Raw genomic sequence first — 113596 nt, 5'->3', positions numbered from 1 at the left:
CCGAAACCGAAATGGGCAAGCTCGAGAAGCAGGTCGAGACCCTGCAAAAAGAGCTGAAGAAAAGCGAATCCGAGTTGCAGCGGCTCGATGAAGAGAAAAAAAAACTCCAGAGCGCGCGCATTGAACAGCAACGACTGATCGCCATTCAGGCCCGTGCGGCCTACCAGAACGGTCGACAGGAGTATTTGAAGCTACTGCTCAACCAACAGAATCCGGAAAAATTTGCCCGGACCCTGACCTATTACGATTACCTGAGCCAGGCACGCCTGGAGCAGCTGAAGAACTTCAACGAGACCCTGCGCCAACTGGCCAATGTCGAACAGGACATCGCGCTGCAGCAGGCTCAGCTGCTAGTGCAGAAAAGCAGCCTCGACAGCCAGCGTGACGAACTCGATAAAGTCCGCAAAGAGCGCCAATTGGTGCTGGCCAGGCTCGACAGCGACGTAAAGGTCCGTGACGAAAAGCTCCAGGCCCGGGAGCAAGATCAGGCCGACCTGTCGAAAGTCCTGAAAACCATTGAAGAAACCCTGGCTCGCCAGGCCCGGGAGGCAGAAGAAGCACGACAAAAAGCGCTGATTGCCCAGCAGGAAGCCGAAAAAAAGCGCTTGCTTGAGGCCCAGGCGGCCGCCAGCGACGATAGCCCGCGCAAACCGGCTAAAGCAGCGCCCGGCCCGTTGGTTTCCAGTTCGGGAGCATCCTACGGCGGGCCTTTTGTCTCAGCGCGCGGCAAACTTCCATGGCCAGTTGATGGTCGCCTGCTTGCGCGCTTTGGCGAATCCCGTGGCGATGACGCCCGCACCAAGTGGGACGGGGTGATGATCAGCGCCTCCGCCGGCAGCCAGGTACACGCCGTACACGGTGGTCGCGTGGTCTTCGCCGATTGGTTGCGAGGGGCCGGGCTGCTGGTCATTCTCGACCATGGCAACGGCTACTTGAGCCTGTACGGACATAACCAGACGCTACTTAAAGAAGCTGGCGACATTGTCAAAGCCGGTGAATCCATCTCCACTGTCGGTAGCAGTGGCGGCCAGGACACCCCTGCGTTGTATTTCGCAATTCGCCAGCAGGGTCGCCCCAGCGATCCCGCACAATGGTGCCGTGCGCAAGGATAGGCGCACCATTTAATTCAGGAGTTTGTTCGACATGCTGCATTTGTCCCGCCTTACCTCGCTGGCCCTGACGATCGCCATTGTGATCGGTGCGCCCTGCGCGTTCGCCGCCGAAACCGCGAAGCCGGCGACGGCCGCGACCACCAAGGCGCCACTGCCCCTCGACGAGCTGCGCACCTTTGCCGAGGTCATGGACCGGATCAAGGCTGCCTATGTCGAACCCGTAGACGACAAGACCCTGCTGGAAAATGCCATCAAGGGCATGCTCAACAACCTCGATCCACACTCGGCCTACCTCGGCCCGGAAGACTTCGCTGAGCTGCAGGAAAGCACCAGCGGCGAATTCGGCGGCCTGGGCATCGAAGTTGGCGCCGAAGACGGCTTCATCAAGGTTGTTTCGCCAATCGACGACACCCCAGCGTCCAAAGCAGGCATTCAGGCCGGCGACTTTATCGTCAAGATCAATGGCCAGCCGACTCGCGGCCAGAGCATGACCGAAGCGATCGAAAAAATGCGCGGCAAGGTCGGCGAGAAAATCACCCTGACCCTGGTGCGCGATGGCGGCACACCGTTCGACGTGACGCTGGCCCGCGCCATCATTCAGGTCAAGAGTGTGAAGAGCCAGTTGCTCGAGTCCGGCTACGGTTACATTCGCATCACCCAGTTCCAGGTCAAGACCGGCGAAGAGGTCTCCAAGGCCCTGGCCAAGTTGCGCAAGGACAATGGCAAGAAACTCAACGGCATTGTTCTCGACCTGCGCAACAACCCGGGTGGAGTGCTGCAATCGGCGGTTGAAGTGGTCGACCACTTCATCACCAAGGGCCTGATCGTCTACACCAAGGGCCGCATTGCCAACTCCGAACTGCGCTTCTCCGCGACCGGCAAAGACGAAAGCGAAGCCGTTCCATTGGTGGTGCTGATCAACGGCGGCAGTGCTTCGGCTTCGGAAATTGTCGCCGGCGCCCTGCAGGACCAAAAACGTGCGGTCGTGATGGGCACTACCAGCTTCGGCAAAGGCTCGGTGCAAACCGTGCTGCCACTGAACAACGACCGTGCGTTGAAGATCACCACCGCGCTGTACTACACCCCGAACGGTCGCTCGATCCAGGCTCAGGGCATCGTGCCGGACATCGAAGTGCGCAAGGCCAAGATCACCAGCGAGCAGGACAGCGAATACTTCAAGGAAGCCGATCTGCAAGGTCATCTGGGCAATGGCAACGGCGGTGCCGACAAGCCGACCACCAGTGGCAAAGCCAAGCCGATGCCACAGGACGATGACTACCAATTGGCCCAGGCCCTGAGCCTGCTCAAAGGTCTGAGCATCACACGCAACCACTGAGATGCGTCTTGCGCTGTTCCTCGGTCTGCTCTGCTGCCTGGCGGGCGCTGCTCACGGGTTGCCCGCCGATACGGAGGCCCCGCACAAGGCTTACCTGAGCCTGATCATCGATGACCTTGGGCAAAACCTGCCACGGGACCGCCGGGTGCTGGCACTGCCCGGCCCGGTCGCCACCGCGGTGATGCCCGATACTCCCCATGCCGCCGAATTCGCCCGCGAAGCCCATCGCGCCGGCATGACAGTGATGCTGCACATGCCTATGGACCCCGCTACCGGTCCATTCGCCTGGCATCCCGACTTACCCCTGGAAGAACTCGAGAAACGCTTGAATGCGGCGTTCAAGGCCGTGCCCTACACCAGTGGCCTTAACAACCACATGGGCAGCCGCATGACCGCCGAACCCCAGGCCATGGCCTGGTTGATGGCTGACTTGCAACGTCGGCACAAATTCTTCGTCGACAGCCGCACCAGTGCTAAAACCGCGGCCGCGGCCCAAGCGCAGAAAACAGGATTGGCGAGTGTTTCGCGGGACGTGTTTCTCGATGATGAGCGCACCGAGGCGGCGATCTTCACTCAACTGCAGACCGCTATCAGCCTCGCTCGCAAGCAGGGCTCGGCGGTGATGATCGGCCACCCTTATCCACAAACCCTGGCGGTGCTTGAGCGTGAACTGCCCAAGCTCAAGGCCCAGGGCATCGACTGGATCGATATCAAGTTGATGATCAGTGTGCGCGGCAATCAAGCAACAGCAGCGCATGGAAAAAATGGGCGCTATCACGAAGTCCGATAACTAACTAGCACTACCCATAAAGAACCTGCGCCCCTCCTGCTCCCTCGAAAACTCCGGCATTACCAACATGTAGCGGGTAACCGTATATTTTCAAAACTCGCCACTGGTCTTTATCACGCACAATATATATGTATATCACCTGCACATATAAAACCCACCACAATACCCTTCCATACAAACACAGCCAGATACTGAATCAACCATCATCACCAAGGATCGGTCATGAATACACCTGCAATAGCTTCCTATTTAACATTTGGAGCCCTGTTCCTTTCCGGAACCCTCCATGCAGGAGATCTAGGGGAAGGACTTAGCAACGAATCACACTCGATACTGCTTAAAAACCATGAAGGAAAATACAGCCACTGGAATGGTGTTGGTAAAGTCTTCAAGGATGGCTACCCTCTATGCACCGCCAGCCTGATTGACACCCGAGATGACGAAAACAATGCATCAGGCCCCGCTTATGTGCTCACTGCCGGACACTGTATATCGTATCTACCGCGCCCTGTCAGAGCACTGCCTTTTGAAGCCAGCGTAACGTTTAATTTCTTCAATGATACCCCGAAGGAATACAAGAACTACAAAATCCATACAGTAAACTGGGCCAGCATGACCGGCACCGACATTGCAGTTCTGGAGCTGACCTCCTCTCTTGCCACATTGCTGAACGATGGAATAACACCGCTAAAACTGACACGTGATGCCTTTACAGCGCCAGGTGATGTCCTCATTGTCGGCGCCCCCTCAAAGCTTCCGGAATCCGGACTACGCTTGACTGCTTGCCTTCAGCAACCCACAGAGGCATCGCTTGTTGAAGACTGGAAGACTTTTACGGACACCCTGAAGAACAGGTGCAAGGATATTCGCAGTGGTTCTTCCGGGAGCCCTGTCCTTGATCGTGTGACAGGAAGTATTGTCGGCGTGCTATTTACTTCTACAGTTGGATCGGGGCCTGATGAATTGTGCTTCGAAAACACTCCCTGCGAAGTCAAAAATGGGCAACCCGACTGGGCTCCTGAAACCCATTACAGCCACGCTATCGACTACTTGCCTGACTGTTTCGTGAATGGAATTTTCAGCACTACATCAAGTTCCTGCACGCTGGAGCCTGGCTTTGAACTCACCACAAAGGGCTACGTTCCATTGAGGTATACCACGGTGCCATCCGCTGAAAAACCAGAGATACCGACATGGGGTCTGAATTTTTCGATTAATACTCCTTACTACCGTTTTAAAACCGTACGCGATGCCAGTGAGTGTATGTCTCCCGACTTTTACAGCCAGGAAATACGCTCCACCGAGGCTTTCATCGATACGCCTACGGGTCGCGAAGCAGGCATGTATTTTCTCTGCGTGCTTGGTGTCGAATCAGCAAAACAGGTTGCAACGGCTGGACTGATGAGAAACACCTTTATCTCTCCGGCACAACTCGTCGAAGAAAAACCCGTCAGAATGGCAGAACCAACCATTACCCTGGGTGCTGACTGGAACTATAACGTCACATGGCGCTATTCAAATCCCCTGTATACCGAAAGTTACTATTACGCGGGACCTGCAGACAAGACGAATTGCAACGATGTAAAGACTGAAGAGTATATTTTCGTCACTGAAGACGTCACCTTCAGCGCCGAGCAACTTCCTCTGACTCTTTGCAGCTATGGAAGGGACTATGATTTTCGCCCCTCAGCAGTACGCACTGACTTGCTGGCATTACCTTGAAACATCAAAACAGCATCAGCAACCGCCCCGCTGAAAGCACTCAGAGATATCGTGCCATGATGTCGTCGACCACGCCTTCCTGGCGCAACTGATCCAATGCGGCCTGAAGTTTTTTCACCACTTCATCCGGCACGTTTTTGTTCAGCGCCAGATAGAGCTCAGCGCTGTTGAAACGCAATACCGTCTTGAGCCCTGTGACTCCGTCCTGTCGCGCCAGATAGCGGCCGGCCGGGTCGCCGGTGGCCCACAGGTCGATCTGGCCGTTCACCAGTTTCTTCGCATTGTCCTGATCGCGCAGCACCACGACCGGAGCCAACCCTTGCTTGGTCAGAGTCTCGGCAATCGCGTCGCCTTTATAGGCGCCGATCTTGTACTTGCGCGCCTGCTGTAACGATTCGAGATTGATCTTGCTGTCGGCCCTGGCCAGCATAATCCAGTCGTCCGGGCCGATCGGGCCGACCCATTTGAAGAGTTTTTCGCGATCCGCCAGACGCGCCATGACGAACACGCCATACCCCGGCTTTTCCAGTGCGAGCTTGTAGATTCGCTCCCACGGGAAGCGCAAGGTCAGGCTGTAGTTGATCTCGGCGCGCTTGAACATTTCGCGGACGATATCCACGGCTATACCGTTGATGTTTTCGTCCTGTGCGAAGTTTTTACCGTTCTTCGCCATGTTGTACGGCGGGAAGTTTTCCGTCAGCAACACCAGTGGGGTGTCAACACTCTCTGCAGCGTGAGCGGCGCCGGCGAGTAATACCGAAGCGCTGGCGAGTACAAGGAGAAGACGTTTGAACATAACGGGCTACCCAAATCCATGGCGTGCCCAAGAGTGCCGTGAGCCCGACATGCTGTCTAGTGGCCTGTGTGGCCACTAGGGCCTTTATGTCGAACGACTAGCGAACGACGATACCGCGTTGCGCCATATAAGCCTTGGCTTCGGGAACCGTGTATTCGCCAAAGTGGAAAATACTCGCCGCCAATACCGCGCTGGCGTGGCCTTCCAGGATGCCGTCTGCCAGATGCTGCAGGTTGCCGACACCGCCGGAGGCGATCACCGGAATCCCCAACGCATCGCTGATGGCGCGGGTAACGCCCAAATCAAAGCCGTTTTTCATACCGTCCTGATCCATGCTGGTCAGCAGGATCTCACCAGCACCCAGGCCTTCCATCTTCATCGCCCACTCCACCGCATCCAGGCCAGTCGGCTTGCGACCGCCGTGGGTGAAGATTTCCCAGCGCGGGGTTTCGCCCGGCAATGAAACCTTCTTGGCGTCGATGGCGACGACGATGCACTGCGAACCGAAATGCTGCGCGGCTTCGCCAACGAACTCCGGATTGAACACCGCGGCGGTGTTGATCGAGACCTTGTCCGCACCGGCATTGAGCAGGTTGCGAATGTCCTGCACGGTCCGTACACCACCGCCCACGGTCAGCGGAATGAACACCTGGCTGGCCATGCGCTCGACGGTATGCAGCGTGGTGTCGCGGCCATCGACGCTGGCGGTGATATCGAGAAAGGTAATCTCGTCGGCGCCCTGCTCATCATAAAGACGAGCAATTTCCACCGGATCACCGGCGTCACGGATGTTCTCGAACTTGACGCCCTTGACCACCCGGCCGTTATCCACGTCCAGGCAAGGGATGATGCGTTTGGCCAGAGCCATGGGCTTAATCTCCGATTAAGAGTTGCAAGCTACAAGCTACAAGCTGCAAGTAAGAGCGGATCGCGGTCACGCTTCTAACTTGCAGCTTGCAGCTTACAGCTTGGAGCTGGCCGCGTAGCCATCACAAAATGCTTGAGCCTCAGCCACATCCAGAGTGCCCTCATAAATCGCGCGGCCCGTGATGGCACCGATGATCCCCGGCGCCTTGGCGTCCAGCAGCGACTTGATGTCGCCCAGGTTATGGATGCCACCGGAAGCGATCACCGGGATCCGTGTAGCCGCCGCTAGCGCCGCGGTGTACGACACGTTGCAGCCCTGCATCATGCCGTCTTTGGCGATGTCGGTATAAACGATGGCCGAGACGCCGTCCGCTTCGAAACGCTTCGCCAGGTCAATCACCTGCACGGTGCTGATTTCAGCCCAGCCATCGGTCGCGACGAAACCGTCTTTGGCGTCCAGACCGACAATCACCTTGCCCGGGAACGCACGGCAGGCCTCGGCAACGAATGCCGGATCCTTGACCGCCTTGGTGCCAATGATCACATAGCTGACGCCAGCCTTGACGTAGTGCTCGATGGTTTCCAGGGAACGGATACCGCCGCCGATCTGGATCGGCAGGTTCGGGTAGCGCTTGGCAATGGCAGTGACCACTTCGCCGTTGACCGGCTTGCCTTCGAAGGCGCCGTTCAGATCGACCAGATGCAGACGGCGGCAACCGCCCTCCACCCACTTGGCGGCCATGCTCACCGGGTCATCGGAGAACACCGTGGAATCTTCCATGCGGCCCTGGCGCAGACGTACACAGGCACCGTCTTTAAGATCGATAGCGGGGATAATCAGCATCTGGCAAACCTTCAAATTCGATTTTTCAGCTTCACTCGAAAATCAGTTTTTCTCGAGCGCCCACAAGTCGCTTTCGATGCTTTCGAACCTCTCTTTGAGGTGCGTCTGCACATCGAAAATCGCCCTGTTGTAATAGTGCGGAGCAATTTCGCGGGTAAACAGATCGAGGATTTCAGCCGCCTCGAACGAGCCCAGATCAAGCTCGAAGCGATCTTCCATGAAACGCTTGATCTTGCTGTTGGCTTCGTTCTCCTGCTCAGGGGTGAGCGTGAGAATCGGCGGCTTCTTCCTGGCCATTACCAGCGACCGTCCCAGGCGGCGAAGTTCTGCAGCAACTGCAGGCCATGGGTATGGCTCTTCTCCGGATGGAACTGCACGGCAAAACGTGAACCTTCAGCCAGCGCTGCGGCGAAGTCGACGCCATAGTGACCGCCACCCACCACCTGCCGCGGGTTGCCGGCGGCGATGTAGTAGCTGTGCACAAAGTAAAAGCGCGCCAGGTCCGGAATGTTGTGCCATAGCGGGTGATCCACCGCCTGATGCACTTCGTTCCAGCCCATATGCGGGACCTTCAGGTGTTCGCCATCTTCGTGCAGACCTTTGCCGAAGAACTTCACCTGACCCGGAAACAGACCGATGCAATCGACGCCATCGTTCTCTTCGCTGTGGTCGAGCAAGGCTTGCATGCCGACGCAGATGCCGAGAAACGGACGATCCTGGCTGACTTCGCGCACCAGCGAATCGAAACCCAAACGACGGATTTCCGCCATGCAATCGCGAATCGCGCCGACCCCGGGGAATACCACCCGATCGGCTTCGCGAATTACGCTGGCATCACTGGTGATCAACACCTTGCCGGCACCCACGTGCTCGAGGGCCTTGGCCACCGAGTGCAGGTTGCCCATGCCGTAATCGATAACCGCGACCGTCTGCATCAGAGCACGCCCTTGGTCGAAGGCATTTGCCCGGCCATGCGCTCATCCAGCTCGACGGCCATGCGCAGCGCGCGACCGAAGGCCTTGAACACAGTCTCGATCTGGTGGTGGGTGTTGTGCCCACGCAAATTGTCGATGTGCAAGGAAACGTTGGCGTGGTTGACGAAGCCCTGGAAGAATTCCTGGAACAGGTCGACATCGAAGCCGCCGACGGTAGCGCGGGTATAGGGCACGTGCATCTGCAGGCCTGGACGGCCGGAGAAGTCGATCACCACGCGCGACAGCGCTTCATCGAGCGGCACGTAGGCATGGCCGTAACGACGGATGCCTTTTTTGTCGCCGATGGCTTTGCTGAAGGCCTGACCCAGGGTGATACCAACGTCTTCCACCGTATGGTGGTCGTCGATATGCAGGTCGCCCTTGCTCACGATATCAATGTCGATCAACCCGTGACGGGCGATCTGATCCAGCATGTGCTCAAGAAAAGGAACACCGATATCAAATCGGGCCTTTCCGGTGCCATCCAGGTTGATCGAGGCTTTGATCTGGGTTTCCAGAGTGTCGCGCTCGACAGACGCCTTACGTTCGGCCATCACCAGCTCCGCAAAATCATTGGGCGAAAAAGGCAGCCATTATAGGCTCGCGGGCGACAAACAGAAACATGAAGGTCGATATCACTGACGGACTGAATCCAGCGCCGTCAGTGATATACATGTCAGGACAAGCAAAAAACCACCACCCCTGGAGGCATATCGATACGAACAGGCAGAGGTTACCATTTGCTCATGACCGAAAAATCAAACTGACATCACCTCTCTGTGTCATCTGCTCCCGTCCGCCCAAGGAAGTTCCATGCCCATCGTTGTCGAGTCACTGAGCGAAGCCAGCTACCAGGATCAGCAAGACCTGCAGAAGATTTATCGCGATGCCCCAGACTGGCTCCTTGCGCCGTTCGCCGATGAGCTGCAGCTGATCGAACACGGCCTGCGCGATGCTAGCCTGATCGCCGGGCGTTTCAATGACCGGCTGCTAGGTGCGGCACGCCTGCAACGGCAGCCTGAGACCTGGCACCTGTCGCAATTGTGCGTACGGAAAATCACCCGGCGCCGCGGTGTGGCCGAGCGCCTGGTGAGCGAAGCACAAAGAATGGCTGAGCAGCAGGGTGCAACACTGCGTCTGCTGGCGCCCGCCGGGCATCTGGAGGCACAGGCACTGGCGGCCAAGCTACACCTGCCGCTGGATCTGCTCTAATCGCTATCCGTGGCCTGCCGCCGGGTTCGGAGCGCTATACTCCCCGGCTAAATTTACGAATTCGACACACTACAAGGACTCGCCCATGAAAGCGTTTGGCAAAATCCTGGGTCTGGTAATTCTCGGGCTGTTGCTGATTATTGTGGCTCTGGGCTTCGCTCTGACCCACCTATTCGATCCCAACGACTACAAAGACGAGATTCGCCAGATGGCCCGCGACAAGGCCCACATTGAGCTGACGCTCAATGGCGATATCGGCTGGAGCCTGTTCCCCTGGCTTGGTCTGGAACTGCACGAAGCCAGCATCGCGACCTTGGCCAACCCGACCAAACCTTTCGCCGACCTGCAGATGCTCGGTTTGTCGGTACGCGTGATCCCACTGCTGCGCCGTGAAGTACAGATGAGCGATGTCCGTGTAGAAGGGCTGAATCTGCGCCTTAATCGCGACAAGAGCGGTCACGGCAACTGGCAGGATATTGGCAAGACTGCGCCTATCGCCACACCAGCTGACGCTGGCGCAACAACGGCCGGGGAGCCCGCGCCAGCTCCGGTTCCAGCGCCCGACAAGGCTGGCAAGCCGGTTCGTCTGGATATCGACAGCCTGACCGTGAACAACGCTCGGGTTGAATATTTCGATGAACAGAGTGGCAAGCTGTACAGCGCTGAAAGCATCCAGCTGAGTACCGGTGCGATCCACGAAGGCACCAATATTCCAGTCAAACTGACGGCATTTCTGGGCAGCAGCCAACCGGTATTGCGGGTTAGAACCGAACTCGGCGGCGAACTGCGTTTCGATCGGGTGCTCAAACGCTATCAGTTCGAAGACATGAAGCTCTCCGGCGAAGCTTCCGGCGAACCGCTGCAAGGCAAGACCATGACCTTCGCCGCACAAGGCCAGTTGTTGGTCGACAAGGCAGCCAACGTTGCCGAATGGACCGGCCTGAAAATCTCCGCCAACCAATTGCGCGCCCTGGGTGAACTGAAGATCAACGATCTGGACAAGACCCCGCAAATCAGCGGCGGATTGTCGATTGCTCAGTTCGACCTGGCGAAGTTTGTCGACAGCATCGGCCAGAAGCTTCCAGCCATGGCCGAGGGTAGCTTGAGCAAGGTCGAACTGGTCAGCCGCCTCAAAGGCACGCCCACCAGCGTTGCCCTCGAAGACCTGAACCTGAAACTCGACGACGGCACCTTCGCCGGACGCATTGCGGTCGACGACTTCGCCAAGCAGTCCCTGCGCGTACAGCTCAAGGGCGACACCTTCAACGTTGATCGCTACTTGCCGCCAAAATCCGCTGAAGCCAACAGCGCGGCGGTAGCCCGTAAGGCTGAAGTGAAAAGCAGCGAGGACACTGCCATGGCCGGGCCCGCTACCTCACCCCTGCCCGACGCACCCACCAAGGGCGCCTGGAGCACCGAAAGACTGCTGCCGATCGAACGTCTGAGCAAACTGGATATCGACGCCGACCTGAGCTTCGGCCAACTGACCCTCGACAACCTGCCGATACAGAATGCAACGCTCAAAGCTTCCGGCCTGGGCGGCCTGCTCAAACTCGAAAATCTGCGCGGCGATCTCTACGACGGCAATTTCGAAGCCAATGGCAACCTTGATGTGCGCCAGCCGGAGCCGATGTTGAGCATGCAGACGCGCATCAACAATGTGCCGATCGAACGCATCCTCGAAAGCCAGGGGCAAACGCCGCCGGTCAAAGGCCTGGTCACCTTGAACAGCAGCCTGACTGGCAGCGGTAATAGCCAGAAAGCCCTGATCGACAGTCTCAACGGCACCAGCAGCATCGTCATCAACGACGGCGTGCTGCTCAACGCCAACCTCGAACAGCAACTCTGCCAGGGCATTGCGAGACTCAATCGCAAAACGCTCAACGGCCCACCCCGGGGCAAGGACACTCCGTTCGAGGAGCTCAAGGGCAACCTGACCTTCCGTAACGGCGTGGCCAGCAACCCCGACCTGAAAGTGCGAATCCCGGGGCTGACCGTCAAGGGCAACGGTGATGTCGACCTGCGGGTACTGGGCATGGATTACCGTGTCGGCATCCTCATCGAAGGCGACAAGAGCGACATGCCGGACCCGGCCTGCCAGGTCAACGAGCGTTATGTCGGCATCGAGTGGCCATTGCGTTGCCGCGGCCCGCTGGAACTGGGAGCCAAGGCCTGCCGCCTGGACAATGACGGGCTGGGCAAGATCGCGGCCAAACTGGCCGGTGACAAGCTCGGCGACAAGCTGGAAGAGAAACTCGGCGACAAAGTCAGTCCGGAACTGAAAGACGCCCTCAAGGGGCTGTTCAAACGATGAGAGCCGAGCAGTTTTCAACGGCGGTGCTGGACTGGTACGACCGCCACGGCCGCCACGATCTGCCCTGGCAACAGGGCATCACCCCGTATCGGGTGTGGGTCTCGGAAATCATGTTGCAGCAGACCCAGGTCAGCACCGTACTGAACTACTTCGACCGCTTCATGGCGTCCTTGCCAACGGTCGAAGCCCTGGCCGCGGCACCGGAAGACGAAGTGCTGCACCTATGGACCGGCCTGGGCTATTACACCCGCGCCCGTAACCTGCAGAAGACTGCGAAGATTATCGTCGCCGACCACGCCGGGGAGTTTCCCCGCGACGTCGAAAAACTCATCGAACTGCCCGGTATCGGCTTGTCCACCGCCGGCGCCATCGCCAGTCTGAGCATGGGCCTGCGCGCACCGATCCTCGACGGCAACGTCAAGCGGGTGCTGGCACGGTTTACCGCGCAAGAGGGCTACCCGGGCGAACCCAAGGTCGCCAAACAGCTGTGGGCCAATGCTGAGCGCTTCACCCCGCACAGCCGAGTCAACAATTACACCCAGGCAATGATGGATCTCGGCGCGACGCTCTGTACCCGCAGTAAACCCAGTTGCCTGCTCTGCCCACTGGAAAGCGGCTGCGAGGCGCACTTGCTTGGTCTGGAGACTCGCTACCCGATTCCCAAGCCGCGCAAGAGCGTGCCACAGAGGCGCACCCTGATGCCGTTGCTGGCCAACCGCGACGGCGCCATCCTGCTTTACCGTCGCCCGTCCACGGGCCTCTGGGGCGGCCTCTGGAGCTTGCCGGAGCTGGATGATCTCGGCGACCTGGAACATCTGGCGCTGCAGCACTCGCTGGAACTGGGCAAACATCACGAACTGCCAAGCCTGATTCACACCTTCAGCCATTTCCAACTGGCTATCGAACCCTGGCTGGTTCAGGTCCAGGAATCCGGCCATCACGTGGCCGAGGCTGACTGGCTCTGGTATAACCTCGCCACCCCGCCGCGCCTGGGCCTTGCCGCCCCGGTGAAAAAGCTGCTCAAACGCGCGGCCGACGTATTGAACGCAGGAGAGTCGTCATGACCCGCACCATCATGTGCCGCAAGTACAAAGAAGAATTGCCCGCCCTGGAGCGCGCCCCATTCCCGGGCGCCAAAGGCCAGGACATTTTCGATCACGTCTCGGCCAAGGCCTGGGCTGACTGGCAAAAGCACCAAACTCTGCTGATCAACGAAAAACGCCTGAACATGATGAACGCCGAGGACCGCAAATATCTGCAGGGCGAAATGGACAAGTTCTTTTCCGGAGAGGACTACGCCAAGGCCGAAGGCTACGTGCCGCCGTCCGAATAACCCCGTTTTATCGGGGCTCGGGTCGTAAGCGACGGTAATAATTAAACTTTTTTTGAAAACTTGCTTGACGACCCCCCGAAAAACCAGTTTAATGCGCCCCGTTGCCCAGATAGCTCAGTCGGTAGAGCAGGGGATTGAAAATCCCCGTGTCGGCGGTTCGATTCCGTCTCTGGGCACCACCTTTCGTTTTCAGGTGATGCCAAGCACACCTGAAAACACACAAGAAGCCCGCCTAGTGCGGGCTTTTTGCTTTCTACGATTCCCAACCGTTCCCTTGTAAGCCCAAACATATGTGAGTAGATTCGTGAGTAGATCCAGTTCGGCCTAGAAATCTACTCACACCTTGGCGGCAATACGCCCGCCTGGTGCGGCCTGCAAGGGGGCTGCTTTGCCACTATCAGATACCACCATCCGCACCGCCAAGCCGAAGGACAAGCTATACCGGCTGACCGACGCCAACGGCCTGTGCCTTGAAGTAACCCCGACCGGCTCTAAGCTATGGCGCTATCGGTACCGCTTCAACGGCAGCGCAAAGATGCTGGCGCTTGGGGCATACCCTGCCGTCACCCTGCTGAAAGCTCGCCAGCTCCGCGATGAGACGCGCCAGCTGCTGATTGAAGGCGTAGACCCCGGCGAACAGAAAAAAGCCGTTAAACAAGCTCAGAAGGTCGAGGGCCTGACTTTCGAAACACTGGCGCGAGAGTGGTACGAGTACAACTCGCCGCGATGGGCAGACGCTACCGCCTACAAAGCCAAGCTGTACCTGGATAACGACATTATCCCGGGCATTGGCGCCCGCCCGATAAAAGCCATAACCCGGCCCGAGCTGGTCGAACTGGTGCGCACTGTCGAGGCAAGGGGCACGCTCAATGCCGCTGGCAAGATCCGCCAATGGCTACACCAGATATTCCGCTTCGGGCTGGCCAAGGGCGTCGTAGAGACCAACCCGGCCACCGATCTAAACGTGGTGGCTGCGCCAACAAAAGCCGCTCGCCATCACCCACACGTCACCTTTGCCGAACTTCCCGAACTGCTGGGCAAGGTCGAGGCCGCGAACATTCATACCCTGACCAAGCACGCCGTCCGACTGTTGACGATGACAGCGGTTCGCCCTGGTGAATTACGCCAAGCGCCATGGTCTGAGTTCGATCTAGACGCCGCTGTCTGGATGATACCCGCCGCCCGCATGAAAGCCCGCCGCCCTCATATCGTCCCCCTGCCCCGTCAAGCTGTTGCGATCCTGCGCCAGCTCAACGAAATCACTGGGCGTTACTCGCTGGTTTTTGCTGGCACCAACCCCGAGCGGCCCATGAGCGAGAACACCATCAATAAGGCTTTGCGGTTGGCTGGGTACGAAGGCCGACAGACCGGCCACGGGTTCCGCCACCTGCTCAGCACCGAGTTGAACGGGCGCGGGTACAACAAAGATTGGATCGAGCGCCAGCTTGCCCACGGTGACAGCGACGAGATACGCGGCACCTACAACCACGCGGCCTATGTCGAGCAGCGCCGGGAAATGATGCAAGCGTGGGCCGACTCAATCGACGCCCTGTGCGCTGGCGCCAACGTGGTAAGCATCAAGCAAAAGGCATAACAAGTTTTGGCTGGCTTAGCTCGACAGAGCGAAAAGCGGACTTCCCATCTGCCTGGTCAGCCGATCTACTCAATACGGGATCGCCTGGAGGGCGTGACAATGCGAGACATCGATGACCTTGACCGCCTGCCAAACCTTGACCATTGGAAGCCGGTTATGGAGTTCACCGCAGAGCAGGCCGCCCTATTACTCGCCATGATTGATCCTTTCGATGCCACGCTAGATAGCGCTAAGCGGCACCGATTACCGAGATGGAAGCAGGCTCATGGGCAAGTGCTGGGTATTGTCTCTGCAATCCGGCAAGGGCTTATTACACCGGTTGTCTGCAAAGGTTATGTCTGGATGGCAGTAACAAACGAGTATGACGGTGTGAGCATGGAAAGAACTTTGTGTATCGTCAAAGTGACTGACCGAGAGGCCGAAATAAGTCCTGCCGATACGATCATCACCCGCGCCTCCCTGGTAGGGTGGATTGCCAGTGAAAATGTGAGCATAACCAGACCAAAGCGCCCTGCGCCTGCCGTGCCAAAACTATCGCCAGCACCAACACCAACGACTATTGAGGCCGACCCCAAGCCGTTGGCGCTGCCGTACTACGGACACGCCTCCGAAGGCTTGGAGTTTGTAGAGGATGCGATAAAGCAAATGTGGTCAACCTACGACGAAGATGATCCAAGTACGGCACCGACTCAGGAGGCAGTGATTAAGTACCTTCGCGAAAAGGGGGCTGGCGCGAACATGGCGGACGCCGTGAATCTCATTCTTCGTCCGGCGCGCTTGAGACGGGGCGGACTAAAAAGCAAGAAGGTGCCCACCTGAGCAAGCCAGTAAAACCGCCACTTACAGCCTAGGTGCCCACCTAAGAGAGCAATGCAAGTGAGCACCTAGTGTCGCGATCATGTGCCCACCTACTGCCCACTTGAAAGGGTTGCTGCCCACCCGATCCATCCTGCCAGCATTGCCATCGTCGATTACCCAAACCGCCCTGGAGCGCTTAGACGATGACAGCCACTACCCACCACATCCGCACAAAATCTCATCAGACCGTACTTGTCCCCGGCGATAAACCGACAATCCGCTTTATCAAGCGCCAGGCCGTGCAAAGCATCGCCGGCATCTCTTGCACCGAAATTTATCGCCGAATGGCCGCTGGCAACTTCCCCAAACAAGTAATGCTGGGGCCAAAGTGCGTGGTCTGGGTCGAGGCCGAAATTTACGACTGGATGAATGACCGCATCGCCGAAAGCCGAGCGGTGGCCTGAGATGACAAACAAAAAAATGGCCGACCAACAGGCCAGCCACGAAATTTCTCACGTCGATAATATCAGCGGAACAGCACAGCGCGCTCGCCTTTTGGAGCGTCTGCACGCCGGCCCTATCGACACCTTCACCGCCATCCGCGAGTTGAACATCGTCCGTCCTGGTGCCCGCATCAACGAGCTGCGCGGTCTTGGCCACAAGATCCTGACCAATCGCCTCATCCTGAACGACGATCAAGGCCGCACGCACCGCGGCATGGCTCTGTACTACCTCAGCACCAACCCACAAGCCGAGGTGACCGCATGAGTGCTATTGAACTGATCCAATCCAAAGGCGAGGCTCGCGCTGACAGCCGCGTACTAGCCGAGCAGCTAGGCATTCAACATGAAAGCACGATGAAGATACTCAAGGCGTATCCGGCTGACTTCAAGGCGTTCGGAGTTCTCCGATTTGAAATCGGGAAACCCCCGACAGGGTCGAAAGGCGGCCGCCCCGAGGAGTACGCCCTACTCAATGAAGACCAGAGTTATCTGCTGCTGAGCTATAGCCGCAACAACATCAAGGTTCGGGCACTCAAGGTCAATTTGATAAAGGCATTCCGTGAAGCCCGCGACCGCGCCAGCGTGACCGAAGGCCAGTATTTGCCCCTCTACCACGCTATGCATGATGAGGTTTCCGTCTTGGCCCAGCGCGCAAAGGCTCTCGGTAGTGATGCGCCAGAGCGCGTGTTCCACATGAACGCCAATAAGGCGCTCAACACGGTGATGGGCATTGCCAGCGGCAAGCGTGGCAGCCTGACCATCGAGCAAAGCCTACTGCTGACGACGCTCCAGGCAATCTATCGCCGCCACCTGCATAACGCTTTGGAGTCTGGCGCCGATCACCGTGAAGCCGGGCGCAAGGCTAAGGACGCGGTGTTGGCGTACATGGCATCGGCTGGCGAGCTGCTGCTTGGCGTCGCCGCATGATGACCATCGCCCTCCCAACAACACCTGAGCCCAATCTGAAAGCTCAGTGCGCACGCGGCGAACATCGAAGCAATGGCCGACACCCACTTTAGGCAACGCAGAGCCAAGCAAGAGGTTTAACCCACCATGAATAACCAAACCTGCAAGACAGGGGGTACGCCGAAGGCTTGCCCGAAGAAAGCCACCGAACTCTGGTATGTCACCCACCCAAAGGTGCCCAAGGCGCTGCTGGGGCCATTCTTGAGCCAGGCCGACGCAGAGTGCGGGCGTGTCGTGATGCGTAGTGCTGATGCTGTAGTGACGGCCTGCCTGATTGATTCGCTGGACGACCTGATCTACTGGCACGCGGTGAACAATGGCCAAATCTGTCGGGCCTTTGCTGGCGCTGCCAAGGAGGCCACATGACGGACGCGACGATCCTTTTCCGGGACGCTCTGCAAAGCGACTACGGGCCGCTCGACTGGCTCCCTGTGCCAGACGGTGTGATTCATCGTTTCCGCGTGCCAGACGACAAGACCGGAACGCTCAACGGCTGGTACGTGCTGTACCTGGACGGCATCGCCTCGGGTGCGTTTGGTAGCTGGAAAGCCGGTGGCACCAATACCTGGAGCAGCCGAGAACCACATGATAACCGCGAAGCCGAGCAGGTACGCCAACGCATCGAGCAGGCACGCCAGCAGCGTGAAGCCGAGCAACGCCAGCGCCAACTGAGCGCAGCAACCCTTGCTCAGCGCTGGTGGCGTGATACGCGTCGCGCCGATTCTGACCACTGCTATCTAATCGCTAAGGGCGTTCGGCCCCATGGTCTGCACCAGCGTGGTGATGAATTGCTGGTGCCGCTGTACGCCGCTGGCGTGCTGGTCAATCTGCAACGGATCGCCCTGGACGGCAGCAAGCGTTTCTTGTCCGGTGGCCGGGTAAAGGGCTGTTATTCACCGATGGGCATCATCGCCGCCGACCAGCCGTTATACCTGTGCGAAGGCTGGGCCACCGGCGCGACGATCCACGCCGAAACTGGCGCCGCCGTGGCCTGTGCGATGAATGCCGGGAACCTGCTGGAGGTTGGTCAGCTACTCCAGCGCCAGCACCCCGACACCATGTTGATCGTGGCCGGTGACGATGACCGCCAGACTAAAGGGAATCCGGGGCGCAGTTTCGCCATCAAAGCATCCGCCGCGCTTGGTTGTGGGCTGGTGTTTCCCGACTGGCCGCCCAATGCACCACTGACCCTCACTGACTTTAACGATCTGCGCCAATGGCGGAAGGTGAGCCAATGAGTGTCTCAAACGTAACGCCGCTAATTCCCGTGGCCGAAGCTGCGCCAATCAACCGGCCAGAGCATCGCGTCTACGACCACGCTATCACCCTGAATGGCTCTAAGCTGCGCGCGGGCGTTTGGCATCACGGCAATAAGCAAGACCGGGAAACCGGAGACGATTTACCGTTCAACGAATGGCTTTGTGGGCCTTTGCATGTGGATGCTATCACTCGCAGCGAAGGCCAAGACAGTGACTACGGGCGTCTGCTGCGCTTTCGCAATCAGGACAATAAGTGGCTGACGTGGGCAATGCCCAATGAACTGTTAGCCGGGCGACCTGATTCAATCTTGGCCGTACTGTTAAGCATGGGCTTAGACGTTGATTACAAGCGCCGCAATCAGGTGTGTCAGTACATCGCCAGCCAGCACCCAAAGCAGCGAGTTATTGCCACCACGTCTACCGGCTGGCACACGCCGGAGCTGTTTATCATGCCGCGCCAGAACATCGGCAATGGCGAAGCCATCTTTCAAAGTGAGGCGGCCAATGGTGATGACTACCGCAAGGCTGGCACATTGGAGGGCTGGCAATCGAGCATCGCAGCCAAGTGCAAGGGCAACCCGTTATTAAGCTTGGGCGTCTGTGCTGCGCTGGCCGGGCCGCTACTGTTTCACGTCAAACGCCAAGGCGGTGGTTTTCACTACCGGGGCGACTCAAGCACCGGCAAAAGCACGTCTATGTATGCTGGCAACTCAGTCTGGGGCCACGGTGAAGACTTCAAACGCACATGGCGCGCCACCGGCAATGGACTGGAAGGCGTGGCCGCCCAACGCAATGACACCCTGTTGTCACTGGACGAAATAGGCGAGGCCAACCCCCGCGAGATCGGCGCAGTGGTTTACTCAATTGCTAACGGCAGCGGCAAGACCCGCGCCAGCCGTACCGGGGCCGCCCGTGCAACCAAGCGCTGGCGCGTCATGGTGCTGTCGAATGGCGAAAAGGGCTTAGCCGCGCTGATTGCCGAGGGTGGGGGCCGTAGTTGCGCCGGGCAAGAAATCCGCCTGCTGGATATACCGACGCACCGTACCCACGGCGCATTTGACGACTTGCACGGCATGTCCGGTGGTCGTGAGTTTTCCGACGCCATCCAACGCGCCAGCGCCACCGACTACGGCCACGCCGGGCCTGAGTTCGTGCGCTTGCTGCTGGCGTCTGGCGAGGTAGGCAATTTGCCAGAATGGCTGGCCGCAATGGTTTCCAAATACCCCAGCACCAGCGGCCAAGAAGGGCGCGCCGCTGAACGATTCGCACTGGTCGCGCTGGCTGGTGAGCTGGCAATTAAGTTCGGTTTACTGCCGCTGGAAAAAGGGCACATCCAAGCCGCCATGCTGGAACTGTTCGACGTTTGGCGCGCTGGCCGTGGTGAAGGCCCAAGCGAGGATCGCCAGATATTGCGCGCCGTCGCCGACTTCATCGCCCGCCATGGGGACACCCGCTTTTCAGGTGCCGACGATCCGCATGGCGAAGCCAGGGATCGAGCGGGCTATTGGGAAGACGCACCGAGTGGGCGCCTGTTTCTGTTCAACCGTCCCGGCCTGGAGGAAGCCGCCAAGGGTTACGACCTGAGCCGCGTGGTGTTGGCGATGGATTCAGTAGGGGCAATCACCAAGCGCGAAGCAGGCCGCGCACAGGCAACCAAGCGACTGCCAGACGGAACCAAGCCAAAACTGTATTTCATCGACCCGGCGAAGCTGGAGCCAGAAATCTAAACGCACTTTGATTTTTCTGCTGGGGACAGAGGGGACAGAGGGGGCAGCCAGTAACGGCGGGGCCTGTGGCTGTCCCCGCCCCTAAAAACACCAAGGGAACAGAGGGGACACATGGGCGGACTTGTCCCCCCCTGTCCCCTCACTGAAAAAACGTAGGGGACAGCTACAGCCCGCGCCATTGGCGGTTGTCCCCTATGTCCCCTCTGTCCCCTCGACAAATTACATATTGAGAACTTATTCCATGACCAAGACCAACACCGAAAACACATCGCACCAGCCGGACAACCTAACGCCCATCCCTAAGCGTCTGGTAGTGCCGCCACGCCACTTTGATCCCATCCTCTGCAACCTGATTGGGTAGCCCATGAGCGAATCCAAAGACAACACCAAAGTGTTGAAGGTGAAGCCGGAAGGCGGCGAGACGCACGGGCAAACGATGGCCCGCACCTTCACCATGCCGGAGAACCAGAGCGCGGCTGTATTGGTCGGCAGCGGATTGGTAAGCGCACCCGTCACCGACCTGGCCTGCGAACTGCGCCGACAGACCGAGTCAGTCAACAAGGGCGACATGACTAGGGCCGAGAACATGCTACTGGCCCAAGCGCACACCCTGGACGCCATATTTGCCAAGCTGGTTACGCAAGCACTGTTGGCAAAGCACCTGGATCGCATGGAGCCACTTATGCGGATGGCATTCAAGGCGCAGAACCAGTGCCGCGCCACATTGCAGACTCTGGCCGAACTCAAGGCGCCCAAGCAGATTGCTTTCGTGAAGCAGGCGAACATCGGCCAGAACGTCCAAGTAAACAACGGCGCGACCGAACCAACGCGCACGCGGAAACCCAAAAAAGCGCAGAACGAACTATTGGAGACAGACCATGTGCAATGGATGGACACCCGAGCGACGGGCGCGACAGTCGGCAATGATTCAGAACTGGAAGCCGTGGGAGAAAAGCACCGGCCCATCTAGCGCCGAAGGTAAGACGGCATCATCGCGCAACACCTGGACGGGAGGCTTCAGAGATTTCATTCGTGATATACGCCACCAAATGCGAGAGCAAGATAAAGCCAGGCGCACGCTGACGGATTGACCAGCCAACTTTAAACATCCGAAGCCCGCGCTAATCGCCGGGCTTTTTATTGATGCCCGGTACCACCCTGCGAGGTCGCCGAAGCGGGCTATCCACGGCATCGCAGCGGTTCACTGCAAACCTGCCAGATCCTCCGTTTACAGGGTCACGCGCCACGATTTACAAATCACGAAAACGTGGCGCGCCCGTGGTGCCGTCATGCTTCGCGGTCGCCCTGGGTAACGTTAAAGCTGACAGCTCACCCCCTGTTGTTGTGCGCACCCCTACACGCGGTGAGCAAGAGCGGTTACCTTTTGCGGCGAAGCATTTCGCCCGCCAGCTAAGGAAGCACTACGTGTCCAGCTATACGCCCGAAGATTTGAAACGACGCGCATTCGAGCGAGCAGCTTGGGTGCTGGAACATCACTGGGAAGAGCAAAAAAATATGCTGCCTCGTGCGGCCCGTGTGCACTCTAGAATTTTCGATACGCTTATCCACTCAAGCCACATTCTCTATGGGGTCTCGATAAACGGGACCGGGCACACGGAGCACCTTGTCCCTTGCTCACTGATCCGTGACCAAGCTTTCAAGATGTTCTGGGGTGGCAAAGACGTCGGTGCGGTTGCCCTCATGCTTCAGCGAACGCTAAAAATTGCCCATATCACCAAAGAGGAAGCAAGGCTCCTTGATTATGAGCTTCGCTATAAGACGACAATGCCCGACGGCTGGTGCTTTGAAACGGGGTCAGTGACTGAGCGCCTGGATGTTGCGGGGATCAAGCTGACACTGGTCGATCCGGGCCAATAGCTGGCGCAACCGATAGGATGGCGACCGTCGTGGTCACTATGAAAGTGACCATACCCTCCAGTTCCCAAGCACGAGGTTTCCACCATGGTTGCCACCAAAAGCAGGTTTTTTGACTGGCAACTCCAGCTTCAGCAAGCAAATATCGCAACGGCCTTTGGCGCAAAAAAACGCCCCGCTTCTTGGCGGGCAGAACTATGTCACTGGGAAAAATCAGGGTAATGAGTTTTGGTCCCCTTACATCGAGGGAAACGCTTACACCCCCAAAATTTACTACCGGCATTTTTACCCACTCTTGCACTTGCAGTCCGTAATGACATACCTCCACCACAAATCGGACATCTAACTTTCGAAGCCTGCTTAGTTTGTTGCATTGGTGTCGCTGGGGGCTGCGTAGCCTTGAAGGCACCGTCTGAGGTACTAGGTGTGGATGTAACAGATACTTCGGCAGTCTCTCGATCTCTGGCTAACCATTTCTCCCTCCTTGAGCTGTACGCAACCATAGCCCAGTAGGCTGCCCCAAGGCTAAGAAGTAGCTTTATAACACCTAGTGTTCGGTCGACACCTCCATGCGACGAGCATGCCCCACGCCGACCTATTGATGGTGACGCCCATCCATCACTACAGACAGCCGGCCCGAAGAGCATCGACAACAGGATCATCGCAACTAGAAAAGCGATTATCCCCACAAACCAAGTCCGGTCCTTGGAATACAGCATCAAATCCCTCAATCATGTGTTTTCGGCTCAGGGGGGGTGTTCACCCGAATAAACTAGGCACTTTGATATCACATCGAGTTTCGATGGTCATCACCAGGCTAGCTCGCAGTGCAAACCATGAGTGTTGAATCCAACATACTGTGTGAATGCCAACACGCTGTGGCGAGCGCTGAAGGTGATGGGCCTACGCCACTTTGACCACGCTTTGACGGAACAGCTGGCGGATGTGAGACATGCGTGAGACGGATTCGCCGTCCCTGGTCAATTGCGCGAATCTGAAAGGCTCGGCGGGCATGGCTCACGGACCAAATACGGGATAATCCCGGAATACGTTGGTATCGAATTTGGCCAGAGGCCGAGGCAGCTCCCGTCAAAGTGTTTACCTTGGTGTTGGAGCTGCTGGTGCTACCCTTCCTGAAAACACGGAGGATCACCATGATGGACACCAAGCTAATCGCCAGCCTGCTCAACAGCCTCAATCAAAATCAGCTCGCTCTCGGCGCCGCAGTTGAGGAGCTGACCGTTTGGGTAGAACGGCGCGGATCGGCCGACGTTGCGGGCAATGTCCGCGGCGCTCTCGTCACCCTGGACGAGAACCTTGTGTTTATCAGGCAGGGGATAGCCGAGCTGAGTGTTGCCGACAGCCTCCGGAACCCTTGACCAGCCTTGACGGATTCTGGACAGGTCTGGACGGATTGGCCCGCCCTTATAGCCTGTGAGCACCCTGATAGCCTTCTACCACAAGGGTTTGGCGGCACATTCGCAGCTTAGCCAGCACCAGCCCCGTCCAAAGTCCTGGAGGGGCTCGTCAAAAGCTCCTTCAAGGGGATGTGGTCGATCAATCGAAGCTGATTGACGCCTGGATGGGTGTTGAAACACCGGCCCATGAACATCCTTAGCGCGCCAAGCAATTCTTGACAGGGCCTTGACTGATTTTCGGTAGCAGGGGCCGGCCAATTCCCCCGCAGCCCACGCCGTGCTCCGCCTCAAGCGTGAGAGATCGCATTTTAGTACTGGTGGTCGTAAAGCGATGAGGATTTCATTCACCCCCACTACAGCCGCATCTGGCGGATCACTTGGCGTGCTACGCCTGCATTGGGCTTTACTAGCCCTACAATTCACCTTAGTGTCAGGATCGTATTTTTATAAAAAGGAGTTGTGAGAATGTTTTTCTGGGAATGGGAAAGATTAGAAAATTATTTGCAAAAAAACCTACTATTTGTAACAGACCCGGGAAAGCTTTTAAATCCAATCACCTCTTTTACAATCACCAGAGACAAAAACCTAAAGTTATACCTAGAAACGGTATCTCATACAAAAGTCATTACCGAACAGAAAGAGCACCCACCAGGCACTGTCCGAATAAACACCGACGCAGTGCATTTCGAGAATCCAATGGGAAGCACGGCATTCGCCTCAGGAGTTCAATCACTACATAGAAACAGCAAATACAACCCTCAAACTAACACTGACCAGAACGTCGAAAAATCCTCGATAAACCATTTTGAATATAAAACTCAAGAATCCGGCCCGATCTCCTACGTATTTGAATGGCTCGCAAACATTGACAGTCGCCACTATTTATGGCCCGACTTAACAAAAGACAAATTAGTTTCAACTCCAACCCGAACATTTGGAACAGGGGTCGACCAGATATCCTTTGAAGCCGAATCCACAACTGAAAACTACGGCAGAGACTGTGTTCGATTAAAAATCTGTAACTACGACATTATTTTAGGTGCTTCCAAGCACGACGGCTACGACGCACATATAAAGCCCGGGTACTTGCTATTCATTGGCGCACCTGAAGAAAACATAAGAAAGAAAATCAGAGACAGCTTGTCCTTTTTCTTGGGCTTTCCAATAGTGTACTTAGGCTTCTCAATCTTCAACTCAGCCCAACGACTCTTAAGCTTTAAAGCGGTTAACGCATATAGCATGGATTCAAGAGCCTTCAAGACCCCCACTCTCCCCCCAGCACCCATCTCATCGGGATATATAGAAAACGCAATCGACAAAAACAAACTTGAGCGGATGCTAAACTCTTTTTGTGAGAAATATGACCATTACGGATTGAGCAGCCTCAACTGGGAATACTGGCATGCAGTCACAGCACCTACACATATGGCCCCCGCATATTTCGGTGCAATAATTGAGTCGATTCAGAAAAAATACATAGATGAACAGGGCAGCAAATTCAACAACACTATACTCAGTAAACCGGACTATAAAAAAATAAAAAACGCCATCTTAAAAGCCACTGATGAAATCGAAATATCTCCAAATGAGAAAAAAATACTTATCGAAAAACTAAACAACGGAAATACCATCTCTCAAAAAGTTCGCTCCCAGCGTTTTTTTGAGCAGTTAGGTTTAGAAATGGGTACGCTTGAGCTATCTGCCTGGCAAAGAAGAAACGATGCTGCTCACGGGAATGCCATACCAAATGAAGACTATATCTCCCTGATCAAAGAAACAAAGCTATTAAAACTGACGCTCCATCGAATAGTTCTTAAAATCGTAAATGCAAGCGATTCATATATTGATTACTACTCGTTGCATTTTCCAACGCGCGCGATCACCTCCGGCGTGCCTGACGAGGCCCCCTAACCCGGTCGAGTTCAGCCACATCTAGAATCCTGTGAGGCCATTGGCCAGTGAGATCCCCTCAAACCTGAGTGCATCGTAAGCGCTCCATGAACCCCACATTCAAAGCGCTTAGCTGATGCCGGATGCTGTGCTCCCGATTCCCTCAGGAGCCAGCTCGCCATGATGCGCCCCGACGCCAAAGTCGAAAAAGTCTATCTCTACCCCAAGCCCGTGGACTTCAGAAAGTCCATTGATGGCCTCGCTGCGCTGGTCGAGCTGGACATAAAAGTGGCGGTGTTCGATCCCGTGCTCTTCGTCTTTCTCAACAAGCCTCGTAACCGCGTGAAGATTTTGTACTGGGAGCGCAACGGCTTCTGCCTTTGGCTTAAGCGCTTTGAGTCCGAGCGATTTAAAACATCGCCTGATCTCAGCGATGAAGTGATCGTTCTTACCGTCCAGGAACTGAACTGGCTGCTCGACGGTTTTGACCTGTGGCGCAACCGTCCTCACCAGGTTTTGACCCCACGCTACGTAGCCTGACCCGGTATAATCCGGGCCATGATTTCTCTGCCCGACGATCTTCCTGATGACCCCGTTTTGCTCAAGCAGATGCTGCTTGAGGCACTCAATCGCCAGGAAGAAGTTGCCCAGGCTTATCAGGCTCACATCGTCGACCTGAAAGGACAGATCAAGCTGTTGCGCGACCGCTTGTTCGGGCGTAAGTCCGAGCAGACAGTGGAGCCCAATACGCCGCAACTTGCACTGTTCAATGAGCCCGAAAGCGAGCCGATGCCATTGATCGGCGACGCTGAAGAAGAAGTCGTTTTCCCGGTGCCGCGCCGAGGCAAACGTAAGGCATTGTCGGCTGAGCTGCCGCGTGTCGAGGTCATCCACGAACTGCCCGAGCACGAACTGACCTGTGCCTGCGGTTGCCGCAAGCACGTGATCAGCGAAGAAATCAGCGAACAGCTGGATATCGTGCCGATGCAGATCCGTGTCATCAAACATATCCGCAAGGTTTACGGTTGCCGTGGCTGCGAAACGGCACCGATCACCGCCGACAAACCGGCTCAACTGATCGAAAAGAGCATGGCCAGCCCAAGCGTTCTGGCAATGTTGCTGACCACCAAGTATGTCGATGGCTTGCCGCTGCATCGTTTCGAGACGGTGTTAAGTCGACACGGCATCGATATACCAAGGCAAACACTGGCCCGCTGGGTGATGCAGTGCAGCGAACACTTTCAGCCACTGCTGAACCTAATGCGCGACCGATTACTGGAAAGGCCAGTGATCCACTGCGATGAAACCCGTGTTCAAGTATTGAAAGAGCCAGGTCGAGACCCGACCAGCCAATCCTGGATGTGGGTACAAGCCAGCGGCCCGCCAGATCGCAAAGTCGTGTTGTTCGACTACACGTCCAGCCGTGCGCAGGAGGTTCCGTTGCGTCTGCTGGAAAGTTATCGCGGCTATGTTATGACCGATGATTACGCGGGCTATAACGCCTTGGCGTTGCAACCGGGGGTTGAACGGCTGGCCTGCATGGCCCATGCGCGCCGCAAGTTTGTCGAGGCTCAGAAAGTGCAGCCGAAGGGCAAGGCGGGACGTGCCGATATCGCCCTAACAATGATCAACAAGCTGTATGGCATCGAGCGCGAGCTCAAGGACGGCGATGATGAGCAGCGTTTAATCGGCCGTCAGCAAAAGAGCGTACCGATCCTGGCTCAGTTGAAAAGCTGGTTGGAGAAAACGCAGCCCCAAGTAACCCCACAAAGTGTGCTGGGTAAGGCCATTAATTATCTGGCCAGCAACTGGAGCCGGCTGGAGCGTTATGTAGAAACCGGTTTTTTACCTATCGACAATAATGCGGCCGAAAGGGCGATAAAACCGTTCGTTATCGGTCGTAAGGCGTGGCTGTTCAGCGACACGCCCAAAGGCGCTACCGCCAGTGCTCAGATCTACAGTCTGGTGGAGACCGCCAAGGTCAACGGCCAAGAGCCTTATACGTGGCTACGCCACGTACTGGAGCAGTTACCACATGCGCAGTCGGTGGCGGACTATGAAGCACTGCTGCCGTGGAACTGCTCGACAGAGATACCACGTTAAACCTGAACCCTATCGTGGGGTGGGTGGATCGTATCGTACGCTAGCGGGACCTTTCGACGTCCTTTGGTGTACCGCCAAATCCACCAAACACGTAATAGACTCGTGACGTTTTTAAGGCCTCCAAAGCCCTGTATGTCGTTTAGCTGAGAAAAAAGCCGTTGGTTCGCTATGCTTAATAGTTTTTAGCGTGTGTAATCCTGAAATAATAGTTGTAGTCGCTGCGTTTGTTGATCTGTTGAGGTCTGAGCTGGTGTTCAGCAAAATTTTACTGATCTGCTAAGATTTGTTGATCTATTTTATTTTTATTTAGATGAAGTGTCGGCTTGCTTGATGATTTGGTTTTATTGGTTAAGCTGATTGTTGATAATGATCTAAGCCAAAGCACTTGAGTATTTTTTAGGTTGATTAGCATAAGTTGATTGTTTTCAGCAGGAGATATACGCGAATGCCTACTCGATCAAACCCGCCTGATGACGTAGAGGGTAAAATAGAAAAGCACCTAGAGCTACTTCGAGATAGCATTGAGCTGAAATTATTAAAAGAAGTTGACGCACAGCTTAAAGCCCGATTTGAGAGCACGGGTAAAATTGTTGGGATTGCATTTGGATTGGTGGCTGTTGTGTTTACAGTTTTTGGGGTTAAAACAATTTTTGATGTAAAAGATCTCGCCAAGGCAACTGCAATCAATGAAGTTCAAAATAAGCTTGAGATTGATGATCCGAACTCAGAGTTTAGAAGGGATGTCGACAAGGTTGTTGCGCGCGCACTTATAAACTCTTATCTTCTCACTTTGGCAAGTTTAAAGAGAGATGACGATGATCCTGCTTTAAATATTTCAGATGGAGACTTTAGACGGTTCAGGATTTTAGTTTCTGACCCGGAAACATCAGTTGAAGAGTTCTCGGATGTGATTGAAATTTTATTGAAGTCAAACATTGGAGGGCGTGCCGAATCTGTCGAACTTCTCATCCAAGCAATAGGTACCGGTGCAGGTAAAGCTTATGGATGGATTGCTGATCAGCCAGAAAAAAGAGCCGCTTTACTGAAGCTTTATCGGGGGGAGAAGCTGATTAAAGTGTCTGGAGCAATAATGGCAGATGAAGAGGCGACTAAAACTCTTTTGATTGCGGCTATAAGATATGCCGGATTGAATGATAAGCAGTCCGGCAGCAAATTAGAAAATTTGGCCAAACATAAGGATTCAGATATCGCAAGCGAAGCGGTTCTCGCGCTTGCAAAGGTTGAACCCTCCTCGCCTTCAATTAAAGCTGTGCTGGATAAACCGATTGCGAGTAAATTAGGTAAGGATTGGGCAACAGCGCTGCGAGTTGCCTTTGAAGTTTCAAGGCTCAAAAGAGGGAAATATTATTTTAATGGGTCAGAAGCCGAATTCAAGGCTCGCGCACTAATTACGGTTAATACGCTCCGCGCGGCCATAGCGAATGATTTTATATTTCGAACTTCTTTATTCGAAACCTACAAGTTGGGGGTTTCGACCAAAGAAGACCCCTTGAATGTTTACATGGTTCCGGAAGATATATTGTTTGGGCCTTCAAGCGTAACATCTTATTTATTTCAACTTGCTTCACAGGACGAAGGTGAATTCGTACGAACAATTCGAGCCTTTTGCTTGGAGGTCAATGGTCGCTGCACAGGATCGATTATTACGGATTTAGCAGTTGATAGTAAGGTGATATTGAATGGAGGAGTTGAGCTTGGCAAAGTTGGGGCTCCAAACGGCATTTCTATTCGTCCGGAAAATTCGTTGCTGAGCTCTCCAGTTATAATTACGTGGAGAGATATTGATTCTGTAACTCATCGAGGAACGCTTAGTAAGTTTCTTGGTGCTGAAAAAAATAATTTCGCTGTTGTGGTTGCTAAGTCGGTTGCACAAGATATTGAGGATTAGATGTGGCGGTATTTTGTTGGATGTTTCCGTCTCCGAGGGCTCGGGTCTGGTAGTTGGAGGGAGTTCGATTGCTGCTAAATTCGGCGCCTACTGACCCGGCTACAACTAGCATGTAAAGATCACTCAGCTGATTGGCTATTCAAGAATTTAATTCTTGATGCAGTGCGGACTTCTTCTGCTTCCAACGAGTCGGCTAAAACTGCAACACGCTCAAGACCTTTATCAGCGGTAAGCGCTCCATGAACCCCACATTCAAAGCGCTTAGCTGATGCCGGATGCTGTGCTCCCGATTCCCTCAGGAGCCAGCTCGCCATGATGCGCCCCGACGCCAAAGTCGAAAAAGTCAATCTCTACGCTAGCGAGACCTTTCGACGTCCTTTGGTGTACCGCCAAATCCACCAAACACGTAATAGACTCGTGACGTTTTTAAGGCCTCCAAAGCCCTGTAAAAACAGAGAATCCTACCCCCGGTACAAAAATCGTCCTACCCCTGGTACAGGGCCAAAATGGCTCACATGAGCACAGATAGGGCGGATTTCTGCATTTATGTGGTATTTCTATGGCATTTATATGCCATAGAAATAGAGCCGATTTTTTGTGCCATCTGAAATAGTCGGTCTTGGCATTCTTGTGCCACTAAAATAGCCAGGCTTTTGCATTCTTATGCCAACTAAATAGGAAGTGAACTATTTATGTGCCACAGGTAGAGAAATCGGGAGCATAGCTTCGGGGATCATCTGTCAGCTTTGAATGTGGTGTTCATGGATCGCATACAGTGCATCTCCACTACGAAGCTTTCGTAGTACCTGATCCATCCTCCGACTGAGGATGAAGACCTAGCCTTGCCCCCTTACGAAGGGCCAAATCTCAAATCTGCGCCTTCTGGACTTCAAGTCCGAAAGCAGGGAATCGTCCAAAGCTGGACCATCGCCGGTGTGCTCAAACCTGAGTACATCAGGTGCTTGGACGAGATACGAGCAGAATTCCGCGCATCTGCTTTAGCCAGCGCAATCGGAAAACCCGTGACAGCCCTGGACCTTCCGACCCCCATTGAGCAAAGTTAAAATATTTTTCGATGAGCGCTAAAGTTTTGGCGGAAATGATCCGTATATACATACTCACCCGCCGGGAATGAGCGACTTATGATTAAGAAAATTTTCAAACGATGTCTTGCTGCGGCAATTGCGTTCGGTTCAATTGCCTCTGGAGTTTGTTGGCACCTGTCAGCTAAATACCAGGTTGACGCATTGTCGGCAGACGGACAGCTTGCAATTGATTACACGGTGATTTCGGCGGCATTGAATCAATCGGCTGCTGGCGTAGCAGTGTTTTGCGGTTTATGCGTAGCATTAGGGAAGGTCTGAAGTACCCACCGATTTTTGATGCCCTCTCTGTGAGAGGTTCAAAAAACGCTGATTCGGTCGAAAATCGGACCTTTCCACTCTTTAATTCATGATTTTTCCTCTAATCGCGCTGTTTCAGGGCGATTAGCCCGCATTACAGGCGCACCTCTCCTGCATTCAACAATCGTTTTCGCACCATCCACAGGTTCGACAAGGCGAACAACGTCGTCTGCTGAGCGATGTTTTTCGCCAGACCACGAAAGCGCACTTTCGTATAGCCAAACTGGCGCTTGATCACTCGAAACGGATGCTCAACCTTGGCTCTGACTTGCGCTTTCGCATACTCAATCCCGCGTAGCACGCTACCGATCACCGTGTCTTTGCCATGCTCTTTGTACGAACTGGGCCGGGCAGAAATCGACCAAATCATCTTGCGATCCTGATGTTCTGGGCGTTTCTGCACCCCGGTGTAACCGGCATCGCCACAGACGTGAACTTCTTCTCCGTGAAGCAATTGATCCACTTGTGTCACGTCCGCCACGTTGGCGGGAGTACCGACAACGCTATGAACCAAGCCCGAATCCGCATCAACGCCAATGTGGGATTTCATTCCAAAATAGTACTGATTTCCTTTCTTGGTCTGATGCATCTCGGGGTCGCGTTTCTTGTCTTTATTCTTGGTTGAGCTGGGTGCATGAATGATCGTCGCATCCACGATCGTTCCGTGACGCAACATCAATCCACGGTCACCCAGATAACCGTTGATAACCTGCAAAATCCCACCCGCCAGCTCATGTTTCTCCAGCAAGCGGCGGAAGTTGAGAATCGTGGTTTCGTCAGGAATTCGATCCAGATGCAGCCCTGCAAACTGGCGCAGGATCGTCGTTTCATACAGCGATTCTTCCATCGCCGGATCGCTGTAGCCGAACCAGTTCTGCATCAGATGAACCCGCAACATGGCCAGCAACGGATACGCCGGACGACCACCTTCACCCTTCGGATAATGCGGTTCGATCAAGGCAATCAAACCCTTCCAGGGCACGACTTGATCCATCTCGATCAGGAAGCGCTCGCGGCGGGTCTGCTTACGTTTACCGGCATACTCGGCATCGGCGAAGGACATCTGTTTCATCGGGGCTCAACCGTTCGATTCGTGTGAGATGGGTATTTCACCAGAGATGGAAGTCTTTTTCAGAGTTTCCTTAGCGCTTACGGTTGAGGATTGATTGACAGCAGGATGAGACAGGTGGAAACGTCCATTCTGCTTGGATGAATAGACCAGGACGCGGCCGCAAATCCAATCCGCGACACGTTTTTATAATTCTCAAAATGTGTCGCGACACCTGCCCTAACGAAATGGGAGGCCAGCTCATCCTGGCGACCGCCTTTTGCCTCGAACGATGATTTGCGAAAACCAACCCCACCCAATGAAAGAGCATCGAATGGTGCCCTTTGTGAAAACACCCCATGAATGACCACTACCCTGATCCGGGGGTGGTGCTGGCGCCAGATAGTGGCAAGTGCGCCTCAATGTGGTGGAAATGCAACACGGCTCCACACCGTCTCTGCAAAATTGTGGAGGCGGTCAGTCGATCCAGATTTGGATTAATTGATCCAGGGCGTGGTGGTGATGACCATACCTTTGCGCCGACGATGGCTGCGGCAAGACGGCCTTACCGTTCGTCGGAGATCGGCGGAGTAAATCGGCCCCGTTTCGGCCACCGTTGGCATACTCAAAACGGAGCAGCATTTCAAAAAGAGAGTAGATTTGTGAGTAGATTTACAGATCATCACCACCAACAACCTTTAAAACCGTAGCCTACAGCCAACTGTTCGATTCCGTCTCTGGCACCACATTCAGTTTTCATGTGGTGTTATAGATCACATGAAAGCCCACAAAAAACCCGCCTAGTGCGGGTTTTTTGTTGCCTGTGATTTTTGCAGACGCTCAACAGATATCAGATATCAATAACCATCATTCCAGTGAAAGACCAGGTCACGAATAGCCCCACCCTTGATCTCGGCATCACTGCGCTTTTCCTGACCATTGCGAGCAGCGACAACCAGGTATTTACCGGGCGGCAGCTGAACGTAAACGATAGGTCCTACCTGACTCAGCTTCAACACCGAGCTGCCCTGCATGTTCTGAACCACTACATCGACATCAGGCACGTATTTATTGTCCGGGCCGATCGCAAAGGTCATGTGCAGGTTGTAGCCCTTGGCTTGATGAATCGCCCGCGACTCATCCATACCGATGCCTCCCGATAGGTAGGTAATTCCGTTTTGCTGTTGCGGCTCCACCTGCACGCCGGACAGATCGATCGGCTCCTCGGTGGCAGCCTGCAGTACCGTTGCAGGCAACCCCGACAACATGAACGCTACCGCTCCTGAAAACACGAGTAAGTGGAAGGACTTCATGATGACCACTCCCAGGTTCGTACAGACCCCGATGAATGCGATACCACCATTGGACGCTATGCCATAACCAGCGGCATCCCGATTAAATCCCCCTCCCTGTACTGTTGATCCGTCCGACTACGAAAAGTTTATGCCTTACTGACTCGCTGCCTGGATCAATTCAGCTCTTCGCTCCGACGCAAGCCTTCGATCCAACATTCCCTTCCGATAAAGAAGCTGCCGACAGTTACACAGGAATTTCCCTACAGACCAAAACCAACCCCCAAGGGAATGCTTATGCAGGGGGCGTTAATCGGGTCAGACGCCAAACCTTCAGCAACAATCAGGAAGCTGAAATGCAAGCGTTAGAAGGGAAGGCAAGCGTACCTGTGGCACTGCCTGTGCCGCTGATCAGCGTCGTTATCGCCGCTTACAACTACGCAACTGTACTGCCGCGGGCACTGGATTCGGTACTGTCGCAGTGGGCCGAGGATATTGAGTTGCTGGTCGTCAACGACGGCTCCCAGGACCACACCGCGCAGGTACTCCAGGAGTATGCCCAACGGTTCCCCGACAGGATTCACATCATCCACCAGGAGAATACCGGCCCGGCAGCCGCCCGCAACCATGGCATTCGTATTGCGCATGGGAAGTATGTGTTGTTGCTGGACGCCGATGATGAGCTGTTGCCCGAGGCTCTGGAGACTCTGCGCGCAGTACTGCACAACAATCCAGCGGCGGGCATGATCCTGGGTGCGCACATATCCGTTTTTGCCGACGGTCGTGAGCGGATTCGCCTGCCTACTCCGGCCACTGGTTCGCCGCCGGAACTGATCCGGCGTTATCTGCTGGACAAGAAAATCTCCATATCCCACAGCCGCACGCTATTTCGTCGCGACCTGTTGCTGCAACGCCCCTACCCTGAGGGGCTGCGAGCAGGAGAAGACATTGCAGTCTTTGCATACCTGCTGGTAAGCGCACCAGTCGCGCTGACCAATCGACCCCTGGCGCGAATCCATAAGCACGCCAACAGCTTGCGACATGACCGTCATGACGAGAAGGCGGTGGCCCAGGGAATGCTGCGCGAGGTTTTCGCCAGCTTGCCCGAAGATTGCCAGGTCTATCGAGCTGCGTATGAGGCGCAACGTTATCTGTCGTTGTTTCGTGCAGCCATGCTGGCTGGCGACAAGCTCGCGGCACGACGTTTTTATCGGCATGCCCTGGGCTTGTCGCCCTTGCTGGCATTGCGCTGGAGCTATCTGAAGAAGGCCCTGCGACTAGGGGCTGGCCTGAGCTGATGCGCGTTCTAGTATTGACTGCGGCTGAACGTCTGCCAGATCTGACAACCTTATATGGCGAGCTTGCGCAACGTTTGTCCCTGGAGGTTCACCGGCTGACAAAAAGTCAGCAGCGTAACTTGCGCAGATTCCTGGGCGATCTCGATCTTTCTGATTTTCAGCGAATCGTTCTGGATTTGCCGTTCAAGAATGTGTATCGCCAAACGCGCTATTTGGCACAACTGAGCGGCTTGCTGGTTTACGAGGAAGATGCCTGTCAGAACTACCTGACCCGCTCGCGCTGGTGCGGAGCATTCAGCCGGTTCTATCGTCGTTTGCCACGCGCACGCATTCTGGTTACGGGAGCCGGTATCGCGGCCCGTTTGCAGACTGAAGGCTTCAACGTGAGCTTCACGGCCAAAGGTTATGACCCGGCCAGGTTATTTGCCGAGCCGGTCGAGCGTGACATCGAGCTGGGTTTTATTGGCCGAACGACGAGCGATGCCTATGCGCAACGCAAGTCGTTGCTAGAGCAGCTGGCCGCCTCTGAACCCTTGCAGGTACTGCGCACTGATCCGGGCGAGCCTTATCGACAGATGCTCAATCGCATTCGCCTGTTCATCAGTGCCGATATCGGGCTAGGCGAGTACATGGCAAAGAACTTCGAGGCCATGTGTTGCGGCTGTGTACTGCTGGCCTGGCGTCAGGACACAGAAGAGGCGGCGCTTGGTCTGCGCGACGGTGAGCATCTGCTGCTCTACAGCAGTCTTGCAGAGCTGCGCGGGCATATCTCCAGGCTGCGCAGCGACCCGGAGCTGGCGCAACGCATCGCGGATTCAGGTCGCGCCTTCGTCGAAACCCATCATAGCTACAAGCACCTGGCCGAGCAGATCGCCGGAGTGCTGGTAGAGCCTTGGCCGGCCATTCCCTCCCCCTCCTATTGGCGAGCCTTGTGGCAACGCCTGTGTCCCTACTGAGAGCGCCTGTATGACCCAGCCCGCGACTGATTCACCCTTGGTCAGCATCATTATTGCCTCATACAACCATTGCGCCTTTATCGAGGCGAGCATCACCAGCGTACTCACGCAGACTTACCCGAACATTGAGTTATTAGTGGTCGATGATGGTTCAACAGACGGTAGCGTCGAACGCATCCAGCGGTTGCAGCAACTTCATGGTTTCAGTTTTCTCGCACAGGAAAACAAGGGTTTGTCGCGAACGCTCAACGAAACCATAGCCCGGGCACAGGGCAACCTGATCGCTCCCTTCGGTTCGGATGATGTGATGCTGCCCACGCGCATAGCACTGCAAGTGGCATATCTAAGGGATAAACCCGAGGTAGGGATATGTGCCGGCAATATTCAAGAGATAGATGCCGAAGGGCTCCCGCTAGATAAGTTCCGCGATCTACCGCGGCGGCGCCTGGACTTCGAGGATGTTTTTCTCGACCGCAAACCAGGAGCGCCGGCGCCGACGCTGCTCTTTCGTCGTGAAGCACTGGAAAAAGTCGGTGGTTTCGATCCGCAGATTCGTCTGGAAGACTTGCTGATTCAGTTAAAGATCACCCGGGCAGGTTACTCCATCGATGTACTGAGCGAAGTGCTGGCCCATTACCGCGTGCACGGCAGTAACACCTACAAAAATCATCGTTTTATGACCGATAACGTTTTGCGCACCTATGCACAGTTCAGTGATCACCCGGCGTATGCACAGGTGTGCACGAATTTTCGCCATTCGATGCTGCTCAAGTGCGCGCGCCAGGACAAAAATCTCGCTCGCGAGCTGCTCGCGCAACTCCCGCTCAGAACATGGAATGCAAAGACTTTACGGGGCCTGTGGCGCCTGGCTTTGCCTCGAAACGATAAATGATGCGGTATTTTCCTGAATGACAACCACACAATCACTGAAAGCGACCCATCGGGGTTCAGCTCAGGCTGGAAAAATTTCTACCTGGCTTATTTTGTATTGGCTTCCCATCGGCTGGCTTGCCTTGCTCAGCGGGATGTTCTGGGTCGGTGATCGCGCCTTGTATCACAAACTTTACTACCTCACGCTTGCCGCGCCGACCTTGATAGCTCTGCTCCTCGCCCCACAGCTGCTCAAACAACTATTAAGCTCACCTTTGATAAGACTGTTCCTGTTGTTCTCGGCTTACATACTGATTTCGGTGCAATGGTCCGGCACCGAAGAAACACCCCTGAGCATGAGTAAACGCCCGCTCTACATTTTGATGCTGCTGTTTGCCGCAATGCTGATCACCCTAAAATCCCCCGACCGACTTGACGACATGACCAGGCTGGCAGCGATTCTTGCCGTAGTCTGTGCCGCCGCCTCACTGGTTTATTTCTTTTATTGTGAAGAAGGTGGCCGCTTCAGTGGTTATGGCGCCTTATACAACCCGTTGCTTAGCTCCCATGTATTTGGCTTTTTTTGCGCTTACTGGCTGAGCAGCTGGTATCTAGGCAGTAAATCGACCGCACTTTTACCTCTGGGCGCCATGGCCGTACTCTGGGCACTGCTGATCTTTAGCGGATCGCGCACCCCGATCATGGCCATGACCGGCTGCCTCCTGTGGATGGCCATCGCACAATGGAAACATCGACTGTGGCTGGTCATTGCCATGGCGATTGCCCTCGTCGTTGCCGCCCAATTGCTACCGCAATCGGATGATTTAATGGCCCGCGGGGTCTCCTACCGCCCCGCGATCTGGGCTGAAGCACTGCGGCAAATCCAGGCAAGCCCATGGATTGGCCTGGGCTTTACCCACCCGCAAGTCTTCTGGATCGAAGGGATTCACTATGCGCTGGCCGATCCACACAACATAGAACTCGGCGTACTGTTCGAGGGTGGCGTGGTTGGCCTGACGCTGTGGTTAATGATGTATGCCTATGCCATGTTTTACGCTTGGCAACATCGCGACCAACCCTGCGTGCTGATTGCCTCCACCTTGGTGGTCTATGGCTTTATGGCCGGCCTCACCGAAGGCAGTGCATTTTTTTCCCGCCCCAAGGAGCACTGGTTTTTAATCTGGATCCCTCTGGCCTTATTGGCAGCGACCCGATTGCGCCCGCAACAGCACGATCAAAGGACCGCCTCCGTTAACCACAGATCTGAAAATCGTCCATTTACCTGACGAGCTCGCACTGAAAAAACCCCAGAGTGTTTCCCTGAGGTTTTTTATTGCCGGGAATTTGTTAGCTTCTGACTCCTGCGGTGAATACATCAACAGCACAGGGGACTCCAGCACTCATGAACCAGCAGACCACGCCTGCGTCGGAGCTCGGGGCCACCACTGCGCAGACTGTTCCCAAAACGAAACCCGGGGAATCATTCAATGAAGCAGCCGCTGATGGTTTCATCCTCGGCGGTTTCACCTGGCGCCATCCACAGACGGATATCAGACGCCCTGTGGTGGTGATCAACGCGGCGACCTCGGTGCGCTGCCGACATTACTTTCGCTTCGCCGATTACCTGTTTGCCAACGGCTTCGACGTCATCACCTACGACTATCGGGGGATCGGCGAGTCACGACCGGCCTCCTTACGCGGTTTCAACGCATCATGGACGGATTGGGGCGCACTCGATTTCGAGGCCATGCTGCAACGGGCGACCCGGGAATTTCCAGGTCAACCCATAGATGTGGTCGGGCACAGCTTTGGCGGTTGCGCGGCCGGACTGGGTAGCTCGGGGCACCTGATCCGACGCCTGGTGACCGTAGGCGCACAGTTCGCCTATTGGCGCGACTACGCACCGGCCACCCGTTGGCGAATGTTCTGCAAATGGCACCTGCTGATGCCGCTGGTGACGGTGTTCTACGGCTACTTCCCCGGCAAGCGCCTGGGCTGGCTTGAAGACACTCCCGCTGGCGTGGTCCGGGACTGGAGCACCCCGACCGCCCTGTATGAGAGGCGTCCCAGCGGGCGCTTGCTCGAGCAACTGCCCTTCCACGCGGTCAAGGCGCAAACACTTGCCATCAGCCTCAGTGACGATCCCTATGGCACTGTTCCGGCCATCGAGCGACTGCTTGGCTACTTCAAGGCCAGCTCAAACTCGCACCTGCGAATCGCCCCGCAAGACATTGGCGAAGTGGAAATCGGACATTTCGCCTTTTTTCGCAGCCCGTACCAAGCCACACTATGGCCCATTGCATTGTCCTGGTTGCAAAACGGCGAGCTTGCTCCAGGTACGCCTGGGCGCTTAATGCCACGCACCTGATTGACCTGCCTGCCCTACTCAACAGCATACGGAATACGGAACGAAGCCCATGGCATCCGCGAACAAACAACACAAACGCGCCACCCGCGCAAAAGCCAAGGCCAAGCAGAATCGAACTCAACGCGCAGCCGCCGCAGTCGAAGCGCTGGACCCGAATGACGATCGAATCGACTTTGAATCGGTGGATCTGACCGAGCTGTTCAAGAAAATGCGCGCCGCCGAAACCACCAGCCAACAAGCCATGTGCGCGGCTTTCCTGGGAGACCCTCTGCTCGAATTGGTGCTTGAGCAGGAAGGTGAAGAAGGCGCGACCGACTTCATCCTGGCGGCACTCATCGAGTATCGCCAGTGGTCGACTGAGGTGGACGAGGCCGCAGCCCTTGCCTGGATCGAGAGCCCGCAATTCCAGGCTGACTATGTTGCTGCGTCGGACGCGCTGCTGAAGTCGTAACCCGACCAAAAACGGCCGCTGTCATCATTGACGGCAGTCGTTTTCGTCTATCGCCTTTTCCTTCCGTTTGACCGAACCTTACAGACGGATGATTTATCGATCCTCCATATTGCGTTTTAATGCTCAACAATCTCTCTCTGAAAACGACCAAACCAATGGCATCCCTGAACAAACAACAGAAACGCGCCAAACGCGCGAAGACCAAAGCCAAGCAACTGCGCATGGGCATCAGAAAACCCACGGCAATGTACGACGAGCCGACCGGCCTGGACGATGAGATAATTCCGGCGGACATCCTGGAGATGTTCCTCTTCATGAAAGACGCAGAAGAGACCACCAATCGCGTAGACATGCTGGTGAGAATGCTCATGTCGCTCAGCAAGATTATCGACAACCAGCCGGATCTGCTGGACATGGAAAATGCCGAGAACGAGGCGATGGCTGCCACCCACCTGGCGGCGGACATGCTGATTGATTACCGCATGTGGGCCGACGGCATTGATCGCGAGCAAGCCCAGCTCTGGCTTCAAGACCCTGAAGTCATCGCTGATTTCGGGACCGCGCTGGACAGCTATAAGAAGATGCTCGATATAGCGCTGAAAACGGACGAGTAATCCCATTCGTTAAAGCACCTGAAGTAAAAACGGCCGCTGTCATTTCTGACAGCGGCCGTTTCGGTTAAGCGGTTCGAATCAAACCATCAACTCAACACCACCACCCCACGCTTCTCGATTTTGCGACGATGCGCAACGATAATGCCGGCTGCAATCACCAGAATGCTCAGAACACCAGTGGCAAGAATTTCCACGCGATGCGCTTCTTGAAACAGCATGATCGCCAGCACCCCGACGATGAACACGATCACCGCGTAAGTCAGGCCCGGGAACAGCCACATCTTGTAGTCGATCTTCTCGCCGACAGCCATGCGCTTCTGACGCATGCGCAGTTGAGACACGGCGATTACCAGGTACACCAGCAAGGCAATGGCGCCGGAACTGGCGAGCAGGAATTCGAACACCGCAGCCGGGGCCACATAGTTGGCGAATACCGCGAGGAAGGCTGCCGCGGTGGACAGAATCACTGCCCAGTACGGCGTGCCGCTGTTGTTGGTGATCTTCGCGACTGCCGGGGCATCACCGCGGTTGCCCAAGGAGAAGAGCATGCGCGAGGCAGTGTACAACGCCGAGTTCAGGCAGCTGGTTACAGCGACCAACACCACCAGATCAACGATCAGCTTGGCGTTTGGAATGCCCATGCGGTCGAGCACGGTCTGGTAGGAACCGACCTGCGCCAGGCCTGAGTCGTTCCACGGCACCAGCGCCACGACGATGAAAATAGACACCAGGTAGAACAAGCCGATCCGCCAGATCACCGAGTTGGTGGCCTTGGAGATTTGTTTGCCAGGGTCTTTCGATTCGGCAGCGGCGATGGTGACGATTTCGGTGCCCATGAACGAGAACATCGTAGTCAGCATCGCAGCCAGGACCGCGCCCATGCCGTTGGGCAGGAAGCCTTGGGTATCGAACAGGTGCGAAACACCGCTGACCTGGCTTCCCGGCAGGAAGCCGAAGATCGCCAGCAACCCAAGAATGATAAAACCAATGATCGCGACGACCTTGACCAGTGCAAACCAGAACTCGAACTCGCCGTAATTCTTCACGCTGAACAGGTTGGTCACCGTCAGCAGCAAAGTAATGACCAGCGTGAAGGCCCAGATCGCCACATCGGGGAACCAGGCATGGAGGATGGTCGCGGCAGCGTTGGCTTCCAGCGGGATCACCAATACCCAGAACCACCAGTACAGCCAGCCGATGGTGAAACCGGCCCAGTGACCGATCGCCCGATCGGCATAGGTCGAGAACGAGCCGGTGTCCGGCGACGCAATGGCCATTTCGGCCAGCATGCGCATTACCAACACCACCAGGGTACCGGCGGCGGCATAGGCCAACAGCACAGCGGGACCGGCTGCGGCGATGGCGTGTCCGGAGCCGACAAACAGTCCGGCGCCGATCACACCGGCGATCGACAGCATGGTCACATGCCGTGGTTTAAGCCCCTGTTCGAGACCATTGGAGCTATGGGTACTGCTCATTGAAACTACCTTTGCGGGTGAAAGCGATTCAGTCCACCCCGTCTGCAGACTTTCTCGTAAAAAGAATCCAACGGGGCGTTCCTTATTTTTTACGCAAGTTTTGCGCCAAAATATTTCAAGACCCCTGACTACGGGGCCCGCAAGATGAATGGTCGGTTATCGCAAGTCATTGAGTTTAATGGCTATTCGCCACAGCGTTACCCAACACCTCACTTCAGAAACGAAATGCCGCACCAGAAACACACCGAAAAAGTCGTTCGTGCCCAGTAAAGGTGCGCATTAGCAACCTTTGGCTGACCGGCGCTTCCAACCCCCGGCCAAAGCTGGCACCATCGCGCCCTTTTTTACGCGGCAGCCGCCACAACAGAGATTCAAACGAGTGTTCGGTTGTTGATGGCGCGACAGTCTGCTGTGCCGATGCGACAACCTGCCACATGCCGGCTGTTTACCCCCCGTAGAGCTGTTGGCTGTCATTCAAACGCTATGCTAGCTTGGCCGCCTCGCCAGGAAGGCCACCAAAAGCAGGAGCGCTACAGAACAATGAGGACTGCACATGGCTGAGGCCACGCCCGCGCTTGAAATCCGCAACTTGCATAAACGCTACGGCACGCTTGAGGTACTCAAGGGTATCTCGCTGACCGCCCGCGACGGCGATGTGATCTCGATCCTGGGTTCCTCCGGTTCCGGCAAGTCCACTTTCCTTCGCTGCATCAACCTGCTGGAAAACCCGCATCAGGGCCAGATCCTCGTGGCCGGTGAAGAACTCAAGCTAAAAGCCGCGAAAAACGGTGACCTGGTCGCTGCCGACGGCAGGCAGATCAACCGCATGCGCAGCGAAATCGGTTTTGTATTTCAAAACTTTAACCTCTGGCCGCACATGAGCGTGCTCGACAACATCATCGAAGCACCGCGTCGGGTACTGGGGCAGAGCAAGGCCGAGGCTATCGAAGTTGCCGAAGCCTTGCTGGCCAAGGTCGGCATCGCTGACAAACGCCACGCCTACCCCGCCCAACTCTCCGGCGGTCAGCAACAGCGAGCGGCAATTGCCCGGACCCTGGCGATGCAACCCAAAGTCATTCTGTTCGATGAGCCGACTTCGGCCCTTGACCCGGAAATGGTTCAGGAAGTACTTAATGTGATCCGCGCGCTGGCCGAAGAAGGCCGCACCATGCTGCTGGTCACTCATGAAATGGGCTTCGCCCGTCAGGTTTCCAGTGAAGTGGTGTTCCTTCACCAAGGCTTGATCGAAGAGCAAGGATCGCCACAGCAGGTATTCGAAAACCCGCTTTCGGCGCGCTGCAAACAATTCATGTCCAGCAACCGCTAACGGAGCAACACGCATGCAGAGCTATAAAAAATTCCTCTTGGCCGCTGCCGTTACCATGGCGTTCAGCGCCACAGCTGCTGCCGAAACCCTGAAAATGGGCATCGAAGCGGCCTACCCGCCGTTCAACAATAAAGATGCCAGCGGTCAGGTCGTCGGTTTCGACGTCGATATCGGCAACGCTCTGTGCGCCAAAATGAAAGCCGAGTGCACCATCGTCACCTCCGACTGGGACGGCATCATCCCGGCCTTGAACGCGAAGAAGTTCGACTTCCTGATCTCCTCGATGTCGATCACTGACGAGCGCAAGCAAGCCGTCGATTTCAGCGAACCGTACTACTCGAACAAGCTGCAATTCATCGCGCCTAAAGCCAACGCCGACTTCAAGACCGATAAGGCCTCGCTGAAAGGCAAAGTCATCGGCGCCCAACGTGCGACCCTGGCCGGTACCTGGCTGGAAGACAACCTGGGTGACGCAGTCGATATCAAACTCTACGACACCCAGGAAAACGCCTACCTGGACCTGATCTCCGGCCGCGTCGACGCAATCCTGGCTGACAAGTACGTCAACTACGAGTGGCTCAAAAGCGACGCCGGCAAGCCATATGAGTTCAAGGGTGACCCGGTTGAAGAAAGCGACAAAATCGGTATTGCCGTACGCAAAGGCGACCCGATCCGCGAGAAGCTGAACGCCGCACTGAAAGAAATCGTCGCTGACGGCACCTACAAGAAGATCAACGACAAGTACTTCCCGTTCAGCATCTATTGATACTGACTTGCCTGTCCGTCACCGCAATCGAGCGGTGACGGACCTTGGCAAAGCCCGCCACGATCTAAAAAAAGAACTCCATGAATATCGATCTCTACGGATTCGGCCCGGCGCTCGCCGCTGGCGCGCTGATGACCGTCAAACTGGCTCTCTCGGCATTGTGCCTGGGGCTGGTACTCGGTCTGCTCGGCGCCTTGGCCAAGACTTCCCCGTACAAGCCGCTGCAATGGCTTGGCGGCACTTACTCGACGCTGGTTCGCGGTATCCCGGAATTGCTTTGGGTACTGTTGATTTACTTCGGCACCGTCAACCTGATGCGTGCCTTGGGCGAATTTTTCGGCAATCCCGATCTGGAACTCAATGCCTTCACTGCTGGTGTGATCGCCCTTGGCTTGTGCTTTGGCGCCTACGCAACGGAAGTTTTCCGCGGTGCGATTCTGGCGATCCCCAAAGGCCATCGTGAAGCCGGCGTAGCCTTGGGCCTGTCGAAATTCCGGATCTTCACCAGGCTGATCATGCCGCAGATGTGGCGCATCGCCCTGCCGGGGCTGGGCAACCTGTTCATGATCCTGATGAAGGACACCGCGCTGGTATCGGTGATCGGCCTGGAAGAGATCATGCGTCACTCGCAAATCGCGGTGAACTTCTCTAAACAGGCGTTCACCTTCTATATGGTTGCGGCCTTCATGTACCTGGGCCTGACAGTTCTCGCCATGACCGGCATGCACTTTCTGGAACGACGCGCCGCTCGCGGCTTCGCAAGGAGCACGCAATGAACTGGGAAGTGATCATCAAATGGCTGCCGAAACTGGCCCAGGGCGCAACCCTGACCCTGGAACTGGTTGCCATCGCCGTCATCCTCGGCTTGCTGCTGGCCATTCCGCTGGGCATCGCTCGCTCGTCGCGACGCTGGTATGTACAAGCCCTGCCTTTCGCCTACATTTTCTTCTTCCGTGGCACGCCGCTGCTGGTGCAGTTGTTCCTGGTCTACTACGGACTGGCGCAGTTCGACGCAGTACGCGAGAGCGTCCTGTGGCCTTATCTGCGTAATCCGTTCTGGTGTGCCACGGCCACCATGACCTTGCACACGGCGGCCTACATCGCCGAGATCCTGCGCGGCGCGATCCAGGCCATTCCACCTGGCGAGATCGAAGCCGCGCGGGCCCTGGGCATGTCCCGGCCCAAGGCGCTGTTCTACATCATCCTGCCGCGTGCGGCGCGGATAGGTTTGCCGGCCTACAGCAACGAAGTGATCCTGATGCTCAAGGCCAGCGCCCTGGCCAGTACCGTGACCCTGCTGGAACTGACTGGCATGGCCCGGACCATCATTGCGCGAACCTATCTGCCGGTGGAGATCTTCTTCGCCGCAGGCATGTTCTACCTGTTGATGGCCTACGTCCTGGTACGCGGCTTCAAGCTGCTGGAGCGCTGGTTGCGGGTCGATGCCTGCCAGGGACGCTGATCTGGCGCAGGTGTTGAAGGGCGAGCAGCTGCTCGCCCGCTTCAAGGCCCTGGATGCATTCCTCATCGAGCATCAGGCGTTGTGGCGACCGCGGCCCTTTACCCATCGGCAACTGCCCTGGGAAGCGCAGCATCCCCAGCTGGCCCACTGGCTGCGCCAACGTTCGCTGGACGACGCCGAAGCCAGCCACAACCAGCCACACCACCTTGATGCCCCGGCACCCTTTGCTGCGCTGGCGGCCAGCTCGGTCGCCCTCAGCGCTGTTGGTGATCTGCCCAGCCGTCCGCTCGATTCTGCCACCCGGCGCTTGAACGTCGATGTACCTGGGCGCAAATGGCAGCAGATCGAGGCCTTCGCCGGTTGTCTGCAGTTTGCTGAAACACCCACCCACTGGCTCGACTGGTGCGCTGGCAAGGGCCATCTGGGTCGACGCCTGCTACAAAGCGGGCAACAACTGACGTGCCTGGAATACGACCCGGCGCTGATCGCCTCGGGTCAGCAGCTCAGCCAACGCCACCGACTGCCCGCAACCCACGTACAACAGGACGTTCTGGCAGATGACGCCGTTTCGCGCCTGAGCACCGGGCAAACACCGGTCGCCCTGCACGCCTGCGGCGACCTGCACGTGCGCCTGATGCAACTCGCCAGCGCCACAGGCTGCAAGCAACTGGCTATCGCACCCTGCTGCTATAACCGCATCCAGAGCGATGAGTACCAGGCACTGTCCAGTGCAGCCAAGGCATCAGGCCTGCGGCTATCGCTGGATGACCTGGCACTGCCCCTCAGCGAAACCGTCACCGCTGGCGCTCGTGTACGGCGTCAGCGTGACACCTCAATGGCTCGGCGCCTGGCCTTTGATCTGCTGCAACGGGAACTGCGCGGCTGCGACGAATACCTGCCGACGCCTTCATTGCCCAGCGCCTGGCTGGACAAGCCGTTCGCCGACTATTGCCGTGACCTCGCCGCCCTCAAAGAGTTATCCACAAGCGAACAGGATTGGTTGGCATTGGAAGCGGCAGGCTGGCAGCGGTTGGCCCACGTCCGCAATCTGGAGCTGGTGCGAGGCCTGTTTCGGCGCCCCCTGGAACTCTGGCTGGTGCTCGATCGCGCCTTATTTCTGCAAGAGCAAGGTTACGGCGTACGTCTCGGGCTGTTCTGCGAAACCCCACTGACACCGCGCAACCTGATGCTCCTGGCCGAGCGCAAATAGTCACCAGCGTTTATCCTCCAGCCTGTGGATAACTCTGTTGATGAAAATTTCCCGGATCCAATACCAGAGCTGTTTCAGCGCTGAAACAACAACCGTTCAATTTTGTATCACTTAATAAAAAACCTAAAAAACAGCCAGTTGCGCGGGGATGGGGACGGATCCAAAAAATCACTTATAAATCCCGATTACGACCGGCCAGTTGTGCATAAGCATTCGAGCCAAACAACATAAACGGCATGGAAAAGCTGAGCTATTGTCTTCAAACGCCAGAATGGTCTGGCGCAAGGACAGCAAGGAGCTGGAACACCATGAGCACAGTGAACAGTGCACAGGAAGCTGTAGATACCGTCGCCGATCAGGCCATTCTCGCCGCCATACAGCAAACCTTCGCCGTCGGCGGCGCCATCATCGATAACGCGACCGGCGAAGTCATAGTCGCGATGCACAACAACGTACTGATGCCCTTCCTGGGCAACACCACCTACTTCCTGCCTCACGACCCGACCGCCCACGGCGAGCGGCAACTGGTCGACTGGTATTACGAGCACGTAGCGGCGCTGAACCTCCCGCCGCCCAGCCAACTGACAGTCGTCACCACCCTGGACCCTTGCGCCATGTGCGCCGGCTCGCTGCTCACCGCCGGCTTCAACGTCGCCGTCAGTGCGATCGATACCTACGCCGGGATCAACTACAACAGCCTGTTCAACTTCCCGTCCCTGCCGCCGCAGATTCGTCAGCAGGCGCAAAACACCTGGGCCTATTACGCCATCGGCGCCCCGGTCAACCGGGCCTATCAGGGCTCGACGAAGCCGGCATTCGGCGGTCAGGGTATCGATTCATCGAGCTACTACCTCACCGCTTCAATCTTCGACGCCAGCGTCAATACGGTGCGCGAAGCCAGCAACAACAGCGGCCTGGACCCTTCGCAACTGCAGAACCCGGCGACACTCCCGGCCAACAGTCCGGTGCGCAAAGCGCTGACCAAGCTCAGCCCCTACGCCTTGACCGTCACCTCGCTCAACCCGCGAGACCCCGGCGCGGAACTGGCCCCGCCGTTGCTGCAGACCGCGCAAAAAGCCGATGTCTTCAACTCCGTGGCCTTGCTCGACCCCTTCGGCAATCTGCTGGTGTGCCTCGGCGGAGTAGAAAACGAATCACCGATCCGTACCGCGTTCATGGAGACCACCCGCAGCTACGCCGTCATGCGCTGGACCTTGATGAACGACCCGGACCCGCTGGTCCGCGCACAAGCCGAGCAATACCTGACGCACCCCAAATACGGCACCTTCGTGTTCCTCTACGCCCCTGACCCGACCACCCCGCAAGCCGTGATGACCTTCGGCGCCTACGGCTCGACCATGGAAGGCCCGGTGCCCCAGAGTTACCCGTCGAACCTGCAATACGTGCTGCTACCGGGCAATACCACGCCTCAGGCGCTGGCGACCCTGGCCCAGAACCTGCCACCCTTCTATACCCAGAGCGTTCAAGTGGCACCGAATCAAGTCCTTAGCCAGGACCTGATCAACGCGGTCAAAAACGGCGTGTAGAGCGCGGAGTAAAGCTCAAAGCCTGATCCCTGAGTGATTCAGCGGATCAGGCTTAAACCATCCCCCCCAACTCGCTGCTGATGCACTGCGCCGCTCCACTCCGGGACGACGCCTTGGGCTGCGCTCTTCTAGACTTAATGGGTAGTCGTAGAAAGAATCGAACACGTCGCTTTGGTGCAGATGAATCCAAGGCAGCGTGGCAAGCTGCCTGTTATGCCCTGAAGAGGTGCGGCAAAGACCGCACCGGGCCCAACAAGATGCCCGCTCAGGGTGCCTGGCCAACGGCCTGAAAATGCCACGATACCGTGACGTGGTGTGAGTGCCGCAGCCGACACTTTCGGACGACCGACAACCGCCTGGTTTGTCCGTGACCGTGAGGAATGCTGTATGCCTGATGAGATGTTGCACCTGCCTATGGTCAACAGCCTGCTGGAGCGCCACAAGGGCTCCCCCGGCGCACTGTTGCCGATCCTTCATGAGATTCAGGAGGGCATCGGTTACATCCCCGATGCCGCCATCCCCGAGATTGCCCACGCCCTCAATCAGAGTCAGGCCGAGATTCGCGGGGTGATCAGCTTCTACCATGACTTCCGCACCGCGCCCCCGGCCCGGCATATCCTGCGTCTGTGCCGGGCCGAGTCCTGCCAGAGCCGCGGCGCCGAGCAGCTCGCAGCGCAATTGCGCGAACGCCTGCAACTGGACGACCACGGCAGCAGCGCCGACGGCAACATCAGCCTGCGCCCGGTGTATTGCCTCGGCGCCTGCGCCTGCTCGCCAGCCCTGGAGCTGGATGGCCAGGTGCATGCACGGCTCAGCGCCGAGCGCCTGGATGCCCTGCTCGACGCTTGCCGGGAGGACGCATGATGCCGCGCCTCTATCTGCCCATTGATTCCCTGGCCCGTGCCGTGGGCGCCGATGAGGTGGCCGTGGCCCTTGCCACTCAGGCCCGGGAACGCAATCTGCCGCTGGACCTGCAACGCACCAGCTCTCGTGGCCTGTACTGGCTGGAACCGCTGCTGGAAATGGACAGCCCGCAAGGCCGTATCGGCTTCGGCCCGCTGACCGCTGCCGATGTACCGTCCCTGCTCGATGCGCTGCAAGGCGAGCCGTCCGCCCATCCACTGGCCTTGGGCCCGGTGGAACAGTTGCCTTATCTAAAGACTCAACAACGGCTGCTGTTCGCCCGCGCCGGCATTACCCGGCCGCTGTCCCTGGAGGATTACCGGGCCCACAGCGGCTTCGAAGGCCTGACCCAGGCCGTTGCCCTGGGCGGCGAGCAGACCGCGACCGCAGTGTTCGATTCGGGTCTGCGTGGCCGTGGCGGCGCGGCCTTCCCGGCCGGGATCAAATGGCGCACGGTGCGCGGCACCCAGGCTGCGCAGAAATACATTGTGTGCAACGCCGACGAAGGCGACTCCGGCACCTTCGCCGACCGCATGTTGATGGAAGGCGACCCCTTCCTGCTGATCGAAGGCATGGCCATTGCCGGTCTCACCGTCGGAGCCAGCTACGGCTACATCTATGTGCGCTCGGAATATCCACAGGCCGTGGCCACCCTGCGCGAGGCGCTGGAAATCGCCCGGGCCGCCGGTTACCTCGGCGCCAATGTCGGCGGCAGCGGCCAGGCCTTCGATATGGAAGTACGAGTCGGTGCCGGCGCTTACATCTGCGGTGAGGAAACCGCGCTGCTGGACTCTCTCGAAGGCAAGCGCGGGATCGTCCGCGCCAAGCCGCCGATCCCCGCCTTGCAGGGCCTGTTCGGCCTGCCGACCCTGGTGCACAACGTGCTGACCCTGGCCTCGGTGCCGCTGATTCTGGCCAAGGGCGCGCAGTTCTATCGCGATTACGGCATGGGCCGCTCCCTGGGCACCATGCCCTTCCAGCTGGCGGGCAATATTCGTCACGGCGGTTTGGTGGAACGGGCCTTTGGCCTGACCCTGCGGGAACTGGTGGAAGAGTACGGCGGTGGTACCGCCAGTGGCCGGCCGCTGAAGGCCGCCCAGGTTGGCGGCCCCCTCGGCGCCTGGGTGCCGCCAGGGCAATTCGACACTCCGCTGGATTACGAAGCCTTCGCCGCCATCGGCGCCATGCTCGGTCACGGTGGAGTGGTGGTGGCTGACGACAGCCTGGACATGGCCCGCATGGCGCGCTTCGCGATGCAGTTCTGCGCCGAGGAATCCTGTGGCAAATGCACCCCATGCCGCATCGGCTCGACCCGGGGCGTGGAGGTGATCGACCGCCTGCTGGCCGCGCCAAACCAAAGCGGTCGTGATGAGCAGGTGATCATCCTCAAGGACCTGTGCGACACCCTGCAATACGGTTCGCTGTGCGCGTTGGGCGGCATGGTCTCCTTTCCGGTAGCCAGCGCCCTCAAGCACTTCCCCGCCGACTTCGGTCTGCAGCCCTCGGAGGCCGACCAATGATCACTCTCTTCGACCCGAACACCGATATCGATCTGGGCACCCCGGCCCGCGACAGCCAGGTGCAAGTCACCCTGAACATCGACGGCCGCAGCATCAGCGTGCCCGAAGGCACCTCGGTGATGCGCGCCGCCGCGCTGCTCGGCACCACCATTCCCAAACTGTGCGCCACCGACAGCCTGGAAGCCTTCGGCTCCTGCCGCATGTGCCTGGTGGAGATCGACGGCATGCGCGGCTACCCGGCGTCCTGCACCACGCCGGTCAGTGAAGGCATGAGCGTGCATACCCAGACGCCGAAGCTCGCGACCCTGCGCCGTAACGTCATGGAGCTGTACATCTCCGATCACCCGCTGGACTGCCTGACCTGCTCGGCCAACGGCAACTGCGAGCTGCAAACCGTCGCCGGCCAGGTCGGCCTGCGGGAAGTGCGTTACGGCTATGAAGGCGACAACCATCTGGCCGACCTGAAGGACACCTCCAACCCCTACTTCGACTACGACCCGAGCAAGTGCATCGTCTGCAACCGCTGCGTGCGCGCCTGCGAAGAAACCCAGGGCACCTTTGCCCTGACCATCACCGGGCGCGGTTTCGAATCCCGGGTCGCGGCAGCCGGTGGCGAGAACTTCCTCGACTCGGAATGCGTGTCCTGCGGTGCCTGTGTGCAAGCCTGCCCCACCGCGACCCTAATGGAAAAAAGCGTGGTCGAACTGGGTCAGCCCGAACGCAGCGTGATCACCACCTGTGCCTATTGCGGCGTGGGCTGCTCGTTCCGCGCCGAGATGAAAGGCGACCAGGTGGTGCGCATGGTTCCAGACAAGAACGGCCAGGCCAACCACGGCCACTCCTGCGTCAAAGGGCGCTTTGCCTGGGGCTACGCCACCCACCCGGATCGCATCACCAAGCCGATGATCCGCAAGCACATCAATGACCCTTGGCAGGAAGTCAGCTGGGATGAAGCGGTGACCTACGCCGCCAGCGAATTCCGCCGACTGCAGCAAAAATACGGCCGCGACTCCATAGGTGGCATCACCTCCAGCCGCTGCACCAACGAAGAAACCTACCTGGTGCAAAAACTGGTGCGCGCCGCGTTCGGCAACAACAACGTCGACACCTGCGCGCGGGTCTGCCACTCGCCAACCGGCTATGGCCTGAAACAAACCCTTGGCGAGTCCGCCGGCACCCAGAGTTTCGACTCGGTGATGCAGGCCGACGTGATCCTGGTGATGGGTGCCAACCCCAGCGACGCCCACCCGGTGTTCGCCTCCCAGCTCAAACGCCGCCTGCGTGAAGGCGCGCGGCTGATCGTCATCGACCCACGACGCATTGACCTGGTGGACTCGGTGCATGCCCGCGCCGAACTGCACCTGGCCCTGCGCCCGGGCACCAACGTCGCCATGCTCAACGCCCTGGCCCACGTCATCGTCACCGAAGGCCTGCTCAACCAGGCCTTTATCGACGCCCGTTGCGAGGGCAGCGATTTCGCCCACTGGAGCGAGTTCGTCAGCCGCGCGGAAAACTCGCCGGAAGTCCTTGGCGCCATCTGCGGCGTAGCCGCTGCCGACATCCGTGCCGCCGCCCGTCTGTATGCCACCGGCGGTAACGCGGCGATCTACTACGGCCTGGGCGTCACCGAGCACAGCCAGGGCAGCACCGCGGTCATGGGCATCGCCAACCTGGCCATGGCCACCGGCAACATCGGCCGCGAAGGCGTGGGCGTGAACCCGCTGCGTGGGCAGAACAACGTTCAGGGCTCCTGCGACATGGGCTCCTTCCCCCACGAGCTGCCCGGCTACCGGCACATCTCCAACGAGGTGGTACGGGCGCAGTTTGAACAGGCCTGGAACGTCACCCTGCAACCCGACCCGGGCCTGCGCATCCCCAACATGTTCGAGGCCGCCCTGGGCGGCAGCTTCAAGGGCCTGTATTGCCAGGGCGAAGACATCGCCCAGAGCGACCCCAATACCCAGCACGTCACCGCGGCGCTGTCGGCCATGGAATGCGTGGTGGTGCAGGATATTTTCCTCAACGAAACCGCCAAGTTCGCCCACGTGTTCCTGCCGGGCAGCTCGTTCCTGGAAAAAGACGGCACCTTCACCAACGCCGAGCGGCGCATCTCCCGGGTGCGCAAGGTCATGGAACCTCTGGGCGGCAAGGCCGACTGGGAAGGCACAGTGGCCCTGGCCAACGCCCTGGGTTACCCCATGAACTACCAGCACCCGTCAGAAATCATGGATGAAATCGCCAGCCTGACGCCGACCTTCAGCCACGTCAGCTACGCCTCACTGGATCGCCACGGCAGCCTGCAATGGCCGTGCAACGCCGCGGCACCGGACGGCACGCCGACCATGCACATCGAGGAATTCGTGCGCGGCAAGGGGCGCTTCATGCTCACCGGCTACGTGCCCACCGAGGAAAAGGTCAACAATCGCTATCCCCTGCTGCTGACCACCGGGCGCATCCTCAGCCAGTACAACGTCGGCGCCCAGACCCGGCGTACCGACAACGTCGCCTGGCACGCCGAAGACCGCCTGGAAATCCACCCGACCGACGCCGAGAGCCGTGGCATCAACGAAGGTGACTGGGTCGGCATCGGCAGCCGCGCCGGACAGACCGTACTGCGTGCGCGGGTCACCGAACGGGTCGCCCCAGGCGTGGTGTACACCACCTTCCACTTCCCTGAATCGGGGGCCAACGTCATTACCACCGACAACTCCGACTGGGCCACCAACTGTCCGGAGTACAAGGTCACCGCCGTGGAAGTCAGCCGCGTCTACCACCCTTCCGAGTGGCAAAAACGCTTCCAGGAATTTAGCGACGAACAACACCGCCTGCTCAAAGAACGCCGCCAGCCACGCACCACCGGAACAAAAGCCGAGGTACGCCGATGAGCACCGCCAACCTGATCAAAATGGCCAACCAGATCGCCCAGTACTTCGCCGGCGAACCGGACCAGCAACAGGCCGTGCTCGGCGTGCGTAATCACCTGCAGATGTTCTGGACACCCGGCATGCGCAAGGAGTTGCTGGCCTGGCAGACGGCGCATCAGGGAGCAGACTTGCACCCACTGGTGCAGGCGGCGGTAAGTGGGGCGGGTTGGGAGGCTTAGATTCACACGATCCCTTGGGAACGCCCCTTGGCCTGATTTCACAGGCCAAGGGGCGTTCCAGAGGCTTTTAAAGTCGGCCATTCGAGGGCGCGGAGTACCCACACACACCCAAGCGCAAAGCGTCAACACGGCCCACGCAAAAATAGTCAGATTTCAGGGGTTTACAGAACCAAACCAATCGCTATAATCATCGCCCAACACGCCGGTATAGCTCAGTTGGTAGAGCAACTGACTTGTAATCAGTAGGTCCCGAGTTCGACTCTTGGTGCCGGCACCATACAAAACGAAGGCTCGCAGAAATGCGGGCCTTTGTTGTTTCTGCAATCCAGAAATCTTACGGCTGCACATACCCCCCCCATAGGAGCTGCCGAAGGCTGCGATCTTTTGATCTTCGGCCCCAACACGAATCCGGCGGCCTCGGGAAAACATCGCAGGCCACGCCACCTCCGTGAGGTGGGGAGGCCGGCCAGATAAATCTCAGAGTTATTTTTGATACAGCGTCACTCACCAAAAATAAACCTGCTCCTTCTTATCTTAAACCGCTTGCAGGTCCCGCAACGCCTCGGGATGCTGGCTTGCAACTCGCAGCAACGTCTGCGCCGCTCCCGTAGGTTGCCGCCGGCCTTGTTCCCAGTCCTGTAACGTTCGCAAACTGACTCCAAGCAGTTTGGCAAACGCATTTTGAGAAACGCCCACTTTCGCCCGCGCTTCGGCAGCAGCCGACAGCTGCACTTTCGTCACTCGGGCGCCATTGCCGGCTTTCATTTGACGCACAGAGTCCAGCAAGTCCTTCTGGAACTGTTCCAGTTCATTGTCCATTGCTGATTTCCTCCTTCAGCTGCTTGAGGAAGGCTGCGGGTAAATTGTCGAATTTCGCCTTGGTATAAGCGATTAACAACCAAATAGAGCCTTCAGAAAGCGTGTTGTAGTAAATGACACGTGTACCACCTCGTTTGCCCATCCCGCGACGAGACCAACGAACCTTACGCAAGCCTCCACTACCAGGAACAACATCGCCGGCCAACGGATTGACCGCCAGCCACGCAATGAATTCATGACGTTCGCCATCGTCCCAGATGGACTCAGCATACCGCTTGAAAATTTCGGTTTCGATAATAGTAAACATGAACTCGACTATACGGCGTAGCCGTACAGCTGGGCAATGCACGTTCGTCTGATGAAGCGTGGTGCGCAGCGCCCCGATAAGACGGTGTGGTGATTTAATTTAGATTAATCACTACGACCCCTTTGGTTGGATTTTCCGTGGATACCGGAGGCGGTATGAAAATGTTATTTCTCATTCGCCATGCCAAGTCGAGTTGGGATGACGCTGCGCAGCCCGACAAAGACCGCCCATTGAACGATCGCGGCAGACGCGACGCGCCCAAGATCGGTGAGCGCTTGGCCAAGCGCGATCTGAAGCCCGATCTGATCCTGTCGAGCCCGGCCGTGCGTGCGCTCGAGACGGCGAAGATCATCGCCAGGAAACTCGATTACCGGCGCAAAGACATAGTCGTGGACGATCGGCTGTATGCCGTCGAGGCGAATGACCTGCTCGAGGTCATCCGCACGCTGGGCAACCGGCTGAAGTCAGTGATGATTTTTGGCCATAACCCCGCGTTGGTCGAACTCGCGCACCGGCTCTCCAGCGAGATCACCGACATGCCAACGTGCGCCGTCGCCGAGTTCAGGTTCGATGCGAAGTCGTGGTCAGAAATCGGCGAGATCGAGCCCGCACAAGTGGCGCTCGACTATCCAAAAAAATCCTAGGGAAATTCTGGAAAAGTCATCACCCTTGCGAACGCGGGGGTTCGGATGCCGCTCCCGCCTGGGGCCCTTCGCCGAGAAAGGGGGCGGTTTCCACTTCCAGCATCAGCAACACCATTTCCGTCAACTCGGCGTCGGACTTCTGTCCCGCATAGAGGTCATGGAGTGCTTTGGCGAAGGGAATGCGCAGGTCCTGGTTTTCTTCGCGGGCGGTATCGCTGTATTGCATGAGTTCGCTGATGGCTCGCAGCACAGCCGCTTGCCACCGAGCGGTGGTCCGAGGACCATCGCTGGTGATTGCAATCAACTTATCCTTCGTCAGCTGGCGAAGGGCAGGTTCGCGCAACGGCTTAAGCGGCTTTGGATTGCGAGTGATCTTTGACATACCGGACGATACTCAGCGTTTCCTGCCGGAACTGCTCGTAGTCGATCTGCTGGGCGTTAATAAAGGTGCTGCCCATCATGGTCAACGCGCCCATAAAGCTGGCTTCGGAAATCTCCTCGTCGCTCGCGCCAAACAAGCGCGCGGCTTCGGTATGGAACAGGGCGCAATACTTACAACGGGTCGCCCCGGACACCGCCAGACCTATCAGCTCCTTGTACTTATTAGGAATCTTGGTATCCGCCAGCCAGAAGTCCCGGGCCACGCCCCAGAATCCGCTCGCTCCGCTTTCCGGCATCTGCTTAATCCACTCTGGTACCTGACCTAGGGTCTGTTCAATTTCCCGATAGGTATCTTGAATGGCCATTTGACACCTCCTGCCTCTATAGAGACATCTGCTCCAGAGATATAACTAGTTTAGTTCGCTGGCGGCCATGCCAGAGCCGGCAGTAGGACAACTCCAGTAATGAATTCTTAAACATCGTAGAAACAACAGGATGGATTTAGATTTTTTTGGCGCAATGACGTACCACTAAGTACCTGGAGTTATCAAAATTAGCGGTTGGCTCAGGCGCCAACAAAATTGAGCTAGCGATGGCGGGCTCTTTGGCGTCGTGATCCTCAGTACGAATCACTGAGGAAACTCCAACACTCCGCCGTTAGGTCCTTTCATAGCAGCAGCGCACAAAAAATGCCCGTATCTTGCGATACGGACATTTTTATCCAATCTTTAGCCAATTGCTAAGCCACAGTTTGCAAATGACCAAGCACTTAATAACTGAGCGCGGCCAGCACATGTTCCGGGTCATTGTGAATCGCTCGTAACAGGGCACGGGCAGGGCCCTCTGGATCGCGGCGCCCTTGTTCCCAGTTGCGTAACGTCCCTACCGCGACATCAATTCTTTTGGCAAATGCCGCCTGAGAAAGGCCGGTGGCCAGGCGGATTTTCTTTACTTGAACAGCATCGATATGGAATTCACGCGATGGCTGACGCTCACCACGATCGATCTCATCCATTTGCGTCATGCTTTCTACTAGACGATCGAAGAGATTTTTTTCCATTATTTCCATCCTTTATTGATGGCACAAAGAACTGCTTTTTCTTTATCCGAGAGGGTGTCTTGAATACCTTTCCGGTAGATCAGCAGCAAACGTATCTGATAAGCAGAGATCACGTGGTAGTAGATAACTCGTACGCCACCACTTTTTTCCCTTGCCCTGCGCTGCCCAGCGGATTTTTCTCAACCCGCCTGTCCCTTCGATCAACGCTCCCGAGTCTGGGTGCTCCGCGAGGTACTGCTGCAATTCTCCGTACTCGTGATCGCCCAGATGACTTGATAGGTCAGCAGTGAAAATTGGCGTCTCGATGAAAATCATGCAATCCCTGCTATGCGTCAATGGCGTAGGCGGATTCTAGAAGCCTAACCAAAGAAGCGCAACTGATTGCCAAGCATCGGGCACAGAAATAAATGCCACCCACTCATTGTAAATGCGAACCGTTATCTTTAAAGTCTCCATCCTTTCCCGTCCCATGACTGTGCCGAATGTCGAGCATGACCACCGAAGAGCTGGAATTGGCCTTCAAGGCCCATGCGGGAGAGTTGCGCTCGTTTTTGTATCGGCAGTTGAGAAATACCGAGACCGCCGCCGACCTGGCCCAGGAAACCTACCTGCGCTTGTTGCGCCAACCGCCGCGCAAGCCGGTGCTCAACTTGCGTGGGTTTATCTTCCGGATTGCTCGTAACCTGGCCATCGATCACGCCCGCAGCCGTGGCACTCGGGATCAGCATGATCAGGGCATGGCCTATCTCTATGAGGTCACAGGCGAAAGCCCTGAACTGTTCGAAGTGGTCGCTGCTCACCGAGAGCTGGCGTCTCTGGCCGACGCGCTGCAACGGCTACCGGCGCAGTGTCAGCAGATATTTTTGCTGTGTCGTCTGCAGGGCATGCCCCACAAGCAGACCGCCGAGCAATTGGGTATTTCGGTCAGTACCGTTGAAAAACAATTGGCCATCGCTCTCGACTTTCTTCGCCAATGTCTGCAACGTTAACCGTTATGCACGATCGCCCGCTCACCCATGCCCTTGAACCCGATGTTCATCGCGTTGCCCATGCCTGGGTGATTCGCCTGACCTCGGGCGCTGTGCTGCCCGCCGATATTGCCGCGGCCCGCGCCTGGTGTGAGCAGGATCCGGCCCATCAAAACGCCTTCATCGAGGCCCGCCGATTGTGGCAATTGAGCGGGCACTTGTCCGTTCCGGTCGCCAAGCGCTCGTTCGCCCGGCACTGGGCGATGGCGAGTGCGGCGGTATTGGTGTTGGGATTGAGCCTGTTGCTGGTGCGGCAGAACGCTTGGGATGCGGATTATCGCACCGCTCAGGGTGAGCAAAAGCAGGTCCAGTTGGCGGATGGTTCACGGATCATCCTCGACTCGGACTCCGCGGTGGATGTGCAGCTGACCCCGAACGGTCGGCAGGTCGTGCTGCGCAAAGGCGAAGCGCTGTTCGACGTGGCCCATGACCCTGGGCGTCCGTTCAGTGTGCAAGCAGGGGACCTGCGGGCCACGGCGCTGGGGACGGTTTACGCGGTGCGCCGCGAAGGTGCGCAAGCGGATGTCACGGTTGCCCGAGGACGAGTGGCAGTCACCGATGCGTCAGCCAATGTGGTGCTGCAAGCGGGGGAAGCGGTCACCCGGCAGGCCAATGGCATGGGTACGAAACATCAGGTCGATACCGATAAGGCACTGGCCTGGCAACACGGGCGACTGGTGTTCGAGCTGACACCCTTGGCGCAGGTACTCAAAGAGATCGAGCGTTATCGTCCGGGATTCATCTTGATCAGCGACGACCGACTGCGTGATCTCAAGGTCAGCGGCAGCTTCCGGCTCGACCGCCTCGATGGAGGGTTGGCCGCGCTGGAGCAGGTGTTCCCGTTGAGAATCGAGCGCTACACCGACTACTTGATCGTTCTCAAACCCCGGGGCTGATTTATTTTTACGGGTCTGCGCGGCTCGTACGTCTTTCTTCTCTAAAACGATAATGCTTCGCATTTATTAGAGAGGAACACCGATGCACCGTCCGTTATCCCAAGGTTTTCAGCGTAAACCTCTGGCTTTGGCCCTGGGCCGAATCTCGTTCCTGTTGGCCTTGATTCCCGGGCTGGCGTTGGCTGAACCTCTGCAGTTCGATATCGGTGCCCAGCCGTTGAGCAGCGCGCTCAATCGCCTGGCGGCGCAGAGCGGTTTGCAAGTGATCTATGACGGTAACATGGTGGTGGGCAAATCGAGCCACGGTGTCAGCGGTCGCCAGGAACCGGAAGCGGCCCTCGCACAAATGCTCCAGGGCAGCGGCTTGACCTGGCGCGCCACCGGCAGCGGTAGCGTGATGCTGGAAAAACTGCCAGAGCCAACCGGGACGCTGGAGTTGGGCGCCACCAACATCAATGGCCAACAGCTGGGCGAAACCACCGAAGGTACGGGCTCGTATACCACCGGCACCACGCAAACGGCGACCAAACTGCCTTTGTCGATTCGCGAAACGCCGCAATCGGTGACCGTGATGACCCGCCAGCAAATGGATGATCTCGGCGCCCAGGACGTCGGCGATGTGTTGCGCAATACCCCTGGCATCTCCCAGCAGGCGTACGACAGCGACCGCATGGAGTTTTCCGCCCGCGGCTTCGCCATCACCAACTACCAGTACGATGGCGTCAACCGCATCTATGACGGTGTTTACGGTGAAGCGGCGACCAACGTCGATGCGGCCACCCTGGACCGTATCGAAGTGATCAAAGGCGCGACCGGCCTGATGACCGGCTCGGGTGACCCGTCCGCTACCGTCAACCTGGTGCGCAAGAAGCCGACCAAGGAATTCAAGGCGTCGATCAAAGGCACCGCCGGTTCCTGGGACAACTATCGCACCGAAGGCGACATCTCCGGTGCGTTGAACGATTCTGGCTCCGTGCGTGGTCGCTTCGTTGGCGCCTACCAGGACCGCAATTCGTACCTGGATCATTACAGCCAGAAGAAAGACCTGTTTTACGGCATCCTCGAAGCCGACCTGACGCCCGATACCCTGCTGACCTTCGGTATCGACAAGTCAAGCGTGACGCCGCGCGGCACCTCCTGGACCGGTAACCCGACCTACTTCTCTGACGGCGGCCGTACCGACTTCTCTCGTAGTTTCAACCCGGGTGCTGACTGGAGCCGTCGCGATTTCGACGACATCACCTATTTCGCCTCGCTGGAACAGGCGCTGGCCAACGACTGGAAACTCAAGGTCAGCCTCGACGAGAAAATCACCGATCACGACACCCGCCTGGCCTCGGCCAGCGGCGGCAACCCGGACCGGGCCACCGGCGAAGGCATGTTCCTGTTTTGGGGTCGCTGGGAAGGCCATCGCGTCCAGGACACCGCCGACGTGAACGTCTCCGGTCCGTTTACCCTGGGCGGTCGCGAACATGAACTGGTAGCCGGGGTCATGGCGTCCCACTCCCGCCAGACTGGCGCGACATTCGACACCAGCGCGTTCAGCATGGTGCCAGGCAGTATTTACGACTGGAACGGCGACCTGCCGGAACAGGACTTCCCGAAAAACGGCAAGTACGAACGCACCCAGAGCCAGAACGGTATTTATTTGGCGACACGCTTGCGTCCGACCGACGACCTGTCGTTCATCCTCGGCAGCCGTCTGAGCACTTTCAAGTACAACGAAGACTACACCTACGACGCAACCGCAGGCCTGGACGACACCCACGCCAGCTACAAGGAACATGGCGTCGTCACACCCTACGCCGGTGTGGTTTATGACCTGAACGATGTCTATTCGGTCTATGCCAGCTACACCTCGATCTACCAGCCCCAGATCTACAAGGACTCCACCGGCACGACGCTGGCTCCGGTTGAAGGCAACAGCTACGAGACCGGCCTGAAAGCGGCCTACCTGGATGGCAAGCTGAACGCCAGCCTGGCCTTCTTCCGCATCGAGCAGGACAACGTCGCCGAATCGATCGGCACCAACCCGATCACCAACGAAGGCATCTACAAAGCCATCGACGGCGCCACCACCAAAGGCGTGGAACTGGAACTGGCCGGCGAACTGCAAGAAGGCTGGAACCTCTCCGCCGGCTACACCTACGCCCGCACCCGCGACGCCGACGAACAACGGATCTTCGGTTACCCGCTGTCCACCAGCAAGCCGGAACATGTGGTGCGCATGTTCACCACTTACCGCCTGCCCGGTGCCCTGGACAAAGTCACCGTCGGTGGCGGCGTCAGCTGGCAGAGCGCCTTCTACGGCAAGATCTACAGCCCTACCGTCGGCGACTACACCCAGATCAAACAAGGCGGCTACACCCTCGTGGACCTGATGACCCGTTATCAGTACAACGAGCACCTGAGCTTCACCGCCAACGCCAACAACGTGTTCGACAAGCAGTACCTGACTGGCCTGGGCAACTTCGACACCACCTTCTACGGCGAGCCTCGCAACCTGATGCTCACCACCAAGTGGGATTTCTGATTCGCTGAAGTTGTAATGCCAGCGAGCTGAAAGCAAAAATGCCCCTTTCGTGAGATAAGGGCATTTAGCCAGACCGGCCAAAATCGGTTTGGTTTATTGACGATGCTGCGCGCAGTTATTAGTGACCGGCGCTCTGACCACCATCGACGTGCAGGATTTCACCGGTGACGAAATTGGCGGAGTCCAGATACACGACGGCCTGAGCGATATCGCTGATCTCGCCCATGTGCCCAACCGGGTGCAAACTCCCCAGCGCTTCATGGGTTTCTTCGCCGTGCATCGGGGTTTTGATGATGCCGGGAGAAACCGCGTTCACACGGATGCCGCGCTTGGCATACTCGATGGCCAGGGATTTGGTCGCGGCGTTGAGGCCACCTTTGGTCAACGACGCCAGCACCGACGGCACACCTTCGATCGCGTGGTCCACCAGGCTGGTGGTGATGTTGACGACGTGGCCACTGCCCTGTTTTTCCATCTCGGTGATTGCGAGTTGGGTGATGTAGAAGAAACCATTCAGGTTCACCGACAGCACAGCAGCATAGTCTTCGTGGGTATAGGCGGTGAACGGCTTGGCGACGAAGATCCCGGCGTTGTTGACGAGGGTGTCGACACGGCCAAAACGTGCAATCGCTTCATGGATAACTCGCTGGGCGATCGCCGGGTCACCGATGTCACCCGCCACGGTGAGAATGTCTGGATCGGTGGACGGTTTGATCGAACGCGAGGTGGCAACCACCCGGTAATCAAGATCACGGAAAGCCTTGACCATACCTGCGCCGAGACCTTGGGATGCGCCAGTAATAACAATGACTTTTTTCGAATTGCTCATGATGAACCTCTACTGAAAATGATGGTTTGAGAAAGCGATCAATCAAGCTTCGGCGGGTGTCTGCGCCATTTGCCTCAGCATCTGTTCGTAGTACTCGACCGATTGCGAACCGGACACCAGGTGACGACCGTTGAGGATCATGGCCGGTACCGAATTGATGCCGCGCTCGCGGTAAAACGCTTCAAGCACGCGCACCTCGTTGGCGAAGGCTCCGGACGCCAGCACTTCATTCGCGCGCCCCCTGTCCAGCCCCACTTCGCCGGCCAGACGCACCAGCGTCTCGTGATCGCTCGGGTTCTGGCCGTCGGCGAAATAAGCGCGCAGCAAGGCTCGCTTGAGCGCGATCTGCCGCCCTTCCTGCGATGCCCAGAACAACAGACGGTGAGCATCAAAGGTGTTGTAGAAGTGGCTGCGTTTTTCCAGATCGAACCGGAACCCGATGGCCTGACCGCGAGCGATCTGCAGCGCTTTGCCGGCGGCGACTTCCTCGGCGCTGCGGCCGTATTTGCGCATCAAGTGCTGGACCGCGTTCTCGCCTTCGGCAGGCATATCCGGGTTCAACTCGAAAGGCTTGTAGGTCAGCTCGACCGAGACTTCATCCGCCAGATTCTCGATGGCTTGCTCCAGCGCCGTCGCGCCCAAGGCGCACCACGGGCATACCACATCGGAGACGAAATCGATGGTGACAGACGGCCTCATGACTGCCCCTCCGCCAGTTGTTTTCGGTACTGGGTGGTGGTCATCCCGGCATAGCCCCAGTTATCGGTGTCGACTTCTTCGATCACGATGTGGGTCAGGTCCGGGCGTTTGTTGAGGACGCGTTCCAGGGTTTCAGTGATTTCAGCGATCACCTGAGCTTTCTGCTCCGAGGTAACGCCATCGCGGGTGATGCGTACGCTGACGAAAGGCATGACAACTCTCCAGTGACCTTCCCTTCGGGATGATGGGGAGGTGAGTGGAGGTCAATGTAGGAGGTTGTTCTGGAGGGATAAAGATAGGCAAAAGAACATCATTTGTGACGTGGTGTAATGAGTATGGGGGTATCGAAGGTGAGAGACGTTATTTTTCCAGGCAAATTTTTTGGGCCACGCTTTCGTAGGCCCTGCTCCCGGAAACTGGAAAATTTTTGTGCGATTGACACTCTCCCGATCCGGGTCGAAAATAATTACTGAGGACTGCAATTGCGCATTTCTGGATATGGGCTCCAGTAACGCTCCCCCAGAATTTTGGCAGCAGAGAAACTGGCTCTCTCTGAAGTAGTGACGATGAGTCCGCTCATCGGATCCTGAACCCAAGGTCGGTGATGACCAGTGCTAAAGAATCGCTGCGACTACTCCTCATGAATCATTAAAGGCGCCCTTGCAAGGCGCCTTTTTTATGGATTTGTATCGACCGTCACTGTCTCCACAGTGATTTGCTTGAGGGCGCGAAACGGTGCGAGATCCGCTTCATTGGCCGTGGCGCAGGTGATCAGGCGCCACTCGCGTTCGATCGGCGTCCAGTGTTGTTGGCGGGCGCGGCCCAGTTTGTCGGTGTCGGCAAGTACGACGATCTGCGCTGCCCGTTTGATGATGCATTCCTTGAGGTACGCCTGCTGTGCGCTCGCTTCGCATAAGCCGAATTCCGCGACCACGCCGTCCGCGCCGAGGAAGGCTTTGTCGACGCTCAGCCGACTCAACGTCAGCTCCGCCAACGGTCCCAGGGTGCTCATGCTCGAGCCGCGCAGATCGCCGCCAATCAGGGTCAGGCGCACGCCCGGCGCGTTAGCGAGGGTCATCACGGCCAGCAGGTTGTTGGTCACCACATGCACGTCTTGTCGCGAGCACAGATGATGGGCCAGCGCGGCGCAGGTGGTGCCGCCGTCGAGCAGTACGGTATCGCCGTCCTGCACGTGAGCCGCGGCCGCCTGGGCGATCGCGTCCTTCTGCTCCCACTGGCTGGTCTTGCGTTCTTCCAGCGAGGCTTCTGGCTCATGGGCGCCGACCACCGCCGTCGCGCCACCGTAGGTTCGCACCAGGTGCCGCTGCTTGGCGAGCATGGCCAGGTCGCGCCGCACCGTCGCTTCCGAGACCCCGAGCGCCGCACTCAATTGCTCGACGTTGGCATCGCCAATACGTACGAGATCGAGGATGGCGCGGTGGCGTTCGGACGCTTTCATGGCTGGTCTCGCAATTAGGACGGTGGTCGATCTTACACGACAGCGTCCCTGCGCCTCATCCCCGTCGCGTAGCAAGCTCCGCACCCTGGCGCAGCGCTTCGAGCAAGCTGCGTTCGTCGGCAATGCCCTTGCCCGCAATATCAAAGGCGGTGCCATGGTCGACCGAGGTGCGGATCACGTCCAGGCCGACCGTCACGTTCACACCGGCTTCCAGCCCGAGCACTTTTACCGGGCCGTGGCCCTGGTCGTGATACATCGCTACGACCAGATCGAAGTCCCCGCGTCCGGCGCGGAAGAACAGCGTGTCGGCCGGCAGCGGCCCGGTCACGTCCAGGCCGCGCTCCTGCAACAGCTTCACCGCAGGAATGATTTTCTCTTCTTCTTCGCCATAGCCGAACAAGCCGTTTTCGCCGGCATGGGGATTGATCCCACATACGCCGATACGCGGCCTGGCGATGCCGGCCTTGATCAGCGTCGCGTTGCCACGCTCGATGGTGCGCTGGACCAGGCCCGGCTCAATCTTGCGGATCGCGTCGATGATGCCGATGTGGGTCGTGACATGGATCACCCGCAGTTGCGGTGCGACCAGCATCATCGAGACTTCGTCGACGTTGGTCAGATGGGCGAGCATTTCGGTATGGCCGGGATACTTGTGGCCACCGGCGTGCAACGCCTCCTTGTTCAACGGCGCGGTACAGATCGCATCAATCTGCTTGGCCTGCGCCAGCTCTACGGCACGGGCGATATATTGGTAGGCGGCGTCACCGGCGATGGGCGAAAGCTCGCCGAACGGCAAGTCCTCGGGAATCAGGTCGAGGTCAATGCAGTCGATGGTGCCGGCCTGGTACAGCGCCTGGGATGCATCTTCGATGCGGCGAATTTTTGCGCTGCCGCCGACGATGACATTGGCTTGCTCGAGTCGACGGGCATCGCCAATGACCAGCGGCCGGCATTGTTGGTAGACGATGTCATGAGTCAGGCTCTTGACGATGATTTCCGGGCCGACGCCCGTGGCGTCACCCATGGTGATGCCAATGATGGGGAGATAGTTACTCATAAGGTTTATTCGAGTCCTTGGGTTCGTGCGCGATTGGGCAGCGAACGATGAATGGGGTTCGGTTCTGCGCTATCGCTCAGGTATTGCCACGCCGCATACAACGCGTGGTCGCTGCCGAATGCGCCGGCCTTGGTAATGATCCCGGGACGATGGCCATGCCGGGAGGCGATCGGTCGACTGAAGGCGACACCGGCTTCTATTTCCGTCAGCAGTTGCAGGCTATCGATTCCGACCGTGGTCAGTATTGCCCGCGCCGTCTCGCCACCCGTTGCAATCAACCCGCCGACCTTGGCGAAGTGCGGTTCCACCAGAGCGGCCAGCATGGTCGAGAGATGCGCGCCCTCAAGGGGGTCGAACGCTTCATCGCGGCCAATGCGCAGCAGTAAGTCGCTCCAGCCGTCCAGTTGCTCACCGATGCGCGCTTGCCAGTTTGTCCAGTCGGCATGACTTGGGCCTTGGCGAAGGACCGCCGGCGGCACGATCATTTCGCTGATCCCGCCGCGCTCCTTGAGCAGTGCGCACTGCCGCTCGCAGACGCCCGAGAGACTGCCGACAAGCACCAGGACAGGCGCCTGAATTTTTTCGACGTAATTGGATTCGGTGGCAGCACGGCCCTGGGGCGGCGCCTGGAAAAAACCAGGCAGTTTGGCTATTTCCCGTGCAAGGCCACCCGAGCCGATCCAGAACAATGCCTGGTCCATGGCCGCGGTAATCCGCGCGAGGGTCAGCAGGTCATCTTCAGTTTGCGCATCGACGATCAGCGCCTGGATGCCGCTCTGAGCGACCTCTGTTATATGGCCTGCGAGTGCATCTTCGTTGCCGCGCAAGGTATCAATATCCAGCTTCGTGGTGGTCAGGCCAGCTTCGACGAGCATCGCTTCGACATCGGCAGGCCGGTCGAAATTTTCCAGCTTCCAGGTATCAGTTGTTTCCAGCGGCATGCCGTTCACGAACACCCTACCGCCGCGCAAGGTTCGCCCGGTCGCGGGAAACGCCGGGGCGACGATGGCCAGCCCAGCCAACGGTTGCAGGGCGGCGACTTCGGCAGCCCAGTTGCCGCGCAAGGTCGAATCGATTTTCTTGTACAACCGTCGTCCGGGTTTGTGCAGCGCTTTGAATGCGGCGACGGTGCGTTCAGCGGCCTCAGTCGGTGAAAGGCGCCGCGTATCTGTATCGGCGGCAATCACCTCGGCGTCAGCCTTGTCATTCAACGGATCGAGCGTCACTACCGTTTGCAGCCCCGCGCTCGCAAAGCCGATGGCGCAATCGGCCGCGCCCGACAGATCGTCTGCGATGATCAGTATGCTCATCGCAAGGCCTCCTGCTTTTGAGGCTCGGGCTCCGGTATGACGACGGGGTTGCGTTGTTGCACTCGCTTGGCGACTGCAGCGGTGAGCAGCGGCGCAAGGATCGCGGTCACCACGACGCAGGCGGCCACCAGTATGGTTGCGCTCTTGGCCGCTTCTGCGTACACCGGATTGGCCGCCGCGATCAGCGCAGGGACGGCTGCGGCGTTCCCGGCGGTGGTGGCCGCGGCGACGCCGGCGACTCCTGTTCCGCCGGTCAAACGATCTGCGAAGAACAACGGGATACCGGTCAGCACGACGACCGCAACACCCATTCCGAGACCCAGCAAGCCGGCTTGCCAGACGTTATGCAAGTCCAGGCTGGCGCCGAGTGCAAGGGCGAAGAACGGGATCATGACCGGAACGGCTTTGGCGAGAAAGTCACGCATATCACGGTCGAGATTGCCCAACAGCATGCCCAGAGCAAGTGGCAGGATGCTACCCACCAGCGTCGGCCACGGGAACGCCGACAGGCCGGCGATACCCAAGGTGACCATGGTCAGAAAAGGCCCGGACTCCAGCGACATGACCGAGTAAGCGCCGACGTCTTCGGAGCGGCCGTACTGCCCCATCAGCGCCATGTACAAGCCGCCGTTGGTATCGTTCATCGCGGCAACAACCGCCAGTGTCGATATACCCGCGAAGAGTCCAGACGAAATCGGCTGCTCGCCCAGGAAGTGCCCGAGGACAATACCGATGAGGACGGCGATGCCGACTTTCGTCGCGAGCAGCGTGCCGCCTTTCTTGAGCAGGTAGGGCGTGGCCTTGATATTGATGCTCGCGCCCATGCAGACATAGAACACCGCGAGGATCGGTAACGCCCCGGTGAACAACGCATTGGTGAATGAGCCAAAAAACTTCGGCGTATCGGGAAGGAATGTTGCAACCAGCGAACCAATAAGCAGCGGCACGATCATCATCCCGCCAGGAATGCGTTCAATGGTGCGCTTGATAGGAAATTGGGCCACGAGGGTCTCCTTTTATAATTGTTTGGTAAGACGTCTATCACCTCGAAATTGACTGAATCGATCACTTAATGATTGGATCAGTCAAATTAATCTTAGATCACCGGTCTAATTTGCGCAAATCAATCATCACGAATGATCGTTTCGATCATTTACGCTGGAGAACCTGGTGTGACAGGGCTGCTCATGCCTCTCTTCGTAGCAAGCTAGAGCCTTTGCCGAGCCCAATAAAAAGCCCCGAACCAGTCGGGGCTTGTTTTGTTAAGCCTGAAATCAAGCCTGGATGACGCAACCGATCGTCAGAAAATGTTGATCGGGTAATCGACGAACACCCGCACTTCGTTGCCGCTGACGTTGTATTCGCTGGATTTCTGCGACACGCGCAGGATCGAGCTGCGCAGTTTCACACTCAGGTCTTTGGCCGGGCCGCTCTGCACCACGTACTTGAACTGGTTGAAGATTTCCCGCTCGGTACCGCCGGTGCTGGTGGAGGTGGTGATGTTGTCACCACGCACATAGGCGAAGTTGTAGCTCAGGCCTGGAACGCCGAAGGCGTCGAAGTCGAGGCCGTAGCCCAGCTGCCAGGAACGTTCGTCTTCGGCGTTGAAGTCGGACCAGTAGGAGTTGGCCAGGTAGATGGTGTTGCCACCGTCGCCCACACGATTTTGTTCTTTCTGGTAGCCGCCGTAGGGGTAGCCAAGGTTGCTGTCGCCGGTGCTGCGCTGGTGAGCGAGGGTGAACGAATGCGGGCCAGTGGCGAACGTGGCTGCCAGGCTCCAGATATTGTTGTCATCACCGGTCGCACCGGTGGAACGAACGTAGGAGTCGTCCAGCTTGCTGCGATAGCCGTTCAAGTCCAGAGTGAGCGACTGATCGCTGGACAGCGGGAACACGTAGTTGGCGTTCACGTATTGTTTCTTCAGCACGTCTTCGACGTCGGAAGCGTACAGCCCGGCCTTGAAGTTGTCGGTGAACTGGTAGCTACCGCCGAGTACGTTGATGCTTTTCAGGCCACCGCTGTCACGGCCTTCAGCGCTCTTGCGCGATTCAGCGGTGAAGCGACCGGCGTTCAGCTCCAGGCCTTTGATCTCCTTGGAAGTGATCAGGGTACCGGTGTAGCTTTCCGGCAGCAGACGCGAGTTGTCGTAGTTCAGGATCGGCAAGGCAGGCATCTGATCGCCGTAGGTCAGCACGGTGTTGGAAACACGGAACTTGACCGCCGCGCCGGCCTTGGACAGATCATGGGCAGCGCTGCCGCTGTCACCTTGCTTGAAAAAATCGATCCCTCCGGCACCGCTGCGACCCTTGCCGCCATCCAGGCGTAGCGCGTACAGACCGAATGCATCGACGCCGACACCGACGGTGCCTTGGGTGAAGCCCGAGGAGAAGGTGCCGATGGCCGCTTGGCCCCATTCGGCCTTGTCCGGATTACCGTCTTTGAAGTCACGGTTCATGTAAGCGTTGCGCAGCAGCACTTTCAGGCTGCTGTCTTCAACAAAACCTTTGGACTCGGCTTGGTCATTGGCCATTGCTTGAGTGGCGCTCAAAATCCCCAGTGCGATCAGACTAATCCGCTTGTTCAACATTTTGTTATTCCTTATTACCGGTTGATACGCCCTGCAACTGCAGGCTGAAGTGGCGCTTGAACGCTCTTTTTTCAGCCGAAAACAAAAAGGCCCGCCCACGACTGATCGCGGCGGGCCTTTTATTATTTACAAGTCATGGCTGATGGCCACAGGCGTTAGTCGAATGCTAGCCGCGCTTTCAATGTAGTGTCAATTTCGTGAATCGTTGGTGGATATGTATAAATCGTCTAAGAACTCATAAAGGCATTCATCGGCAAGCTAATGCAATTGAGTGGTTTCAGGGTGCGCAACCATTCAACCAAAGGCCGGGAGGCTTGATGAAGAGTGGCCTTCCAGGCTGCCAACCGATTGTCTCAGCCAGGTGGCGAAGGCTTCAGACCTGCCAAACCAGGGGCCAATGTCGATCAATTCGAACTGTCTGTCTTGCTCCAGCACTAGTGTCGGGAACCCCTGACCACCGACTTGCGCCAACAACGCGCGACTGTCTTTTATGTGGTTCCGGGTTGCGCTCAGAGCAGTTGTTTCAAACGCTTGCGTGAAGGCTTGAGCTTCGAGACCGATGGCCTCGGCGAGCTCCAGCAAAACCTCTTTATCGGCAATACGTCGGCCTTCGAGGTAATGCGCCGTCTGCAAACGCTCCAACAACTCAAGACCGCGCCCGGCCAGTTGTTCGGCCGCCAGGATGGCGGTAATCGGTGGTGCCGAATCGAAGACCGCCGAATGATCGCGCAGCAAACCTTCGAAATACGCCTCACCAAAGGGCTGCCCGGTGTACTCGGCGATGCGCCGGTCATGGGGCATCACGTAATCGCGCAATTGGGGCGAAACAGTCTGGCGGCGGCTGCCGGTCATCATGCCGCCGCCATGGGCGATCACCGGCAATACAGCCCGTGCCGCTTGCATCAGCGGTTTGGCGCCATAACACCAGCCGCACAGAGGATCGTAGATGTAGTGAAGAGTTGCGGCAGACATGCTCAGCTCCAGTGAAAATTCAATGTCGGCAGCCTAACCCCGCGCTCGCCAATGAAAAACGCTGGAATGGCTTTCAGTCTGTTTCGCAGATCGGTCGAATGTCCCTCAGGGTCACGTCGTCGAGCCCTGACGCGCAGACACAACTTGAAACAATCAACCTGCCTAACCTTTCAAGAATTATTAACGGAAGCAAATAACAAGCATTACCATTCGCGCCCTCGATTTTTACCACCCTTTCGGATGTGCTTTAGAAATGCCTGCCCCCTTCCGCCTCACGCCCGTCACCCTCGGGCTTTGCGCTTTGCTGTCTGCCGGATTCACCTGTGCCACCACCACCCTGCCCGAGACATCCATCAGCGCCCAAGCGGATGTCGATGATCCGCGGGTCAAGGAAGTCAGCACCGCAACCCGTACCGCCACTCCCGTGCGCTATGTCCCGCAGGCCATCGACTCGGTAAAAACTGCGAACGTCCTCGACTACGGCACCGACGATCTGGGCAAGGCATTGAGTGGCATCCCCAACGTCAGCAGCGGCGCCGATACCCGTTTCGACAGCCTGCGCATCCGCGGTTTCGACGCCAGCAACGACTTCTACCTCGACGGCATTCGCGACGACAGCCAGTACGTGCGCGACCTGCACAACATCGAACGGGTCGAAGTGCTCAAAGGCCCGGCCGCCGTACTTTACGGCCGTGGCAGCCAGGGTGGGATCGTCAATCGGGTCAGCAAGCTGCCGCAGTTCGGCCGCCGTTCGACCATCGAAGCCCAAGGCGGTAGTGAGGATTTGCGCAGCTTGTATGCTGACCTCAGCACCGACCCGTCGGAGAACATCAGCCTGCGCCTGAACATGGGCAACATGGACCAGAACAGCTTTCGCGACGGCGTCAGTGGCAACCGCCAACTGTTCGCGCCGTCAATGAGCTGGCAACTGACACCGGAGCTGAACTGGCTGGTGCAGTACGAATACAGCCGCTACAACCGTACGCCGGATCGTGGCATTCCTGGGGTTGACGGGCGCCCGGCGGATGTCGGCCGCGATACCACCTATGGCGATGAACGCGACTTCATCGACGACAAGTCGCAATCGCTGCGCTCGAAACTCAGCTACGAACTCGCCGATAGCTGGCAACTGCGCCACACCCTGGGAGTGTTCAAGCTCAACAGTGATTTCGACAACACCTACGTGACCGGTTACAACGCGGCGGCAAGCACAGTGACTCGGCAACGCTGGCAGCAGGACCTGACGACCCGCAACGTCTTCAACAACCTGGAGCTGGAAGGCGGCTTCGACACCTTCGGCCTCGAACATCGCCTGCTCACCGGTATCGAGATCGGCAGCCAGCGCCGCGACCCGACGCTGTACAACGCAGCGGCGGTCAGTGCCGGTGGTCGCGCGGTGCCAACGCTCGACCTGTACAACCCCGACCGAAACCTGAGCCATACCGGGCGGATGCAGGTCTCCAGCGACAACCATACCGAGGTCGAAAGCCGCGCCGTCTACGTGCAGGATCAACTGCGCCTGAACGACCAATGGCAACTGCTTGCCGGCCTGCGCTACGACACCTTCGATATCGAGACCACCAACAAGCTGCGTGATATTTCCGAAGATCGCGACAGTCACAGCACCAGCCCGCGTGTCGGCGTGGTCTGGACCCCGCTGCAGAACCACTCGTTCTATGCTTCCTGGACCAAGACCTTCTCCCCGGTAGGCGGCGGTCTGATCGGCATCACCCCTGGCGCCGCTGGCAACAGCAACGATCTGAGCCCCGAGCTAACCAAGCAAAAAGAAATCGGCGTGAAAAGCGACTGGCTCGACGATCGCCTGAGCACCACCCTGGCTATCTATGAGCTGGAGCTCTACAACCGCCGCACCAGTGACCCTAATGATCCAACCGTCACTTTGCTCACCGGCGTGCAGCGCTCACGCGGGATCGAGCTGACCGCCAGCGGAAAAATTACCGGTAACTGGTACCTGCGAGGTGGGGTAGGCCTTCAGGATGCCACCGTCGAGAAGGACAACAACGGCTTCGAAGGCAAACGCATCAGCAACGTCGCCAAACGCAACGGCAGTCTGTTTCTGACCTGGAAACCGGAGATGGGCTGGTACGCCGAAACCGGCCTGACCCTGGTCGGCGAACGCTACGCCGACAATCTCAACACTACCGTGCTGCCGGGCTATGGCAGTTGGGATGCATTGGCCGGTTTCCGGCAGAAGGATTGGGATTTGCGCGCAGCGCTGAACAACATCAGCGACCGAACCTACTACTCGTCCGCCACCAGTGCCTTTCAGATCCAGCCGGGCGAACCGCGCAGCCTGGTGGTTACCGGGACCTATAGTTTTTAAAGCGAAGATCAAAAGATCGCAGCCTGCGGCAGCTCCTACGGGATTTGTGTACGCCGCAATCATGGACAAAAAAAAAGCGCTGCCATCCGGGCAGCGCTTTTACCAATCCGTTGTTTTCTTATCCTTCCATTACATCCCACAACGCTTCCAGTTCCGCTTCGCTGAAAAAACCAGCGGGGTAGCGCTCGATCATCATCCGGCGCGGATCAGAGTCTCTGATCTGACGCGTTCCATTGGACTTCAACCAGTGCGCCAGAACCTGGAGCGATTCGCTATTCATCGCCAAGGGATGCGATGTCCGCTCGCTGACCGTGTTCACTTCGGCGTTCATTTCAGCGCTCTCTCCTGGTTTGTGAGCGGCTAACTTATCCAAGGTTTATGACAGAACATCGCAGTTCCACACGTCCTAGATCTACCCCCGAATAGATACAAGAGCTGTGCCAATGTCGCGCTTTGAAGGTCTGCAAGCACAAAAAAGCCCGCAGTCCAGTCGGGCTGCGGGCTTGGTGCGGGCGGGGCAATTGGATCCACGGCCGTTGTCGACTTTCAGGCGACAACGGCTGTTACAACTGCACTCAACCTTTGTGCGGCGCGGGCTGCTGTTGGGTAAGGCAATGGATATTGCCACCGCCCAGTAACAGTTCGCGACCGGGAACCATCACCACTTCGTGCTGCGGGAACAGACTCTGGAGAATTTCCCTGGCCCGGTTATCCAGCGGATCGTCGAAGCTCGGCGCGATGATGCCGCCGTTGACGATCAGGAAGTTGACGTAAGAACCCGCCAGACGCACTGAAGGATTACGCTCCTGAGTGCCGTCTACCGGATCGACACCTGCACACTCTTCTTCGGTCGCATACAGCGGCCCCGGAATCGGCATTTTGTGCACGGTAAAAGTGCGGCCTTTGGCATCGCGGGTACTTTCCAGCACCTTCATTGCCGCCTGGCAACGCGGGTAGTTCGGGTCTTGCGGGTCATCGGTCCAGGCCAGCAACACTTCACCTGGGCGCACGTAGCAGCAGAAGTTATCCACATGCCCATCGGTTTCGTCGTTGAACAAACCGTCCGGCAACCAGATGATCTTATCCACAGCCAGCTGCTCGCTGAGGACCGCCTCGATTTCCGCACGATTCATGTGCGGGTTGCGATTGTGGTTGAGCAGGCATTCTTCGGTGGTGATCAATGTGCCTTCGCCGTCGACATGGATCGAACCGCCCTCGAGCACAAAGCCCTTGGTGCGGTAGCGCTGGCAGCGTTCGATCTCCAGGACCTTGCCGGCGACCTGCTCGTCGCGGTTCCACGGGCAATACAGACCGCCCTCGAAACCGCCCCAGGCATTGAAATCCCAATCGACACCACGAACTTCGCCATTGTTGTTGATGACAAAGGTCGGCCCGGTATCACGGACCCAGGCGTCGTCGCTGGACATTTCCACCAGGCGAATATTCGGCACGTCGAGGCGCGCACGGGCGTTTTCATATTGCCCGGCGGAAACCGCGACGGTCACCGGCTCGAAACGGGCGATGGCCTTGGCCACCGCCACGTGCGCGGCCTGCGCCGGCTTGCCGCCCAGACGCCAGTTGTCCGGGCGCTCGGGCCAGATCATCCAGGTCTGCGTCTGGGTGGCCCACTCGGCCGGCATGTAGAAACCGTCGGCGCGAGGTGTGCTGTGCAAAGTAGTCATGGCGATCAGGACTCCAGTGAACCGTCGAGGGTCTTGATCGCGCCGTACAGGTTCGGGCGACGGTCACGGAACGAACCCCAGGCACTGCGGGTGTGCTCCAGCTCGTCGAGGTCGAAGCTGTGGACCAACACGCCTTCTTCGGTTTCGTTGAGCTCCTGAACCTTCTCGCCGAACTGGTTGGCGATGAACGAAGAGCCGTAGAAGGTGATGTCGTAATCATCCTGCTCTTCATTGCCGATACGGTTGCTGGCGATCAGCGGCATCAGGTTGGCGCCGGCATGGCCTTGCTGCACGCGCTGCCAATGGTCGCGGGACGAAATGGTCTTGTCGTGCGGCTCGCTGCCGATGGCGGTTGGGTAAAACAGGATTTCCGCGCCTTGCAACGCCATGCTGCGGGCGCATTCCGGGAACCACTGGTCCCAGCAGATGCCCACGCCGATTTTCGCGTACCGGGTGTTCCAGACTTTGAAGCCGGTATCGCCCGGGTTGAAGTAATACTTTTCGTGGTAGCCAGGACCATCCGGGATGTGGCTTTTACGATAAATCCCGAGGTTGCTGCCGTCCGCATCGATGATCGCGATGCTGTTGAAACGGGCGCGGCCAGCCAGTTCAAAGAAGCTGATCGGCAGAACGACTTGCAGTTCTTTGGCGACTTTCTGGAAATGCTTGATCGCGACGTTTTCTTCAACCGACGTGGCCAGTTGCAGGTAATCGGGGTTCGGCTTCTGGCAGAAGTACGGGCTCTCGAACAGCTCCTGGATCAGGATGATCTGCGCGCCCTTGGCCGCGGCCTCACGGACCAGCTTCTCGGCGGTCTCAATGTTGGCTTCAAGGTCCCAGGAACAGGCCATTTGGGTGGCGGCGACGGTAACGATACGACTCATGAATCATCTCCTGGGCGAGTACAGAGGGTCGATTTTGGCATCGACCGATGACAGAAATGGGAACAACAAGGCGTGGTTCTCCACACCCTGGTGTTATGGCGACTTTATAGCCGATAAAAATCGGCTTTAAAAGCATTTCTATCTCCATACATCGTAAATATTTCAAATATTCTCGATAACAATCGAGTTAATGTCAGGCGACGCTTGTGTAGGCGCTGCCGAAGGCTGCGATCTTTGACGGTGGTAAATGCCCCGAAAATCTAGAGCAAGATCAAAAGATCGCAGCCTGCGGCAGCTCCTACGGGAGGGCATCAGCGTTTAAAGCCCCTCATCCAACACCTTCGACAAGGTATCGACAAAGAAATCCACGCTGTGTCGAGAGGTAACCATCGGCGGCTTGATCTTGAGGATATTCAGGTAATCGCCGGTGGGCTGCATGAAGATCCCCAGTTCACGCAAGCGATCGCACAACGCGGTGGTTTCTTCAGTGGCCGGTTCCAGGGTTTCACGGTTGCGGATCAACTCCACCCCCAGATAGAAGCCGGAACCGTGCACCGCGCCGACCAGCGGATGACGGTCGATCAGCGCTTCAAGACGCTCCTTGAAATACCCGCCGACGATCTGCGCGTTTTCCCAGAGTTTCTCTTCCTCCATCACGTCCAGGACCGCCATGCCGATCCGGCAACTGACCGGACTGCCGCCGGCCGAGGAGAAGAAGTACCCCTCGGCTTCCAGCGCCTCGGCAATTTCCCGGCGAGTGATGACCGCGCCCAGCGGCTGACCGTTGCCCATGCCTTTGGCCATGGTGATGATGTCCGGCACCACGCCCTGCTGTTCAAAGCCCCAGAAGAACTTTCCCATCCGGCCATAACCGACCTGCACTTCGTCGGCGATGCACACGCCGCCTTGGGCGCGGACCAGCGCATAGACCTGTTGCAGATAACCCGGCGGCAACGAAATACCACCGGCGTTGCCGTAAACCGGTTCGCAGATGAAACCCGCCAGCTGACAATTCTGCTCGGCCAGCCTGGCCAGATTGTGCTCGACGCTGCGCACGTAATCCGGCGCACTATCGAGGCCGCGGAACTCACCGCGATAGGTATTCGGTGCGGTCACCGGGTGCACCCAGTCCGGACGGGTGCTGAGGGCCTTCGGGTTATCGGCGATCGAGGTGGATATCGCATCAGTGGCCACCGACCAGCCGTGATAGGCCTCCAGCACGCTAAGCATATCCCGACCGCCGCTGTAGGCCCAGGCCAGACGGATCGCCAGGTCATTGGCCTCGGTGCCGCTGTTGACCAGGAACACCCGATCCATGGAATCCGGCGCCAGCGCCAGCAAACGTTCGGAGAACTCGGCAATCGCCGCGTAGTGAAAACGCGAGTTGGTGTTAAGCAGCGACCATTGGCGGCTGGCTTCGGCGGCCATGCGTGGGTGACCATGACCGAGCACCGCGACATTGTTGAGCATGTCCAGGTAAGAGCGACCCTGCATGTCGATCAGGTGGTTGCGCCAGCCACGCTCGATGCGCGGGGGGTCGACGTAATAGTGTTTTTGCGAGCGGGCGAAACTGGCGTCGCGGCGGGCCAGCAGGGCTTGCGGGTCGAGTTCGGGTTCAGCATCGCAGGCCAGCCCCAACAGCGCCGCCGGCGAAGGGCACAACGCCTGCCAGGCGGGGGCCTGTGAAGGGCTGCAGAACAGCGGTGGGCTAAGCTCCAGACCTCGGCACAATTGCACTCGCAACAGACCACTGACCTCGCCCAGGACCTGGCCTTTGACCAGCGCGGCGCCCGAATGCAACGAAGGCTTGACGCCCCACAGACGCACGCGCAACTGCGTGCTGTCGAGCTGCAGGGCACCATCGGCCGCCACATGCACAATGCCCGCAAATGGCGCCTCGACCGCAGTGCCAAGGGGCACCTGCAACTGCACATGCAACGGGCAAGTGTCCGGTTCAACGGAGCTGTCCGGACGGGTCCGGGACAAACGGTATTGCCCATAACGGCTGGCCGCCAGACCATGAGCAGCAGCGGCTTCGATCAGCAAACGCTCATCGATCCCTTCCTGTTCCCAGTTGCCGGCCTCGAAATGCGGGCTGAGCACACCCAGGTCAATCAAGGCGAATTCACGTCCCACCAGGCTCGGCAGCAACGGTGCGAAACCTTCGCTGGCAATCGGCGGCAATGAATGCCCCACCGCGGTGAGGATCGCCGCTTCCATCAAGTCAAACGGCACTGAGGTGGCGACGCGAAAAATCTCCCATTCATGGGTGAGATTATCGCGGCTGTATTGATTCTCTGGATCGATGCTGACCTGTTGCTCACCGCTGAGCACCAACACCGCCGCGCGCGCGACGATCAACGGCCAGAGCGCCAAGAGCTCCTGATGTTGCAGCGGATTGACCGCGTGGTAGGCGCGGATCGCCGGCAGAATGAAGAACGGATCACCCTCGGCATGATGCAGCAGGGCCGCGCAGGTCACCGACAGATCGGTAATGCGCCAGGTGCGAATCAGGTCGCCGAAATCGATAACCCCCTGCAGCTGCCATTGGCGCTGCGGGTCACGCTGCCAGACCACGTTGTCATCGGTGATGTCCATATGGATCGCCTGCACCGGCAGATCTGCCACCAGCGGTTGCAAACGACGTTCAGCGTCAAACGCGGCGGTGGCGATCAACGCGCGTTGGCGTTCATCATTGATCACCGGCAACAGGTGATTGATCAATCCATTGGCATGCCGCGCATCCCATTGCAGCGCGCGCTCCAGCCCCGGATGATGGAAGTTGGCCAGGGCCAGATCCATCTCACCACAGAGTCGCCCCAGGCCGCAGACCAGTTCATGGCCAAGATGCTTGAGGTGCGTCAGCGACTGGCCTTCGATGTAATCGAGCAAACGTACATGCAGCACCTGCCCGGCCACTTCCAGAGTGAGCAGGTCTTGACCGTTGATCGCCGCAATCACCCGTGGCACATGCAGCCCGGGATGCGCGCCCAGATGGTTGAGGGCCGCGTGCTGGGCTTCCAGCTCGATTCCCGCGTAGTCGCCACGACAGATTTTCAGGACGAAGCGGCCCTGGTCGCTGTCGAGCCGGTAGTTGAGATCCTGCTGACTGCCCAGCGAATGCAGCGTCCCGCTCAAACCGTAATGCACCTGCAGCAGCTCCAGCGCTTGCTGCGCAGTGACCTGCGGGCTCGGCAGACTGGCGCGATGAATCAACGTGGCGAGCGACATACAACAGACCTCTGGATTTTATTATCAGGCGCCTATATCGCCACTGCGACCGCTGATACGCAACCCCCGGATGCAGGTCAGCCATCGGCGACGGATAAATGTTTAATCCCGTGATCCACTCAAGGATTTTTCCTACGGAACGTGTAGAGCGACAGGAATGTTCGGGCTTAACCCATGCTGATAGGCTGACTTACCTGCAGCGCTGCGTCCCTGTAGGAGCGAGCTTGCTCGCGATGGACGTTAACGATAACGCGTGTTTTTCTGATTAAACGCGCCGCCCTTGAGTCCTTCGCGAGCAAGCTCGCTCCTACACGCGAAAGCGTCATCCCGGACTCCCGGCTCTGACCAGCACCACCCCTGGCCTGCCAACACGCTATGATCCAATGGCTCTACGCCCGTCATGAGGAGAAAGACTACCGACATGCGCATTCTCATTACCGGCGGCGCCGGCTTTATTGGTTCGGCCTTGATCCGCCATCTGATTCAGCACACCGAACACGAAGTGCTCAACCTGGACAAGCTGACCTACGCTGGCAATCTGGAGTCGCTGAGCTGCATCGCGACCGATACCCGCTATGAGTTCGTGCAGGCCGATATTGTCGATCAGGCCGCCGTCAGCGCGGTGCTGGCACGGTTCCAGCCGCATGCAATCATGCATCTGGCAGCCGAGTCCCATGTCGACCGCTCCATCGACGGCCCGGCGGATTTCATCCAGACCAACATAGTCGGCACCTACAGCCTGCTGGAGGCCGCCCGCGCCTATTGGCAGATACTGCCCGCGCCCGAGAAAAGCACCTTCCGTTTCCACCACATCTCCACCGACGAGGTCTACGGCGACCTGCATGGAGTCGATGAGCTGTTCACCGAAACCACGCCCTATGCCCCGAGCTCTCCCTATTCGGCCAGCAAAGCCGCGTCCGACCATCTGGTTCGCGCCTGGCAGCGCACCTACGGCTTGCCGGTGCTGTTAAGCAATTGCTCGAACAATTACGGGCCGTTCCATTTCCCCGAGAAACTGATCCCGCTGGTGATCCTCAACGCGCTCTCCGGGAAACCCCTGCCGGTTTACGGCGACGGCCTGCAGGTACGTGACTGGCTGTACGTCGAGGATCACGCCCGTGCACTGTTCAAGGTGCTGACCCAAGGTGTGGTCGGCGAGACCTACAACATCGGAGGCCATAACGAGCAACAAAACATCGACGTGGTGCAGAGCATTTGCAGCCTGTTGCAACAGCTGGTGCCGCAGCGTCCGGCCGGCGTTGGGCAATTTTCCGAGCTGATTACCTTCGTCAAGGACCGCCCGGGTCACGACCAGCGGTACGCTATCGATGCCAGCAAAATCGAGCGCGAACTCGGCTGGGTTCCCGAGGAAACCTTCGAAAGCGGGCTGCGCAAAACCGTGCAGTGGTACCTCGACAACCTCGACTGGTGTCGCCGCGTTCAGGACGGTAGTTATCAAGGCCAACGCCTGGGCAACAGCGACTTCAAGGATCTGATCGCATGATGAAGGGCATTGTTCTGGCGGGCGGCACAGGCACACGCCTGCACCCGATTACCCTTGGCGTGTCCAAACAGCTGCTACCGGTTTACGACAAGCCGATGATCTATTATCCGATCTCGGTACTGATGCTGGCCGGCATCAAGGACATCCTGGTGATTTCCACTCCCCGGGACCTGCCGCAGTATCGCAACCTGCTGGGTGACGGCAGCCAGTTCGGGGTGCGCTTCACCTATGCCGAACAGCCGTCACCGGACGGGCTGGCCCAGGCATTTCTAATCGGTGAAACATTTATCGGTGACGATTCGGTGTGTCTGATTCTCGGGGATAACATCTTCCACGGGCAGCACTTCACCGAGAAACTGCTACGCGCCGCCGAGCAGCCCGCAGGGGCAACGATATTTGGTTACCGGGTCAAAGACCCTCAGCGTTTTGGGGTGATCGATTTCGACAGCCTGGGGAATGTCTTGTCGATCGAGGAAAAACCTCAACGGCCAAAATCGGGTTTTGCCGTCACCGGCCTGTATTTCTATGACCACTCAGTGGTGGACATCGCCAAAGCTGTCAAACCTTCAGCCCGTGGCGAACTGGAAATCACTGACGTCAACAATGCCTATCTGCAACGCGGCGACTTGCGCGTCGAACGCTTCGGTCGAGGCTTTGCCTGGCTCGACACCGGCACCCACGACAGTCTGCTGGAAGCCTCACAATACGTGCAGACCATCGAACACCGACAGGGCCTGAAAGTTGCCTGTCTCGAAGAGATCGCCTACAACCAGGGCTGGATCGACCGCCAGCATCTGCTCGAGCACGCCAGTTATTTTGGTAAAACCGGATACGGCCAATACCTGCTCACCCTGGCCGGAGAAAACCCATGAATGTAATCACCACCGATCTGCCCGGTGTTCTGATCATCGAACCCAAGGTATGGGGCGATGAGCGCGGCTTTTTTTACGAAAGCTACAACGCCAGGGCCTTCGAAGAAGCGACCGGCCTGAACCGGCAATTTGTTCAGGACAATCATTCCCGCTCGCAAAAAGGCGTGCTGCGCGGCTTGCACTACCAGCTGGAAAACACTCAGGGAAAGCTGATACGGGTCACCGCCGGAGAAGTGCTCGACGTTGCGGTGGACATCCGTCGCAGCTCGCCGAATTTCGGGAGCTGGGTTGCCGTGCGGGTATCGGCTGAAAACCATCGCCAGCTGTGGATCCCGGAAGGTTTCGCCCACGGTTTCCTGGTGCTGAGCGACTTCGCCGAATGCCTCTACAAAACCACCGACTACTACACACCTTCGGCCGAGCGCTGTATCCGCTGGGACGATCCGATCCTGGCCATCGACTGGCAGCTCGGCGAAGCACCACGCCTTTCAGCCAAGGACCAGTCCGGCAAGCTGCTGCAAGAGGCTGATGTGTTCCCATGAGCACGCCCCTGAAGATCCTGATCAGTGGTCAGCACGGGCAGGTTTCCCGCGAGCTGCAACTGCACCTCAAGGACCTTGGTGAGCTGATCGTGCCGGGACGCGACCGGCTCGACCTGACCCAGCCCGAGCAGATCCGCCGGCAGTTGCGCAGCTTGCGCCCGGATCTGGTCATCAATGCCGCGGCGCACACGGCGGTCGATCAGGCCGAAAGCGAGCCGGATCTGGCGTTCGCGATCAATGCCACCGCGCCTGGGATCCTTGCCGAACAAGCCTTTGAGCTGGGCATCCCGCTGATTCACTACTCCACCGACTACGTGTTCGACGGCAAGAAAACCGCGCCATACACCGAGGATGATCCACCCAACCCGTTGAGCGTCTATGGCAAAAGCAAACTCGCCGGTGAGCAGGCGATCCGCAAGGTCGGCGGCGAGCATTTGATTCTGCGTACCAGTTGGGTCTACTCGGCCCATGGCCGTAATTTCCTGTTGACCATGCAACGCCTGCTGCAAGAAAAACCGCAGCTGCAGATCGTCGCGGACCAGATCGGCGCCCCCACTTGGGCCGGAACCATCGCCAACAGCACCCGCCTCCTGATCGAGCGCTGGCAAACAGGCCAGGTCGGGGCTTGGGGCACCTACCATCTGACCGCCCTCGGCGAAACTTCCTGGTTCGGTTTTGCCCAGGCAATCCGTGAACAACTGCAAGCCTTGGGCAAGCCGTGCGCGACCCTCGAGCCGATTCCGTCCAGCGCCTACCCGACGCCAGCCATCCGACCGTTGAACTCGCGCCTGGATTGCAGCCGATTGCAACAACAATGGGGCATCACTCAGCCGGACTGGCGCAGTGCTTTACGCGAGTGTCTTGCGCAGCAAGGCTAGGCATAATGCGTCTGTACCCACAGGCGTTCGACACCCATGACTCCTACCCTTCCCCGCAGACCCCGATGGCGCAGCCTGGCACTGCTCGCGCTATGCCTGGCGCCGTTGCTGTGGCCACTGGAGCACCTGGCCGAGCGTTATTACCGCAGCGAGCTGGCGGGTCAGAACCGGCAAACCCTCGACCTCTACGTCGCCAACCTGCTGGGCACGCTGCATCGCTACGAAGTGCTGCCGCAGATCCTCGGTGACCTGCCCTCCTTGCGGGCCACCCTGGCCGCGCCGGAACAGGGTGTCAGCCAAGACAACGCCAACCACTTGCTCAAGGACATCTGCGCCCAGACCGGCGCCGAAGTCATGTACCTGATGGACCCCACCGGCAAGACCCTGGCGGCGTCCAACTGGGACAAAAAAGACAGTTTTGTCGGACGTAATTTTTCTTTCCGCCCGTATTTCAGCGAAGCCATGGCCGGGCGTCTGGGACGCTTCTTCGGACTGGGCACGACCTCGGCCAAACGCGGTTACTTCTTTGCCGCTCCGATACGCGAAGGCGAGAAGATCATCGGCGTGCTGGTAGTCAAAGTTGACCTCGACCATACCGAAAGCCTCTGGGGCAAGACCCCCGAACAACTTCTGGTGACTGACCATAACGGCGTGGTGATCCTCACCTCGAGACCGGAATGGCGCTTTCGTGCGACCCGTCCGCTGACCGACCAAGAGCGCGGGGCGATTGCCGCGATCCAACCCTACCCAATCCTCGACCCCCAACCGCTGGATTTCAGCCCCAATGCCTGGCTGACCCAGACCCGGCAGATCGATGAAACCGGCTGGAGTGTCAGCATCCTCGCGCCGCGCACCCTGATCGACCGCCCGGTCCGTACCGTGGTCGCGGTAGGCGGTGCGACCCTGTTGGTGCTGATGCTGCTGCTTGGTCTGATGATCCAACGCCGCCGCCATTACCTGGACCGCATCGCCTTCGAAGCCAAGGGCCGCCGCGAGCTGGAAATGCGCGTCGCCGAACGTACCAGCGACCTCGAAGGCCTCAACCGTCGCCTCAAACAGGAAGTACTGGAGCGCGAGCATGCTCAGCAAGAGCTGGTCCGTGCACAGGATGATCTGGTGCAGGCCGGCAAGCTGTCGGCGCTGGGCACCATGTCGGCGAGCATCAGCCATGAACTCAATCAACCGCTGGCGGCGATTCGCAGCTACGCGGAAAACGCCGAAGTGCTGCTCGATCACCAACGCACAGAGGACGCTCGCGGCAACCTGAAACTGATCAGCGAGCTGACCGGACGCATGGCCTCGATCATCGCCCATCTGCGGGCCTTCGCCCGCCGCGACCGCCACGCGCCGGAAAGCGTTGCCCTGCAACCGGCGCTGGATGACGCGCTGGCCTTATTGGCCAAACGCAGGCGCGCCATGGAAGTCGAGCTGATCCGCGACCTGCCAGCCGCCACGCTATGGGTCGAGGCCGGCGAAACCCGCCTGCGCCAGGTGCTCGGCAACCTGCTGGCCAACGCCCTCGACGCACTGACCGAAAAAGCCCCGCCGCGCAAGCTCTGGCTGAGTGCCGAAGCCACCGCCGATGGCGTCAACCTGTACATTCGTGACAATGGACCAGGTTTTTGCATGGAGGCCCTTGGCCGCGCCAGCGAACCTTTCTACACCACCAAGACCCGCACCCAAGGGCTCGGGCTGGGCTTGGCGATTTGCGACACCCTGATGCGTAACTTCGGCGGCGAACTGTCGTTTGCCAACCATCGCGAAGGTGGCGCCCTGCTAACCCTGCAACTGCGCGCCGGTGCGCCAGGAGTCAATTTGCAACCATCCGAGGACCGCAGTGCATGAGCAATGCTATCGACAGCCGCATCCAGGTGGTGTTGATCGACGACGATCCCCATTTGCGCCAGGCCCTGGGCCAGACCCTCGACCTCGCCGGGCTGAAAATTCTCCCGCTGGCTGAAGCCAAAGGCTTGGCCGGGCGTCTTGGACGCGACTGGCCGGGGGTGGTGGTCAGTGACATCCGCATGCCCGGCATGGACGGCATCGAGTTGCTGAACGAACTGCACGCGCAAGACCCGGACCTGCCGGTACTACTGATCACCGGTCATGGCGACGTACCACTGGCGGTACAGGCCATGCGCGCCGGAGCCTATGACTTCCTGGAAAAACCCTTCGCCAGCGATGCTCTGCTCGATAGCGTGCGCCGCGCCCTGGCCTTGCGCCAACTGGTGCTGGACAACCGCAGCCTGCGTCTGGCCCTGAGCGACCGGCATGAACTCAGTGCGCGGCTGGTGGGCCACTCGGCGCCAATGCTGCGCCTGCGCGAACAGATCGGCGCACTGGCCGCAACCAAAGCCGACGTACTGATCCTTGGCGAAACCGGCGCCGGCAAGGAAGTGGTGGCCCGCTCGCTGCACGACCTGTCGAGCCGTCGCAACGGTCCGTTTGTCGCGATCAATGCCGGGGCCTTGGCCGAATCAGTGGTCGAGAGCGAATTGTTCGGTCACGAGCCCGGGGCGTTCACCGGTGCGCAAAAGCGCCGCATCGGCAAATTCGAATTCGCCAACGGCGGCACGCTATTCCTCGATGAAATCGAAAGCATGAGCCTGGATGTGCAGGTCAAATTGCTGCGTTTGCTGCAAGAGCGGGTGGTCGAACGCCTGGGTGGCAATCAATTGATCCCGCTGGATATCCGCATCATCGCCGCGACCAAGGAAGACCTGCGCCAGGCGGCGGATCAGGGGCGCTTCCGCGCCGACTTGTATTACCGGCTGAACGTCGCGCCGCTGCGGATTCCACCGCTGCGCGAGCGCGGTGAAGACGCGCTGATGCTGTTCCAGCACTTTGCCGACGAGGCCAGCACCCGCCACGGCCTGCCACCCCACGAACTGCAACCGGGGCAACGGGCCTTGCTGCTGCGCCATAGCTGGCCGGGCAATGTGCGCGAACTGCAGAACGCCGCAGAACGTTTCGCCCTCGGTCTCGAACTGGCCCTGGATAACAGCGCCCCGGACGGCAGTAGCGCATCCATCACCGCCGACCTCAGCGGTGGTCTGAGCGAGCAAGTGGAAAACTTCGAGAAATCCTTGATCGCCGCCGAGCTGGCCCGCTCCCACAGTTCGCTGCGCAGCCTCGCGGAAGCGCTGGGCATTCCACGCAAGACCCTGCACGACAAACTGCGCAAACACGGACTGAATTTCGCCGATAGCGCTGCCAACAGCAGCGCCGACGAACTCGATTGAGCCACCGACTAATCTTCACACCAGCATTCTGAAAAAGAGGCCCGTGCATGAACCGCGACAGTCATTACCTGGAATCGCTGCTCCATCACGACATCCCCCTCACGCGGGACATGGGCCTCAAGGTGCTCGACTGGAAAGCCCGACAACTGCGCCTACATCTGCCGCTGGAGGCCAACGTCAACCACAAAAGCACCATGTTCGGCGGCAGTCTGTACTGCGGCGCGGTACTGGCCGGCTGGGGCTGGCTGCATTTGCGCCTGCGTGAAGAGGGCATTGAAGACGGGCACATCGTGATTCAGGAAGGCAAGATCAGCTATCCATTGCCCGTCACCTCCGATGCCGCCGCGATTTGCGACGCCCCCAGTGAAGGGGTATGGAAGAAGTTTCTGGCGACATACCAGCGTTACGGACGGGCCCGGCTGACGCTGCATACACGCATCGTCAATGTCGGCAGTGATGCGGATGCCGTGGTCTTTACCGGGCAATATGTGTTGCATCGGTAACGCTCCGCATATCAACACAACGTATAACTTATATCCACTTGGATGAAAGTACTTACTTGATGCTGAAAGCAAAGATGACGCTACTGGCATTAGTGTCGCCTTTTTGAACAACTATCTTCTGGTCCCCAGAACAAACCACCTTTTGATAATCAACAACATCGACAGTCGCCGTGTAGCCGTCTTTTATTCTGCAGTTTCCTTGATTTTTTACATATTCCCCTGGCGTGTGCCTCATATCCGACATTCCCAGGATAATTTTTCCTTCAGATAATATCGGGGTAACATTCACTGTCACGGGATCTCTTGTTATTTCCCAATCATTATCTCCCGGATGCATTTCGAAGGTTTCGCCATTTACTCCTACCATTAAATACATACCAACAGGAGGCGCAAGAATCTTGATGGAAGCTTGGCGAGAAGCCGTATTGGAGGCACAACCCGAGAAAAGACAGAGCAAAGCGATCAGAGGCAAATTAAGTATTTTCATGAAAATCTCCATAGCTGAAGCAAAACATGAGCACTTCATTGTTTATCTAAATTATTTAAGCGACGACACCACCAGTTCGCCCGATATGAATTCCAACATCAAGGAATCTCATCCGGCAATTTAAACTGCGAACATGGTTTCTTTGCTATCACAGCACTCATCAACAAGTGCATGACCTGATGCTAGCATCAAGTCAGCCACTTGAAACCTGTCAGATCTGACAGTGTATAAATTAACAGTAGCTAAACAACAGCCTGACTTTGCAGTTATTTGATTAGGCTGAACTCAAGGCTAATAATTTTTCACGCCACGCCACGCCGGCTGGCAGCGCCAGGAAAAACGCGTTAAGTAAGGATTCGCGCGCTGGATAACTGAACGGCGCACCGCTCAAATCCAGCACCTCACCACCCGCGCCTTCCAGCACGCCCTGCGCGGCGGCGGTGTCCCACTGGGAAGTCGGTGCAAGCCGTGGATAACAATCGGCGGCCCCCTCTGCCAACAGGCAGAACTTCAGTGAGCTGCCGATATTCGCCAACTGCAGCTCACCCAGGCTGTCACTCAGCCCGGCCAGCAATCGCTCCTGTTCGGGGCTCGAATGCCGACGGCTGGCGACCACGGTAAACGCTTCGCCGGCGGGCGGAACGTCCCGTACATGAATAGGCATCGGCTCTGCGTCTGTGTCGGCGCGCCAGGCACCCAGACCAGCACCGCCGAAATAGCAGCGGCCATTGGTCGGCATCGACACCACACCGAACACCACGCGGCCTTGTTCGATCAAAGCGATATTGACGGTAAATTCTTCACTGCCGGAAATGAATTCCTTGGTGCCATCCAGCGGGTCCACCAGCCACCAGCGCTGCCAGCCAGCGCGCACGCTCAGCGGGATGTCGGCATCTTCTTCCGAAAGCACCGGGATGCTCGGGTCCAGAGCCGTCAGGCCAGCCAGGATCAGATGATGAGCGGCCATGTCAGCCGCGGTCACCGGTGAGTCGTCGAGCTTGGCGGTGACTGCCACATTGGCGCGCCAGAATGGCAGAATGGCTTCACCGGCCTGAAGCGCCAGTTCGATGACCGGGGCCAACAATGGATGGGGTAAACCCATCGTAAGCTGGCTCATGGCTGAAACATCCCACGCTCAGTCAGCACATCGCGGGCCAGATACAGGGCCGCCAGCGCACGACCTTCGGTGAACTGAGGATTCTGCACCAAGGCCGACAATTCCCGCAGATTGACCCGATCCACGCGCATCGGCTCAGGCTCATCGCCCTCAAGGCGATCTTCGTAGAGCTCGGTCGCCAGCACCACCTGAATCTTCTGGCTCATGTAGCCTGGCGACAACGACAGCTCAGTCAAATGCTCAAGTTGGCGCGCACCAAAACCCGCCTCCTCCTTGAGCTCGCGCTCAGCCGCCGCCAGCACATCTTCGCCCGGCTCAATCAGCCCCTTGGGCAAAGACAGCTCGTATTCATTGGTGCCGCCGCAATACTCTTCAATCAATACCGCGTGATCGTCATCAAGCATCGCCACGATCATCACCGCGCCATAACCGACACCTTTGCTGACCAAGCGCTCATAGGTGCGCTCGACGCCATTGGAGAAGCGCAACTGCAGCTCTTCGACACAGAACAAACGGCTGGTGGCGACTATCTCGCGGGCGAGTATGGTGGGTTTCTGGCGCATGGCGGCTCCTTGAGGTGAACGCGGTACTATACCCCGGCTTACCCGATTGTTTGTGTCGGATATCTTTCTACCGTTCGAGAAGTTTTCCATGCCCTCACTGCCCTGGCGCGACATCGATACCGTTCTGCTGGATATGGACGGCACGCTACTGGACCTGCACTACGACAACCATTTCTGGCTGGAGCACCTGCCTCAGCGCTACGCCGAGTTGCATGGTGTAAGCCGGGCCATGGCGGAGCTGGAATTGCAGCCGTTGTTCGAGCGCAACGCCGGTCAGTTGCAGTGGTATTGCCTGGATTTCTGGAGCGCTGAACTGAAACTGCCGGTGCGCGAACTCAAGCTGGAAACCGCCCATCTGATTGCCCTGCGCCCGGACGCCGATACCTTCCTGGCAGCGATCAAACAGGCCGGCAAGCGGGTCGTGCTGATCACCAACGCTCACCGGGATTCGCTGTCATTGAAACTGGAAAAAGTCGAATTGGCACCGTATTTCGAGCGTTTGATCAGCTCCCACGATTACGGCTTCGCCAAGGAAAACCCACAGTTCTGGGATGCACTGCAAGCCGATATCGGCTTCGATCCGGCCCGCAGCCTGTTTATCGATGACACCTTGCCGATCCTGCGCAGCGCCCGCGACTTCGGTGTCGGGCATCTATTGGCCGTCAGCGAGCCGGACAGCCGAAAAGGCCCCAGGGACACTGCGGAATTTGCCGCGGTGGGGGATTATCGGGAGTTGATTGCAGGGCTCTAAACCGAGCGGCCTGCCTTTGTAGGAGCTGGCGCAGCCTGCGATCTTTTGATCTTTTTGCCACTGGTGAATCAAGATCAAAAGATCGTCCGAACGCGGCCCGAACCTTCGGCAGCTCCTACAGAAGACCTCAAATTATTCAGGAATCCGCAACGTCTGCCCCGGGTAGATTTTGTCCGGGTGCGACAGCATCGGTTTGTTGGCCTCGAAGATCTTGTTGTACTTGTTGGCGTCGCCGTACTCAGCCTTGGCAATCGCGCTGAGGGTGTCGCCTTTTTTCACGGTGACAAAACGCGCCGCCTTAGCGACAGGGCCAGTCACGGTGATCTGATCGTCCACGCTGCCGACTCCGGCAATGTTGCCCATAGCCAGCACAATCTTCTCTTTCTCCTCCTGGCTGGCGACTTCACCGGTGAGCGTGACTTTGTCGCCATCCACCGTGGCCTGTACATTCGGATTACCCAGGCCGACCTTGGCAATGTGCTCCTTCAGCTGCTCGCTGGCATTGGCGTTGCCGGGCGTCAGCAGATCGATAAGTTTTTCACCTGCTTCCTTCACAAAGCTAAAAATACTCATGGTGCACACTCCTTGGTTATTTATGGGTCCAGAGGCGAAAGACTAGACCAACCCGGCAAGGAGTGGTTTCAGGCCGACCAATGACCCAACCCGGTGCAAGCGCTAGAATCCCGAACCTAGCCAGCGCCCTGGAGCGAAGATGGACATCAAACAGCTGAAATTCCTCATCGCCCTCGACGAAACCCGTCACTTCGGCCAGGCCGCCGCCCGCTGTCACATCACCCAGCCGACCTTGTCCATGCGCCTGCGCAGCCTCGAAGAAGAGCTCGATCTGCCACTGGTCAATCGCGGGCAGCGTTTCGAAAGCTTTACTGCCCCGGGGGAGCGGGTGCTGGCTTGGGCCCGTACGGTGCTGGCGGCCTATGACGGTCTGCAAGCCGAGGCCGCAGCCTGTCGCGGCAACCTGGTCGGGACCCTGCGCCTGGGCGTGGTGCCGCTGTCGAACTTCGACCCGCTACCGCTGATGCACCGCCTGCACAAGGAACACCCGAGTCTGCGCTTCGAACTGTCGGCGCTGAGCTCCGAGCAGATCCTCGAGCAACTGGCGAGCAATCGCCTGGACCTCGGCGTTTCGTACCTGGAGCGGCTGGACAACGAACGTTTCGACTCGCTGGCCCTGAGCGAAACCCGCATGGGCCTGCTCTACGACCAACGCTTCTTCAGTTTTGGTGAGAAACCCCTGAGCTGGGAGGCACTGATCGAGTTGCCACTGGGCATGCTCACCAGCGGCATGCACTTTCGCCAGTCCATCGACCACAACTTCCACAGTCGCGGCCTCAATCCGCAACCGCTGCTGCAGACCGATGCGGTCCATCAGCTGCTACAGGCGGTACACGGCGGCCTGTGTTGCGCGGTGATGCCGTTGGAAGGCGGTCTTGAAGCCTTGACCGACGACCTGCGCCTGCAACCTATCGAGAACGCCCAGACCCTCGCGCGCCTGGGGTTGATCATGCGCCGCAGCGCACCGCGTTCGGCGCTGGCGGAAGCCTGTTTCGCGATTTATCAGAAATCGCCAAGCGGTTCTTGATCGATGGCATCTATCGGTACATCAGAACTAGCGATTAGACGCGACACTTTGACGCGCCTAGTCTTAAAGGTGAATACACCGCCGGTACTGCCTCATGAACGCCAAGCGCCCAGCTCGCGCGGCGCCTGCCCTGGAAATTCCCGCGCCCGCCGCCAGTCAGAGCTACCACTACTGCAACCTGGAACACACTGAATCAGCCAGCACCGCGCTCGCTGAGGAGGTCGCGCTGGCGATCGCCTACAACGGCATCAGCCAGGCGGTGATGCTGGTCACTCCCGGCGACCTTGAAGACTTTATTGTCGGCTTCAGTATCGGCAGCGGGATCATCAGCGACGTTTCGGAAATCTACGACCTGAAACTCAGCGGCTCGGGCTCAACGCAGTACGCGCAAGTGCAAATCACCAGCCGCGCTTTCTGGAACCTCAAGCAGCAACGCCGCCAACTGGCCGGTACCAGCGGTTGCGGGCTCTGCGGGGTGGAAGCGGTCGAGCAGGCATTGCCCGAGCTGAATGTATTGCCCGGTGCGCCCTTGCCGCCAGCCGAGTGGCTCGACGGGTTGCGGCAACGCATCAGCGCTTTTCAGCCCTTGGGACAGCACAGTGGTGCCGTGCATGCGGCAGTGTTCATGAACAACCAGGGCGAACTGCTACTGGGTCGTGAAGACATCGGTCGGCACAACGCCCTCGACAAACTGATCGGCGCGCTGATCCGGCAGAACATCCCCACTGCTGGCGGCCTGGCGATTGTCACCAGCCGTTGCAGCCTGGAATTGATCCAGAAAGTCTTGCGCGCAGGCATTCAGACATTAGTCAGCCTGTCGTCGCCTACCGGTCTGGCCCTGCAATGGGCGCGCCGGCACAACCTCAATCTCATTCACCTGCCGCAAAAAAGTGCGCCGCGGGTCTATAGCCCTGCGATGGAGAATCCAAAAGCGTGAGCAATCATCGTCAAGCCGTCCAAAAACCAACCCCGCGCTACAAGCCCTACAAAGGCCCGGCCGGCGGTTGGGGCGCACTGATCAGCGTCGCTCAAGCCTGGTTGACCAGCGACAACGCACTGAAAAACATCCGCATGATGCTTAAGACCAACCAGAACGGCGGCCTTGACTGCCCGGGTTGCGCTTGGGGCGACTCGCCGGAAAGTGGCATGGTCAAGTTCTGCGAAAACGGCGCCAAAGCGGTCAACTGGGAAGCCACCAAGCGCCGGGTCGATGGTGCCTTCTTCGCCAAGCACAGTGTCAGCTCGCTGCTGGAGCAAAGTGATTACTGGCTCGAGTACCAGGGTCGCCTGACCGAACCGATGAGCTACAACGCTGAAACCGATCGCTACACACCCATCAGCTGGGAAGCGGCTTTCGCGCTGATCGGCAAACACTTGCAGAACCTCAGCAGCCCCGATCAGACCGAGTTCTATACCTCCGGCCGGGCCAGTAACGAAGCGGCGTACCTTTATCAGTTGTTCGTGCGCGCGTTTGGCACCAACAACTTCCCCGACTGCTCGAACATGTGCCACGAAGCCAGCGGTGTGGCCCTGCAGCAAAGTGTCGGCGTGGGCAAAGGCACAGTAACCTTCGACGATTTCGAACACGCCGATGCGATTTTTGTTTTGGGGCAGAACCCTGGCACCAACCATCCGCGGATGCTCGAACCGCTGCGCGAAGCAGTGAAACGCGGCGCTCAAGTGGTCTGCGTCAATCCGCTCAAAGAGCGCGGACTGGAACGTTTCCAACACCCGCAACAACCTTTCGAGATGCTCACCAACGGTGATCGCCCGACCAATACCGCCTATTTCCGGCCGGCGCTGGGCGGCGATATGGCGTTGCTGCGGGGCATGGCCAAATTCCTGCTGCAATGGGAGCGCGAAGCGCAGCTGACGTATGAACCGGCGGTGTTTGACCACGACTTCCTCAACGAACACACCGGTGATGTGCTCGGTTACCTGGCCGCCATCGACAAAACCCCATGGGAACAGATCGTCGAACAGTCCGGGCTGCCCCTGACCGATATCGAACAAGCCGCACGCATGTACGCCAAGAGCAAAAACGTAATCATGTGCTGGGCAATGGGCATCACCCAGCATCGCCATTCGGTACCGACCATCCAGGAAATCGCCAACCTGATGCTGCTGCGCGGCAACGTCGGCCGGCCGGGCGCCGGTCTGTGTCCGGTACGTGGCCACAGTAACGTGCAGGGCGACCGCACCATGGGCATCAACGAGTGCCCTCCGGCGTTCTTCCTCGATGCGCTGGAACGACGCTTCCAGTTCAAGGTGCCGCGTGAAAGCGGCCACAACGTCGTCGAGGCGATCCATGCGATGCTCGACGGGCGCTCGAAAGTCTTTATCGGCCTGGGTGGCAACTTCGCCCAGGCGACTCCGGACAGCACGCGGACCTTCCAGGCCCTGAGCAACTGCGACCTCACTGTGCAGATCAGCACCAAGCTCAACCGCAGCCATCTGGCCCACGGTAAAGAGGCACTGATCCTGCCATGCCTGGGCCGTACCGACATCGACCTGCAGACTGGGGGCCCGCAAGCGGTCACCGTGGAAGACTCTTTCAGCATGGTCCACGCCTCCAATGGGCAGTTACAACCAATCTCCAAACTGATGCGCTCAGAGCCATCGATCATTGCCGGCATCGCTGCCGCGACATTGGGTACGCACCCGGTGGACTGGAACTGGCTTGTCGCCGATTACCGTCGCATTCGCGAGCTGATCGCCGACACCATTCCCGGCTTCAAGGACTTTAACCAGCGACTGGAAAATCCGGGTGGTTTCTACCTGGGCAATAGCGCTGGTGAAAGGCGCTGGAATACTGCATCGGGCCGGGCAAATTTCCGTCCGAACATTTTGCCGGTCGATCTAGTGCATGAGCGCACCCGCGCCACTGGTGTACTGCCGGACCTGATCATGCAGTCGATGCGCTCCCATGATCAGTACAACACCACCATCTATGGCCTCGACGACCGCTATCGCGGCGTCAAAGGTCAGCGTGACGTGCTGTTCGTCAACGAAGCCGACATCATCCGCCTGGGCTTCAAACCGGGTCAGAAAGCCGACATCGTGTCGATCTGGGACGATGGCCGCGAACGGCGGGTCAAGGGCTTCACCTTGCTGGCCTTCGATATCCCTGCCGGGCAAGCTGCGGCCTATTACCCGGAAGTGAACCCGCTGGTACCACTGGAAAGCACCGGTGACGGTAGCCACACGCCGACGTCGAAGTTTGTCGCGATCCGGCTGGAAGCGGCGAGGGAAAATGGATTGATCTTGGCGAAGTCGGCTTAAAAGCAAGATCAAAAGATCGCAGCCTGCGGCAGCTCCTACAGGGTTGGTGTGCACCTGAAATTCTATGGGTGTACGCGGTCGGCGTAGGAGCTGCCGCAGGCTGCGATCTTTTAAAGGCGGCGCTGATCACCAACTTTCCAAACGCCCACAAAAAAGGCCGCTTTCGCATGAAAACGGCCTTTCACCAGTAGCAAAAGACCGGCGAAAAACAGTTAAGTTCCGCCTAAAAAACAGTAACTTATAGATATGTGTTGAAGTCGTGTTACTCGTCGGATTTCGATTGTAACGCCCATCACTCAGCCTCAGGATCGCGCCGTCATCCCCTTGAGGTTTTTCGTATGAAGTTCTCCTCGATTCTCTTGTTGTCCCTTAGCCTGGCCAGTGGCATCGCTTCTGCCGGAGGCACCACCGAAGCAGGTGTGGGCGGCGCATTGGGCGGGGTTCTAGGCTCAGTGGTCGGTCAGTCGTTAGGCGGCAGCACCGGTTCCACTATCGGTGCAGCCCTGGGTGGCGCAGGCGGTAGTGCGGTCGGTGCCGACAAACGTAGCCGTGGCGAAGCAGCCATCGGCGGTGCCCTGGGCGCAGCCGGCGGTAACGTGGTCGGCCGCAGCATGGGCGGCACCACCGGCAGCCTGATCGGTTCTGCCGCGGGTGGCGGTGCCGGTGGCGCGCTGGGTAACTACATGGGCAACAAGAGCGATGACGACGACGATCGTCGCCACAGCAGTCGCGGCCGCGATGACCGCCGCTACTACCGTGACGGTGGTCGCCACGACCGCGGTCATCACTATGGGCATCGCAAGCATCACAAACACAATCGCCACCGTTAAGGCTTGAAGTGTTTCGCGCTCGACCTTTCTAAAAGATCGCAGCCTGCGGCAGCTCCTACATATGAGCTGCCGACAGGCTGCGATTTTTTTGTTCACACCACCAATTGCTCCAGTGCCCCACGCAACACGGCAGGAATCGCCACCGGCTGATTCGACGCCCGATCCACAAACACATGCACAAACCGCCCCGCCGCACAGGCGTCAGCTTCTCCCGCCTTGAACACCGCCAGCTCGTACTGCACTGAACTGTTGCCCAACTTGCCCACCCGCAAGCCGATTTCGATACGCTCGGGGAAAGCGATCGAGGCAAAGTAGTCACAGGCTGAACTCACTACAAAGCCCACCACCTCTCCGTCGTGAATATCCAGCCCACCCTCCTCGATCAGGTAGGTGTTCACCGCCGTGTCGAAAAAGCTGTAATAGGTGACGTTATTCACATGACCGTAGACATCATTGTCGTGCCACCGGGTGATGATCGGCTGGAAATGGCGGTAATCAGCGCGTTGTGGCATCTGGTCGGTCATTGAGTGATCTCTTGGATTATGGGGCAGACAGTGTAATCGCTGCGATCGCCGCGGTCGGGGGCGACACGGGGTCATTCGCGGGCAAGTCGGATCGCCGCATCGCTGTTCTCGCAAACTTGTCCGCGAAGCGTTGACCTAAAGGTTCGCCTCGGCCCACTGCCTCACCTCGGCATAGGGATAATCTTCCAACGTGGCAAACCCCGGAATCGCTCGGGCCTTGAGTTTGGTGAACAGCGGCACGCTGATCCCGCAGAGGAATCGCGTCAGTCGCTCAGCACCCGGCAAGCTGCCGGTGTACTGCTCATGCCTGTGGATAAAGTCGCCGCACAGTGCCTGGAAATTTTTATCCACAAGCCCCGGCAATCCGGGAGGTGCTGGCAGGCGAGCAATCTGACCATGACACACCGAACAGTGCCCGCACTGCTGCGGCGCGTTTTCGTCGCCGAAATACTGGGCCAGTCGATAACCGAGGCAACATTCGGTGGCGAACAAATCGAGCATGGCATGGATGCGCGCAATCTCAGTGCGCTCATGCTGGGTGAAGCAAGCATGCAATTCAGCGCTCAGCAGCTGCGCATCGAAATCCGTCATCAGCAAGCTGTAGACCTCGGTCATTTGCTTGCTTTCCAGCTCCACCCAGCCCTTCTCCTGGAAATAATCCAGGGCCTTCACCACCCGGTTTCGTTCGGCTTGATGTTGCTGATACAACGCGTCGAAGTTGACCGTGGCCCAGGTCCGGGCGCGGCTCGAGGTCTGGATGATCGCCGAGACAAAGTCCCGCCGCTCACCCTCGAAACGTGCCAGCAAAGCCTCAGGCTCGACCAGAAACTTGAAACGGTAGTCGGCAAAGTAGGCATAGCGTGGCGCGATCAAGCCGCGCAACTCCAGCTGCACCAGCAAAGTCTTGAGCGGCAATTGGCGAATGTTGCTCTGATCAGCCAAGGGCCCGAGCAGAAACTCCCATTGCCCTTCGGGGCTGGCCGCTTGCAGTTCGTCCAGCACACAGCGAATCCCGCTCAACTCCGGCGTGTCGCCGTAAACGAAATTCTCCAGCACATTGAGGCTGTCGCGGTTGGCCAGCACCAGACAGTCGGATGGCTGCCCGTCACGCCCGGCGCGGCCGATTTCCTGGCTGTAGTTCTCGATGGATTTCGGCAAGTCGAAATGCACAACGTTGCGGATGTCGCTCTTGTCGATCCCCATGCCGAAGGCAATGGTGGCGACGATACAATTGCACTGCCCACCCATGAAACGCCGCTGAATCGCCTCGCGCTTTTCATTGGGTAGACCGGCGTGATATCCCTCGGCCGCAATGCCGTGCTGGCTGAGGTGTTGAGCGATCTGCTCGGCGGTTTTCTGCAAGGTGACGTAGACAATGCTCGGTTGCCCTGCGCGCTGGCCCAACCACTCGACCAGACGCCGACGCTTGTCCTGGCCGCGCACCGGCTCCACCAACAGATTGAGGTTGGGCCGGTAGAAACCGGTAGTTACCACATCATCCGCAGCGATGGCGAATTTCGCCTGCATGTCGGCGATCACTTTCGGCGTCGCGGTGGCAGTCAGCAGCAAGGCCTGGGGGATGTTGAACTGGCGCTGATAGTCCGGCAGCTTCAAATAGTCAGGACGGAAGTTATGCCCCCATTCCGAAATACAGTGCGCCTCGTCGACCACCAGCAGAGAGATCGGTACCTGCTGCAAGAAGTTGCGAAAGCGCTCGTTCTTCAAGCGCTCCACGGAAATCATCAAAATCTTCAACTCGCCGGAGCGAGCCCGGGCCATGACCTCGTTGGCGTCATCCCGACTCTGTACCGAATCGATACTCGCCGCCGCGATGCCATGACGCGCCAGGAACGCCAGCTGATCCTGCATCAACGCCAGCAACGGCGAAACCACCAGCGTCAGATGCGGCAGCAGTAAGGCCGGCAGTTGATAACACAACGACTTGCCCGACCCGGTAGGAAAAATCGCCGCCGCCGAACGCCCGGCCAACACAGCACTGACCGCCACCTCCTGGCCGGGCCGGAACTGTGGATAACCGAAGACCTGTTCAAGGGTGTTGTGCATAAGCTGTCACTCCGTTGACCGCTGAGATGCTTGAAGCCTAGCGCGACAAACTCAGCGGATCGAGAAAAGGTCATGGGTAAAACACTACAGGTTGATACAAACGGCACAACTATTACCTCACGTCCCCGCACCTTCAACCGATAAGGTTCATCGCTCATGCCGAATTCACTGGCGTGGCCAAACACCATCAGGGCGATGAAAATCTCAGGCCAACACACCTCGCCCGGAGAAAACCGGCTTGCCTGCGAAAAAACCGATGACCCTGTGATTCTCCCTGACCCTCACACAAAAACCAGGAATCCCCGGGAGCACCAAAAAGCCAACTGCCGACCCAGATCCCTTGAACTACAATTGGGTCTTGCAGCGTGAGGCAAACGTGATGAGCAAACTGACGTTTGAGCAAAAGCAGGACCATTACGAAAGCGTCCGCCGGTCAAACTATCTGGCGAGCCTGCGCCTGGAAGGCTTTGACACAACTCGTGCCGACGCCGACAAACCGCTCCCCAGCCGGGAAGCGGCACTGCGCAAATACCTCAAGAGCCCAAGCTGATGCCCGGTCAATATGGGGGCAACCTGGATCCTTATTGCTATCCGGCTAGCGGAGTGCTGCGCAACCTGCTCAACATTCATGACGAGCCCCTCCTTCAACAAGCCGAACGAGAGTTCTCCGAAATTGCCGCCAGCACACTTTGTCTGCACCCTGTGCCCTACGATCTGGGTTTCTTCCAGCTGATTCATAAAACCCTGTTTTCGGACGTCTACGAATGGGCCGGCGAACTAAGAACAATCAATATCCAGAAGGACGAAACCCTGTTCTGCACCGCTGAACGAATCGTCCCCGAGGCTGAGAAAATATTTCGCGCCATGGAAAAAGCCTCCTGGTTCGCGGGTGCATCCAAAACCGAGCTGGTGATCAAGGTTGCCGAGGCGTATGGCGATCTCAACGTCATTCACCCGTTCCGGGATGGCAACGGTCGAGCCCAACGCATCCTGTTCGAGCACATCATCATCAATGCCGGTTTTACCGTTGATTGGTGGCTGGTCAATGTTGCCGATTGGGTACCGGCCAACGTCGACGCCGTAGCCTGCGACTACCGAGGGCTGGAGACCCTATTCAAACGCTGTATCGGAAAAATCCCGCGCTAGATGCTGACGGTTTGGCTTTACACTCGCCGCCAGCCCTCGCTCTCCCCAATCGGACTGTTAACCATGAAACTCGCCATCGGCTTCCCCGACGATCAAGCGATGCGACTCCTCATGCAGCTAGTGCACGAAGAACTCGGCCTGCCTGAACGCAAAACCATCAGCCTGCAAACCTCGATCAACTTCGACCTCGGCTGCGACGGCGCCGACGCAGAGTTGCTGATGGAAGCACTGACCGAACAGTTCACCGTCGACTTCATCGACTACGACGCCTATCGCTACTTCCAGCCCGAAGGCTATGACCTGTTTCTCAAACGCAGGGCCAAGGGTCGCGGCGACAAACTCCCGCTGACCATCGGCATGCTTTACGGAGCTATCAAGGCGCAGCGCTGGGAGACTCAGGAGCTGGAAGGGCCCTAGTTTCCAAGCCGTCGCGATCAGGAACTCCGTGGGAAGTCTGACTCAGAATTCAACAAGCAAAAAAAACCGCCCCTGAAAGGGCGGTTTTTTGTTACCTCAAACCACTAGCCGATAATTACAACTTCGGGCCGGCAGCCTTGATCGCGTCGCTTACATCGAACTTCTTGAAGTTCTCGACGAACAAACCAGCCAGTGCTTTGGCCGCTTCGTCGTAGGCCGCTTTGTCAGCCCAGGTGTTGCGCGGGTTCAACAGGCCAGTCTCAACGCCCGGTACGGCCAGGGGCACGTCGAGGTTGATGGTGTCCAGGTGTTCGGTTTCTACGCCGATCAGCGCGCCGCTCTGGATCGCCGCGATGACGCCACGGGTGGTCGGGATGTTGAAGCGCTTGCCGACGCCGTAGCCACCGCCGGTCCAGCCGGTGTTGACCAGGTAGACCTTGGAGCCGAAGCCGCGGATGCGCTTGATCAGCAGTTCAGCGTATTCGCCGGCCGGACGCGGGAAGAACGGTGCGCCGAAGCAGGTGGAGAAGGTCGACTTGATGCCGCTGCCGGAACCCATTTCGGTCGAGCCCACCAGAGCGGTGTAGCCGGACAGGAAGTGGTAGGCCGCTTGTTCTTCGCTGAGGATCGAGACTGGCGGCAGTACGCCGGTCAGGTCGCAGGTCAGGAAGATCACAGCGTTTGGCTCGCCGCCGAGGTTTTTCGGCGCGCGTTTTTCGATCAGTTCACGCGGGTAAGCGGCGCGGCTGTTCTGGGTCAGGCTGTCATCGGCGTAGTCGGCTTTCTTGGTGACCGGGTCGAGTACGACGTTTTCCAGTACGGCGCCGTGCTGAATGGCTTTCCAGATGACCGGCTCGTTCTTCTCGGAGAGGTCGATGCACTTGGCATAGCAACCGCCTTCGATGTTGAACACCACGCCAACACCCCAGCCGTGTTCGTCGTCGCCGATCAGGTAGCGGCTTTCGTCAGCGGACAGCGTGGTTTTACCGGTGCCGGAGAGGCCGAAGAACAGGGTTACGTCGCCCTCTTCGCCCATGTTGGCCGCGCAGTGCATCGGCAGGACGTCGACTGCTGGCAGCAGGAAGTTCTGGACCGAGAACAGGGCTTTTTTCATTTCGCCGGCGTAACGCATGCCAGCGATCAGGACTTTCTTGGCCGCGAAGTTGATGATCACGGTGCCGTCGGAGTTGGTGCCATCACGCTCAGGTTCGCAGACGAACTGTGGGGCGTTGATGATTTGCCACTCGTCCTTGCCAGCCGGGTTGTACTCTTCAGGGTTGATGAACAGGCAACGGCCGAACAGGTTGTGCCAGGCAGTCTCGGTGGTCATTTTGACCGGGAGGTAGTGCGCAGGATCAGAACCTACATGAACGTAGGAAACAAAACGCTCGCGCTCAGCCAGATAGGCTTCGACGCGGTTCCACAGGGCGTCGAACTTGTCGGCCGGGAACTTGCGGTTGATCGGGCCCCAGGCAATGGCGGCCTGGGTGGAAGGCTCTTCAACGATGAAACGGTCGACTGGCGAGCGACCGGTACGGTGACCGGTGCGAACTACCAAAGCGCCGGTATCGGACAGCTCGCCTTCACCGCGGTTCAGGGCTTCTTTAACCAGATCGTCAACACTCAGATCGGTGTACACGGCGTTATTGGCTTGCGTCATGAGATTCCCCGTCGGCCAGTGGCCGAGTGCTCCAAACGTTTTGTAGTAGAAAGTTGTGCACTACTACCGCGAAAAAAGTGGGCCGGATTATGCCAGAAATGACCAAAAATAGTAGGGCCCTCCCGTCAGACCGGCGTTATTCCGGCGTTCAACAGGTGATTTACCTGTACTGAATCGATTTAGTGACGAGTATCTGACGGTGTGTCGACACCCGCTCCAGCGAACAATTGAGCGATATCGGCGGCATCGAACAAGTAGCGCTGGTTGCAAAACTGGCAATCGATCTCGACGCTGCCGCCGTTTTCGATGACCAGTTGTTGTGCGTCTTCCTGACCCAGACTGACCAGCGCATTGCCCGAACGATCCCGCGAGCAGCTGCAGCGAAAGCGCAATGTCTGCACATCGAACAGGCGTACCGCTTCGTCGTGGTAGAGGCGGTGCAGCACGGTTTCGTTATCCAGGCTGAGCAGTTCGTCGGCGGTGAGGGTACCGGCCAGGGTGGTGATGTGCTGCCAGCTGGCGGCGCGTTCTTCGTCGTCCTTGATACGATCGGCTGGCAGTTGCTGCAGCAGCAGGCCACGAGCGCGTCGGCCGTCGGCGTTAAGCCAGAAGCGTGTGCCGACTTGCTGGGACATGACGAAATAGTTGGTGAAGCATTCCGAGAGGTCGGCGCCGTCGAGGTCGACGATACCCTGGTAACGCTGGCCATGGGTGGGATCGACGGTCAGCGCCAGCACGCCTTGCGGCATCAGATCGGCAAGGGTGGCGTCAGGGGCAATCTGCTCCGCGTGGTAACGGGCCAGGCCACGGATTTCGCGCTCGCTGGAGCACTCGATCATCAGCAAGGGTACCGGGCCTTCGGAACGGGCCTGGAGAATCAGCAAGCCATCGAACTTCAAAGTGCCGACCAGCAGCGACGCCGCCGCCATCAGCTCGCCGAGCAGCTGTGCGACCGGCTCCGGATAGGGATGTTTGGCAAGGACTTCGGCATAGCTACGCTCCAACGCAACCAGCTCGCCGCGGGCGTCGCTGTCATCGAAGATGAAGCGTTGGGTGTAGTCGGTATCCGGTAGATCGATCATAGGTCTGGGTATCTGAAGTGATGACTAAAGGGTTACAGGGCGACAGAAAGCGTTTTGACACCGATCGGTGTGTGATTCTCGGCCATGGGAGGCATTTTATGAACAATCCGGGATTGTTCCAAGCCAGGCAGCTCTTGGCGGGTTGGCTCTGGGTAATTTACGCCCTCAGGCGGGACAGCCCTACTCCCCATCATTTCCACCATGAAACTTGAATAGATCGCGCCGCTGTTTCTTGGTCGGCTTGCCGTCGGTGCTGACACCCAGGGAGCCGGCCTTACGCATTGCCGCCGCGTTTTCGCGCTTGGCGATGCTGGCTTCGGTTTCGGCGTACAGGGCCTGGGCTTCCGGCGCGCCACGGCGCACCACCGACAACCCCAGGACCACTATAGTGCGTTCGTCGAAACCGGCGCGGATCTGAAATTCATCGCCGATTCTCGGCTCTTTGCCCGGCTTGCAACGATCGCCCCGGCAATGCACTTTGCCGCTTTCAATCGCCGCTTTGGCCAGCGCACGGGTTTTATAGAAGCGCGCAGCCCACAACCACTTATCCAGACGAACCTTGTCGTCCTCTTCGGTTTTTTGTGCCATTGGATTTCCTCGTTCGGTAGATGCTCGGAACTGTACTACTGTTTCTGTCGGGCCCATCAATCCACATGGGCGGATAGAATGCCCGGCTTATGCCTGTAGTCCTGGCGCGGAGTTCATGAGTGACTATTTTCCCGACATCTTTAACCTCGCCCGGCGAACACTGCCAGGGATGCCAGCAGGACAACCCGCTGGGTTTCGACTTCGCCTTTGCTTACCAGCCAATCGTCGACCTGCGCGATCAGTCCATTTTCGCTCATGAGGCGCTGGTCCGGGGTACGGCGGGTGAAGGCGCTTTGTCGATACTCGAGCAGATCACCGAGGAAAATCGTTACCGTTTCGATCAGCTTTGCCGCATCCGGGCCATTGAAGGCGCAGCTGCTTTAGGCATGCAGAGTCACCTCTCCATCAACTTCATGCCCAATGCGGTTTATCGCCCTGAGCTGTGTATTCGCAGCACCCTGGAGACGGCCAGAAAAAACGATTTCCCTCTCGACAAGCTGATTTTCGAGACACTGGAAAGCCAGCACGTAGATAACTATCGCCATTTGACCAATATTCTGCGTGAATACCGCGAATTCGGCTTCAAGACGGCCATCGATGATTTTGGCTCGGGCTATTCCGGGCTGAATCTACTCGCAGATTTCCAACCGGACCTGATTAAACTCGACATGGCGCTGATCCGCGATGTCGACCGTGATCGTGTCCGTCAGGCCATCGTGCGGGGGATTGTCGCCATGTGTGCGGAACTGGACGTTACAGTCATTGCCGAAGGCGTCGAAAGTGCCGGTGAACGGGACTTTCTGGATGACTGTGGAATATTTCTGATGCAGGGTTACTGGTTCGCCAAACCCGCATTCAAAGCGCTGGCCCGGATTGCTCCCGATGCCTGGACACGTTAATCGCTGGCTGACCCTTTTGAAGACATTTGACCATTTGACCGTTGTCGGTCTGCGCGAGTGGATAGCGCTCCCGGATATGGGAGTGGCGGGCCTGCGGGCGAAGATCGACACCGGCGCCAGCACCTCCAGCCTGCATGCCACCGAGATCGAGCCGTTCGAGCGCGACGGGGAAAAGTGGGTGCGCTTCAATGCGCACCTGGGCACCGTGGTGCAACTGCGCCATCGGCACTGTGAAGCGCCACTGGTGGCGATGAAGACGATTAAAAGCTCCAACGGCCAGGCGCAGGTGCGTTATGTAATCAGCACCACCCTGGCGCTGGGCGATCGGATCTGGCGGGTGGAGTTCACCCTGGCCTGCCGCAAGTCCATGCGCTATCGCTTGTTACTCGGTTCCAAAGCCCTGATCGACGGCCAGTTGGTGGTCAATCCAGGCATCAAATACGTTCAAGACAAGCCGGCATTCCCGGCATCCACTACCCTTGCCACAGGTGTTGCATGAAGATCGCTGTGCTGTCGCGTAACCCGCGTCTGTATTCCACTCGTCGTCTGGTCGAGGCCGGCACCGAGCGTGGCCATGAAATGGTGGTGGTCGATACCCTGCGCGCCTATATGAACATAGCCAGTCATAAGCCGCAGATCCACTACCGTGGCAGGCCACTGGAAGGCTTCGATGCGGTGATCCCGCGGATCGGTGCTTCGGTGACGTTTTATGGTTGCGCAGTATTGCGCCAGTTCGAAATGATGGGAGTGTTCCCACTCAACGAGTCCGTGGCCATCGCCCGCTCGCGGGACAAACTGCGCTCGCTGCAATTGCTCTCGCGACGCGGTATTGGCTTGCCGGTTACCGGTTTTGCCCACTCACCGGACGACATTCCCGACCTGATCGCGATGGTCAACGGCGCACCGCTGGTGATCAAGGTGCTGGAAGGCACCCAGGGCATCGGCGTGGTGATGTGTGAAACCGCTACCGCGGCGGAGTCGGTGATCGAGGCGTTCATGGGCCTCAAGCAGAACATCATGGTCCAGGAATACATCAAGGAAGCCGGAGGTGCGGATATCCGCTGCTTCGTGGTGGGTGAAAAGGTGATCGCGGCGATGAAGCGTCAGGCCAAGCCCGGCGAGTTCCGCTCCAACCTGCACCGGGGTGGCAGTGCCAGCCTGATCAAGATCACCCCCGAAGAGCGCATGACCGCCCTGCGCGCGGCCAAGGTCATGGGCCTGAGCGTGGCGGGCGTGGATATCCTGCGTTCCAATCACGGGCCGCTGGTGATGGAGGTTAACTCCTCGCCAGGGCTGGAAGGGATTGAAACTACCACCTGCAAGAATGTGGCGGGGATCATCATCGAACATCTGGAAAAAAATAGCGGGCCGAATATGACAAGGACCAAGGGCAAGGGCTAAAGAGCAGCTTCAAGCCGCAAGCTCCAAGCTCCAAGCCTGCTTTTCTCTTGCAGCTTGAGGCTTGAAGCTTGAGGCTAACGCTGCTACACCGCATCCCTCGGCAACATCAACCCCAGCGGCAGGCGCACTCGCGCTTCCAGCCCACCGCCTGCGCGGTTGCGCAGTTCTACATTGCCGCCGTGCATCGAGGCGATCCGCTTGACGATGGCCAGGCCCAGCCCGGTGCCTTTGCCGCCTCGGGCGCGGTCGCCACGGGTGAAGGGGTTGAAGATGGCTTCGAGCTCTGACTGATCGATGCCTGCCCCACGGTCCATTACGCTCAACACCACATAAGGCGCGCTGGTGTCGCCCGACACATAAGCGGCCACTTCGACTCCGCTACCGGCGTGATGCAAGGCGTTGCCGATTAGGTTGTTCAACAGGCGCTTCATTGAAACCCGGCGCAACGGGAACGGCTGGATCGGTTCCAGACGCAGGCGAACCCGCTCCTCGTTCTGGTTGTAAGGCGCCGCAACTTCACGCACCAGATCAGTAAGGTCGACCTCTTCGACCGTCTCGTCGCGACCATCGCGAATAAACGCCAGGAACTGATCGAGAATCGCGTCCATGTCTTCGATGTCGCGCACCATGGCGTCAGTGAGGTCGCTGTGGTCACCCATCAGCTCCAGGGACAGCCGCAAGCGGGTCAACGGTGTGCGCAGGTCATGGGACACGCCCGCCAGCATCAGCTCGCGCTCGCGCCCGGCCTGTTCGACGTCCTCGGCCATCTGGTTGAAGGCGCGATACACCTCAGCCATTTCACTCGGAGTGTCACTGATCGGCAGACGCACGCTCCGCCCCTGACCTAACTGGCGGGCGGCATACACCAAGCGCTTGAGGGGCTGGTTGAGCTGACTGACGAAGATCCAGGCCGAGGCTGTGGATAACAACCCGATCGCCAGAAACCAGCCCAGCACGCTCCAGATTTTCTGGCCACGCAGCGGGTGTGGGTACAACGGCACTTTCAACCAGCCATCACCAAGGCTTGGTGCACGCACCCACAGCGCCGGTGGCGCGTGCATGCGCAAGCGAACTTCGGTGTCGGCCCCCAGTTCATCCCGCATCTGTCGCTGGTAGATCTCGCTGTACGGCCAGTGCTGCTCACCTTCCGGCACGCCTGCTCCAACCACCCGAATCAGCGTGGCGGCTTCGGCGATCTTCTCGCGATTCGCTTCGTCCGCAGCCCAATAGGAGCGCAAGGTCAGCGCGACGCCGTGGCTGTATTGGCGATCCACCAGCACGTCTTCGTTCATCAACAGATAAATCAGGGTCAGCGCCTTGGAAAACAGCACGACAATCAGCACCAGCCAGAGGGTGCGGGAGAAGAAACTTTGGGGGAACCACACAGGGGTTTTCATAAAGCAGCAACTACACACTTTGCAGGAGCGAGCGGCGCTCGCGGAATTGCGGATCGCGAGCCGCCCGGGTCGTCGTCATGTGACAGACCACCCGAGAAACCCGCTCCTACAAATCACTGGTCACTTGGTCGCGGTGCCATCCGGCACGAACACATAACCCACGCCCCAGACGGTCTGGATATAACGCGGCTTGGACGGGTCGGGCTCGATCATCCGGCGCAGACGGGAGATCTGTACGTCAATGGAACGCTCCAGGGCATCCCATTCGCGGCCACGGGCCAGATTCATCAGCTTGTCGCGGGTCAGCGGCTGGCGAGCATTCATCACCAGTGCCTTGAGTACCGCGAACTCACCGGTGGTGAGCATGTGTACTTCCTCGCCACGCTTGAGTTCACGGGTGGCCAGGGACAGCTCGTAGTCGCCGAAGGTCACGCTTTCGTCTTCGCTGCCTGGTGCGCCAGGAACCGGCGCCGACTGACGCCGCAGGACCGCTTTGACACGGGCCAGCAGCTCGTCCGGGTTGAACGGTTTGGCCAGGTAATCATCGGCGCCGTCTTCGAGGCCTTTGATGCGGCTCAGCTCGTCGCCCTTGGCGGTAAGCATGATAATCGGTATCTGGTTTTTCGCCATGCGCAGGCGTTTCAGCGCGCTCAAGCCATCTTCACCGGGCATCATCAGGTCGAGTACCACCAGGTGGAAAACCTCGCGCCCCAGCAGACGATCCATTTGTTCGGTGTTCGGCACGGCCCGGGCGCGAAAGCCCTTGCTGACGAAAAAACGTTCCAGCAGGCTACTCAACCCCGGATCGTCATCAACGATGAGAATTTTTTCGCCTTCAGCAGTTTGTGCAGTGCTGCTCATTGGATGCTCCTTTGATCTCGGCGCGCATTATGGCGTAGCTGCCGTTATACGCACCGTGTGCATTGTTAGCAGATTTTTCCTCGATCGCCAGTGAACCGGCCATTTTGCCTACATGGCACGATATCCCCCAAGGGCCGAACGCTGGTTATAATGCGCCGCCTTTTGTGCAGGGCAACGTCTGATCGTTACTGTGGGTGGCCACTCTTTATTTTCCATGGCCGCGCAGTAATTTTTCGATTTCACGGGTCAACAGGGCTGCCTTTTGATCCAGGTAGCGGCGCCGGCCAGGCCGCTCAACCAGACTCGCCAAGCCCGCATCCCGTGGCTGCGAGCCTGCTTTCACAATTTGTCAGGTGGTTTTATGGACAGCATCAACAGCCGCATCGCCGAGGAACTCGGTGTACGCCCGCAACAGGTCGAAGCGGCCGTCGCTCTACTGGATGAAGGCTCCACGGTGCCCTTCATCGCCCGCTACCGGAAAGAAGTGACCGGCAGCCTCGATGACATTCAGTTGCGCCATCTGGAAGAGCGCCTGCGCTACCTGCGAGAACTCGACGAACGGCGCACCAGCATCCTCGCCAGCATCGAAGAGCAAGGCAAGCTGACCCCGGAGTTGGCCCGCGACATCAAACTCGCCGACACCAAGACCCGCCTCGAAGATTTGTACCTGCCGTACAAACAGAAGCGCCGCACCAAGGGCCAGATCGCCCTGGAAGCCGGCCTCGGCGAGTTGGCCGACGGCCTGTTCAACGACCCGACCCTGACTCCGGAATCCGAAGCCGCGCGTTTCGTCGATGCCGAAAAAGGCGTTGCCGATGTCAAAGCCGCCCTCGAAGGCGCCAAGTACATCCTCATGGAGCGCTTCGCCGAAGACGCCAGCCTGCTGGACAAGCTGCGCAGTTACCTCAAGCAGGAAGCCACCCTCAGTGCCCGCGTGATCGCTGGCAAGGAAGAGGAAGGCGCCAAGTTCCGGGACTATTTCGAACACGACGAACCACTGAAAAGCATGCCGTCGCACCGTGCGCTGGCGATTTTCCGTGGCCGCAACGAAGGCATTCTCAGTTCCACGCTGAAAGTCGGCGAAGATCTGCCGGGTGCCATGCACCCTTGCGAAATCATGATTGGCGAGCGTTTCGGCGTGCAAAACCAGAATCGTCCAGCCGATAAGTGGCTGAGCGAAGTGGTGCGCTGGACCTGGAAGGTCAAGCTCTACACCCACCTGGAAACCGATTTGCTGGGCGAACTGCGCGACGGTGCCGAAACCGAGGCGATCAACGTATTCGCCCACAACCTGCACGACTTGCTGTTGGCCGCACCGGCCGGCCCGCGTGCGACCCTGGGCCTGGACCCTGGCCTGCGCACCGGTTGCAAGGTCGCGGTGGTCGATGCCACCGGCAAGCTGCTGGACTACGCCACGGTTTACCCGCACGTACCGAAAAACCAGTGGGACCAGACCATCGCCGTGTTGGCCGCCCTGTGCGCCAAGCACTCGGTGGACCTGATCGCCATCGGCAACGGCACCGCCAGCCGCGAAACCGACAAGCTGGCCGCTGAGCTGATCAAGAAATACCCAGGCATGAAGATGACCAAAGTCATGGTCTCCGAGGCCGGCGCTTCTGTGTATTCGGCTTCGGAACTGGCTTCCAAGGAGTTCCCGGACCTCGACGTGTCGATCCGTGGCGCGGTGTCGATTGCCCGTCGCCTGCAGGATCCATTGGCCGAACTGGTGAAAATCGATCCGAAGTCCATCGGTGTCGGCCAGTACCAGCACGATGTGTCGCAGCTGAAACTGGCGCGCGGCCTGGATGCGGTGGTCGAAGACTGCGTGAACGCCGTCGGCGTCGATGTGAACACCGCTTCGGTGGCGCTGCTGGCACGGATTTCCGGGCTCAACGCGACGCTGGCGCAGAATATCGTGAATCACCGTGATGAAAATGGTGCATTCAAGACCCGCGCTGCGTTAAAGAAAGTCGCGCGTCTGGGCGAAAAAACCTTTGAACAGGCTGCCGGCTTTCTGCGGGTAATGAACGGCGACAACCCGCTGGATTCGTCCGCGGTTCACCCGGAAGCCTATCCGTTGGTCCAGCGCATCGCCGCTGAAACCGACCGCGATATCCGCTCGCTGATCGGTGACGCCAGCTTCCTCAAGCGTCTTGATCCGAAGAAGTACACCGACGAAACCTTCGGTCTGCCGACAGTGACCGACATTCTTCAAGAGCTGGAAAAACCCGGTCGCGACCCGCGTCCAGGGTTCAAGACCGCGGAGTTCCAGGACGGCGTCGAAGACCTCAAGGATCTGGAACTGGGGATGATCCTCGAGGGTGTCGTCACCAACGTGACCAACTTCGGTGCTTTCGTCGATATCGGCGTGCATCAGGACGGTCTGGTGCACATTTCCGCCTTGTCGGAGAAATTCATCAAGGATCCGCGTGAAGCGGTGAAAGCCGGTGATGTGGTCAAGGTCAAGGTCATGGAAGTCGACATCCCGCGTAAACGCATCGGCCTGTCGATGCGCATGAGCGACACCCCGGGTGAGAAAATCGACGGTGCCCGTGGCGCGCGCCCTGGCTCGGCGCAACGCCAGTCGCAAAACACTGCACCGCGTAAAGAAACCACGGCAGCGGCTCCAGCCAATAACGCCATGGCTTCATTGTTCGCCAACGCCAAGCAGTTGAAGAAGCGCTGATGGAAATCCCTGCCGGGCTGACCGAAAGCGCGTTCTTCCAGCTGCTCGGTTGCCGTTTGCACAGTCTTGAGGTCGGGGTGGCGCAAGTCGCCCTGGCTCTCGAGCCGCAATTGCGCAATCGCGGCGGCAAGCTGCACGGCGGGGCCTTGTTCAGTCTGGTGGATATCGCCATGGGGCTGGCCTGTTCCAGCACTCATGGCTTCGACCAGCAGAGCGCGACCATCGAGTGTAAAATCAACTATATTCGCGCAGTGAAGGAAGGCGAAGTGTTATGCACGGCGCGGGTCATTCACCCTGGCCGGCGCACGCTGGTCGTCGAAGCGGATGTGATGCAAGGCGAAAAACTCGTCGCAAAAGCACAAGGCACCTTCGCTGTTCTATAGCTCCCTGCCATCAATTTGAGTTAATTTCGGCGCTACGAACGTGGCGTGGGCGTTTTCTGCCTGCGCCCAAGCCAGATTCAGGGATGAAGCGCAGCGTTTTCATACGGGTCGGTACGACTCAATAACCAGGCGACCACGCCAGTTTTCACTTCACCCTTGTAGACCGTCTTGCCCACCCCCATATTGGGGCGACTGACGCGTGAAGGAATCTAACTTGAGCGAACTTCTCAACCGCCGCCTGGCTCTGCTTGGCGAGCGCGCTAACCTCTCTCTGCTCGAGCAGTGTCTGCATGGTATCGAGCGCGAATGCCTGCGCGTCAACGATACCGGCCGTCTGGCGCAGACTCCGCACCCTGAAGAACTGGGCTCTGCACTGACCAACGAGCAAATCACTACCGACTATTCCGAGTCGCTGCTGGAGTTCATCACTCCGGCCCTGCCTGATCCGGCAGCAACGCTGAGCAGCCTCGACAAGATCCATCGTTTTGCCTACAGCAAACTCGGCAACGAGTACCTGTGGAGTCCATCGATGCCGTGCCCGTTGCCGGCCGAGGAAGATATCCCGATTGCCTATTACGGCACCTCCAACATCGGCAAGCTCAAGTATGTGTACCGCAAGGGCCTGGCCCTGCGTTACGGCAAGACCATGCAATGCATTGCCGGAATTCACTACAACTTCTCCCTGCCGGAGAAACTCTGGCCGCTGCTCAAGCAGGACGAAGGATTTGTCGGTACCGACCGCGACTATCAGTCGGCGGCCTATATCGCACTGATCCGCAACTTCCGCCGCTACAGTTGGCTGTTGATGTACCTGTTTGGCGCCTCGCCGACACTCGACGCGGGCTTTTTGCGCGGTCGCCCCCATCAGCTTGAACAGCTTGATCCAGAGACGCTGTTCCTGCCTTACGCCACCAGCCTGCGCATGAGCGACCTGGGTTACCAGAGCAACGCTCAGGCCGGCCTGACGCCGTGCTACAACGATCTGCACAGCTACACCGACAGCCTGCGCAAGGCCGTGGCCACAGCCTATCCGCCCTACGTCGAGATCGGCACCCATAAGGACGGTGAGTGGATTCAGCTCAACACCAACATCCTGCAGATCGAAAACGAGTACTACTCCAACATCCGCCCGAAACGCGTGACCTACACCGGCGAGCGGCCGATCCAGGCCTTGGTGGCCCGTGGCGTTCAGTACGTCGAAGTCCGTTGCCTGGACATCAACCCGTTCCTGCCGATGGGCATCGATCTGCAGGAGGCACGTTTCCTCGACGCCTTCCTGTTGTACTGCGCGCTGAACGAGAGCCCGCTGATCGCAAACAGAGAATGCGGCAATTGCACCTCGAACTTCCTCGCCGTGGTCAAGGAAGGTCGCCGTCCAGGCCTGCAATTGCAGCGCAAAGGCCAATCGGTGGACTTGAAAGAGTGGGCCAGCGAATTGCTGGAGAAGATTGCGCCATTGGCCGCGCTACTCGATCAAAGCCACGGCGGCAATGCCCACAGCAAAGCCCTGGACGCGCAACTGGCGAAGGTCAAGGATCCGTCCCTGACTCCGTCCGCGCAGGTGCTGGCCGCCATGCATGAGCATAAAGAGAGCTTCACTCAGTTCTCCCTGCGTCAGAGCCAGGCCCATGCCGAGTACTTCCGCAGCGAACCGTTGAGCACTGAAGATCAGGCTCGCTTCGAAGAGCTGGCGCGCAGTTCGTTAGCGCAACAGGCAGAGCTGGAGCAGAAGGAAGTCGGCGATTTCGATGTGTTTGTCGGCGCGTATCAGGCGAGTATTCTGGCGATCAGTAATTAAGCGGCGCCTGTAAAAAAGATCGCAGCCTGCGGGGACCGGTTATCAACCCGCCTTTGTAGGAGCTGCCGCAGGCTGCGATCTTTTGATCCTTAGAATTTTCCGCTCATATGCTAATTCTAAAAAGTTATTTATTTTCTAATTCTTAGATCATTTAGTCTCCTTGTCAGCCGAATCCTCCGGCCGCTTGAACAAGGAGCTTCTCAATGAAAACGTACTTTCCCCTTCGCCTCCTGGCGGCCGCGTCCCTGGCTGCGGCGAGCTTCTTTGCCCAGGCGGCCGACGTTACCGTCGCCTACCAGACCACCGTTGACCCAGCGAAAGTCGCCCAGGCCGACGGCGCTTATGAAAAGGCCACCAAGGCCAAAATCGACTGGCGCAAATTCGACAACGGTGCCGACGTCATTGCCGCAATCGCCTCGGGCGATGTGCAGATTGGCTACCTCGGCTCCAGCCCGCTGACGGCGGCGATTACCCGCAAAGTCCCGGTGCAGACCTTCCTCATCGCCACCCAGATCGGCGCCGCCGAAGCCCTGGTGGCCCGCGACGGTTCCGGGATCAAAACCCCGCAAGACCTGATCGGCAAAAAAATCGCCGTACCCTTCGTTTCCACCGGCCACTACAGCCTGCTGGCGGCGCTCAAGCACTGGAAGATCGACCCGTCGAAAGTGCAGATCCTCAACCTCGCGCCACCAGCCATCGTTGCCGCATGGAAACGCGGCGACATTGATGCGACCTACGTTTGGGACCCGGCTTTGGGCGTGGCCAAGGAAAACGGCAAAGTGCTGATCACCTCGGGCGAACTGGCCAAATTCGGCGCACCGACCTTCGATGCCTGGATCGTGCGTAAAGACTTCGCCGAGAAACACCCGGAAATTGTCACCGCCTTCGCCAAGGTCACCCTGGACGCCTACGCCGATTACCGCAAAGACCCACAAACCTGGCTGGCGGACAAAGGCAACGTCGACAAGCTGGTAAAACTCTCCGGCGCCAAAGCCAGCGACATTCCGTTGCTGCTGCAAGGCAACGTCTACCCGCTGGCGGCTGACCAGGTGCTCACCCTCGGCGCGCCGACCACCAAAGCCATCACCGACACCGCCACCTTCCTCAAGGAACAAGGCAAGGTCGAAGCCGTACTGCCGGACTACGCTCCGTACGTCAGCGCCAAGTTCATCACTAACTGATCGGGAGCAAACAGCGATGGCCTTGTTAGAACTGGAGCGCATCAGCGCACAGTACCCAGGCAGCCCCGAGCCGGTGCTGGCGGACATTTCCCTGAGCCTTGGGCCCCAGCAATTGCTGGTCGCCCTCGGTCCTTCCGGCAGTGGCAAGACCTCGCTGTTGAACCTGATTGCCGGTTTCGTCGAACCGAGTGCCGGGCGCATCACCCTCGACGGCGTGCCGGTCAAAGGTCCGAGCGCCGAGCGCGGCGTGGTGTTTCAGGATGACGCACTGCTGCCGTGGCAGGACGTATTGGCCAACGTCGGCTTTGGCCTGGAACTGGCGGGCATCCCCAAGCCGCAACGAGAAATCCGCGCGCGGGAAATGCTCGCACTGGTGGACCTCGCCGGCTTCGACCAGCGCCGCATCTGGCAGTTATCCGGCGGCCAGAAACAGCGTGTCGGTCTGGCCCGCGCCCTTGCCGCTGACCCGCGCCTGCTGCTGATGGACGAACCCTTCGGCGCGCTCGACGCCTTCACCCGCGAACAGATGCAGGAACTGCTGTTGCAAGTCTGGAAGCGCACCGCCAAACCGGTGTTCTTGATTACCCACGACATTGAAGAAGCGGTGTTCCTCGCCACCGAGCTGATTTTGCTCGCGCCCAATCCCGGGCAAATCGTCGAGCGGCTGAGCCTGGACTTCGGTCAGCGCTATGCCGCCGGTGAATCGGCCCGAACGATCAAGTCCGACCCGCGTTTTATCGAAACTCGCGAACACGTGCTCTCTCGAGTGTTCTCCCAACGCAGCGCCGTCCAGCAGCAGGAGCGCGCATGAGCAGCTACGGATTACCGGCCACGGCCACAAAAACCAGCGCCAGCTCATCCGCGGCGATTGTTGTTCGTCGCAGTCTGAGTACCCGCTGGATCAGCGTACTGACCTTGATTACGCTGCTCGCCCTCTGGTGGGCCGTGACCGCCAGCGGATTGATTGAACCGCTGTTGCTGCCACCGCCCTCGGCGGTCCTGCAAAAAGGCTGGTTACTGGCGACCAGCGGCTACATGGATTCGACCTTGTGGCAGCACCTGGGCGCCAGCCTCAGCCGTATTGGCCTGGCCTTGGGTTTCGCTGTTCTGACCGCAATCCCGGTGGGGATCGCCATCGGCCACAACCGCATCGCCCGCGGCATTCTCGATCCGCTGATCGAGTTCTACCGCCCTATTCCACCGTTGGCCTATCTGCCGCTGATCGTCATCTGGTGCGGGATTGGCGAGTTGTCCAAAGTACTGCTGATTTACCTGGCGATCTTCGCCCCGATTGCCATCGCCACCGCCACCGGCGTGCGTACCGTCGACCCGACCAAACTCCGTGCCGCGCAATCCTTGGGTGCGACACGGGCCCAGCTGATTCGTCATGTGATCCTGCCCAGCGCCCTGCCGGACATTCTCACCGGTGTGCGCATTGGCCTGGGTGTCGGCTGGTCGACCCTGGTCGCCGCCGAATTGATCGCTGCCACCAGCGGCCTGGGCTTTATGGTCCAGTCGGCGGCGCAATTTCTGGTCACCGATGTGGTGGTGCTGGGGATTCTGGTGATCGCGCTGATCGCCTTCACCATGGAAATGGGCCTGCGCGCCCTGCAACGCAAGCTGGTGCCGTGGCATGGCCAGGCGCATTGAACAGCACT

General features: G+C 58.2%; 109 protein-coding genes, 2 tRNA genes and 1 pseudogene (1 of these 112 only partly in view). 72 read left to right on the top strand and 40 right to left on the bottom strand.

The window, feature by feature from the left end; genetic code table 11:
• The 4 genes from ACA064_RS01560 to ACA064_RS01545 all read left to right on the top strand — a co-directional run.
• Nucleotides 1–1112: the 3' portion of a murein hydrolase activator EnvC family protein gene (locus ACA064_RS01560; protein ID WP_497671817.1), read on the top strand. Its footprint begins 178 nt before the window's first position; only the last 1112 of its 1290 coding nucleotides appear in the window; its start codon lies off the left edge, out of view; the stop codon is at nt 1110–1112.
• Between the two features lie 31 nt (nt 1113–1143).
• Nucleotides 1144–2448 (top strand): S41 family peptidase, encoded by a 1305-nt coding sequence (locus ACA064_RS01555; RefSeq protein WP_497671816.1) that lies wholly within the window; start codon nt 1144–1146, stop codon nt 2446–2448.
• Between the two features lies 1 nt (nt 2449).
• Complete coding sequence (locus ACA064_RS01550; protein WP_497671815.1) at nt 2450–3238, top strand: divergent polysaccharide deacetylase family protein; 789 nt, start codon at nt 2450–2452, stop codon at nt 3236–3238.
• 222 nt (nt 3239–3460) lie between these two features.
• The gene (locus ACA064_RS01545) at nt 3461–4960 is read left to right on the top strand and encodes a trypsin-like serine peptidase (protein ID WP_497671814.1); all 1500 of its coding nucleotides are present in this window, start codon (nt 3461–3463) and stop codon (nt 4958–4960) included.
• Nucleotides 4961–5000: 40 nt separating this feature from the next.
• Here the strand turns inward: ACA064_RS01545 and ACA064_RS01540 are convergent, their stop codons facing one another.
• The 6 genes from ACA064_RS01540 to hisB all read right to left on the bottom strand — a co-directional run bounded on the left by ACA064_RS01540 (nt 5001) and on the right by hisB (nt 8995).
• Complete coding sequence (locus ACA064_RS01540) at nt 5001–5756, bottom strand: substrate-binding periplasmic protein (protein WP_497671813.1); 756 nt, start codon at nt 5754–5756, stop codon at nt 5001–5003.
• A 97-nt stretch (nt 5757–5853) separates the two neighbouring features.
• Nucleotides 5854–6624 (bottom strand): imidazole glycerol phosphate synthase subunit HisF, encoded by a 771-nt coding sequence (gene hisF, locus ACA064_RS01535; RefSeq protein ID WP_150802322.1) that lies wholly within the window; start codon nt 6622–6624, stop codon nt 5854–5856.
• A 93-nt stretch (nt 6625–6717) separates the two neighbouring features.
• A complete protein-coding gene (gene hisA, locus ACA064_RS01530) occupies nt 6718–7467 on the bottom strand; it encodes a 1-(5-phosphoribosyl)-5-[(5-phosphoribosylamino)methylideneamino]imidazole-4-carboxamide isomerase (RefSeq protein ID WP_497671812.1) in 750 nt (249 codons plus the stop codon).
• Between the two features lie 42 nt (nt 7468–7509).
• Nucleotides 7510–7764 carry a DUF2164 domain-containing protein gene (locus tag ACA064_RS01525; RefSeq protein WP_150643279.1) on the bottom strand — a complete coding sequence of 85 codons (255 nt, stop codon included), beginning with the start codon at nt 7762–7764 and terminating at the stop codon, nt 7510–7512.
• Complete coding sequence (gene hisH, locus ACA064_RS01520; RefSeq protein ID WP_497671811.1) at nt 7764–8402, bottom strand: imidazole glycerol phosphate synthase subunit HisH; 639 nt, start codon at nt 8400–8402, stop codon at nt 7764–7766. The genes ACA064_RS01525 and hisH overlap by 1 nt, the downstream gene beginning before the upstream one ends.
• Nucleotides 8402–8995, bottom strand: coding sequence for an imidazoleglycerol-phosphate dehydratase HisB (hisB, locus tag ACA064_RS01515; RefSeq protein ID WP_150643277.1), 594 nt, complete (start codon nt 8993–8995; stop codon nt 8402–8404). The genes hisH and hisB overlap by 1 nt, the downstream gene beginning before the upstream one ends.
• 259 nt (nt 8996–9254) lie before the next feature.
• On the opposite strand from hisB, the gene ACA064_RS01510 reads away from it, so the two are divergent.
• The 15 genes from ACA064_RS01510 to ACA064_RS01440 all read left to right on the top strand — a co-directional run bounded on the left by ACA064_RS01510 (nt 9255) and on the right by ACA064_RS01440 (nt 22025).
• Nucleotides 9255–9653: an acetyl-CoA sensor PanZ family protein gene (locus ACA064_RS01510; protein WP_497671810.1), complete on the top strand. Its 399-nt coding sequence runs from the start codon at nt 9255–9257 to the stop codon at nt 9651–9653.
• A gap of 85 nt (nt 9654–9738) precedes the next feature.
• Nucleotides 9739–11967 (top strand): AsmA family protein, encoded by a 2229-nt coding sequence (locus ACA064_RS01505; protein ID WP_497671809.1) that lies wholly within the window; start codon nt 9739–9741, stop codon nt 11965–11967.
• Entirely contained in the window at nt 11964–13031 is a 1068-nt protein-coding gene (gene mutY / locus ACA064_RS01500) for an A/G-specific adenine glycosylase (RefSeq protein ID WP_497671808.1), read from the top strand. The genes ACA064_RS01505 and mutY overlap by 4 nt, the downstream gene beginning before the upstream one ends.
• On the top strand, nt 13028–13300 hold the full coding sequence (locus tag ACA064_RS01495) for an oxidative damage protection protein (protein WP_150643273.1): 273 nt from the start codon (nt 13028–13030) through the stop codon (nt 13298–13300). Before mutY ends, ACA064_RS01495 begins: the two co-directional genes overlap by 4 nt.
• Before the next feature lie 103 nt (nt 13301–13403).
• Nucleotides 13404–13479, top strand: a tRNA-Phe gene (locus ACA064_RS01490).
• Nucleotides 13480–13688: 209 nt separating this feature from the next.
• The gene (locus ACA064_RS01485) at nt 13689–14894 is read left to right on the top strand and encodes a tyrosine-type recombinase/integrase (protein ID WP_497671807.1); all 1206 of its coding nucleotides are present in this window, start codon (nt 13689–13691) and stop codon (nt 14892–14894) included.
• 99 nt (nt 14895–14993) lie between these two features.
• Nucleotides 14994–15713 (top strand): hypothetical protein, encoded by a 720-nt coding sequence (locus ACA064_RS01480; RefSeq protein ID WP_497671806.1) that lies wholly within the window; start codon nt 14994–14996, stop codon nt 15711–15713.
• 182 nt (nt 15714–15895) lie between these two features.
• On the top strand, nt 15896–16156 hold the full coding sequence (locus ACA064_RS01475; RefSeq protein WP_497671805.1) for a helix-turn-helix transcriptional regulator: 261 nt from the start codon (nt 15896–15898) through the stop codon (nt 16154–16156).
• Nucleotide 16157: 1 nt separating this feature from the next.
• Complete coding sequence (locus ACA064_RS01470; RefSeq protein ID WP_497674151.1) at nt 16158–16460, top strand: helix-turn-helix domain-containing protein; 303 nt, start codon at nt 16158–16160, stop codon at nt 16458–16460.
• Entirely contained in the window at nt 16457–17122 is a 666-nt protein-coding gene (locus tag ACA064_RS01465; protein WP_497671804.1) for a Rha family transcriptional regulator, read from the top strand. The genes ACA064_RS01470 and ACA064_RS01465 overlap by 4 nt, the downstream gene beginning before the upstream one ends.
• 126 nt (nt 17123–17248) lie before the next feature.
• Nucleotides 17249–17527 carry a hypothetical protein gene (locus tag ACA064_RS01460; protein WP_497671803.1) on the top strand — a complete coding sequence of 93 codons (279 nt, stop codon included), beginning with the start codon at nt 17249–17251 and terminating at the stop codon, nt 17525–17527.
• Nucleotides 17524–18399 (top strand): toprim domain-containing protein, encoded by an 876-nt coding sequence (locus ACA064_RS01455; protein ID WP_497671802.1) that lies wholly within the window; start codon nt 17524–17526, stop codon nt 18397–18399. Before ACA064_RS01460 ends, ACA064_RS01455 begins: the two co-directional genes overlap by 4 nt.
• Nucleotides 18396–20147 (top strand): DUF927 domain-containing protein, encoded by a 1752-nt coding sequence (locus ACA064_RS01450; protein ID WP_497671801.1) that lies wholly within the window; start codon nt 18396–18398, stop codon nt 20145–20147. Before ACA064_RS01455 ends, ACA064_RS01450 begins: the two co-directional genes overlap by 4 nt.
• A gap of 364 nt (nt 20148–20511) precedes the next feature.
• Entirely contained in the window at nt 20512–21117 is a 606-nt protein-coding gene (locus ACA064_RS01445) for a hypothetical protein (RefSeq protein ID WP_497671800.1), read from the top strand.
• A gap of 455 nt (nt 21118–21572) precedes the next feature.
• A complete protein-coding gene (locus tag ACA064_RS01440) occupies nt 21573–22025 on the top strand; it encodes a hypothetical protein (RefSeq protein WP_497671799.1) in 453 nt (150 codons plus the stop codon).
• Between the two features lie 197 nt (nt 22026–22222).
• Here ACA064_RS01440 and ACA064_RS01435 read toward each other — a convergent pair whose 3' ends face one another.
• A complete protein-coding gene (locus ACA064_RS01435; RefSeq protein ID WP_497674150.1) occupies nt 22223–22669 on the bottom strand; it encodes a DUF3761 domain-containing protein in 447 nt (148 codons plus the stop codon).
• Between the two features lie 507 nt (nt 22670–23176).
• Between ACA064_RS01435 and ACA064_RS01430 the strand changes: the two genes are divergently transcribed.
• The 6 genes from ACA064_RS01430 (at nt 23177) to ACA064_RS01405 (ending at nt 30706) form a co-directional block, all read left to right on the top strand.
• Nucleotides 23177–23401, top strand: coding sequence for a hypothetical protein (locus ACA064_RS01430; RefSeq protein WP_497671798.1), 225 nt, complete (start codon nt 23177–23179; stop codon nt 23399–23401).
• Between the two features lie 504 nt (nt 23402–23905).
• A complete protein-coding gene (locus ACA064_RS01425) occupies nt 23906–25351 on the top strand; it encodes a hypothetical protein (RefSeq protein ID WP_497671797.1) in 1446 nt (481 codons plus the stop codon).
• Between the two features lie 159 nt (nt 25352–25510).
• Nucleotides 25511–25870: an IS66 family insertion sequence element accessory protein TnpB gene (tnpB, locus tag ACA064_RS01420; protein ID WP_497671796.1), complete on the top strand. Its 360-nt coding sequence runs from the start codon at nt 25511–25513 to the stop codon at nt 25868–25870.
• A gap of 18 nt (nt 25871–25888) precedes the next feature.
• Nucleotides 25889–27433: an IS66 family transposase gene (gene tnpC, locus ACA064_RS01415; RefSeq protein ID WP_497671795.1), complete on the top strand. Its 1545-nt coding sequence runs from the start codon at nt 25889–25891 to the stop codon at nt 27431–27433.
• A gap of 445 nt (nt 27434–27878) precedes the next feature.
• A complete protein-coding gene (locus tag ACA064_RS01410) occupies nt 27879–29342 on the top strand; it encodes a hypothetical protein (RefSeq protein WP_497671794.1) in 1464 nt (487 codons plus the stop codon).
• 1142 nt (nt 29343–30484) lie between these two features.
• Nucleotides 30485–30706 carry a hypothetical protein gene (locus tag ACA064_RS01405; protein WP_497671793.1) on the top strand — a complete coding sequence of 74 codons (222 nt, stop codon included), beginning with the start codon at nt 30485–30487 and terminating at the stop codon, nt 30704–30706.
• Nucleotides 30707–30839: 133 nt separating this feature from the next.
• On the opposite strand, the gene ACA064_RS01400 is transcribed toward ACA064_RS01405, so the two are convergent.
• Entirely contained in the window at nt 30840–31817 is a 978-nt protein-coding gene (locus ACA064_RS01400; protein ID WP_497669155.1) for an IS5 family transposase, read from the bottom strand.
• Between the two features lie 833 nt (nt 31818–32650).
• Nucleotides 32651–33106: a carboxypeptidase regulatory-like domain-containing protein gene (locus tag ACA064_RS01395; protein WP_497671792.1), complete on the bottom strand. Its 456-nt coding sequence runs from the start codon at nt 33104–33106 to the stop codon at nt 32651–32653.
• A gap of 335 nt (nt 33107–33441) precedes the next feature.
• On the opposite strand from ACA064_RS01395, the gene ACA064_RS01390 reads away from it, so the two are divergent.
• The 7 genes from ACA064_RS01390 to ACA064_RS01360 all read left to right on the top strand — a co-directional run bounded on the left by ACA064_RS01390 (nt 33442) and on the right by ACA064_RS01360 (nt 39642).
• On the top strand, nt 33442–34383 hold the full coding sequence (locus tag ACA064_RS01390) for a glycosyltransferase family 2 protein (RefSeq protein ID WP_497671791.1): 942 nt from the start codon (nt 33442–33444) through the stop codon (nt 34381–34383).
• The gene (locus tag ACA064_RS01385; RefSeq protein WP_497671790.1) at nt 34383–35339 is read left to right on the top strand and encodes a glycosyltransferase family protein; all 957 of its coding nucleotides are present in this window, start codon (nt 34383–34385) and stop codon (nt 35337–35339) included. The genes ACA064_RS01390 and ACA064_RS01385 overlap by 1 nt, the downstream gene beginning before the upstream one ends.
• Nucleotides 35340–35349: 10 nt before the next feature.
• Nucleotides 35350–36231, top strand: coding sequence for a glycosyltransferase (locus tag ACA064_RS01380; protein ID WP_497671789.1), 882 nt, complete (start codon nt 35350–35352; stop codon nt 36229–36231).
• A gap of 16 nt (nt 36232–36247) precedes the next feature.
• Nucleotides 36248–37495: an O-antigen ligase family protein gene (locus ACA064_RS01375; protein WP_497671788.1), complete on the top strand. Its 1248-nt coding sequence runs from the start codon at nt 36248–36250 to the stop codon at nt 37493–37495.
• Nucleotides 37496–37611: 116 nt separating this feature from the next.
• Nucleotides 37612–38577: an alpha/beta hydrolase family protein gene (locus ACA064_RS01370; RefSeq protein WP_497671787.1), complete on the top strand. Its 966-nt coding sequence runs from the start codon at nt 37612–37614 to the stop codon at nt 38575–38577.
• 49 nt (nt 38578–38626) lie between these two features.
• A complete protein-coding gene (locus tag ACA064_RS01365; protein WP_497671786.1) occupies nt 38627–39028 on the top strand; it encodes a hypothetical protein in 402 nt (133 codons plus the stop codon).
• 155 nt (nt 39029–39183) lie between these two features.
• Nucleotides 39184–39642 carry a hypothetical protein gene (locus tag ACA064_RS01360; RefSeq protein ID WP_497674149.1) on the top strand — a complete coding sequence of 153 codons (459 nt, stop codon included), beginning with the start codon at nt 39184–39186 and terminating at the stop codon, nt 39640–39642.
• Between the two features lie 86 nt (nt 39643–39728).
• On the opposite strand, the gene gabP is transcribed toward ACA064_RS01360, so the two are convergent.
• Complete coding sequence (gene gabP, locus ACA064_RS01355) at nt 39729–41120, bottom strand: GABA permease (protein WP_497671785.1); 1392 nt, start codon at nt 41118–41120, stop codon at nt 39729–39731.
• Between the two features lie 553 nt (nt 41121–41673).
• On the opposite strand from gabP, the gene ACA064_RS01350 reads away from it, so the two are divergent.
• The 11 genes from ACA064_RS01350 to ACA064_RS01300 all read left to right on the top strand — a co-directional run bounded on the left by ACA064_RS01350 (nt 41674) and on the right by ACA064_RS01300 (nt 53235).
• The gene (locus ACA064_RS01350; protein ID WP_489358751.1) at nt 41674–42447 is read left to right on the top strand and encodes an ABC transporter ATP-binding protein; all 774 of its coding nucleotides are present in this window, start codon (nt 41674–41676) and stop codon (nt 42445–42447) included.
• 13 nt (nt 42448–42460) lie between these two features.
• Nucleotides 42461–43213, top strand: coding sequence for an ABC transporter substrate-binding protein (locus ACA064_RS01345; RefSeq protein WP_497671784.1), 753 nt, complete (start codon nt 42461–42463; stop codon nt 43211–43213).
• An 80-nt stretch (nt 43214–43293) separates the two neighbouring features.
• Nucleotides 43294–43989 carry an ABC transporter permease gene (locus tag ACA064_RS01340; RefSeq protein ID WP_497671783.1) on the top strand — a complete coding sequence of 232 codons (696 nt, stop codon included), beginning with the start codon at nt 43294–43296 and terminating at the stop codon, nt 43987–43989.
• Nucleotides 43986–44675: an ABC transporter permease gene (locus tag ACA064_RS01335; RefSeq protein ID WP_497671782.1), complete on the top strand. Its 690-nt coding sequence runs from the start codon at nt 43986–43988 to the stop codon at nt 44673–44675. The genes ACA064_RS01340 and ACA064_RS01335 overlap by 4 nt, the downstream gene beginning before the upstream one ends.
• A complete protein-coding gene (locus ACA064_RS01330; RefSeq protein ID WP_497671781.1) occupies nt 44656–45885 on the top strand; it encodes a methyltransferase in 1230 nt (409 codons plus the stop codon). The genes ACA064_RS01335 and ACA064_RS01330 overlap by 20 nt, the downstream gene beginning before the upstream one ends.
• A gap of 308 nt (nt 45886–46193) precedes the next feature.
• Nucleotides 46194–47432, top strand: a complete 1239-nt coding sequence (locus ACA064_RS01325; protein WP_497671780.1) for a nucleoside deaminase — start codon at nt 46194–46196, stop codon at nt 47430–47432.
• A gap of 387 nt (nt 47433–47819) precedes the next feature.
• Nucleotides 47820–48296, top strand: coding sequence for a formate dehydrogenase subunit gamma (locus tag ACA064_RS01320; RefSeq protein WP_497671779.1), 477 nt, complete (start codon nt 47820–47822; stop codon nt 48294–48296).
• Nucleotides 48293–49855 (top strand): formate dehydrogenase beta subunit, encoded by a 1563-nt coding sequence (locus ACA064_RS01315; protein WP_497671778.1) that lies wholly within the window; start codon nt 48293–48295, stop codon nt 49853–49855. The genes ACA064_RS01320 and ACA064_RS01315 overlap by 4 nt, the downstream gene beginning before the upstream one ends.
• Nucleotides 49852–52740, top strand: a complete 2889-nt coding sequence (fdhF, locus tag ACA064_RS01310; RefSeq protein WP_497671777.1) for a formate dehydrogenase subunit alpha — start codon at nt 49852–49854, stop codon at nt 52738–52740. Before ACA064_RS01315 ends, fdhF begins: the two co-directional genes overlap by 4 nt.
• The gene (locus ACA064_RS01305; RefSeq protein WP_497671776.1) at nt 52737–52958 is read left to right on the top strand and encodes a formate dehydrogenase subunit delta; all 222 of its coding nucleotides are present in this window, start codon (nt 52737–52739) and stop codon (nt 52956–52958) included. The genes fdhF and ACA064_RS01305 overlap by 4 nt, the downstream gene beginning before the upstream one ends.
• Before the next feature lie 201 nt (nt 52959–53159).
• Nucleotides 53160–53235 (top strand) — tRNA-Thr (locus ACA064_RS01300).
• A gap of 257 nt (nt 53236–53492) precedes the next feature.
• Here the strand turns inward: ACA064_RS01300 and ACA064_RS01295 are convergent.
• Nucleotides 53493–53777, bottom strand: coding sequence for a helix-turn-helix domain-containing protein (locus ACA064_RS01295; protein WP_497671775.1), 285 nt, complete (start codon nt 53775–53777; stop codon nt 53493–53495).
• Nucleotides 53767–54084 carry a transcriptional regulator gene (locus tag ACA064_RS01290; protein WP_497671774.1) on the bottom strand — a complete coding sequence of 106 codons (318 nt, stop codon included), beginning with the start codon at nt 54082–54084 and terminating at the stop codon, nt 53767–53769. Before ACA064_RS01290 ends, ACA064_RS01295 begins: the two co-directional genes overlap by 11 nt.
• 155 nt (nt 54085–54239) lie before the next feature.
• Between ACA064_RS01290 and ACA064_RS01285 the strand changes: the two genes are divergently transcribed.
• Nucleotides 54240–54728, top strand: coding sequence for a SixA phosphatase family protein (locus tag ACA064_RS01285; RefSeq protein ID WP_497671773.1), 489 nt, complete (start codon nt 54240–54242; stop codon nt 54726–54728).
• A 19-nt stretch (nt 54729–54747) separates the two neighbouring features.
• Here ACA064_RS01285 and ACA064_RS01280 read toward each other — a convergent pair whose 3' ends face one another.
• The 4 genes and pseudogenes from ACA064_RS01280 to ACA064_RS01265 all read right to left on the bottom strand — a co-directional run bounded on the left by ACA064_RS01280 (nt 54748) and on the right by ACA064_RS01265 (nt 56484).
• Nucleotides 54748–54954: a hypothetical protein gene (locus tag ACA064_RS01280; RefSeq protein ID WP_497671772.1), complete on the bottom strand. Its 207-nt coding sequence runs from the start codon at nt 54952–54954 to the stop codon at nt 54748–54750.
• Between the two features lie 121 nt (nt 54955–55075).
• A complete protein-coding gene (locus ACA064_RS01275) occupies nt 55076–55474 on the bottom strand; it encodes a carboxymuconolactone decarboxylase family protein (RefSeq protein WP_497671771.1) in 399 nt (132 codons plus the stop codon).
• A 404-nt stretch (nt 55475–55878) separates the two neighbouring features.
• Nucleotides 55879–56169: a helix-turn-helix domain-containing protein gene (locus tag ACA064_RS01270; RefSeq protein ID WP_497671770.1), complete on the bottom strand. Its 291-nt coding sequence runs from the start codon at nt 56167–56169 to the stop codon at nt 55879–55881.
• Nucleotides 56169–56484 (bottom strand): annotated as a pseudogene (locus tag ACA064_RS01265) (hypothetical protein). Before ACA064_RS01265 ends, ACA064_RS01270 begins: the two are co-directional and overlap by 1 nt.
• Before the next feature lie 167 nt (nt 56485–56651).
• Between ACA064_RS01265 and ACA064_RS01260 the strand changes: the two are divergent.
• The 3 genes from ACA064_RS01260 to ACA064_RS01250 all read left to right on the top strand — a co-directional run bounded on the left by ACA064_RS01260 (nt 56652) and on the right by ACA064_RS01250 (nt 60626).
• Nucleotides 56652–57158: an RNA polymerase sigma factor gene (locus ACA064_RS01260; protein WP_489358734.1), complete on the top strand. Its 507-nt coding sequence runs from the start codon at nt 56652–56654 to the stop codon at nt 57156–57158.
• A gap of 5 nt (nt 57159–57163) precedes the next feature.
• The gene (locus tag ACA064_RS01255; RefSeq protein WP_497671769.1) at nt 57164–58093 is read left to right on the top strand and encodes a FecR family protein; all 930 of its coding nucleotides are present in this window, start codon (nt 57164–57166) and stop codon (nt 58091–58093) included.
• Nucleotides 58094–58175: 82 nt separating this feature from the next.
• The gene (locus ACA064_RS01250; protein ID WP_497671768.1) at nt 58176–60626 is read left to right on the top strand and encodes a TonB-dependent siderophore receptor; all 2451 of its coding nucleotides are present in this window, start codon (nt 58176–58178) and stop codon (nt 60624–60626) included.
• Nucleotides 60627–60744: 118 nt separating this feature from the next.
• On the opposite strand, the gene ACA064_RS01245 is transcribed toward ACA064_RS01250, so the two are convergent.
• The 9 genes from ACA064_RS01245 to ACA064_RS01205 all read right to left on the bottom strand — a co-directional run bounded on the left by ACA064_RS01245 (nt 60745) and on the right by ACA064_RS01205 (nt 69539).
• A complete protein-coding gene (locus tag ACA064_RS01245; protein ID WP_497671767.1) occupies nt 60745–61455 on the bottom strand; it encodes an SDR family NAD(P)-dependent oxidoreductase in 711 nt (236 codons plus the stop codon).
• A 42-nt stretch (nt 61456–61497) separates the two neighbouring features.
• Nucleotides 61498–62154: a DsbA family oxidoreductase gene (locus tag ACA064_RS01240; RefSeq protein ID WP_497671766.1), complete on the bottom strand. Its 657-nt coding sequence runs from the start codon at nt 62152–62154 to the stop codon at nt 61498–61500.
• A complete protein-coding gene (locus tag ACA064_RS01235) occupies nt 62151–62366 on the bottom strand; it encodes a tautomerase family protein (RefSeq protein WP_497671765.1) in 216 nt (71 codons plus the stop codon). Before ACA064_RS01235 ends, ACA064_RS01240 begins: the two co-directional genes overlap by 4 nt.
• A 464-nt stretch (nt 62367–62830) precedes the next feature.
• The gene (locus tag ACA064_RS01230; RefSeq protein ID WP_497671764.1) at nt 62831–63613 is read right to left on the bottom strand and encodes a DeoR/GlpR family DNA-binding transcription regulator; all 783 of its coding nucleotides are present in this window, start codon (nt 63611–63613) and stop codon (nt 62831–62833) included.
• A gap of 55 nt (nt 63614–63668) precedes the next feature.
• Nucleotides 63669–64670, bottom strand: coding sequence for a 4-hydroxythreonine-4-phosphate dehydrogenase PdxA (gene pdxA, locus ACA064_RS01225; RefSeq protein ID WP_497671763.1), 1002 nt, complete (start codon nt 64668–64670; stop codon nt 63669–63671).
• Between the two features lie 5 nt (nt 64671–64675).
• Nucleotides 64676–65980: a four-carbon acid sugar kinase family protein gene (locus tag ACA064_RS01220; protein ID WP_497671762.1), complete on the bottom strand. Its 1305-nt coding sequence runs from the start codon at nt 65978–65980 to the stop codon at nt 64676–64678.
• The gene (locus ACA064_RS01215; protein WP_497671761.1) at nt 65977–66984 is read right to left on the bottom strand and encodes a 2-keto-3-deoxygluconate permease; all 1008 of its coding nucleotides are present in this window, start codon (nt 66982–66984) and stop codon (nt 65977–65979) included. Before ACA064_RS01215 ends, ACA064_RS01220 begins: the two co-directional genes overlap by 4 nt.
• Nucleotides 66985–67280: 296 nt before the next feature.
• Nucleotides 67281–68567, bottom strand: a complete 1287-nt coding sequence (locus tag ACA064_RS01210; protein ID WP_497671760.1) for an OprD family porin — start codon at nt 68565–68567, stop codon at nt 67281–67283.
• Between the two features lie 294 nt (nt 68568–68861).
• Entirely contained in the window at nt 68862–69539 is a 678-nt protein-coding gene (locus ACA064_RS01205; protein ID WP_497671759.1) for a DsbA family protein, read from the bottom strand.
• Nucleotides 69540–69792: 253 nt separating this feature from the next.
• On the opposite strand from ACA064_RS01205, the gene ACA064_RS01200 reads away from it, so the two are divergent.
• Nucleotides 69793–71883, top strand: coding sequence for a TonB-dependent receptor (locus ACA064_RS01200; protein ID WP_497671758.1), 2091 nt, complete (start codon nt 69793–69795; stop codon nt 71881–71883).
• Nucleotides 71884–72001: 118 nt separating this feature from the next.
• Here ACA064_RS01200 and ACA064_RS01195 read toward each other — a convergent pair whose 3' ends face one another.
• The 4 genes from ACA064_RS01195 to ACA064_RS01180 form a co-directional block, all read right to left on the bottom strand.
• Complete coding sequence (locus tag ACA064_RS01195; RefSeq protein ID WP_497671757.1) at nt 72002–72214, bottom strand: hypothetical protein; 213 nt, start codon at nt 72212–72214, stop codon at nt 72002–72004.
• A 244-nt stretch (nt 72215–72458) separates the two neighbouring features.
• Complete coding sequence (gene aguA, locus ACA064_RS01190; protein WP_497671756.1) at nt 72459–73565, bottom strand: agmatine deiminase; 1107 nt, start codon at nt 73563–73565, stop codon at nt 72459–72461.
• Nucleotides 73566–73570: 5 nt separating this feature from the next.
• A complete protein-coding gene (gene aguB / locus ACA064_RS01185) occupies nt 73571–74449 on the bottom strand; it encodes an N-carbamoylputrescine amidase (protein ID WP_497671755.1) in 879 nt (292 codons plus the stop codon).
• A 318-nt stretch (nt 74450–74767) separates the two neighbouring features.
• The gene (locus tag ACA064_RS01180; protein ID WP_497671754.1) at nt 74768–77680 is read right to left on the bottom strand and encodes an aminotransferase; all 2913 of its coding nucleotides are present in this window, start codon (nt 77678–77680) and stop codon (nt 74768–74770) included.
• Between the two features lie 421 nt (nt 77681–78101).
• On the opposite strand from ACA064_RS01180, the gene rfbB reads away from it, so the two are divergent.
• From rfbB to ACA064_RS01145, 7 genes are read left to right on the top strand one after another with little or no spacing between them, the layout of a single operon-like run.
• Entirely contained in the window at nt 78102–79184 is a 1083-nt protein-coding gene (gene rfbB, locus ACA064_RS01175) for a dTDP-glucose 4,6-dehydratase (RefSeq protein ID WP_497671753.1), read from the top strand.
• Entirely contained in the window at nt 79181–80056 is an 876-nt protein-coding gene (gene rfbA, locus ACA064_RS01170; protein WP_497671752.1) for a glucose-1-phosphate thymidylyltransferase RfbA, read from the top strand. Before rfbB ends, rfbA begins: the two co-directional genes overlap by 4 nt.
• Entirely contained in the window at nt 80053–80598 is a 546-nt protein-coding gene (gene rfbC / locus ACA064_RS01165) for a dTDP-4-dehydrorhamnose 3,5-epimerase (RefSeq protein ID WP_497671751.1), read from the top strand. The genes rfbA and rfbC overlap by 4 nt, the downstream gene beginning before the upstream one ends.
• A complete protein-coding gene (gene rfbD / locus ACA064_RS01160; protein ID WP_497671750.1) occupies nt 80595–81476 on the top strand; it encodes a dTDP-4-dehydrorhamnose reductase in 882 nt (293 codons plus the stop codon). Before rfbC ends, rfbD begins: the two co-directional genes overlap by 4 nt.
• Nucleotides 81477–81512: 36 nt before the next feature.
• Nucleotides 81513–83321, top strand: coding sequence for a sensor histidine kinase (locus ACA064_RS01155; protein WP_497671749.1), 1809 nt, complete (start codon nt 81513–81515; stop codon nt 83319–83321).
• Nucleotides 83318–84718: a sigma-54-dependent transcriptional regulator gene (locus ACA064_RS01150; protein WP_497671748.1), complete on the top strand. Its 1401-nt coding sequence runs from the start codon at nt 83318–83320 to the stop codon at nt 84716–84718. Before ACA064_RS01155 ends, ACA064_RS01150 begins: the two co-directional genes overlap by 4 nt.
• A 47-nt stretch (nt 84719–84765) precedes the next feature.
• Nucleotides 84766–85221 (top strand): thioesterase domain-containing protein, encoded by a 456-nt coding sequence (locus tag ACA064_RS01145; RefSeq protein WP_497671747.1) that lies wholly within the window; start codon nt 84766–84768, stop codon nt 85219–85221.
• A gap of 52 nt (nt 85222–85273) precedes the next feature.
• On the opposite strand, the gene ACA064_RS01140 is transcribed toward ACA064_RS01145, so the two are convergent.
• The 3 genes from ACA064_RS01140 to nudE all read right to left on the bottom strand — a co-directional run bounded on the left by ACA064_RS01140 (nt 85274) and on the right by nudE (nt 87388).
• Nucleotides 85274–85708: a hypothetical protein gene (locus ACA064_RS01140; RefSeq protein WP_497671746.1), complete on the bottom strand. Its 435-nt coding sequence runs from the start codon at nt 85706–85708 to the stop codon at nt 85274–85276.
• Nucleotides 85709–85982: 274 nt separating this feature from the next.
• Complete coding sequence (cysQ, locus tag ACA064_RS01135; protein WP_497674148.1) at nt 85983–86810, bottom strand: 3'(2'),5'-bisphosphate nucleotidase CysQ; 828 nt, start codon at nt 86808–86810, stop codon at nt 85983–85985.
• Nucleotides 86811–86821: 11 nt separating this feature from the next.
• On the bottom strand, nt 86822–87388 hold the full coding sequence (gene nudE / locus ACA064_RS01130; RefSeq protein ID WP_497671745.1) for an ADP compounds hydrolase NudE: 567 nt from the start codon (nt 87386–87388) through the stop codon (nt 86822–86824).
• A gap of 88 nt (nt 87389–87476) precedes the next feature.
• Between nudE and yrfG the strand changes: the two genes are divergently transcribed.
• Nucleotides 87477–88139 carry a GMP/IMP nucleotidase gene (gene yrfG, locus ACA064_RS01125; RefSeq protein ID WP_497671744.1) on the top strand — a complete coding sequence of 221 codons (663 nt, stop codon included), beginning with the start codon at nt 87477–87479 and terminating at the stop codon, nt 88137–88139.
• Between the two features lie 132 nt (nt 88140–88271).
• On the opposite strand, the gene lysM is transcribed toward yrfG, so the two are convergent.
• Complete coding sequence (gene lysM, locus ACA064_RS01120; RefSeq protein WP_497671743.1) at nt 88272–88712, bottom strand: peptidoglycan-binding protein LysM; 441 nt, start codon at nt 88710–88712, stop codon at nt 88272–88274.
• Between the two features lie 139 nt (nt 88713–88851).
• Here lysM and ACA064_RS01115 point away from each other — a divergent pair, with 139 nt between their 5' ends.
• The 4 genes from ACA064_RS01115 to ACA064_RS01100 all read left to right on the top strand — a co-directional run bounded on the left by ACA064_RS01115 (nt 88852) and on the right by ACA064_RS01100 (nt 93851).
• Nucleotides 88852–89739 (top strand): LysR family transcriptional regulator, encoded by an 888-nt coding sequence (locus ACA064_RS01115; protein ID WP_497671742.1) that lies wholly within the window; start codon nt 88852–88854, stop codon nt 89737–89739.
• Nucleotides 89740–89833: 94 nt separating this feature from the next.
• The gene (fdhD, locus tag ACA064_RS01110) at nt 89834–90676 is read left to right on the top strand and encodes a formate dehydrogenase accessory sulfurtransferase FdhD (protein WP_497671741.1); all 843 of its coding nucleotides are present in this window, start codon (nt 89834–89836) and stop codon (nt 90674–90676) included.
• Entirely contained in the window at nt 90673–93021 is a 2349-nt protein-coding gene (locus tag ACA064_RS01105; protein WP_497671740.1) for an FdhF/YdeP family oxidoreductase, read from the top strand. Before fdhD ends, ACA064_RS01105 begins: the two co-directional genes overlap by 4 nt.
• Nucleotides 93022–93359: 338 nt before the next feature.
• Entirely contained in the window at nt 93360–93851 is a 492-nt protein-coding gene (locus ACA064_RS01100; protein WP_497671739.1) for a glycine zipper domain-containing protein, read from the top strand.
• Nucleotides 93852–93943: 92 nt separating this feature from the next.
• Here ACA064_RS01100 and ACA064_RS01095 read toward each other — a convergent pair whose 3' ends face one another.
• Both ACA064_RS01095 and ACA064_RS01090 read right to left on the bottom strand, forming a co-directional pair.
• A complete protein-coding gene (locus tag ACA064_RS01095) occupies nt 93944–94375 on the bottom strand; it encodes an acyl-CoA thioesterase (RefSeq protein WP_497671738.1) in 432 nt (143 codons plus the stop codon).
• Between the two features lie 135 nt (nt 94376–94510).
• On the bottom strand, nt 94511–96439 hold the full coding sequence (locus tag ACA064_RS01090; protein ID WP_497671737.1) for a RecQ family ATP-dependent DNA helicase: 1929 nt from the start codon (nt 96437–96439) through the stop codon (nt 94511–94513).
• A gap of 379 nt (nt 96440–96818) precedes the next feature.
• Here ACA064_RS01090 and ACA064_RS01085 point away from each other — a divergent pair, with 379 nt between their 5' ends.
• The 3 genes from ACA064_RS01085 (at nt 96819) to ACA064_RS01075 (ending at nt 98002) form a co-directional block, all read left to right on the top strand.
• Nucleotides 96819–96989 carry a YhfG family protein gene (locus ACA064_RS01085; RefSeq protein WP_497671736.1) on the top strand — a complete coding sequence of 57 codons (171 nt, stop codon included), beginning with the start codon at nt 96819–96821 and terminating at the stop codon, nt 96987–96989.
• Nucleotides 96989–97585: a Fic/DOC family protein gene (locus ACA064_RS01080; protein WP_497671735.1), complete on the top strand. Its 597-nt coding sequence runs from the start codon at nt 96989–96991 to the stop codon at nt 97583–97585. Before ACA064_RS01085 ends, ACA064_RS01080 begins: the two co-directional genes overlap by 1 nt.
• Before the next feature lie 63 nt (nt 97586–97648).
• Nucleotides 97649–98002 (top strand): DUF1493 family protein, encoded by a 354-nt coding sequence (locus ACA064_RS01075; RefSeq protein WP_497671734.1) that lies wholly within the window; start codon nt 97649–97651, stop codon nt 98000–98002.
• 115 nt (nt 98003–98117) lie between these two features.
• Here ACA064_RS01075 and ACA064_RS01070 read toward each other — a convergent pair whose 3' ends face one another.
• From ACA064_RS01070 to ACA064_RS01060, 3 genes are all read right to left on the bottom strand, one after another.
• The gene (locus tag ACA064_RS01070; RefSeq protein WP_497671733.1) at nt 98118–99662 is read right to left on the bottom strand and encodes a phosphoenolpyruvate carboxykinase; all 1545 of its coding nucleotides are present in this window, start codon (nt 99660–99662) and stop codon (nt 98118–98120) included.
• A gap of 179 nt (nt 99663–99841) precedes the next feature.
• Entirely contained in the window at nt 99842–100744 is a 903-nt protein-coding gene (gene hslO / locus ACA064_RS01065) for an Hsp33 family molecular chaperone HslO (RefSeq protein ID WP_497671732.1), read from the bottom strand.
• A 180-nt stretch (nt 100745–100924) separates the two neighbouring features.
• Nucleotides 100925–101332 carry an RNA-binding S4 domain-containing protein gene (locus ACA064_RS01060; RefSeq protein ID WP_497671731.1) on the bottom strand — a complete coding sequence of 136 codons (408 nt, stop codon included), beginning with the start codon at nt 101330–101332 and terminating at the stop codon, nt 100925–100927.
• A gap of 119 nt (nt 101333–101451) precedes the next feature.
• Here ACA064_RS01060 and rimA point away from each other — a divergent pair, with 119 nt between their 5' ends.
• Genes rimA through rimK form a run of 3 tightly spaced genes read left to right on the top strand, consistent with a single transcriptional unit; the run spans nt 101452 to nt 103632 of the window.
• Nucleotides 101452–102231 carry a S6 modification regulatory phosphodiesterase RimA gene (gene rimA / locus ACA064_RS01055; RefSeq protein ID WP_497671730.1) on the top strand — a complete coding sequence of 260 codons (780 nt, stop codon included), beginning with the start codon at nt 101452–101454 and terminating at the stop codon, nt 102229–102231.
• A 16-nt stretch (nt 102232–102247) separates the two neighbouring features.
• Nucleotides 102248–102730 (top strand): retropepsin-like aspartic endopeptidase RimB, encoded by a 483-nt coding sequence (gene rimB / locus ACA064_RS01050; RefSeq protein WP_497674147.1) that lies wholly within the window; start codon nt 102248–102250, stop codon nt 102728–102730.
• The gene (rimK, locus tag ACA064_RS01045; RefSeq protein WP_497671729.1) at nt 102727–103632 is read left to right on the top strand and encodes a 30S ribosomal protein S6--L-glutamate ligase; all 906 of its coding nucleotides are present in this window, start codon (nt 102727–102729) and stop codon (nt 103630–103632) included. Before rimB ends, rimK begins: the two co-directional genes overlap by 4 nt.
• Before the next feature lie 83 nt (nt 103633–103715).
• Here the strand turns inward: rimK and ACA064_RS01040 are convergent, their stop codons facing one another.
• Together ACA064_RS01040 and ompR are read right to left on the bottom strand one after the other, a co-directional pair.
• Nucleotides 103716–105029: an ATP-binding protein gene (locus tag ACA064_RS01040; protein ID WP_497671728.1), complete on the bottom strand. Its 1314-nt coding sequence runs from the start codon at nt 105027–105029 to the stop codon at nt 103716–103718.
• 120 nt (nt 105030–105149) lie between these two features.
• Nucleotides 105150–105890 carry an osmolarity response regulator transcription factor OmpR gene (ompR, locus tag ACA064_RS01035; RefSeq protein WP_489358688.1) on the bottom strand — a complete coding sequence of 247 codons (741 nt, stop codon included), beginning with the start codon at nt 105888–105890 and terminating at the stop codon, nt 105150–105152.
• Between the two features lie 361 nt (nt 105891–106251).
• Here ompR and ACA064_RS01030 point away from each other — a divergent pair, with 361 nt between their 5' ends.
• The 6 genes from ACA064_RS01030 (at nt 106252) to tauC (ending at nt 113588) form a co-directional block, all read left to right on the top strand.
• Nucleotides 106252–108576 (top strand): Tex family protein, encoded by a 2325-nt coding sequence (locus ACA064_RS01030; protein ID WP_497671727.1) that lies wholly within the window; start codon nt 106252–106254, stop codon nt 108574–108576.
• The gene (locus ACA064_RS01025; protein ID WP_497671726.1) at nt 108576–108959 is read left to right on the top strand and encodes a PaaI family thioesterase; all 384 of its coding nucleotides are present in this window, start codon (nt 108576–108578) and stop codon (nt 108957–108959) included. The genes ACA064_RS01030 and ACA064_RS01025 overlap by 1 nt, the downstream gene beginning before the upstream one ends.
• A 214-nt stretch (nt 108960–109173) precedes the next feature.
• The gene (gene gshA, locus ACA064_RS01020) at nt 109174–110757 is read left to right on the top strand and encodes a glutamate--cysteine ligase (RefSeq protein ID WP_497671725.1); all 1584 of its coding nucleotides are present in this window, start codon (nt 109174–109176) and stop codon (nt 110755–110757) included.
• Nucleotides 110758–110960: 203 nt separating this feature from the next.
• A complete protein-coding gene (tauA, locus tag ACA064_RS01015; RefSeq protein WP_497671724.1) occupies nt 110961–111938 on the top strand; it encodes a taurine ABC transporter substrate-binding protein in 978 nt (325 codons plus the stop codon).
• A gap of 16 nt (nt 111939–111954) precedes the next feature.
• On the top strand, nt 111955–112749 hold the full coding sequence (gene tauB / locus ACA064_RS01010; protein ID WP_497671723.1) for a taurine ABC transporter ATP-binding subunit: 795 nt from the start codon (nt 111955–111957) through the stop codon (nt 112747–112749).
• Nucleotides 112746–113588 (top strand): taurine ABC transporter permease TauC, encoded by an 843-nt coding sequence (gene tauC / locus ACA064_RS01005; protein WP_497671722.1) that lies wholly within the window; start codon nt 112746–112748, stop codon nt 113586–113588. The genes tauB and tauC overlap by 4 nt, the downstream gene beginning before the upstream one ends.
• Nucleotides 113589–113596: the final 8 nt, after the last annotated feature.

Source organism: Pseudomonas sp. LBUM1658, assembly GCF_059716055.1.
Note: the sequence above shows the minus strand (reverse complement) of the source record. Positions and strands in the feature narration are given on the sequence as shown.

Excerpts from the sequence above, each read along its gene's own strand:
- rfbA (WP_497671752.1), top strand. The coding sequence starts at position 79,181 with ATGATGAAGGGCATTGTTCTGGCGGGCGGCACAGGCACACGCCTGCAC.
- ACA064_RS01385 (WP_497671790.1), top strand. The coding sequence starts at position 34,383 with ATGCGCGTTCTAGTATTGACTGCGGCTGAACGTCTGCCAGATCTGACA.
- ACA064_RS01155 (WP_497671749.1), top strand. The coding sequence starts at position 81,513 with ATGACTCCTACCCTTCCCCGCAGACCCCGATGGCGCAGCCTGGCACTG.
- ACA064_RS01180 (WP_497671754.1), bottom strand. The coding sequence starts at position 77,680 with ATGTCGCTCGCCACGTTGATTCATCGCGCCAGTCTGCCGAGCCCGCAG.
- ACA064_RS01450 (WP_497671801.1), top strand. The coding sequence starts at position 18,396 with ATGAGTGTCTCAAACGTAACGCCGCTAATTCCCGTGGCCGAAGCTGCG.
- tnpC (WP_497671795.1), top strand. The coding sequence starts at position 25,889 with ATGATTTCTCTGCCCGACGATCTTCCTGATGACCCCGTTTTGCTCAAG.
- hisA (WP_497671812.1), bottom strand. The coding sequence starts at position 7,467 with ATGCTGATTATCCCCGCTATCGATCTTAAAGACGGTGCCTGTGTACGT.
- ACA064_RS01205 (WP_497671759.1), bottom strand. The coding sequence starts at position 69,539 with ATGTCTGCCGCAACTCTTCACTACATCTACGATCCTCTGTGCGGCTGG.
- ACA064_RS01480 (WP_497671806.1), top strand. The coding sequence starts at position 14,994 with ATGCGAGACATCGATGACCTTGACCGCCTGCCAAACCTTGACCATTGG.
- ACA064_RS01370 (WP_497671787.1), top strand. The coding sequence starts at position 37,612 with ATGAACCAGCAGACCACGCCTGCGTCGGAGCTCGGGGCCACCACTGCG.
- ACA064_RS01505 (WP_497671809.1), top strand. The coding sequence starts at position 9,739 with ATGAAAGCGTTTGGCAAAATCCTGGGTCTGGTAATTCTCGGGCTGTTG.
- ACA064_RS01430 (WP_497671798.1), top strand. The coding sequence starts at position 23,177 with ATGATGGACACCAAGCTAATCGCCAGCCTGCTCAACAGCCTCAATCAA.
- ACA064_RS01510 (WP_497671810.1), top strand. The coding sequence starts at position 9,255 with ATGCCCATCGTTGTCGAGTCACTGAGCGAAGCCAGCTACCAGGATCAG.
- ACA064_RS01465 (WP_497671804.1), top strand. The coding sequence starts at position 16,457 with ATGAGTGCTATTGAACTGATCCAATCCAAAGGCGAGGCTCGCGCTGAC.
- ACA064_RS01320 (WP_497671779.1), top strand. The coding sequence starts at position 47,820 with ATGCCTGATGAGATGTTGCACCTGCCTATGGTCAACAGCCTGCTGGAG.
- cysQ (WP_497674148.1), bottom strand. The coding sequence starts at position 86,810 with ATGGGTTTACCCCATCCATTGTTGGCCCCGGTCATCGAACTGGCGCTT.
- ACA064_RS01390 (WP_497671791.1), top strand. The coding sequence starts at position 33,442 with ATGCAAGCGTTAGAAGGGAAGGCAAGCGTACCTGTGGCACTGCCTGTG.
- ompR (WP_489358688.1), bottom strand. The coding sequence starts at position 105,890 with ATGAGCAGCACTGCACAAACTGCTGAAGGCGAAAAAATTCTCATCGTT.
- ACA064_RS01455 (WP_497671802.1), top strand. The coding sequence starts at position 17,524 with ATGACGGACGCGACGATCCTTTTCCGGGACGCTCTGCAAAGCGACTAC.
- ACA064_RS01100 (WP_497671739.1), top strand. The coding sequence starts at position 93,360 with ATGAAGTTCTCCTCGATTCTCTTGTTGTCCCTTAGCCTGGCCAGTGGC.
- ACA064_RS01445 (WP_497671800.1), top strand. The coding sequence starts at position 20,512 with ATGAGCGAATCCAAAGACAACACCAAAGTGTTGAAGGTGAAGCCGGAA.
- ACA064_RS01540 (WP_497671813.1), bottom strand. The coding sequence starts at position 5,756 with ATGTTCAAACGTCTTCTCCTTGTACTCGCCAGCGCTTCGGTATTACTC.
- hisB (WP_150643277.1), bottom strand. The coding sequence starts at position 8,995 with ATGGCCGAACGTAAGGCGTCTGTCGAGCGCGACACTCTGGAAACCCAG.
- rfbC (WP_497671751.1), top strand. The coding sequence starts at position 80,053 with ATGAATGTAATCACCACCGATCTGCCCGGTGTTCTGATCATCGAACCC.
- ACA064_RS01095 (WP_497671738.1), bottom strand. The coding sequence starts at position 94,375 with ATGACCGACCAGATGCCACAACGCGCTGATTACCGCCATTTCCAGCCG.
- ACA064_RS01350 (WP_489358751.1), top strand. The coding sequence starts at position 41,674 with ATGGCTGAGGCCACGCCCGCGCTTGAAATCCGCAACTTGCATAAACGC.
- ACA064_RS01400 (WP_497669155.1), bottom strand. The coding sequence starts at position 31,817 with ATGAAACAGATGTCCTTCGCCGATGCCGAGTATGCCGGTAAACGTAAG.
- ACA064_RS01525 (WP_150643279.1), bottom strand. The coding sequence starts at position 7,764 with ATGGCCAGGAAGAAGCCGCCGATTCTCACGCTCACCCCTGAGCAGGAG.
- ACA064_RS01425 (WP_497671797.1), top strand. The coding sequence starts at position 23,906 with ATGTTTTTCTGGGAATGGGAAAGATTAGAAAATTATTTGCAAAAAAAC.
- ACA064_RS01145 (WP_497671747.1), top strand. The coding sequence starts at position 84,766 with ATGAACCGCGACAGTCATTACCTGGAATCGCTGCTCCATCACGACATC.
- ACA064_RS01240 (WP_497671766.1), bottom strand. The coding sequence starts at position 62,154 with ATGAGGCCGTCTGTCACCATCGATTTCGTCTCCGATGTGGTATGCCCG.
- ACA064_RS01460 (WP_497671803.1), top strand. The coding sequence starts at position 17,249 with ATGAATAACCAAACCTGCAAGACAGGGGGTACGCCGAAGGCTTGCCCG.
- ACA064_RS01375 (WP_497671788.1), top strand. The coding sequence starts at position 36,248 with ATGACAACCACACAATCACTGAAAGCGACCCATCGGGGTTCAGCTCAG.
- fdhD (WP_497671741.1), top strand. The coding sequence starts at position 89,834 with ATGAACGCCAAGCGCCCAGCTCGCGCGGCGCCTGCCCTGGAAATTCCC.
- tauC (WP_497671722.1), top strand. The coding sequence starts at position 112,746 with ATGAGCAGCTACGGATTACCGGCCACGGCCACAAAAACCAGCGCCAGC.
- ACA064_RS01555 (WP_497671816.1), top strand. The coding sequence starts at position 1,144 with ATGCTGCATTTGTCCCGCCTTACCTCGCTGGCCCTGACGATCGCCATT.
- ACA064_RS01255 (WP_497671769.1), top strand. The coding sequence starts at position 57,164 with ATGCACGATCGCCCGCTCACCCATGCCCTTGAACCCGATGTTCATCGC.
- ACA064_RS01080 (WP_497671735.1), top strand. The coding sequence starts at position 96,989 with ATGCCCGGTCAATATGGGGGCAACCTGGATCCTTATTGCTATCCGGCT.
- ACA064_RS01325 (WP_497671780.1), top strand. The coding sequence starts at position 46,194 with ATGAGCACAGTGAACAGTGCACAGGAAGCTGTAGATACCGTCGCCGAT.
- lysM (WP_497671743.1), bottom strand. The coding sequence starts at position 88,712 with ATGAGTATTTTTAGCTTTGTGAAGGAAGCAGGTGAAAAACTTATCGAT.
- rfbD (WP_497671750.1), top strand. The coding sequence starts at position 80,595 with ATGAGCACGCCCCTGAAGATCCTGATCAGTGGTCAGCACGGGCAGGTT.
- ACA064_RS01545 (WP_497671814.1), top strand. The coding sequence starts at position 3,461 with ATGAATACACCTGCAATAGCTTCCTATTTAACATTTGGAGCCCTGTTC.
- ACA064_RS01060 (WP_497671731.1), bottom strand. The coding sequence starts at position 101,332 with ATGGCACAAAAAACCGAAGAGGACGACAAGGTTCGTCTGGATAAGTGG.
- ACA064_RS01295 (WP_497671775.1), bottom strand. The coding sequence starts at position 53,777 with ATGGACAATGAACTGGAACAGTTCCAGAAGGACTTGCTGGACTCTGTG.
- ACA064_RS01345 (WP_497671784.1), top strand. The coding sequence starts at position 42,461 with ATGCAGAGCTATAAAAAATTCCTCTTGGCCGCTGCCGTTACCATGGCG.
- ACA064_RS01140 (WP_497671746.1), bottom strand. The coding sequence starts at position 85,708 with ATGAAAATACTTAATTTGCCTCTGATCGCTTTGCTCTGTCTTTTCTCG.
- ACA064_RS01275 (WP_497671771.1), bottom strand. The coding sequence starts at position 55,474 with ATGGCCATTCAAGATACCTATCGGGAAATTGAACAGACCCTAGGTCAG.
- ACA064_RS01550 (WP_497671815.1), top strand. The coding sequence starts at position 2,450 with ATGCGTCTTGCGCTGTTCCTCGGTCTGCTCTGCTGCCTGGCGGGCGCT.
- ACA064_RS01380 (WP_497671789.1), top strand. The coding sequence starts at position 35,350 with ATGACCCAGCCCGCGACTGATTCACCCTTGGTCAGCATCATTATTGCC.
- ACA064_RS01395 (WP_497671792.1), bottom strand. The coding sequence starts at position 33,106 with ATGAAGTCCTTCCACTTACTCGTGTTTTCAGGAGCGGTAGCGTTCATG.
- pdxA (WP_497671763.1), bottom strand. The coding sequence starts at position 64,670 with ATGAGTAACTATCTCCCCATCATTGGCATCACCATGGGTGACGCCACG.
- ACA064_RS01250 (WP_497671768.1), top strand. The coding sequence starts at position 58,176 with ATGCACCGTCCGTTATCCCAAGGTTTTCAGCGTAAACCTCTGGCTTTG.
- ACA064_RS01210 (WP_497671760.1), bottom strand. The coding sequence starts at position 68,567 with ATGTTGAACAAGCGGATTAGTCTGATCGCACTGGGGATTTTGAGCGCC.
- ACA064_RS01270 (WP_497671770.1), bottom strand. The coding sequence starts at position 56,169 with ATGGAAAAAAATCTCTTCGATCGTCTAGTAGAAAGCATGACGCAAATG.
- rimK (WP_497671729.1), top strand. The coding sequence starts at position 102,727 with ATGAAGATCGCTGTGCTGTCGCGTAACCCGCGTCTGTATTCCACTCGT.
- ACA064_RS01115 (WP_497671742.1), top strand. The coding sequence starts at position 88,852 with ATGGACATCAAACAGCTGAAATTCCTCATCGCCCTCGACGAAACCCGT.
- gabP (WP_497671785.1), bottom strand. The coding sequence starts at position 41,120 with ATGAGCAGTACCCATAGCTCCAATGGTCTCGAACAGGGGCTTAAACCA.
- aguB (WP_497671755.1), bottom strand. The coding sequence starts at position 74,449 with ATGAGTCGTATCGTTACCGTCGCCGCCACCCAAATGGCCTGTTCCTGG.
- tnpB (WP_497671796.1), top strand. The coding sequence starts at position 25,511 with ATGATGCGCCCCGACGCCAAAGTCGAAAAAGTCTATCTCTACCCCAAG.
- aguA (WP_497671756.1), bottom strand. The coding sequence starts at position 73,565 with ATGACTACTTTGCACAGCACACCTCGCGCCGACGGTTTCTACATGCCG.
- fdhF (WP_497671777.1), top strand. The coding sequence starts at position 49,852 with ATGATCACTCTCTTCGACCCGAACACCGATATCGATCTGGGCACCCCG.
- hisH (WP_497671811.1), bottom strand. The coding sequence starts at position 8,402 with ATGCAGACGGTCGCGGTTATCGATTACGGCATGGGCAACCTGCACTCG.
- ACA064_RS01330 (WP_497671781.1), top strand. The coding sequence starts at position 44,656 with ATGCCTGCCAGGGACGCTGATCTGGCGCAGGTGTTGAAGGGCGAGCAG.
- ACA064_RS01285 (WP_497671773.1), top strand. The coding sequence starts at position 54,240 with ATGAAAATGTTATTTCTCATTCGCCATGCCAAGTCGAGTTGGGATGAC.
- yrfG (WP_497671744.1), top strand. The coding sequence starts at position 87,477 with ATGCCCTCACTGCCCTGGCGCGACATCGATACCGTTCTGCTGGATATG.
- ACA064_RS01200 (WP_497671758.1), top strand. The coding sequence starts at position 69,793 with ATGCCTGCCCCCTTCCGCCTCACGCCCGTCACCCTCGGGCTTTGCGCT.
- ACA064_RS01335 (WP_497671782.1), top strand. The coding sequence starts at position 43,986 with ATGAACTGGGAAGTGATCATCAAATGGCTGCCGAAACTGGCCCAGGGC.
- ACA064_RS01085 (WP_497671736.1), top strand. The coding sequence starts at position 96,819 with ATGAGCAAACTGACGTTTGAGCAAAAGCAGGACCATTACGAAAGCGTC.
- ACA064_RS01025 (WP_497671726.1), top strand. The coding sequence starts at position 108,576 with ATGGAAATCCCTGCCGGGCTGACCGAAAGCGCGTTCTTCCAGCTGCTC.
- ACA064_RS01150 (WP_497671748.1), top strand. The coding sequence starts at position 83,318 with ATGAGCAATGCTATCGACAGCCGCATCCAGGTGGTGTTGATCGACGAC.
- ACA064_RS01040 (WP_497671728.1), bottom strand. The coding sequence starts at position 105,029 with ATGAAAACCCCTGTGTGGTTCCCCCAAAGTTTCTTCTCCCGCACCCTC.
- ACA064_RS01365 (WP_497671786.1), top strand. The coding sequence starts at position 38,627 with ATGGCATCCGCGAACAAACAACACAAACGCGCCACCCGCGCAAAAGCC.
- ACA064_RS01030 (WP_497671727.1), top strand. The coding sequence starts at position 106,252 with ATGGACAGCATCAACAGCCGCATCGCCGAGGAACTCGGTGTACGCCCG.
- ACA064_RS01495 (WP_150643273.1), top strand. The coding sequence starts at position 13,028 with ATGACCCGCACCATCATGTGCCGCAAGTACAAAGAAGAATTGCCCGCC.
- ACA064_RS01245 (WP_497671767.1), bottom strand. The coding sequence starts at position 61,455 with ATGAGCAATTCGAAAAAAGTCATTGTTATTACTGGCGCATCCCAAGGT.
- mutY (WP_497671808.1), top strand. The coding sequence starts at position 11,964 with ATGAGAGCCGAGCAGTTTTCAACGGCGGTGCTGGACTGGTACGACCGC.
- ACA064_RS01220 (WP_497671762.1), bottom strand. The coding sequence starts at position 65,980 with ATGAGCATACTGATCATCGCAGACGATCTGTCGGGCGCGGCCGATTGC.
- ACA064_RS01360 (WP_497674149.1), top strand. The coding sequence starts at position 39,184 with ATGGCATCCCTGAACAAACAACAGAAACGCGCCAAACGCGCGAAGACC.
- hslO (WP_497671732.1), bottom strand. The coding sequence starts at position 100,744 with ATGATCGATCTACCGGATACCGACTACACCCAACGCTTCATCTTCGAT.
- ACA064_RS01235 (WP_497671765.1), bottom strand. The coding sequence starts at position 62,366 with ATGCCTTTCGTCAGCGTACGCATCACCCGCGATGGCGTTACCTCGGAG.
- ACA064_RS01230 (WP_497671764.1), bottom strand. The coding sequence starts at position 63,613 with ATGAAAGCGTCCGAACGCCACCGCGCCATCCTCGATCTCGTACGTATT.
- ACA064_RS01475 (WP_497671805.1), top strand. The coding sequence starts at position 15,896 with ATGACAGCCACTACCCACCACATCCGCACAAAATCTCATCAGACCGTA.
- ACA064_RS01340 (WP_497671783.1), top strand. The coding sequence starts at position 43,294 with ATGAATATCGATCTCTACGGATTCGGCCCGGCGCTCGCCGCTGGCGCG.
- ACA064_RS01315 (WP_497671778.1), top strand. The coding sequence starts at position 48,293 with ATGATGCCGCGCCTCTATCTGCCCATTGATTCCCTGGCCCGTGCCGTG.
- rfbB (WP_497671753.1), top strand. The coding sequence starts at position 78,102 with ATGCGCATTCTCATTACCGGCGGCGCCGGCTTTATTGGTTCGGCCTTG.
- ACA064_RS01070 (WP_497671733.1), bottom strand. The coding sequence starts at position 99,662 with ATGACGCAAGCCAATAACGCCGTGTACACCGATCTGAGTGTTGACGAT.
- hisF (WP_150802322.1), bottom strand. The coding sequence starts at position 6,624 with ATGGCTCTGGCCAAACGCATCATCCCTTGCCTGGACGTGGATAACGGC.
- nudE (WP_497671745.1), bottom strand. The coding sequence starts at position 87,388 with ATGCGCCAGAAACCCACCATACTCGCCCGCGAGATAGTCGCCACCAGC.
- ACA064_RS01280 (WP_497671772.1), bottom strand. The coding sequence starts at position 54,954 with ATGCAATACAGCGATACCGCCCGCGAAGAAAACCAGGACCTGCGCATT.
- ACA064_RS01305 (WP_497671776.1), top strand. The coding sequence starts at position 52,737 with ATGAGCACCGCCAACCTGATCAAAATGGCCAACCAGATCGCCCAGTAC.
- ACA064_RS01090 (WP_497671737.1), bottom strand. The coding sequence starts at position 96,439 with ATGCACAACACCCTTGAACAGGTCTTCGGTTATCCACAGTTCCGGCCC.
- ACA064_RS01435 (WP_497674150.1), bottom strand. The coding sequence starts at position 22,669 with ATGCTCTTCGGGCCGGCTGTCTGTAGTGATGGATGGGCGTCACCATCA.
- ACA064_RS01410 (WP_497671794.1), top strand. The coding sequence starts at position 27,879 with ATGCCTACTCGATCAAACCCGCCTGATGACGTAGAGGGTAAAATAGAA.
- ACA064_RS01260 (WP_489358734.1), top strand. The coding sequence starts at position 56,652 with ATGTCGAGCATGACCACCGAAGAGCTGGAATTGGCCTTCAAGGCCCAT.
- ACA064_RS01075 (WP_497671734.1), top strand. The coding sequence starts at position 97,649 with ATGAAACTCGCCATCGGCTTCCCCGACGATCAAGCGATGCGACTCCTC.
- ACA064_RS01470 (WP_497674151.1), top strand. The coding sequence starts at position 16,158 with ATGACAAACAAAAAAATGGCCGACCAACAGGCCAGCCACGAAATTTCT.
- tauB (WP_497671723.1), top strand. The coding sequence starts at position 111,955 with ATGGCCTTGTTAGAACTGGAGCGCATCAGCGCACAGTACCCAGGCAGC.
- ACA064_RS01405 (WP_497671793.1), top strand. The coding sequence starts at position 30,485 with ATGATTAAGAAAATTTTCAAACGATGTCTTGCTGCGGCAATTGCGTTC.
- tauA (WP_497671724.1), top strand. The coding sequence starts at position 110,961 with ATGAAAACGTACTTTCCCCTTCGCCTCCTGGCGGCCGCGTCCCTGGCT.
- ACA064_RS01195 (WP_497671757.1), bottom strand. The coding sequence starts at position 72,214 with ATGAACGCCGAAGTGAACACGGTCAGCGAGCGGACATCGCATCCCTTG.
- ACA064_RS01290 (WP_497671774.1), bottom strand. The coding sequence starts at position 54,084 with ATGTTTACTATTATCGAAACCGAAATTTTCAAGCGGTATGCTGAGTCC.